The sequence below is a fragment of the Lachnospira pectinoschiza genome (assembly GCF_900103815.1).
Classification (GTDB): Bacteria; Bacillota; Clostridia; order Lachnospirales; family Lachnospiraceae; genus Lachnospira; species Lachnospira pectinoschiza_B.
In genome coordinates, this window is the sequence record NZ_FNHZ01000002.1 from 172840 (window position 1) to 288182 (window position 115343).

Genomic DNA, 115343 nt, shown 5'->3' on the forward strand with positions numbered 1-115343 from the left:
AAGTTTTTTACAACCTTGAAGTTTACATCAGCTTCAAGTAAAGCCATCTTAACTTCTTTAAGGGCTGCCTTAACATCACTTTCTGTTAATCGTCCCTTACTTCGAAGGTTCTTAAATACATTCTGTAGTTTATCTGAAAGACTATCAAATGCCATGTAACACCTCTAAAATTCATCTAGTATTTCTTTAGATATCTTCTTGATATCTAGTATTAAATTCTCATCATTATTTTCTAGATAAGAATCAGCTAAAGAATCTATTCTTGCAACCTTTGTCTTAGTTTCTTGAAACTTCTCAATAAGGTGAAGCTTAGATTCATAATTGGCCAATGTCTTATTGACACGCTTAATTAAATCAAAAACTCCCTGTCTAGAGATTCCATATTCATCAGCAATTTCACTAAATGATAAATCGTTAAATATTGCATCTTCATAGACTTTTCTTTGATGTTCATTTAGTAACTCTCCATAAAAGTCATATAGAAGAGCCTGCTCAACAATCTTCTCCATAATTCCTTACCTTTATGTAAATTTAGCTTGTTTCAATTAAACCTTGAATAGAATATCATATAGCATTTTTAATGTCAAGTAAAAAAACTTGACAGACTAATTTTTTAGCTTTTTATTTTCTTTAATTTCTTCCTTTAGCTTATTGTGCTCTTCTTTTTCAGCAGCTTTCTCTTCCTTTTGCTTTGCCTGCTCTTCCTTGATTCTTTCATAAGCGGCCTTCATCTTCTCGCTAAACTTTTCTGTCTCCTTGGTTGGATATTCATTTTCATAATCCACTGCCATCTTAAATTGGCCATTCCTTAATAAGCCCTTAAAGATAGCCTTCTTTATGAAGTGGTAGATTACTGCAAATATAGGCACACCTATTAACATTCCAAAGAAGCCCCAGATGTGACCAAACAAGAGAATTGCAAATAATACCCAAAAGCCTGAGATACCAGTGCTATTTCCAAGGATTCTAGGACCTATAATATTTCCATCTACCTGCTGTAGGATAAAGTTAAATATAAGGAAATATAGTGCCTGTCCTGGATTTACAATTAAGCAAAGAATTATGCCAATTGCCCAAGCCACGTACCAGCCAAAGAATGGAATAACATTAAAGATACCTACAATTACAGCTATCATGACTTCATTCATAGTCTCAACATTTGGATTTAAGAGCTTATAGAACAAAAGCATGAAATAACAGATTATAGCAATAACAATGGCGTCTAGTAACTTACCTGTAATAAAGCCTGAGAAAACCTTATCGATATATTCAAATTCATCCATAATAGATTCGGCTTCCTTTTCCTTGAAAATGCTATAAACTATCATCTTTCCTTGCTTTGCTAGCTTCTTTCTCATAAAGAGAAGGTAAATTGCTACAATAAAGCCAATTAACATATTAAATAAAAGAGTAAATACTCCCATAACCCCAATTGTTAGATTAGAAAGAATCTCGTTTGAATTGGCAATAAGGTTGTTGTTAATATAATTCATGGCGTAATCGTAGCTAGCATTGATTATATTTTCAGAATGCTCTCTCATAAATGGATTAGATTCCATATAATCTGTGGCTAGTTTGTAGAGCTTATCAATTGCGCCTGGAGCTAACTGCACGATTCTAATAATACTGTTAATTAAATTTGGAATGATCATAACCACCACAAAGATAATAACAAGAATTGCAATTATAATACCTGTGTAGATACTAAAAGAATTGGCAAGGGCAACTCTCTTCTCCGCTTTAACCTTTTTAAAAAGCTTAAGGTAAATTAGATTAAGGCCGTTAACCATTGGACAAATCACATAGGCAATACCTGCGCCAATTAAGAATGGCATCAAGGTTTTTATAATTCCATTAAGGTAATTACTTACATGTCCTGCCCTATCAATTAGGAAATACACAAGCATAGCAAGAATTATTGCGAGTGAAAATGCTAGAGTAAGTCCTAGATACTTTCTAACGTCAATTGGTTCCTTATTTTTCATATTATCCCCCTAATATTTAAATTTATAGCCCTAATCTAGGCTTTAATGTACGAAAAAAGGGACGACCAAAAAGTCATCCCTTTAATTATAGCCTATTTTCTTATATTTTAAAAGATATTTAAATTTTATTTAAATTTTATTTAAAGGCATTTCTTCCAGTACCAGACTGTGTGTTACCACCCATGTTTCCCATACCGCCCATACCTGAGCTTGAAGAACCATTTGAGTAAACAGAACTTGTTGGTGTTACTGTTGTTGAAGAAGAACCAATTGTGTATGTGTATGAGCTGCCAGTTGTGATGTCAGCGGAGTAACAAATACAAACCTGATATGACTTTGAAGGTGTATGTGTAAGGATTGTATTGCCACTTGAATCAGTTAATGTAAAGGTCTGGTTAGCTGAACCTGATCCGTAGAGAAGGAGGCAAACGCCGTTTGATGCTGAACTTGGTGTCTCTACCATACCGCTAGAACCAAAGGCCATTAATGTACCACCTGTAATTGTTAGGTTAGAGTCAAAGTCAATTGCAGTATTTCCGCTATCTGTAGGACCTTCAACTATTGTAGTACCACCGGCAATAGTCATTGTACCATTTGAATCAAGACCGTCACCGCCTGCATTTACAAAAATATTACCACCGTTAATTACTAACTTAACGTTTGAACTTGTGCTGCCTGTTGTGTTACCAACACCTGTTGTCTGAGTTGAACCATCTGAGGCATTCATACCATCATCCTCAGATACAATACTTACATCACCGTCGTTTATAATAATCTGAGTTCCCTCTAAACCTTCATAGGAATCAGTAATATTTACGCTTCCGCCGTCAATCTGAACTAGTGTATCAGCATGAATACCATCATCACCGGTTGCAATTTCTAAATCGCCGCCTTTAATGATTACAGCACCATCTGTGTGAACGCCATCATCTTCAGAGTCAATATTAATACTACCATCAAATACAATAAGGACATTTGTTGCCTTAATACCCTTCATAGAGTCTGTTGCTGTTGATGAAGTTGTTGAAGTTGAAGAGCTTGCTCTAAAGCCAAAGTCAGTCGAGCTATGAGAAACAGATGAGCTTGCTGCTCCATTACCTGTTGTAATATCAATGTTACCGCCATTAATAACTACATAGTTTTCAGCCTGGATACCGTCATTTTCAGACTGAATTGTAATGTCGCCATCCTCAATTATTATGTAACCCTTTGTAGCATCTGTGTCATTAGAAGCCTTAATACCATCACCAGAGGATGTAATATTAATTGTGCCGCCTGCAATACCCACTAAGTCTTTGCCTATTAAACCTTCGTCTGTTGCTGTTATTGAAAATGTACCGCTAACGATAATTAAGTCATCCTTACTTGTAATTGCATCGTTATAGCCTGCATTTACAACTAAACTACCATTGCCGTTAATGCTTAAATCTTCCTTAGAATAAATTGCTGCGCTATATTCTTCAGTATCTGTTGTTCTAGAAGAATCAGTTACTGTATTAGTTGTACCATCTGCAAGAGTAATTGTTACCTTGTCTGCACTAAGAATTAAAACTGGTGCTGTGCTTGAATTAGAAATATCCACTCCATTAAAAATCAAATGCACCTCATCAGTGTCATCTGCAAGGTCAACTACAATCTGTCCATCGCTTAAGCTACCGGAAATAACATAAGTTCCTTTTTCGGTGATAGTTACAGTAGAACCAGAAGCACTTGCACCATCACCATTTACTGAAATTGAAGAACCATTAAGTGTAATTGTTGTGTCATCACTATCGTAAGATGTATCTGTATCATTTTCATCTAGTTCAAGAGACACTCCATTTTCAAGATTTGAGATCAACTCGTCTAAATCTACGTCAACTGTTGCAGTTGTGGAGCTTGATGAGCTTGTAGAACTAGATGAACTTGTTGTTGTTGTCGTTGTAGCCTCGTTAGTTGTGCAGCCATATAGGCTCATGGCAATTAATGCACTTGCTAATCCTATGGTACCTACCTTTCTTAAATTAATCATAAGTAATCCTCCTTTAATTAAACCTATCACTGGGGAATCGTAAATCTTTCCGCCCTCTGATATCTTATTTTATAATTAATATAAAGATTTAAAATGTTGTAAATGTGTTCTTTGTGTGGTGTTTTTGTGAACTGAAATAAAGAAATTAAAAAGAGATAAAAAGAAATTTTAAAAAGAAACTTTAAAAAGAAATTAAAAAAGCTGCTATGAGAAATGAAACAAGGGCGTAAAGCTTAGTTTCACTTACTCATAACAGCTGTAGTCTTGACTTTATTAGATTATCTAGCTTCTTTATAGTCTGACTAGATATTTACCTTAACGATTCTTGGTCTAAGTCCTGCTTCTTCAAGCTTTTCTACGATCTCATCCTTATGCTCATGTCCATAAGCTTCAATTGTAATTCTAAGCTCAACTGTTGTCTGTCTGTTAATTGATACAAACTGGTTGTGCTCAAGCTTAATTACATTACCATTAGCCTCTGCAATAATAGTTGCAACTCTTACAAGTTCACCTGGCTTATCTGGTAAAAGAACAGATACTGTAAAGATTCTGCTTCTCTGAACAAGACCCTGCTGAACTACTGAAGACATTGTAATTACATCCATGTTACCACCTGAAAGGATAGAAACCACCTTCTTATCCTTTACATTAAGCTGCTTAAGGGCAGCTACTGTAAGTAAACCAGAATTCTCAACTACCATCTTATGGTTTTCAACCATATCAAGGAAGGATACGATTAAGTCTTCATCTGGTACTGTAATAATGTCGTCTAAGTTCTTCTGTAAATATGGGAATAACTTACTACCTGGAGTCTTAACTGCTGTACCATCTGCAATTGTGTTAACAGTTGGTAGTGTTGTTACAGCCCCAGCCTTTAGGGATGCCTGTAAACAGTTAGCTCCTGCAGGTTCAACACCAATTACCTTGATGTTAGGATTAAGTAGCTTTGCAAGTGTAGATACACCAGTTGCAAGTCCGCCACCACCTACTGGTACTAAAATATAATCAACTGTAGGTAATTCCTTAATGATTTCCATAGCTATTGAGCCCTGACCTGTAGCCACTTCAAGGTCATCAAATGGATGAACAAAAGTTAATCCCTGCTCCTTAGCTAACTTAATTGCGTATTCACATGCCTCATCGTAAACATTTCCATAAAGGATAACTTCGGCGCCATAGCCCTTAGTTCTGTTAACCTTAATTAAAGGTGTTGTAGTAGGCATAACTACTGTTGCCTTTACGTTATATTTCTTTGCTGCAAATGCAACGCCCTGGGCATGGTTACCAGCTGAAGCTGTAATTAATCCTCTTTTTCTAGCTTCCTCTGACATTGTGCTAATCTTATAATAAGCACCTCTAACCTTGTATGCGCCTGTATACTGCATATTCTCAGGCTTTAAGTAAACCTTGTTGCCTGACTGTGCACTAAAGAACTCGCTATATACTAAATTTGTTGGAAGAGTAGCTTCTTTAACTTTTTCAGCTGCTTCTTCGAATTTCTTCAATGTTAATTCTTCCATTTTCCTAGCTTCTCCTTGAATCCCATAAGTATTCTTGTCCAACAAGCCATAATTGTTGTATGACAAGTTGTTCATAATTATAGACCTGTAAAGCTTTTATTGCAAGTCAAAGAGGGCATTTACAAAATCCTCTGAGTTAAATTTCTGTAAATCCTCAATCTGCTCGCCAACTCCCACATATTTAACTGGAATGCCAAATTCAGACTGAATAGCCACTGCTATTCCACCCTTAGCTGTACCATCCATCTTAGTTAAAATAATACCTGTAATGTCAGTTACATCCTTAAATTCTCTAAGCTGAGAAAGGGCATTCTGTCCTGTTGTAGCATCAAGTACGATTAAATTCTCTCTATAAGCTTCTGGATATTCTCTTGTAATAACCTTATCGATTTTACGAAGCTCTTCCATTAAGTTTTTCTTATTCTGAAGACGTCCTGCTGTATCGCAAAGTAAAACATCAGCCTTTCTTGCCTTTGCAGCCTGAATTGAATCAAAGATAACTGCAGCTGGGTCTGAACCTTCGCTTTGAGCAATAATCTCACAGCCGTTTCTATGAGACCATTCTGTAAGCTGTTCAATGGCAGCAGCTCTAAAGGTATCGGCAGCAGCCATAATAACCTTCTTATTCTGATTCTTTAGTAAGCCAGCAAGCTTACCCACTGAAGTCGTTTTACCAACGCCATTAACACCAATTAATAAAACAATGGATTTCTGATTTTCAAAATCGTAGGCATTAGGGCCTAGATCCATTTGCTCCTTAATTAATTGAATAAGTAATTCCTTACATTCAGCTGGCTGCTTAATAGTATTTTCCTTAACCTTTTCTTTGAGGTTTTCAATGATTTCATCAGTTGTTCTAACGCCTAAGTCGCCCATAATAAGAGTCTCTTCAAGCTCTTCATAGAATTCGTCGTCAATATTTGTAAAGCCATTGAAAACGTAATCAATGCTTGAAACAATATTGTCTCTTGTCTTATTAAGACCTGCTTTTAATTTTTCAAAAAATCCCATATTAAATCCTTCCTTATAAAAAAATTAAGCCCACATTCTTACAAGTAAACTAATCAAATGTAGCGACTTCATAGAAGTCGCATTTAATGCAAGTGCTTCCATACTAGTAAAAATATAGGCTTAACTAAAATTTCTAGGCAGTTTTTACCTGCTTATCTTTATCTAGTTCTTTATCAATTAAGTCAACAGAAACAAGAGTTGAAACACCCTTCTCCTGCATAGTAATACCAAAGAGTCTATCTGCAGCTGCCATAGTACCACGTCTATGTGTAATGACAATAAACTGAGTATGTTTTGTTAACTTATGTAGGTAGTTTGCGTATCTTCCTACATTTGAGTCATCAAGAGCGGCCTCAATTTCATCAAGTAGACAGAATGGAGATGGCTTTAGGTTCTGAATTGCAAATAAAAGCGCAATGGCTGTAAGAGCCTTTTCACCACCGGATAACTGCATCATATTCTGTAATTTCTTTCCAGGTGGCTGAGAAATAATTGTAATGCCTGCTTCAAGGATATCCTCACCTTCTACAAGTTCGATTGTACCCTTTCCACCGCCAAATAATTCCTTAAATACCTGGTCGAATTCCTTCTTAATTTCTTCAAACTTAGCTGTAAACTGAGTTCTCATGCCGCTATCAAGTTCATCAATAACCTGCATAAGTGCATTTTCAGCTTCAATCATATCATCATGCTGGCCCTTTAAGAATTCGTAACGTTCTGAAACGCCCTTATATTCTTCAATGGCATTAACATTTACATCACCGAGTTTTTTAATTGCGGATTTTAAAATGTTAATCTGCTTTCTAATATTAGATAGATCAGTAAGTTCTTCGTTTCTTAGTTCAAGAGCATAACTATAAGTCAACTCATATTCATTCCACATGTAATCTACTAATGTATCATTAGATTCATCGAGTTTTTCATGCTGGTTATGAAGACGCATGCTTTCCTTTTCAAGTAAGACGATTCGATTATTAATCTCATCTCTCTTATCAAAGGATGACTTGTGAGTCTTTGAAATCTCGTCACGCTCAAGTCTTAACTTCTCAATCTTTTCGTTAGATTCCTTAATTCTAAAGTCAGCAAGATTCATAGACTTCTTAACATCTGAAATGTCCTTATTCTTATTAATAATTTCAGTTTCAGTCTGCTTAATCTTATTCTTGATTTCTGCCTCTTCCACAATAAGCTTTTTAACTTCTTCGTTAAGACGAAGGATAGTCTCTTCGATATAGCTTATCTTCTGGCTGTAGCTGCTATGCTGTAGCTTTACATTTTCAAGCTTAACAGAAATCTTAACTTCTTCTTCCTTTAACTCATCAAGGAACTTATTTAAGCTCTCAATCTCTTCCTTAGACTTCTCATTCTGATTATCAAGTTCATCTAAGTTGTTAGAAACAAGGGACTTGCTTTCATTAATCTTCTGGATTTCTTCATCCGCCATCTTAATTTCCATGCTATCCTTTGCAACTAATTCAAGGATTGACTTTAACTTAGCCTTCTCCTGATTTAAGTTAACCTGAATTGTGTTCTTTCTTAAAGTAACATCTCTTAAATCCTTTGTTAAGCTTTCATTATCAGTTCTAATTTCAGCAATCTTAGATCTGTTATCGCTAACCTGATTCTTAAGCTCAACGCCAGCCTTAGAAGTCTCATTAACGCTTTGCTTTAACTCTTCGATTTCTCTTCTACGTCCAAGCAAGTTGCTTGAATTCTTGAAAGCACCACCAGTCATTGAACCACCTGGATTTAGCTGTTCACCTTCAAGAGTTACGATTCTAAGGGAATATCTATACTTTCTTGCAATGGCAAGAGCATTGTTAATATTATCTACAACTAAGATTCTACCAAGTAAATACTTAGCAAGATTCTCATATTCAAAGGAAACTCTAACTAAGTTAGAAGCTACGCCAATAACGCCCTCTTCCTTAATGCAATTATCCTTTTCAAGGGTTTCTCTTGCCTTAATAGCGTTTAATGGTAAAAATGTAGCTCTACCCAAACGGTTTTCTTTTAAGTGAGCAATCAAGTCTTTAGCAGTTTCTTCCTTGTCTGTAACGATATTCTGAATAGTTCCGCCAAGGGCTGTTTCAATTGCTACTTCATAAGAACGCTCAACCTTAATAATATCTGCAATAACACCAAGAATACCTGGTTTCTTATCCTTAAGCTTCATGATTTCACGAATTGAGTTACCGTAACCATCATAACGCTCAGTAATATTAATTAAGGATTCTAGTCTTGATTTCTCTCTATGATATTTACTAGTTAATTTTTCAATTTGAAGATTTAAATCTGTGTTAGCATTTTTAATATTAGTAATTTCTTCATTATTCTTAATTAATTTATCGTTTAATTCATTATATTCTTCATCTACAGATAAAAGCTCGTTAGAATAAGAATCAATAAGCTTTTTCTGGCTAGCTTCATCAGACTTATCTTTAATTACCTTACTTGAAAGCTCTGCCTTTTTAATGCTTAAGTTCTCAAGCATAGTAACATACTTCTGATTCTCAGCATTAATAGATGACTTCTCATTTAGGGCATCCATAATAGACTGATTCTTCTCATCAATCTTAGTCTCTACAGAAGAAATCTTTTCCTTAATTTCCTCGCTTTGCTTGTTGATCTCTTCTAGTCTATCATTGTGGCCTGTCATATCATTTTTAATAGCCTGATAATCAGCTTCAGCTTTAGCTATTTCTTCGTTTTTTGATGCAATCTCCTCAGTGATCTTTGTAAGTCTTTCTGAGTGAAGTTCGTTATTGTTGTTGAAAGTCTTAATCTGCTCGCTATAGACATTAATTGTGCCCTCAAGCTTTTGCTTTTCAAGCTCTGTCTCAGACTTAGTATTATTAGTTTCTTCAATCTGAGCATTAATTGCCTCTAACTGGCTTTCAGCCTGCTCATACTCCGACTTAATTGTTTCGTATTCGCCATTGGCCTTTGAAAGGTCACCATCAGCAATGGAAATCTTCTCATCTAAGGCAGCTAAATCATTACGGATTCTGTCTGTCTCTAAGAGGAAGGCATTGACATCGTAATTCTTTAAATCAGTCTTTAAATTAAGGTATTCCTTAGCCTTATCAGACTGCACCTTTAAAGGACCTACCTGCTTTTCAAGCTCTGATAAAATATCATTAACTCTGACTAAATTAGCTCTCTCACTTTCAAGCTTCTTAATTGCGGCAGCTTTTCTTCTCTTAAACTTTACAATACCTGCTGCTTCATCAAATAGTTCTCTTCTCTCCTCAGGCTTACCAGAAAGAATCTTATCAATCTGACCCTGTCCGATAATTGAGTAGCCTTCTTTACCAATACCTGTATCATAAAAAAGTTCAGTAACATCCTTTAATCTACACGCATTACCATTAATTAGATATTCGCTCTCGCCAGATCTATAAACTCGTCTGCTTACAGTTACTTCATCATAATCAACTGCTAGTGCATGATCTGAATTATCAAGCGTAATTGATACATACGCAAAGCCTACAGGCTTTCTGTTTTGTGTTCCAGCAAAGATAACATCCTCCATCTTAGAACCACGAAGCTGCTTAGCTGACTGTTCACCTAAAACCCATCTTACAGCATCAGCAACATTACTTTTACCAGAACCATTAGGTCCTACAATACCAGTAATACCGTTATCAAAATCAAAAACGATTTTATTGGCAAAGGACTTAAATCCTTGTACCTCAATACTCTTTAAATACATAAAATCTCCCTTTAGTTACTTTAATACATCTTTAATTTCTATCCCTTTATTTTTAAGCTCTACTAAAGCTTTATAGGCGGCGTTAGCCTGAGCATTCTTCTTATTGTGTCCGCTTCCTTCAATCTCAATTAAGCCCTCTACTTTAACTTCCACAACAAAAGTCTTATTATGCTCTGGTCCTTCTTCTCTAATTAGAGAATAGCTAACCTCTTTACCCATTCCTTGAACAACTTCCTGTAGAATGGTCTTGCTATCAAAAAAGAGTTGTTTATTGTCTAGGTCATTTAAAATAAATTTAAGGACAAACTCTTTTGCATTAGCAAAATCACTATCAAGATAAATAGCACCAATTAAAGCCTCAAGTGCGTCTGAAACAATAGAGTCTCTTCTTCTACCGCCTGTAAGTTCTTCACCCTTACCAAGCTTAATAAATTCCTCAAAACCAAATTCTCTAGCGCAAAGTGCAAGAGTTGGCTCACAAACAATACTAGCACGAAGTCTAGTCATCTTACCTTCATTCATTGTGAATTTTTTGAAAATGTAGTCACTGCTTGATAGTTCCAAAACAGCATCGCCTAAAAATTCAAGTCTTTCATTATCCTTAATCTTAAGCTGTTTCTTTTCATTGGCATATGAACTATGAGTAAGTGCATTCTCTAGTAATGAGATATCCTTGAACTTATAGCCAATAATATCCATTAATTCATTTAGATTAGTATTCATAAATTCATCTTCCTTTTTATATTTTTACAAATAAATAAGACTACTTACTTAAACAAATAAGTAGTCCTATATTAAATCATATAAAGTTATTATTTAGTTGCGTTCTTAATTGCTTCTACTGCATCTGCAACAGTTGAAATCTGTTCTGCTGCGTCTTCAGGGATTTCAATATCAAATTCTTCTTCAATTCCCATAATGATCTGGAAAACATCTAATGAATCAGCGCCTAAATCATCGATAAATGTTGTATCAAGATTAATCTTGTCAACATCTACATTAAGTACATCAGCAATAATTTTCTGTAACTTCTCGAATTCCATAGTATTAACATCCTTTCAAAATAAAAATCCCTCTATTAGCATCATATATGCTATAAAGCTTTGCCAAAATGCTTAGTCATTAGCTGTTGGCATATTCTCTAATGACTTTACAATCTTATCATTAATATTCATTTTTGTAAACTTAACACACTGAAGAATTGAGTTCCTAATTTCAGTAGATTTAGCGTTTCCGTGAGTCTTAACAACTAGACCATTTAAGCCTACTAAAGGTGCTCCTCCGTACTGGCTAGCATCCATAGTTTTTAACTCTTCCTTAAGCTTATTCTTAATTAAGAGTGCACCAATCTTAGTCTTAAGACTAGACATTAAAACTCCCTTAATCTTCTTAATTAAGCCACCGCCAAGACCTTCATAGAGCTTTAAGATTACATTACCTACAAAGGCATCACAGACTACTACATCTGCTCCACCATTAGGAATTTCTCTAGCTTCAATACTTCCAATAAAGTTAATGTCATCGCAAGCCTTAAGAAGTGGGAATGTTTCCTTAACTAACTGGTTACCTTTCTCTTCCTCTAAACCTACGTTAACAATAGCTACTCTAGGATTCTTAACACCTACTACATTCTCCATGTAAATAGAGCCCATCTTAGCCCACTGAACAAGGAAATCCGGTCTAGAATCTACGTTAGCACCTGCATCTGCAAGTAAGAAAACACCATTCATAGTTGGTACAAGTGGTGACATAGGAGGTCTTTGAACACCCTTTAATCTACCAACAATAGTCTGTCCACCAACAAGAATAGCACCTGAACTACCAGCTGAAACAAAAGCGTCAGCCTTCTTTTCCTTAACCATATATAAGGCCTTAACTAAAGAAGAATCCTTCTTTCTTCTAACGGCCATAACAGGTGGTTCACCTGTTTCAATAACTTCACTAGCAGCTACTACTTCAAGCTGATCCTTGTTATATTTATAATTTGCAAGCTCCTTATTAATAACATCCTCTAGTCCAACTAGATATACAAATGTGTCGCTATCGGCATTAATTGCTTCTATAGCTCCCTTTACTGTTTCCTTTGGAGCATTATCTCCACCCATAGCATCTAAAGCGACTTTAATCATATTCTCCTCCGAATTAATTTTTTAAACTTTATTAAAAGTACCACGAAAACGCGCATTTTTCAAGTCTTTTAGAGTTTTTTAACAAATAAAAAAAGAGCCCTATAAAAGGACTCTTTATAAAAATTAAGCTCTAGAATTAAGCTTCAACTTCGATAATCTGCTTCTTGTTGTAAGAACCACAAGCCTTGCAAACTCTATGAGGGAGCATTAAAGCACCACACTTTGAACACTTAACAAGATTAGGAGCGCTCATCTTCCAATTAGCTCTTCTCTTATCTCTTCTAGCCTTAGATGATTTATTCTTTGGACAAATTGACATACTATTACACCTCCTTAAACTCATTTAAAATATCTTTGAAAACAGACATTCTTGGATCCAGAACTTCGCGGTCACACCCGCATTCCTTAATATTAAGATTAGTACCACATTTTAAGCATAAGCCCTTGCAGTCTTCCTTACATAAAGTCTTGCCTGGCATGGAAACAAGCAATTCGCTAAATAATAACTTATCCGCGTCGAGGTTGTATCCATCAATGTAGTCTTTTTCTATCTGAGTCTCTTCTTCCGAAGCGTCATCAGCAAAATCAACTATCTCATCAATAACTAAATCTACCTTAGTATCAACAGCTGTTAAACATCTGTCACAAGGAATTGATAAAGTTACATCTGTTACTGCCTTAATAGAAATCTTGTTAGTTCCTATCTTGTTAATAGTAACATCAAATGGTGCCTTCTTAACTATTGGATAGTCAAATAGACCATTATTAAATGTATCCGCTTCAAGGGAAACATTCTTAGTTAAATCTTGAGATGAACCGGATAAAAGTTCTCTTAAATCAATTAGCATACATAATCTCCTATCGAAACCTTTAATACTTAGTTACGACCCGATCCTATATACTAGGCGTGAAGGGAAATAACTTGCCTTTTCACACTTTGTCAATTATACGCACATGTTTTGTTTTTGTCAACAACATTTTCTAAAATGTAAAGTAAAATTACTTTACAGCTTAAAATTTAATAGTTATAAGACAATTACTTAACTAATGCTAATGTATCTCTAGCGATTGCTAATTCTTCGTTAGTAGGTAATACTACTACCTTAACCTTAGAATCTGCTGTAGAAATCATCTTTGTTTCGCCAACTGCTGCTTCGTTAGCTGCATCATCAACTTCAATACCTAAGTAGTTGAAGTAGCTTAAGATCATCTTACGGATTCTAGCGTTGTTCTCACCAACACCAGCTGTAAATGCGATAGCATCTACACCGTTCATAGCTGCTACATAAGAACCGATGTACTTAGCAACTCTGTAAGCATAAGCATCTAATGTATCCTTAGCAATCTGGTTACCCTTATCAACTTCTGCGATTAAGTCACGGAAATCTGAAGAGATACCTGACATACCTAAGATACCAGACTTCTTATTAAGAACGTTTAACATCTCAGAGATTGTCATATTCTCATGGTTGCAAAGGTATTCAAGGATAGCTGGATCAAGATCACCAGAACGTGTACCCATGATTAAACCTTCAAGTGGAGTAAGACCCATTGAAGTATCAACACACTTACCACCGATTGATGCAGAGATTGAAGCACCGTTACCTAAGTGGCAAACGATAACCTTAGCGTTGTCCTTATTGAGGCCTGCAAACTTAATTGTTTCACCAGAAACGAACATATGAGATGTTCCGTGGAAACCGTATCTTCTTACATGATACTTCTCATAGTATTCTCTTGGAATAGCGTAAAGGTAAGCCTTTGGCTCCATTGTTCCACCAAATGCTGTATCCCAAACTGCGATATTCTTCTTACCAGGCATAGCAGCTTCAACAGCTTCGATACCGATTAAGTTAGCTGGGTTATGAAGAGGTCCTAAATCGAAGCACTCCTTAATAACTCTCTTAACATCTTCAGTTACAAGGCAAGACTCCTTGTAAGCTTCACCAGCGTGAAGTACTCTATGACCTACAGCGCCGATTTCGTCTGTTGACTTAATTACACCGTGTTCTGGATCTACTAAAGCGTCAAGAACTAACTTAACAGCGATGTTATGATCCTTCATAGGTGTTTCTACTACATACTTATCCTTACCTGTTGGCTTATGTGTAAGGATTGAACCTTCGATACCAATTCTTTCAACAAGACCCTTAGCGATAACGCTTTCGTCGTCCATGTTGATTAACTGATACTTAAGTGATGAACTACCACAGTTTAAAACTAAAATATTCATTGATAATCTCCTTGTTTAAAAAATTATTTATAACTTAACTAATCACCGGAGGCAATGTAAAACTCCCGGTGATCAGTTTTTATTAAGTAATATCTTAAAAATCTAGTTAATTAAAATAAGACTAAATCTAGATTAGTTGGCAGCGTTCTGAGCCTGAACAGCTGTTAAAGCAACTGTACCAACGATATCTTCTGCATAACAACCTCTTGAAAGATCGTTAACTGGAAGTGAAAGACCCTGTAAGATAGGACCGTAAGCACCAGCTTTAGCAAGTCTCTGAACTAACTTATAACCGATGTTACCAGCTTCAAGTGAAGGGAATACTAATGTGTTAGCATGACCAGCAACCTTAGAACCTGGAGCCTTTAATTCACCAACTTCTGGAACTAATGCAGCATCTAACTGTAATTCACCATCAAGTGTAAGTTCTGGGTACTTCTCGTGTGCAATTGCAACAGCGTTAGCAACCTTATCTACATTGTCATGCTTAGCAGAACCCTTTGTAGAGAATGAAAGCATAGCAACCTTTGATTCCTTACCAACAAATGTTTCAAATGATTCAGCAGATAACTTAGCAATTTCAGCTAACTTCTCAGAATCAACATCTGGGTTAACAGCACAGTCAGCGAATACGAATAAACCATTTTCACCAAGTTCGCAGTTAGGAACTTCCATAAGGAAGAAACCAGAAACTGAAGAGATACCTGGCTTAGTCTTTAATAACTGAAGAGCTGGTCTGATTGTGTTACCTGTTGAGTGGCAAGCACCTGAAACAGCACCATCAGCATCGCCGCACTTACACATAAGGCATGCATAGTACATGTAATCCTTTTCCATCATTTCTTTAGCCTGTTCTGGAGTAACACCCTTCTTAGCTCTTAATTCAACAAACTTGTCGATGTACTTCTGCTTGTTAGGATCGTTGAAAGGATCAACGATAGTTGCACCTGTAATATCATATCCTTCACTGTTAGCAGCGATTTCTTCCTTAGTACCGATAATGATTAAGTTAGCGATACCTTCCTTTAAAATCTGCTCTGCAGCAGCAAATGTTCTCTTATCCATAGATTCAGGTAAAACGATAGTCTTCTTATCAGCTTTAGCCTTTGCTTTAATTTCGTCAATAAATGCCATGATTACTGACTCCTCCTTAGATTATTTTGTTTTTTTAATATTAGTTCGATGATTTCCAGTTTCAAAAACACTTCGAACACTAGTAAAAATTATACGACTTTTCCTTTTTGAATACAAGAAAATATTTTAACATTATCTCTTTAAAAGCACGATTTTGACATGTTTTAGAAAAAATAATATTATTATCTTGTAATTTTATATAAATTTAACAAGAGGTTTAATTATGACTATAGGAATAGTTGCAGAATTTAATCCCTTCCACAACGGACACAAGTATTTGCTAGATTCAATCAAGGCTAAATACCCTGAATCCACTATTGTTGTTGCCATGAGTGGCGATTATGTCCAAAGAGGCGAAGGGGCAATTATAGATAAATATAAAAGAACGAGTATGGCTTTATCTGAAAATGTAAATCTCATCCTTCAGATAGCAACTAAATTTTCCTTATCAAGCGCAAGCTACTTTGCCTTTGCTTCCATCAACAGTCTCATAAAGCTGGGAGCTAATAAGATAATCTTTGGCATGGAGTCTGATAATATTGAAAATCTAGTAAAGATCGCTAAGCTACTAAACGACGAAAGTCCAGAATTTAGTGAAAGCATTAAGACCTTTATTAATGAAGGCTACTCCTACCCTAAGGCTAGAATGCTTGCCCTCTCTTCTATTTATGGGGAGGATTTGGCAAAGGAAACAACTAAGTCCAACAATGTGCTCGCTATTGAATATATTAGACAGATTTTAAAATATAACAAAAAACACAAGGCTAACATAAGCTTTGAAGGCATTAAGCGCCTTGGCCAAGACTTCAATGATGAAGAAATAAAAGAAAATCTTACAAGCGCCACAGCTATTAGAAATTCTTTGTATAAAAAAGACATAGAAATAATTAAAGGTCACACAAACGAATTTACTTACAATATCTTAGAGGATAGCTTTAATAAGAACGAACTAATCTTTATTAATGACTTTAGTGACCTTCTTTATTTTAAGCTCTTAGACCTTTGCAAATATAACAAAGACGAGGCTATAAAAGCTTTAGTAGAATTCAACGACCTATCAGAATTTTTAGCAGCTTCAATCTATACGAAATTTATAAGTTGGGGAGAGAGTAAAAAGGAAGATAATAGTACTTTTTCTTTTAAAATTTGCGACTTTATAGATGCTCTTAAATCAAAGACCTATACTTACTCTCGCATCTCCCGCTGTCTTTTTTGCATAATTTTAGGAATAAAAAAGACAGATGTAAAGGAAGAATTAAGCTTTATTAAAGTCTTAGGCTTTGATAAAAAAGGACAAGCCCTACTATCTAGCGTAAAGAAGAACTTAGATATAGAACTAATAACTAAGAACTCTAAGGGAAAAGAAAATAAAGAATTTTTGGAAGAAATGTATATGTCTGATTTGTACAATAACGTGCTAGGAAGGAAGGCAGGAAAGATTCCAGAAAGAGAGATTAAGAAGGCAATTGTGAAGGAAAAGTAAATAGGGAGTTTTACTAATGGGATGAGTTATCTCAGCCGACAAGGGGAGAAGGACGGACATTGCAGTGAAACTACAAAGTTCTCAAAGACCCGCTCCCGCTAAGCTAGCTGCCTAGCTGTACTAAGAAAGTCCAGCCCCCTAAAAGGGGCGTCCTTTCAAGTGCAGAGGCAGCTAGAATTGTCTTTTCGAACTTGTATCTCCACTTACATTGTGCATCACCCCCGCGGATGAGAATGCCCCCACTAGTAAACTCCGATATTTGACTTTTATCACAAACGCCGGAACTGACTCCTGCGGAGTGGTTCCTCGGGCTTGTTGTGTGGTGGGGAGATATCTTGCTAATCGTGGTCGCGAAAAATTTAGTTATACTAAATGTTTATGTTCACGTAATACATATTCCTAAAGGTGTGGTAGTTAGTAGTATTCTATCGGCAATTAAAGCAGTTTTATATCTATAAAGTTTCATCTTATTGTCTGGTTTGTTGTAAGGTAAATGGAAGCGCAGACATAAATTCGAAAAGACAATTCTAATTGCTTCGGCACTTTAAAAGGGATGGGTAATAACCCATCCCTTTTATTAGTACCGCTAAGCAATTAGCTTAGTGAAAACGTGTCTTTGAGAATTTGATGGCTGTGCTGCAATGTACGTTAGTCACACAAACATAACAGCAAGCATCAAACTATATAATATTGTCGATTTAATTTGCGATTGTAATCTAGTGTACGTCTTTGAGAATTTGATGGCTGTGCTGCAATGTACGTTAGTCACACAAACATAACAGCAAGCATCAAACTATATTATTTAATAACTGATTTAATACACCTAGTTCTTAAAACTATGAATAGGCGCTGGAATTCTACCCTTTCTATTCACAAACGCAGAACAATCAAACTGATTTACTGGCATAATTGGTGCATATCCAAGTAATCCACCAAATTCAACTGTCTCACCAAGACCCTTTCCTTCAACAGGAATAACTCTTACAGCAGTTGTCTTCTGGTTGATCATACCAATAGCTGCCTCATCTGCGATGATACCTGAAATTGTTGTAGCCTTTGTATCGCCAGGAATGGCAATCATATCAAGGCCTACTGAACAAACACAAGTCATAGCCTCAAGTTTTTCAATTGTAAGGCAACCAGCCTCAACAGAATCAATCATACCCTGATCTTCTGAAACAGGAATGAAGGCACCTGATAAACCACCAACGTAAGAAGAAGCCATAACGCCACCCTTCTTAACCTGGTCATTTAAGAGGGCAAGAGCTGCTGTCGTACCAGGAGCACCTGCTCTTTCAAGTCCGATTTCTTCTAAAATATCTGCAACTGAATCGCCGATTGCTGGAGTTGGAGCAAGTGAAAGGTCGATGATACCAAAAGGTACACCAAGACGCTTAGAAGCTTCTTGAGCTACTAACTGACCTACTCTAGTAATCTTAAAGGCAGTTTTCTTAATAGTTTCGCAAAGAACCTCAAAGCTCTCACCACGTACTGATTCGAGAGCATATTTTACAACACCAGGACCAGAAACACCTACGTTAATGATTGCGTCGTCTTCTGTTACACCGTGGAAAGCTCCAGCCATAAATGGATTATCATCAGGTGCGTTACATAAAACAACTAACTTAGCACAACCGATAGAGTCGTTGTCCTTTGTCAAATGTGCTGTTTCCTTTACAATTTCGCCCATAAGCTTAACTGCATCCATATTGATACCTGTCTTTGTTGAGCCAACATTTACAGAAGCACAAATAAGTTCTGTTTCCTTTAAAGCCTTTGGGATTGAACGAATGAGTAATTCATCAGAACGAGTCATACCCTTTGAAACTACTGCTGAATAACCACCGATAAAGTTAACACCAACTGTGTGTGCAGCCTTATCAAGAGTCTTTGCGATTTCAACGTAGTCATCACTTGTCTTACAACAAGCACCACCAACTAAAGAAATTGGTGTGATAGAAATTCTTTTATTAACAATAGGGACACCGAATTCCCTAGCAATGTCTTCACCAGTCTTTACTAAGTCCTTAGCAAGAGTTGTAATTTTATTGTAAATATTATCACATGTAGACTTAAGGTCTGGACTTGCGCATTCAAGCAAGTTAATACCCATTGTAATAGTTCTTACATCAAGGTTTTCCTTCTCAACCATCTTATTAGTCTCAGTGACTTCCATAATATTAATCATAGTTTTCTCCTATATTATCAGAGTTTTTATGTGTTTTGAAAAATCGAATTAGATTCTATGCATCATGTCGAAGATTTCTTCCTTCTGGCACTTAATAGAAACGCCGATACCTTCGCCAAGCTTGTCTAAATTTTCTAAAATTTCATCATAGCTCTTAGTTGTATTAGCAATATCAACGATCATCATCATGTTAAAATAACCTGAAACGATAGTCTGTGAAATATCTAAGATATTGATCTTAGACTCAGCTAAATAAGTACATACCTTTGCTATAATTCCAACTGTATCTTTTCCTACAACTGTAATTACACACTTCTTCATATAATCATTCTCCTTAAAATTAAACACTTGCAAATTGCAAGCTTTATCCCTCTAAAGATACTCTATTTCTGAATGTATGTCAATTTTAAGATAAGCAAAAAGCTTCCAAAACCCCGCATAATTGCAAGATTTCGGAAGCTTTAATTTTTATTCCTTTTGAAAATGTTACTTTAAATCACATTTAACATCTAACATTAAATTAAATGCAACATTTAATTACATATAAGCTTAAATCACATTTAACATTGAAGTTTCAAATCTCTTTGCCACCTCAATTTCAAAATCACTGGCCTTATAGTCGTTTTCTGACTGGTCGATTTCTAATTTTACAGTTTCATAGGCTAGCTTTTCGTAATTGTTATCCTTACTTAAGTGGCCAAGAATTACCTTCTTTAAATCAGGATGTAAAACCTTACTAATTAGCTGTCCAGAAGACTCATTACATAAATGTCCCTTATTTCCTAAGATTCTTTGCTTAAGATAATATGGGTAACTACCTACCTGAAGTAGATTTATGTCATGATTAGCCTCTACATATAAAATGTCCGATTCTTTCAAATTCTCTACTGTATAGTCATCATAACAACCAAGGTCTGTACAAACAGAAACCTTCTTATTTGCATTAGTAATGCTGTAAGCACAAGGCTCGTTAGCATCGTGTGAAATTGCAAAAGGTCTAATAACTAAATCGTTAAGGTAAAAGGGAATGTCAACGCCGATTCTATTAAGTATGCCCTCTGGCATATCTCCTAAACCAGCCTCTAATATTCCATCAATTGTACCTTGGGTTGCATAAATTGGAATAGCCTCTTTTCGACTTATAACTCCAATACCCTTAATGTGGTCACTGTGCTCATGTGTTACGAATATTGCAGATAAATCTTTAACTGAAAGGTCGATTTTATTCAAACCCTCTTCAATTTTTTTACGACTAACTCCTGCATCAATTAAAATATGCGTATTATCAGAGCCAACGTAGACGCAGTTTCCACTGCTGCCACTTGCGATTGGCATCATTCTCATTGTGTTATATCCTCCCAATAAAGGTCAATCTTATCTCCTTCCTTTAGAGGAGCTGTGTATTCACCCTTATTTCCATTTTGTTTTAGAACTACGACTCCCTTTGGTTTAGACAAATCAAATTCGTAGAACTGAAATAAGTCTACCAAAATATAGTCGCTTTTTCCAGATAATTTTACAGGTTCATTATTTACAAAAATTGTGATACCCTTAGTCATTTTATTTGGAATTTCTGACTTTTTCTCAACCACAACCATGTCTGCTGCCACCTGAGCCAATTCTTCCTGATTTCCAGGCTTGGCAATATTTTCTGAAAATGTATTGCTTTTTATAATTTCATTCATGAACTTGTCATTTGAAATCTTATTCTTTTTAGTAAAGGAAGCACTCATCTTACCAATGCTTGATTCATCGATATTTTTAAGGTCAATACCTTTTTCGGCCTCTTCTTTTAACTTCTTTTCTTCTTCAAGCATAGCCTTCTTTCTGCCACGCTCCTTAGCCTTTTCTAGTTCCTTTATATCCTCTTCGTAGTTTTCCACCTCTAAGCCATTTGTTAGGGTTAGATACTTATTGTCAGGATTTGATGCATTTTCATTACTCTTAATGTAACTTGAGGCTGTAATAGAATCACCGGAATAAATCTTAGTAATAGGATTAGCTTCTTCTCCGTTTACAAAGATTTCGTTATCAAGGGCTTTCATGCCAAGGCAGTCACAAAGCTGCTTAACAGTATAATAGTTTTCAACTCTTAAATGATCTCCCTCTAAAATGTCGTAATCTTCAGGCTTTGTCTCGCCATTTACATAGACAATCTTTGGAAGTTTGAGTAGCTCGCCGTTAAGAGTTAACTTAACTGGACTTGAGAGCTCCTCTAGCTTATTAAGTGTAAGGCTTGCATCCTCACCGGCAGTTGAATTCTTAATTTCAATCTTTGCATTTTGACCAATCTTAGAATTCAGGTTTGCAGGCTTGCCATTTAGCTTAATTACAGCGCCTTCACCAGATTTACCCTTAACCTGTCTTTGAACGCCATTAATTGAGAAACTAAGGGCCTTACCACGTTTAGGAAATACATCGTTATTAGAATAACCAATCTGAACAAGGGCATCGCTAATTGTTAGGTGATTATTGTCATAGAGCTTAACTCTTGACTCGTTTACGCTAACAAAGACGAAGTTGTTCTTCTGGTTATAGAAATTAGTGCAAATTCCGATTGGTGTTACATAAAGGGAATCCTTCTGGAAAGAAACCGCGCTAAAATCCACGCTTTCAAGTACATCTGCCCCACGAACTGCAACTCTCTCTTTTGGAAGACCAAGCTCCTTAGCAAGAGTTTGTGTGTAGCCAGACATTTTGCCACCGCCACCAACTACAAAGACGGCGTTACAGCTCTTGCCTCCATTAAGCTCTTTAATGCGACTTGCTGTTTCCTTAGCCATCTCACCAATTGGCTCTGAGGCAACTTTATTAATATCTGAAACATTGATTTTTTGCTCAATGCCCATGACGTCTTTAAATTTTACTTGTCCCTTTGGCTTAGAGCTTGCAATCATCTTAATCTGCTCTGCAGTTTTAAAGTCTACAAGATAGTGTCTTGCAATGGCTTCAGTGATTTCATCTCCTGCCACAGGAATCATGCCAAAGGCAATAATGCTGCCATCCTTAGTAAGGCAAATATCGGAAGTTCCAGCTCCCACATCCACCAAACCTAGATTAAGCAGTCTAAAGTTTTCTGGCACCGCAATATTAATAGCTGCAATAGGTTCTAGAGTAAGGCTAGCCACCTTTAGGTCAGCGTGCTCCACAGCCATATACAAGCTATCTACAACTTCTTCTGGTAAAAATGTAGCAATTAAATCTACTTCTATCTTCTTTGCCTTATGGCCTTCAAGATTGCTAATTTCAAAGCCATTAAGAAGATATCTTACAGCGGAATGACCTACGCAAAAGAATTTCGCTTCGGAATCCTCTTCGTTTACCTTTTTATGTGCATTTTCAATGGCCTGTAATTCCATAGAGAAAACGTGATCCTTAGTGATTCTTGTTTCCTCATCAAATTCCATTATGCCCTTTGTATTAATAGTCTTTAATACTCGACCAGCCGCAGCAATACACACATCCTTAAGCTTAGTGTCAAGTTGAGCCTCTAAGTCGTTTTTGACCTCAAGGATTTTCTCTCCTACCTTGTAGATGTCATGAATCTGACCATCAAGCATAGATCTGCTCTCATGCTCCCTCTCAGACATAGCTACAACCTTAAAGATGTCATTTTCTACACAACCAACCACACCTACAACATTTCTTGTTCCGATGTCCAAACCGAAAACAAGGCTGTCTAGACCAATTCGTGTTTCCATCCCAAATACCCCCTAAATATAAAGTAAGGTCAACTAGTATATTAAATTCACGTTTAAATTATTTTTAATATATCATAAATTTAGCAAACTAGCAAGTTTTCCTTTAATATTCTCTATACTTGCATCATTGTCTATTGTATGGTCTGTTCTATTTTTAAAGTCTTCTTCTGAGAGCTGGGCCTCAAAGATTTTGTTGATTTTCTCATCTGAGTAGCCACGACTCTCTCTTAATCTCTGCCTTCTTGTTTTTTTACTTGCGAAAATGTACCAAGTCTCGTCACAAAATACATCATAGTGATCTTCTAGCAAAAGGGCAGCTTCAACAAAGCAAAAATCCACGTCTTCCTTAATCTTATGCTCAGTGATTTTCTTTATAATCTCCTGCTTAGTTAAGGGATGAACTATGCTATTTACAAGGATTCGCTTGTTGGGATTATTATAAATAATCTTTGAGAGCTTACTTGTATCAATGGCATCTTTTGTCTCATTTAGAATTTCTTCCCCAAAGAATTCTATTAGCTCTTCAAAGGCCTTATTTCCCTTAAAATACATGGACTTTGCCACATCATCTGCCATTATAATTTCGCAGTTTGTCATTTCCTTTAAAAGAGAAAGGACGAGGGACTTTCCAGCCCCCACGCCTCCTGTAATACCTATTGTTTTCATATTATTCCTTTTAATTAATGGCATTCAAGCCAGTTTTTACCAACATTTAAATCAATTTCAAGGGATACCTTTAATTTAGCAGCTTCCTTCATGCCCTTTTCAATGATTTCTCTTACCTTTTCGATTTCATCATTAGCAACCTCTACTAATAATTCATCGTGAACCTGTAAAACAAGGTGTGACTTTAAATTTGCCTTCTTTAATTCATCATAAACTCTAATCATGGCAATCTTAATAATATCTGCTGCAGTTCCCTGAATTGGAGCGTTCATGGCGATTCTTTCACCGAATTTTTTTTGCATAAAGTTAGATGCCTTTAATTCAGGAATAGGTCTACGTCTGTTAAACATAGTGATTGAGTATCCATTTTCCTTAGCATTCTCTACTAAGCCATCAATAAAGTCCTTAATAGATGGGTAGCTTTCAAAGTACTGATCGATATACTGCTTAGCTTCCTTTGGCGAAATGCTTAAGTCCTTACTTAAACCAAAGGAGCTGATTCCATAGATAATACCAAAGTTTACGGCCTTGGCATTTCTTCTTTGAAGGTCAGTTACCTCTTCAAGCGGTGTGTTGAATACGTGAGATGCTGTAGCTCTATGAATATCTACGTCTGAATTGTAGCTTTCAATTAGCTTTTCATCCCCTGACATATGAGCAAGGATTCTAAGCTCGATCTGTGAGTAATCCGCATCAATAAAGCTAAAGCCTTCTCTTGGAATAAATACCTTTCTAAATAACTTACCCATTTCCATTCTAATTGGAATGTTTTGTAGGTTTGGATTAGTAGAGCTGATTCTTCCAGTAGCTGTAATTGTCTGGTTGAAGTTTGAATGAATTCTACTATCTTCTCCTATATATTCTGTTAAACCGTCAGCATAAGTTGACTTTAACTTAGCTAACTGTCTGAATTCTAGGATATCATTAACAATTGGATAATCCACTGCTAACTCTTCTAAGACATCAGAGGCAGTTGAATAACCACTCTTTGTCTTCTTCTTTACTGGCATGCCAAGCTTTTCAAAAAGAATAACTCCTAACTGCTTTGGAGAATTAATATTAAATTCCTCTCCTGCAGCCTTATAGATGCTTGCCTCAAGGGCTTCTATCTTTTCTGCAAGAACTGCTGAGTAGTCAATTAATTCCTGCTTATCTACTCTTACGCCCTGCTTTTCCATCTCGTATAAAACAAAGATTAGTGGCATTTCCATATTAATAAATAAGTCATACATGTCCATTTTTTTCAAATTATCAAGAATATTATTGGCAACCTTTAAGTAAATGTATGACTGTAGGCAAGCGTACTTAACTAGATTCTCATTATTAGTCTGGCTAGCCTTTTCTAAACTGTCCTTAGCAATTAACTCAGCTCTTGCTGGCACGTTAATGTCCATATAAGTTCTTGCAAGGGCTACATAGTCATAGCTTTCATTGTTTGGTGCAAGTAAATATTCTCCAACAGATACGTCAAGGAATGCATTTTCAGGGACATCTGAGTATTCATAAAGACTTGTTGTGTCCAAAAATTTCAAAACAGATTTCAAGCCTGAAGTAACAATTAATCTGCCATCTGCTAGCTTAATTGCCTCACGAAGTCTTGTTACAAGGTAGTTTTCATTCACAAAACCAGTGCATGGAATATAGTAAATCTCCTCATCTGAGAGACTAAGGGCAATGCCTGATAAACTTTCCTCTGCAAGTACTGCCAAGCCGATTTGCTTGCCGCTCTCTACCATTTCCTTTACTTTATTAAAAATGTCTTCCACCTCGCTAAATTCAGTAACTTCCTTGAAATTATCGTAAACTTCAAGTTCTTTTTGAGGCATATTCTTATCAAATTTAGATAACATATTCTTAAAGTTATAGCGCTTAAATAACTCATAAGAATCTGCATTAAACATATCATCAAGGCCTGCCGACTCTAATTTAAAGCCAAGATCTACATCTGTTTTAATTGTAACTAAGATTTTGCTTTGTCTTAAAAGTTCAATGTTATTTCCAATATTTTCCTTCTGCTTTGGCTTTAGTTCATCTAAATGCTCAAATACATTTTCCATAGACTTATACTGGGCAATAAGCTTAGTAGCTGTCTTCTCACCAATACCAGGAGCACCAGGAATATTATCAGATGTATCTCCCATTAAGGCCTTAACATCAATAAATTCAAGAGGTGTAACTCCGTAGGTCTCAAAAACATTTTCAGGTAAATAATCTTCAACCTCAGTGCCGCCCTTCTTAGTTTTTGGAATTCTAATCTTAATATGCTCTTCGCAAAGCTGGAGTAAATCTCTATCACCTGAGACAATTACTACATCAAGTCCGTCTCTTGCGCTTGTCTTTGCAATAGTTCCAATAATGTCATCTGCTTCAAAGCCTTCGCAAGTTACAACATTAATATTCATGCTTCTAAGTAGGTCCTGCATAAGGGGTACCTGCTGCTTAAATTCTGGTGCTGCGGCCTTTCTTGTGCCCTTATATTCCTTATACATTACATGTCTAAAGGTAGGGACAGGCAAGTCAAAGGCTACAGTTAAGTAGTCAGGCTTTTCCTCATCAAGGAACTTAAACATGATATTAAGAAATCCATACATGGCATTAGTGTGGATTCCTTCACTGTTTGTTAGGTCAGGTATGCCATAAAAGGCTCTATTTAAGATACTGTGACCATCTATTAATACAATCTTCTTTCTCATTTTTCCTCCAATTAATTACAAATAGTTTATGATAAACCAAATTATACAAGTTAAAAGCATAAGCATATTAACTGTCATTAGGAAATATCGATTAAGCTTTCTGCGTTTCTTTATTCTTTCTTGTTTTTGCTCTTCAAGCTTTAATTTCAAGTCTACTATGCCTGCAAAATCAAGAGAATCGAAGAGCTTTTGAAAAGCGTGCCTGTTGGCAAACTCTTCCTTTGATCTCATCTGATTATCTATTATATCATCATCGGATAATCCATATTTAACAATGTAATATATCTCAAGCTCTTCCCTACAATCGGGACAAGTTTTTAGATGATTAATAAAATCCTCATTCATTTTAAATGATAATCTTGATTTATCAAAGTCTTCGAATTGATTTTGAAAATCTTTACATTTCATATAAGACTCCTTTTTATCCCTGTTTAGGATTTCTCCGACTAAACTAAAAAAACCACCTAAGCCAACTGACTTAAGTGGTTAAGTTAATGCGGATGGCGGGACTTGAACCCGCACGATGTCACCACCGGCAGATTTTGAGTCTGCTGCGTCTGCCATTCCGCCACATCCGCGCGCCTAATTAGAATATCATAACTTTGCACTAAAATCAAGGCTAATTCAGAACAATTCTAACTTTCAACTATCTATTTTTTGAAGATAAAAGACATCTAATATTGTAAAGCGGACATTCGGAATCCGCTTCGCTACTTCCTCATGAACGCAGTGGCACTTTGTGCCACCTGTCAGAAGGGGCTTTAACCCCTTCTGACACTAGTAAGCTTTATACCCCCGCTTAAAGCTTACGCTTTTGAAGCGGGGGATTGCTTACACTGCGTTCAAAAATCATTTTATTCATCTAGCCAAGTTAATTTGACTAGATGAATAAAACAAAAATAAATTCTAAAATTAATTGTAATAGGAATTACAAAAGCAATTAGTATAAAGATCTATATAATTCTTCATACTTCTTAGCAGATGTCTTCCAAGAGAAGTCTGCCTTCATGCCTCTATCTACAATCTTATTCCACTCTCTCTTGTGGTTGTAGTAAACGTCCTTTGCGTAGTTTACAATGCCAAGCATTTCATGAGCGTTATAGTTTGCAAAGGAGAAGCCTGTTCCCTTGCTTTCATATTCATTATAAGCCTCAACAGTATCCTTTAGACCACCTGTTTCACGAACAATAGGTACTGTTCCGTATCTAAGGGCCATTAACTGGCTTAAGCCACATGGCTCAAAGAGTGATGGCATAAGGAATGCATCACAAGCTGCATAAATCTTATGTGACATTGCTTCTGAATAGTAAATATTAGCTGAAACTCTGTCATTATATTTCCAATCGAAATGTCTAAACATATTCTCGTAACGTTCTTCACCAGTACCAAGTACTACTAACTGAACGTCTTCACTACATAGCTCATCCATAACATAGGCAATTAAATCAAGACCCTTCTGATCTGTAAGTCTTGATACAATACCAATCATAAACTTTGACTTATCTTCCTTTAAGCCAAGTTCTCTCTGAAGAGCTAGCTTATTCTTCCACTTTTCCTTACGGAAAGTAATCTGATTATAATTAGCAGCTAAGTTGGTATCAGTTTCTGGATTGTATGTTTCGTAGTCGATACCATTTACAATACCACTTAGGCAATTAGATCTAGCATTCATAAGTCCGTCTAGATTCTCACCATAGAATGGTGTCTTAATTTCCTGGGCATATGTTTCAGAAACTGTTGTAACTCTATCGGCATAAACAATACCACCTTTTAAATAATTAGCATCCTCATAAGCCTCTAACTTATCTGGAGCAAAATATTCATCAGGAAGTCCTGTTATATCCTTTACCTTCTTTAAATCCCAGATACCCTGGAACTTAAGGTTATGAATTGTCATAATTGATTTAACACCTGAATAGAACTCACCCTGTGAGAAACGTTCTTTTAAATAAACAGGAATTAAACCTGTCTGCCAATCATGACAGTGAATAATATCTGGATTAAATCCGATTACTGGAATTGCAGAAAGAGCTGCCTTACTAAAGAAGGCAAATTTCTCAATATCTTCATGAATCCAACTATAAGGCTTTGGACCACCGAAATAGAATTCATTATCAATGAAATAAAAAGTTACTCCGTCCCATTCTAGTTCAAACACACCTACATACTGAGTTCTCCAAGCGAGATCAATATAGAAATGTGTCTTATAGACCATCTTTTCTCTGTACTCCCAAGGTATACACATAAACTTTGGAAGCATTACTCTTACATCGTATTCCTCTTTGTTAAAATACTTTGGAAGAGAACCTACAACATCAGCTAATCCGCCAGTTTTAATAAAAGGTACCGCCTCTGATGCTATAAATAATACGTTTTTCATTCCTTCCCTCCTAGAACATATAAAATATGCTTTAAATTAGCCTCTCCCTAAGGCTAAAAATTAGCTTTATTACTTCTCCATTAAAGCTAATAATCTATGGCAAAAATAGCAAAAAAATAAGTGTGGCCACAGACCACACTTATTATAACATATTTAACTTCCAAACACTAGTTAAATAACGAGATATTCTAAATTTACCAATATCTTCTAATTGATGTAATAGACATTCCTAATCCATATACATTAATTGTACATACCTTCTTACCAGGTACTGGTGCATGAATCATCATGTTATTACCAATGTAGATACCTACATGTCCTGGATAACAAATGATATCGCCAGGTTGAGCTTCACTAATACTCGAAATCTTAGTACCGCCTGATGCCTGTCCAGAGGATGTTCTTGAAACGGAAATTCCTAACTGATTGAAAATGTAATAAATCAATCCAGAACAGTCAAAACCTGTAGATGGTGAAGCACCACCACTTACATAACTATAACCAATATATGAGTAAGCCATGCTTACAATCTGGTTTGCTACTGAACTGTTATTATTAGCTGTAACAGTTGTAGTTGTAGTTGTAGTTGTAGTAGTTGTTGTTGACTTCTTTGCTGATGCTGCTGCCCTAGCTGCTGCTGCAGCGGCTGCCTTCTCAGTTGCATCTGCGATTAATTGATCGTAGTTTTCAATAGAGGCTTCCTGCTCTTCAATAGTAGTATATAGACTTGCTTGCTTGTCAGTTAATTCCTGACTTGTCTGTGCTAAAGCTTCTTCTTTTTCTTCAACTTCAGCTTTAAGATCTGCAACAGCCTGTGCTGTAGCTGCCATCTCATCTAACTGTTCACGATCATAAGTGTATACTGACTGTAAGTAGTTAGTCTTATTAAGTAATTCACTCATGTCTGCAGAAGATAAGAAAACATCTGAGATTGTTGCTGACTGATCCTCGTACATGTACTTGATACGTAACTTCATATCATCATACTGCTGTGCAAGTTTCTCTTCAGCCTCTGCCAACTGTTGATTAACCTCTTCTTTCTCTTCAGTTAAATCAGCTGCTTGTTGTTCTAATTCATCAATCTGTACAAGCACGTAAGCTAACTGATTCTTTAAATCATCAAGTGTGCTTTCTGCCTGACTCTTTTGATTCTTTAGAGATGTTACATCATCATCAGCAAAAACTGCTGAAGCTGCAAGTGATGTAATCAACAAAGTTGCTGCAAATGTCTTAAATACTCTCTTGCGCATACTCTTCCTCTCCATTATTTTATTACAGAATTATTAAAATCCTGTTAAAACACTTTTAAAGTATACTCCACCTTTAGGAAAAGTTCAAGTTTTTAGAACGACTTTTTAATTCCTTGGCATTAGTAAGAGTAGCCTTTGTCATCTCTCCATCACCAAGAAGTCTGGCAAGTTCCTTAATAGACTCTTCTTCAGATAAAGCTTTTATATTACTAATAGTTCTATTATTAGATAAGGCCTTTTCAATAATAAAATGCTTAGAGGCCATAGCTGCAATTTGTGGTAAGTGAGTAATACAAATTATCTGATTTGAATTTGATAGACTAAGAAGCTTAGCTGCAACCATAGAGGCTGTTTTACCACTAATACCTGCATCAATTTCATCGAAAATGTAACTAGTCTGATCATTTTTACTTGCCATAATACTTTTAAGCGCTAGCATAATTCTTGAAAGCTCACCACCAGAGGCAACCTTTGATAAAGGCTTAATCTCCTCACCTGGGTTTGTGTTAATCATAAAGGTAATCTTATCAACACCCTTTGCACTAAGTGGACTTTCACTAAAGTCAATTTCAAATTTAACATCAAGGAAATTAAGTTCCTTTAGAGCCTTAACAAAAGCAGCTTCTAATTTTTTAGCTCCAGCTTTTCTAAGGTCACTAAGCTTAGCTGCAAGTTTTTTACACTCTTCTTCTTTTGCTGTAACTTCCTTTTTCTTTTTACTATATACATTGTCAAAATCTAAGTATTCTTCAAGTAAAGCCTGCTTTTTATCAAGATTTTCTAATATATCCTCAATAGTCTTACCATATTTCATCTTAAGATTATTGATTAAATCAAGTCTTTCCTCAAGTTCATTAAATCTCTCTTCATCAAATTCTAAATCATCCATGTAATTTGAAACCTGATGTGCCACATCTGAAATTAAATCTTCAATAGATGATAAAGTGTTTGATAAATCCTCTAGGCCTTCATCATATTCAAGGGCCTTATTGGTATGTCTTAAAATGTCTGAAATCATATCAGATACATTAGTTTCACCATCATATAGATTTTCCGATACAAGGGCTAATTCAGAAACGATTTTTTGATAATTTCTCATCTTTGTGTATTCATTTTCCAAATCAGAATCCTCATTAGGACTTAAATTAGCGGCACTAATTTCATTAATCTCAAATTCAAGGAAAGAAGTTTGTCTATTTCTTTCTTCCTCGTTAATATTAAGTGCTTCAAGGGCCTGATTAGCCTCTTTAAATTCTTTATAGGCAGACTTTAAGTCAGATAAAACTACAGCTGCTTCGTTTTTAATATATTCATCAACGGTCTCAAGCTGTTTATTCTCATCTATTAAAATCTGATTATCTCTTTGTCCATGGATATTAATTAAGAGATTGGCTAATTGCCTTGTTTGACTTGATGTAAAAGATTGTCCGTTTACTTTAATAGTTGAACGGCTTGGAGAAATTTTTCTAGAAATCACTAATTCCCCCTCATCAATATCTAAGATACCAAGCTCTTTAAGCTCTTGTCTTGTCTTTTCATCTTCTACATAAAATGTTACTTCGGCTAGGCCGTAATCGCAGCCCGTTCTAATAAAATCAGGGCTAGTTTTAGCACCAAGAGCTGCGTTAATTGAACCTAGGATTATAGACTTACCAGCGCCAGTTTCGCCAGTTAAAATATTTAGACCTTCTTCAAAGTCGATGTTCTCTTCCTCAATAAGAGCAAGATTTTTTACATGTAAATTAACTAACACCCCACTACCTCTCTTTACTCAAAGTCCTCATTTCCATCTTTGTGACTTGGTTCCTCAGCTACAAACTTTCTAATTCTACTCATAACCTCAAGAGCTTCCTTCTCAGTTCTAATAGCACAAAGAATTGTGTCATCACCTGCAACAGCACCTACAATTTCAGGCCACTTTAGAGCATCAAAAGCCGCACAAACAGCCATTGCCATACCTGATACTGTCTTTACTACTAAAATGTTTTGAGCCACATCACACGATAAGAAGCCCTGTCTTAAAACGCCTTCGAATCTTCCGTTAAGGGCTACATTTTCATTAGTAGGAAGGGCATACTTCTGGCTTTTTGAACCAGAGGCTACCTTAGTTAAGTTAAGCTCTCTAATATCTCTTGATATAGTTGCCTGAGTAGCGTTATAACCTGCATCAAGTAAGGCCTTAGCTAATTCATCCTGTGTTGCTATATCGTAAGAAGTAATAAGCTCAACAATTTTTTGTTGTCTTGCATTCTTCATTTTAAAATTTTCTCCTTTTTTACATTTCTTTATTACATTTTATCCCTTATTCTTTCTAGGAAAGAAGCCTTGTTGGTCTTAATAAACTTGGCTATCTTCTTTGATCTACATACCTTAATTTTATCCCCTGGTAAGCAATCAATAAATTTTTCTCCGTCAAAGGTTGCAACTCTTCTATCCGCCGCCTTTTTATTGTCTTTAATAACTATAGTTACGCAATCCTCTGCTCCAAAAATAATACTTCTTGAATTAAGAGAATGTGGGCAAATTGCAGTCATTAAAATAAGATTGGCGTTTGGCTGAATAATTGGACCACCTGCTGATAGGCTGTAGGCTGTTGAGCCTGTGGCAGTGGATAAAATCACGCCATCCGCCATGTAAGTAGTCAAATACTCATCATTTACATAGACGTCATACTCCATAATTGAGAGATTACCTGACCTATTTAATACTACATCATTAAGGGCAGTCTCTTCAAAGATAAGCTTGTCGTCACGATAGATTTGGCCATTAAGCATCATTCGCTCATCAATTAGGTATTGATCTTTAAAGAGCAAATCGATGGTGTCATAGACATTTGCCATATCTGTATCTGTTAAATAACCAAGAGTTCCAATATTAACCCCTAGAAACGGAAGATTTAAGCCATTTAGATCATCCGAGGCCTGAATTAGAGTACCGTCTCCACCAAGCACAATTATACACTCCACACCTTCAGGAATATTTTTGCAGTCCGTATAATTACAAGCATTCCCAATTAGCTCATAACTATAAATGCTACAAGTTCCACCCATATTCTTTATATATTGGCATATTCTGTTGGAATAGAGTTCCTCCCTATCCTTTAAAGGATTGGCTACAATAAAAAAATTTTTCATTTGAGCCTCCAAAACACATTTATCTACTAATTTAAATTATTTATCTAATGAATCGTGTGCAGCATTTACCACATCACTAATATTAAATGGCATTTCTTCGTAACTGCCTTCTGTATGCTTCTGAAGATGAATTAAGTATTCAATATTACCTTCAGGTCCCTTAACTGGTGAGAAATCAAGGGCTAAGCACTCAAAGCCAATAGAAATTGCAAAATCAGCAACCATCTTAATTACGCTTTCATGTACTGACTTATCTCTAACTACACCATGCTTTCCAACCTGCTCTCTTCCAGCCTCAAACTGTGGCTTAATAAGGCAAACCATCTGGCCATCATCTGCTAATAATTCCTTTGCAGGGCCTAAAACCTTAGTAAGAGAAATAAAGGAAACATCGCAGCTTGCAAGCTGAATCTTATCATCAATATCCTCTGGTGTAACATAGCGGATATTGGTTTTTTCCATGCAAACTACTCTCTCATCGTTTCTTAATTTCCAAGCAAGCTGACCATGTCCTACATCTACTGCATAAACCTTAACAGCACCATTTTGTAGCATGCAATCAGTAAAGCCACCTGTTGATGACCCGATATCCATACAAACCTTGCCGTTTGGTGTAACATCGAAGTTTTCCATAGCCTTTTCAAGCTTAAGACCACCACGGCTAACATACTTTAAAGTATTGCCTCTAACTTCAATATTAACTGTTTCTGCAAATGTAGTACCAGCCTTATCTTCCTTCTGGCCATCTACATAGACAATGCCAGCCATAATAATGCTTTTAGCCTTCTCTCTTGAAGGAGCTAAATTTCTTTTTACTAATAAAACATCTAATCTTTCTTTTGCCATTATATCTCCTTATGAACTGAAAGGATTCTCTCTTCAATGGAATCCACATCAATTCCAGCTTCTTTCATTAAAATATCAACACTACCATGTTCAATATAATCATCTGGTAGAGAAATTTCTAAACATCTAGGTTTTAATTTTGTATCATTAATCATCTGACAGACTGCTCTACCGAAGCCTCCAGATGCTACATTTTCTTCTAAAGTAACAATTAAACTATGATTCATGCTTAACTCTAATATAAGCTTTTCATCAATAGGCTTAACAAATCTAGCATTAACTAAGCTTACATTAAGGCCTCTAGCCTTAAGTCTTTTTCTAACCTCGTCCCCTAGTTTAACCATGCTACCAACTGCAAGAATTGCTATATCTTTCTCTTTATATAAAATCTCTGACTTAGCAAGCACAATCTCTTCCTTAAATTCGTGGAAGTCAGTGCAAGCCTCACCTCTTGGATAACGAAGGGCGATTGGGCCGTCATGTTCTTCAAGGGCAAACTTAAGTCCTTCCTTTAATTCCCAGTCATTCTTTGGAGCAAAGATAGTCATGTTAGGAATTGAAGATAGGAAAGAAAGGTCAAATATACCCTGATGAGTCTCTCCATCTGCACCTACAAGTCCCGCTCTATCTATGGCAAATACCACATGAAGCTGCTGAATACAAACGTCATGTAGGATCTGATCGTAAGCTCTTTGAAGGAAGGAAGAATAAACCGCAAATACAGGTTTCATGCCCCCCGCTGCCATACCCGCTGCAAAGGTTGTGGCATGTTCTTCTGCAATTCCTACATCAAAGAATCTGTCCGGGAACCATTTTGAAAATTTAGTAAGGCCCGTTCCATCTGGCATAGCCGCTGTAATTGCGCAAATCTTCTTATCCTTCTTTGCCAAACGACAAATTGCATCTGAAAATACACTAGAATAAGTTGGATTTTTTGGCTTATTTAAAACATTTCCAGTTTTTACATCAAATGGAGCAATACCGTGGAACTTACTAGGATTTCTCTCCGCCTGCTTATAGCCTCGACCTTTTTGAGTAACCACATGAACTATAACTGCGCCATTAATTCTTTTGGCTACCTTTAAGGTCTTAATAAGTTTTTCTGTATCATGACCGTTAACTGGTCCTAGATAAGCAATTCCCATACTTTCAAACAATTGATTTGGAAGGATAATCTGCTTTAGGTTATTCTTAGTCTTCTTTAAGGCGCTAACCATGCGGCTGCCCCCTGGAATCTTATATAAAGAATTAGCTAAATTTTCCTTAAAATCAATATATGAATCCGATGAACGAATATCACTTAACATATATGAAACACCGCCTATATTCTTAGATATAGACATGGCATTATCATTAAGAACAATAATGAAATTTGTCTTTAGTGAAGAGGCGTTATTTAGCGCCTCATAGGCCATACCCCCTGTAAGGGCACCATCACCTATTACTGAAACTACGCTGTAGTTTTGACCCTGACAGTCTCTAGAACAGACGTAACCAAGACCTGCCGAGATAGATGTAGATGAATGACCTGTATCAAAGGCATCATAATTACTTTCATTTCTCTTAGGGAATCCACTCATTCCACCAAACTTACGAAGCCCATCAAACTGGTCCTTTCGACCGGTTAAAATCTTATGAGTGTAAGACTGATGTCCCACATCCCAAATAATCTTATCCTTTGGTAAATCAAAAGCCAAATGTAATGCAATTGTAAGTTCAACAACGCCTAAATTAGACGCAAGATGTCCACCTGTCTTACTAATATGATTAATAAGAAAGTCTCTTATTTCTTCTGCCAACTGATTATATTCAATTGGCGATAATTTTTTCACATCACCAGGTTTATTAATTTTCTCAAGGATCATAATTTCATCTCAACCACTTTCATTTTATTTAAACGAAAACTAATTTTAGCATTTAGCTGTATTTTTGGCAAATTTTAAACCTTTGTAAGGCTTATTATATCTACTTCTTTCTGCCAATTAACATAACTGCTAATTCAATTAAAAATTCGTTATTGCCAATTTCTTCTAGAATTTCAATACCCTTTCTAGAGTAGGAATTAACGTCTTCATTAGCCTTATCCATGCCATATAAAGTCACATAAGTTGTCTTGTTGTTCTTATCATCAGAACCTACTGGCTTTCCAAGTTCATCCATAGTACTTGTAACATCTAAGATGTCATCCTGAATCTGGAAGGCAAGGCCAATATATCTACCTGCAAGCTCTAATTTAGCAATTGTCTCTTCATTAGCACCTGCTAAATAACCGCCTGCCATAAAGGCGCATTCTATTAAGGCAGCAGTTTTATTTTTGAAAATGTAATCTAACTCCTCTGCCTTAACCGGCTTATTAGTTAAATACACATCTAAACACTGTCCACCTACCATGCCGTAAATACCTGCCTTTGAAAGTATTACATTGGCGGCATTTGTAGCATTTGTAATTCTTTTAGTCTCTGCCTTAATCTTATCCTTAACTATTGTCATATTAGCATCATTAAGGTCAGAATCTAGAAGCTTATTAATCTTTTCCTTAGCATCCTTTGAGATTTCGTTAACTCTATTAAGAATAAGCTCAGCGGCGTAATTTAAAAGGCCATCTCCTGCAAGAATAGCCATATCCTCGCCAAAGGCCTTATGTGTAGTTAACTTACCTCTTCTGTATTCATCATTATCCATGGCTGGTAAATCGTCATGAACAAGTGAATATGTATGAATGCACTCAAGAGCTGCCATAAAGTCATAAAGCACATTGCAGTCATTACCACCGCAAAGTCTGTAGCTTTCAAGCATAATTAAAGGTCTTATTCTTTTACCACCAGCATCTACGCTGTAGTTCATAGCTTTAATTACCTCAAGGGCGTAACCCTCTTCCTTTGGCAATCTCTCATCAATTATATCATTAATAAAATCAACCTGACTAGTTAGTTGCTCTTTAAAATTCTCCATCTGTCTCTTCAATCTCTCCATCTTCATTAATAATTATAATTTCTTTTTCTACTTTATCTAATTTACTATTACAGTCCTTAACAAGGCCTACACCCTCTTTATATAGCTTAAAAGAATCATCTAGGCTAATCTTTCCTTCTTCAAGGGAGCCAATAATTTCTTCAAGTCTAGTAAAAGACTCCTCTAGACTAAATTCCTTATTATCTTCTAAATTAAGCTCATTATCAGCCTTTGCGTCAAGCACTTCTTCTTTAATCTTCTTTGCCACTTTTACCTCCTACTATAGCCTCTAATTTACCATCCTTTAGGTAGATGTTTAAGCTATCCCCTGTGTTAACGTCCTTAATTGAGGATACATTTTTTCCATTATGCTCCACATAAGAATAGCCAGAACTTAGCTTCTTTAGAGGACTTGCCCCCTCAAGCCTTGTAATTAAAAGCTCTAGTTTGTTCTTTTTATTTTGTAAAATGTTACTAAAGGCGTCTTCTAATTGCTCTTCAAGTCTAATTAAATCCTCGCGATTCTTATTAGCTACATTGATTGGATCTAGGAATTTAAGTCTTAATTCATACTTAGAGATTAAATCCCTGTAGCTTGCAATTTTTCTTGACATAGACAGGTCTAAACGCCTTTTAAGATTATCTATTGTATTCTCTATAACAGTTATATCGCTAACTGCAAGTTCTGCTGCCGCCGATGGTGTTGGGGCCCTTAAGTCCGCCGCAAAGTCAGAAAGTGTAAAGTCAATTTCATGACCTACGGCAGAAATAATTGGTATCTTAGAAGCAATTATTGCTTCAATTACTTCAGCTTCATTAAAAGCCCAAAGGTCTTCAATTGACCCCCCACCTCGACCAATAATTATGCAGTCTAAATCTAGTTTATTTAAAGTTTTAATGCCCTTTACAATTGAGTATTTAGCATTCTCTCCCTGTACTAGTGCAGGATAAAGAATAATATCAATATAAGGGTTTCGTCTCTTTGAAATATTAATAATGTCTCGGATTGCAGCGCCTGTTCTAGCGGTTACAACACCAATCCTTTTAGCAAAGCTAGGAATAGGTCTTTTATACATTGGGTCAAAATAACCCATTTCCTCATAATATTTCTTTAATTCTAAAAATTTCTTATTTAAATCGCCAATTCCATCTTCTTCTATGCTTGTGACATAGAGCTGATATTTACCATCGCGTTCATAGACATCTACTCTTCCATGTACATTTACAGCCAAACCATCCTTAAGGGTGAATTTAAGGCTTTTCGCATTGGAAGCAAACATAATACAAGCAATGGCTCCGGTCTCATCTTTTAAAGTAAAATAAATATGACCGGAGCTATGATACTTGCAATTCGATATCTCTCCCTTTACTTGAACGCTTTTAAGAACGAAATCTTGCTGAAACATGTTCTTTATATAGGAATTGATCTGAGTTACAGTATATACTCCGGCCATTTATTATCTCTCCAAATTAATTATTAAGCTTTGCAAGTACACCATTAATAAATGATGGTGCATTATCAGAACCATACTTCTTAGCAAGTTCAATCGCTTCATTAATTGCTACATTCGTTGGAATGTCATCATCATACATTACTTCATAGGTTGCAAGTCTCATAATTGATAATTCTGCCTTACCAAGACGAGTTGTTGGCCAACCTTCTGAAATCTCATTTATCTTAGCATCAATATCAGCTAGATTATTCTTGATAGCTATTGCTTTATCATGAATATAGTTATAATCTGCTTCATTAATATCAATGCCTCTCTCTTCCTTAGTTCCTTCTCTTAAATTCTCAAAATACAAAGAAATTTGCTGTTCAAATTCGACAGTGTCATGGAATTCCACTCTGAATAAAAGCTTGAAAATATGCTCTCTCATCACTGTTCTGTTCATTCTAGACATATTATATAACTCCTAACATCAACGTAATTATCTATGCCTTAAGCATCGATATTAACGCCTGAAATTTTGATATTAACTTCTGATACATCTAAACCAGTCATAGTTTCAACAGCTGACTTAACCTTTTCCTGAATTACAGTAGAAACAGCAGGGATTGATGTACCATACTTAATATTTACCACTAAGCTAACAGACACAGTCTGTTCGTTAACATAAACCTTAACTCCTTTAGCAAGGTTCTTAATACCAAGTTTAGCTACCATATCGTTAGTGATATTACCTGCTAAACTTACAACACCCTCTACTTCTGTTGCTGCAAGACCTGCAACAATAGCTACTACCTCATCAGAAATCTTAACTTCACCAATGTTATTGTTCTCTGAAACTGTATAATTAGCTCCTCTATCCTCAAACTCTTTAGTCATGTCTTAACCTCCATCGCTTTATTTTAAGCAGTTGTAATTTTAAAACATTATAACATATCACAAATTAGCTTGCAATTGTCAATAAACTACTCAACTGACTTAAGTGATTCTACCATTTTTATCTTAGATAATCTAGGGTACATTACCAAATCTACAATTAATGAGAAAATGAATGTAATTAGGTAGGTTAACACAAAGGATTTAGCGCTTATATAACTACCAAACATAACATCTTCAAGTTCAACCGTAGTCATAATATACATATGTAATAGACGGCCAAGGATTAATCCAAATACACCGCCAATTAAAGTAAGAAGAATAATCTCTCTATAGACATACATTCCTACTTCAAAATTATAAAAACCAAGTACCTTTGTTGTGGCAATTTCTCTGATTCTCTCGGAGATATTTACATTTATAAGGTTATAAACTACCACAAAGGCAAGTAGCCCAGCAGATATTATAAGTACATAGGTTACAATGTCAAGGGACTTGATCATATTTTCATAATGCTCCACATTAGTATTTAAAAATGTCAAAGCTTTAATCTGCTCTCTATCCATAAGGTCGCTACTTACAAGATTAATTGTCTCGTCCTCTGAATCTGGAAGCTTTACAAGCATTCTATTAACTCCAAGGTCTTCCCCTGTAATAGAGCTGTAATAATTTGCAGTCATGTAAATGCTATGGCCTACATACATTTCACATATGCCAGAAACCTTAATAGTTATAGGAGCGCCATTAGCATCATTAATTGTAAGGTTATCACCCACTTTAACTCCTAAGTCTCTTGCTAACTTTTCTGAAAGGATTGCTCCCTCATCTGTTAAATTTACCTTCTTATGAGACTTTCTATCTCTAAAGCTTAGGTAATTTTTATAGGCATCAATATCAGAAACAATTGAAATGCCTGCATCGATTTCCTTGTCATTATTGCTAGCTGTTTCAGTGTAGCCATAATCAAGTAAATAATCAGTATAAAGTAAATTACTATCCATATCTGAAGTAAGAGAATTTAAGCTCTCATCATCTAAATTGCTATTTAGACTCACAACTAAATCATAATGGAAAATCTCACTAAACTGCTTTGTTACTAAGCTTCTAATACTATCCTTTATACCAAAGCCTGCTAAAATTAGTGCTCCACAACCTGCAATTCCAATAATTGTCATTATAAATCTCTTCTTATAAAGGAATAGATTTCTCATAGTTACCTTAGTTGTAAAGTTTAGTCTTTTCCAGATAAAGCCCACCTTTTCAAGTAATATCTTCTTACCACTAATTGGAGCCTTAGGTCTCATAAGTTCTGATGGAACCTCTGCTGTTGTCTCTCCACAAGCAATTATTGTAACAATCATTGTTGTAAGAGTTAGGCTTAAAACTGCAATTATTGATAAAATCGTGTGGTTAGCTGGCACAATATCAGGAATCTGATAAATAATATTCCAAGCATTAATAATAATATAAGGGAAAATCTTTAGTCCCACAATGCAACCAAGGATTCCACCTATCATTGAAGCAATTAAGGCATACAAGACATATTTAAGTGAAATAATAAATCTTGAGTAACCAAGGGCCTTATAAGTACCAATTAAGCCTCTTTGCTCATCAACTAATCTAGCCATTGTTGTAAGACAAACAAGTCCTGCTACCACAATGAAAAAGATTGGGAATACTGTAGCAATGGCTCCCATTCTATTAGCACTCTGCTTGTAATCTACAAAAGAGTAGGATTCATTTCTTGTAAGGCTAAGCCATGTATAGTTAGAAATTCTATCCTCCACTTCAGTTAGTGCCTGATCAAAAGGCTCATTTACCAAACTATAGTCAAACTCAGCAAGGGCCTTTTGATAGTTTGGCTCAATATAAGGAGCAATCATATCTGAAACGTCTCTATTTGGATAATAAGACTGATAAATAGAAGTTAAATTAGCCACAACCTGGGCATAAATCTCATCATCAAGAGTTGCTAGTCTAGCCTCTCTTTTTTCTTCAATCTCGCTTACTAAACTATTATAGCGCTCTTCAAATCTTGAATCTCCCACTGCAAGAATTGCATCCTCGTAAGACTCTAAATATTCAAAGTAGTCATTATCATAAGTTGAGAAATCCTTTGCACCAGAAATATTTAAATAAACTTCTGAATAATATTGACTCTTAAAGTTTTCATCATTTACAAAAACAAGATATGACAAAGTGCCATTTCCCACTGTTGTTGAATCGATATAGTAGGATACATAAACCGGTGTATATACGTAACCAACTACTGTGTAGCTTGTATTGGCAATTTCATCTTCTAGATTTTCGCCACCCTCAAGTAAAGCGTCAACTTCTGATTCTTCTCCCTTTGAAAATGTTATCTCATCTCCAATTGCAGGCAAATCTACTGCGCTTTCATATCTTATTACACATTCATTATCAGCTTCAGGTAATCTACCTTTAACTAGCTTTAGGCTGTTAACCCCGTCAGATTCTGGAAGACTAGTTATTCTTACAGCCTTTTCTACTTCGTCTACTGTAGTTAGTAGGTCTAGGTAGTGGCTTGCAAAAACATTTTCAACACCCTCCACCTGACTAATCTGATTCACATCCTCACTGTCAAAGCCAATTGATGATAAAATTCGTAAATCGTAAAGATTATAGTCATCATAGTAGGCATCAGATGAGGACTTCATATCGCTTGAAGAGGCGGTTACACCTGCAAAAAATGCTACGCCAATAAAGCAGATAGCAAATATAGCAAAGAATCGCCCAAAGCTTTGTTTTATTTCTCTTAGTAAATCTTTTATAAAAGCTATACCCATATTCTCCTCCTACCACTCAATGTCATCTATAGATACAGGATTTTCATTAAGGGTGATGGACTCAACGGCACCATTCTTTACCTTAATAACTTTGTCTCCCATAGCTGAAATTGCTAGGTTATGGGTTATAACAACTACAGTTACCTTCTTCTCTTTACAGGTATCATATAAAAGCTTTAAAATCTGCTTACCTGTATTATAATCAAGAGCGCCTGTTGGCTCATCACAAAGTAAAATCTTAGGGTTTTTTGCTAAAGCTCTAGCGATTGCTACTCTTTGCTGTTCACCACCAGAAATCTGTGATGGGAAGTTAGAAATTCTATCTTCTAGACCAACGGCTTTAATAGTTTCATCGATATCTAAAGGATCCTTTACAATCTGTGTGGCAAGCTCAACATTTTCACGAACTGTTAAGTTTTGTACTAGATTGTAGAACTGAAATACAAAGCCAATATCATTCCTTCTATAAGTTGTTAATTTCTTGTTGTTATATTCGCTAATTTCTTTACCATCTACAATAATCTTACCTGTAGTCTGGCTATCCATACCTCCAAGTAGGTTTAAAATAGTACTCTTACCTGCACCTGAAGCGCCGGCAATTACAACGAACTCTCCTTCATCAATTGTAAAGTTAGTTCCAGTAAGGGCTTTGATTTTGACATTGCCCATTCTGTAAATCTTCCAAACGTCCCTAAATTCAATAAAACTCATGTTCTCTCTCCTTCTTTAGAAAAGCTTTATAGTAGCTCCTCCTGGTATTTCGATACATTTATCATTATTTGCCATAACAAAGACGCTCATAGCGTTTGGATTGTAAACGTAAGAATTTCTTGCAAAGAACTGTAGGTTATTAAAGGCCTCGTCGTACTCAACGATTTCTAAATTAGTGGCATACCAAATGTCATCTCTATTAGAAATAACCTTACAGAATTCCTCCATAAGCTCCCAATTGTCGTTTCTATCAAACTCAAAGCTATGTCCCCAAACATACATCATGTATAGATACTGCTTCTTTGTTAAATTTATAAAATCCTTAGCTAAATCTACTAAATGGTGATTGTGATGGCATGTTGGAAGCCAGTGCATATAATCTTCTGGAATTCCAAAGCCTGTTTCATCTCCAAGTAGAATTGGGCCTTCGGCATCCTTTGCAAAATGTTTCGCTGCGCAAATGTTGGCATACTTATCACCTGCAACTCTTGCATACTTAAAGCCTAGTGACTTTGCTAAGTTAATTATCTCATCATTATAAGAACCGTTAGGGAAAGCAAGTCCTCTAACTGGTCTTTGCATAATCTCTTCTAGATTATTCTTATCCTCTAGTAATTCCTCACAAATCTGGTATGGAGTGCATCTTGCCATTGTTGGATGTGTCATTGTATGCACTGCAACCTCGTGATTCTTATAGAGTTCCTTCCATTCATCTTGACTAATATGAATGTCATCTTTTACTTCTGAGTTAAGATTAAAAGTAGCCTTAATATGGTACTTGTCTAGTAACTCTAACAAGCGGTAATCCTGAACTTTTCCATCATCATAACTAAGGGTAAGAACTTTGTGTTTACCCCCTGGATAAGCCTTATATATTCTGTTCATCTTTTCCTCCCAAAACAATTAAAACCTTTGGATTTAATCATCTTTTTAAAATATAACTTACCAAATAATTATACTACAATCCCTCAATTTATAAAAGGAAAAAGCCCTAAACCAACTAAGGTTTAGGGCCAAAAGGAGTATAATATTATTTTAATCTTCTCTTAATGATTTCAATCATTTCAGGATACTGATCTAGGATATTTGTTAATTCCTCGAAAATGAAACTCTTTTGTGTGATTTTAAGCTTCATAGAATCAATATTTTCTGAAACGGAATCGTAATATCTTTCAGAACTAAGAATAGTATCTGTAATTTCATCAATGTGCTCTGAACAAGAATTAATAACACTTTCAATACCCTTGTTGCCATCTTCAATTTCATCGGCAACAACCTTAATGTTATCTACAACTTCTTCAGTTTCATTGATATGGTTCATAGAGTCGTTCATAGCAGAACGTGTATCATCAATAGAATCCATAAGTCTTGAATTGTTCTGATTTAATCTGTCCATGCTATCGCCAATAGAACCAACTAAAGTCTTAATATCAGAAGATAACTTATTTACCTGATCAGCAACAACGGCAAAGCCTCGTCCTGATTCACCAGCTCTTGCAGCCTCAATTGAAGCATTAAGGGCAAGTAAGTTAGTCTGATTTGCAATACCATTAATGGCATTTACCTTTTCAAGGATTTCATCGAAACTCTTTTGGAATTCCTCAAATACTTCCTGAACTGCCTTGATTGTCTCATTTACAGACTGAGAAGAAACTCTTACATTGTTCATACTTGAGTGAGTCTCATTAACAGTTCCAAGCATCTTATCAATGATTTCCTCGAAATGATTTAATACCTTTCTAACATCATCAAATTCATCTCTAAAATGTACAACGGAGTCATTGATTTCTCTTGACTGACGCTTAACTTCTACAAATGAACTTGTTACAGCCTGAAGGCTTTCAGATGTAATTAATTCCTCAGCAACTAATTTGTTTTTCTGTGCCATTATATGATTAGATGATTGCACAATTGGCATAAATACCTTATTTAAGTCTATCTTCTTTTCAGTTGTTGCTGTCTTTGCTGTATTATCAACTTTTCTACCAAACATTGCAAACCTCCTTAATTAATCAAAAACCGCACAAACCATTGTCTGATTTACATGCTGATTCAAATACTGTTCTCCACCAGCTATATATCCGAAATTAGGTGCTACTGTTGCCATGTTTTTTAGATATTCAATTGTGTAATTCTCGCTATTAAAGAAAAGATATCTAAAGCAGCAGTTAAATGAAATCATACAAGATGGATTACTAACTTTACTTCTAATATTTCTCTTTGTCTCTTCAGCAACTTCTCTATAATCAAGAACACTTAAGATACTAATAGCATCATTTTCATAAATCTTCTTATAATTAATAAGACCGCCATTAGTTCCTGGCTCCTTCATAGATGCGATGTAAACTTCATCGCCTACAACTCGACCAAATGGATTAACAAATACATTGTCGCAAACCTGATTTACAGGCACTCCAGTTTCTTCAGAATAAACTTGAGCTGCTGGTCTACCATCAAGACAACAAAGCTCTCTCTTATTTAAGTCTACCTTTGTGGCAATATGTACAGGATTATCAGTAGGTGCGTAGATATTTTCCTTAAACATATGAACCTTGCCTTCTGTATTCTTAATCATCATATATCCCAGAGTATCTTTATAAACTTGTCCGTTTACAAATACTAAAGGATCTTTGCCCTCTGGAACATCAAAAATCGATCCACCAATAAGGCTAATTTTGTGCTTTTCTAATACAACGTTAAGAGTTGATGTAGCAACTTCTTCGTTGTATGGGCAAAACTCTAGGCAGATTGTATTATCAGCACCAGCGCCTACTTCCTGTACACTCTTTTCAAGTGTATAGATTTCTGATAAAGGAGCTCTTCTAATGTGCTTAATAACACCTGCGGTCATCTTTGCTCCACCTGTTACAGCCATAATCTGAAGATGCTTATCATCAATTGTATCATTGTAATAACAAATTCCACCTGTTCCTAAAACCGGTACACCTGGGAATCTATTAGTTAGTTCATTACCCACTGATTCAATCATTTCATATGGGCAAATATAAACTAATCCGATTGGATTTGATACGCCTCCTAAAGCCTCCGTTACAGCCTTAGCAAAATCAACATTCTTACTAATTCCAAACTTAGATTTCATAAAGCCTCCTAATTTGTATTAATTTGTTACGCACTTAAACTAGATATATTTTAACACAAAATTTTTTATTTAGCTAGTAAATAAAAAATAAAACTTAAAAAACTTGTAAATATATATATATGTATGAATCAAATCTCTAGAAATTATATAAAAATATATTATTATAGGAAGTTAGACGATATAATTGGATGTGTATAGTAAACCTGTAAATAAAAAAGAGGTGTAGCTACTGCTACACCTCTAAAATCTAAATCTATATACTAATGAAAGTTATAATTTAGTTTATTCTTTACTTAATTACTGTGGCTGCTTTCCGATGTAAGCAAGGATACCACCATCAACGTAAAGGATATGACCATTAACTGCATCAGCTGCTTCTGAAGCTAAGAATACTGCAGGACCTGCAAGTTCTTCTGGCTTTAACCATCTTTCAGCTGGAGTCTTAGCTACGATGAAGGCATCGAATGGATGTCTTGAACCATCAGCCTGTCTCTCACGAAGAGGAGCTGTCTGAGGAGTTTCAATGTAACCAGGTCCAATACCATTACACTGGATATTGTACTTACCATATTCAGAACAAATATTTCTTGTAAGCATCTTTAAACCACCCTTAGCTGCAGCGTAAGCTGAAACTGTTTCACGGCCTAATTCTGACATCATTGAGCAGATGTTGATGATCTTACCATGACCTCTTTCGATCATTGATGGAATAACTGCCTTAGATACGATGAATGGAGCATTTAAGTCTACATCGATTACCTGTCTGAATTCAGCAGCTGTCATTTCGCACATAGGAATTCTCTTAATGATACCAGCGTTGTTAACTAAGATATCGATAGGACCAACTTCCTTTGTGATCTTTTCTACTGTAGCGTTAACAGCATCTTCATCTGTAACGTCACAAACATAACCTGTAGCATCGATACCAGCTTCCTTATAAGCTGCAATACCCTTATCTACTAATTCCTGCTTAATATCGTTGAAAACGATCTTAGCACCAGCTTTTGCCATGCCAGAAGCGATAGCAAAACCAATACCATAAGATGCACCAGTTACGAATGCAATCTTGCCTTCAAGTGAAAAATTAACTGACATTTTATTAATCTCCTTCTTTTTTTAATTTATAAATGAAATTTGGTAAACCAAATAACATTATCTTATATAGCTTAAGATTTATACGTCTTTAAGAAAAATGCCTTAGAAATCCTCTTATTTTCTAAGAAATTATCTTAAATCCTTCATGTCTACATCATCCATATCATCGAAGTCCTGGTTCTCGCCAACCATACCCCAAATGAATGTATATGCATGTGTAGCTGAAGCTGAGTGAATTGACCAGCTTGGAGAAATAACAGCTTCTTCATTTCTCATAACGATGTGACGTGTCTCTGTTGGCTCGCCCATGTAGTGGAATACTACAGCATCTTCTGGTACTTCAAAGTAAAGATAAACTTCCATTCTTCTATCATGTGTATGACATGGCATTGTGTTCCAAACTGAACCTGGCTCAAGGCAAGTCATACCCATCTCTAACTGACAGCTTTCAACCTGACCTGGAAGGATGTACTTGTTGATTGTTCTGTGGTTAGCAGATTCAAGGCAACCAAGTTCCTTCTTGTTCTCTGGTAAAATATCCTTAGCAGGATCAATAAATACTGTAGGATATGTCTTATGAGCTGGAGCTGAGTTTAAGTAGAACTTAGCTGGCTTTGTAGGATCAGCACTCTTAAATGTAATATCCTTAGCGCCCATACCAATATACATACCGTCTTTATACTTGAAATTATATTCTGTTCCATCAACAGTAACTGTACCATTACCACCGATGTTAATAATACCTAATTCTCTTCTCTCTAAGAAATACTTAGCTCTAAGCTCATCACCTGCTTCAAGCTTTAATTCTTTATTAACTGGAGTTGCAGCACCAACGATAATTCTATCGATCTGGCTGTAAGTTAACTTAATCTCATCTGGAACAAATACGTTCTCAATTAAAAAATCATGTCTTAATCTTGCTGTGTCGTAAGTCTTTACGTCCACAGGATTTGCACCTGGTCTAACTTCCATCTTAATATCTCCTTAAAATCACAAAAAAATTTTAGTCCTTTTAAATTTCACTAAAATAGTAAAAGTTAAAAAATCTAAATCGCAAGGTCTATATTACCATAAACTTTGCCCTCAGACAAGTAATAAAGCACGTTACTTCTTTAACAAACTGAAAAATTTTGCCGTGAATTTTTAAGAAAATCTATCTCTATAGTAGATTTATTTATACATATATATAGATAAAATCCCATAAAAATATTTTTTATTCTACGATTTCTTTAATTAAAACAGGCTCTTTAATCCCTTCTTTTTCAATTCTAAAGGCCTCATAAATATCATCTATGGCACTAGCTAGATTTGTCTCGTCGTTTACATAGATTTTAGCTAGCAATTCATTTTCAAGGACCTTATCAGAAACCTTCTTATTTAGCTCAATGCCAACGCCGTAGTCAATTGTATCCTCTTTTCTTTGTCTGCCGCCGCCTAAAATCATAGAAGCATGGCCAACTAAATCAGACTGGATGTGGGCTACATAGCCCTCTTCTTTTGATAAAACCTCAATTACTCTTGGGGCAATATTTAGTAAAGAATAGTCATTTGCTACATTTTCATCGCCGCCTTGAGCCTTAACAAAAGCCTTAAACTTTTCAAGAGCTGTGCCCTCTGTTATAGAAGCTTCAAGCATATTTCTAGCATCAGCTAGGCTAACTTCTGGTTTTGCAGACTTAATCATATAAGAACCAAGGCAGTAAACAAGCTCCATTAAATCCTTAGGGCCTCTGCCCTTTAAACTTTCAATTACTTCCCTAACTTCAAGAGAATTACCTACAGCAAGTCCTAGAGGCTCATCCATCTCACTAATTATGGCAATAGTTGACTTACCAGCACCTTTGCCGATTTCTACCATGGCGCTAGCAAGCTTTTTAGCATCCTCAATGGTCTTCATAAAGGCGCCAGAACCTACCTTAACATCTAGGCAAATGCTATCAGCCCCGGAAGCTAGCTTCTTACTCATTATGGAACTTGCAATAAGAGAAATATTTTCCACTGTGGCAGTAACGTCACGAAGGGCGTAAATCTTCTTATCCGCAGGGGCTAAATTTCCTGTCTGACCTGTAATTGCAATGCCAAGCTCGTTTACCTGTTTTACAAAGGCCTCCATAGAAAGACTTGTTTTAAAGCCAGGAATACTCTCCATCTTATCAATGGTGCCTCCCGTGTGGCCTAATCCTCTTCCACTCATCTTAGCAAGCTTAAGACCGCAAGCTGCAAGCATGGGTCCAAGTACTAAAGTAGTCTTATCTCCCACGCCACCTGTGCTGTGTTTATCCACCTTAATGCCCTTAATTTCAGATAAATCAAGAATATCTCCACTATCTCTCATAGCAAGGGTTAAATTAAGGGTTTCTTCCTTGTCCATCTTGTTAAAATATATCGCCATAAGTAGGGCTGACATCTGATAGTCAGGAATTTCCCCAGCGGTATAGGATTTTATAATAAAGTCTATCTCTTCTTTTGATAGTTTTTCCTTATTTCTCTTTTTTTCAATTAAATCCACCATTCTCATAAGCTCTATCCCCTTTTGCTATTTACTTTAAAATCTCCCCAAGTCTGCTATTACCAATCATTGTAGGTCTAGTATTAAAGATATCAGCGATTGTTTGAGCTATGTCTGCGTAGCTAGAACCTATATGTAGATTTACATTTTCTTTAACATGCTTACCATAGAATAAAACTGGTACGTACTCTCTTGTATGGTCTGTACCAGAATAGGTTGGGTCGCAACCATGATCTGCTGTAATAACAAGCATATCATCTTCACGCATTGCTGAGAAAATCTCTGGAAGGCGGCTATCAAAATCCTCTAAGCCCTTACCATAGGCCTTGGCATCTCTTCTATGCCCCCAAGCTGAGTCAAACTCAACTAAATTAGTGTAGATTAAGCCCTGATTGTCCTCTCTCATGTAATCAAGAGTCTTATCAACCCCGTCCATGTTATCCTTAGTGTGAACTGCTCTTGAGATTCCTTCTTTTGCAAATATATCTTCAATCTTACCAACAGCTAAAACATCTAGACCTAAATCATCTCTAAGTCTATTTAAAATGTTATCCTTTGTTGGTACAAGGGAGAAGTCATGTCTATTAGAAGTTCTAGTGTAATTGCCGCTAGTTCCAACAAAAGGTCTAGCTATAACTCTAGCCACTGCCACATCTCCTTGTAAAACTTCTCTTGCAATCTCACAAATCTCGTATAGTCTCTTAACACTAATTACATCCTCGTGGGCTGCAATCTGATAAACTGAATCAGCTGATGTATAGATAATTGGCTTGCCAGTTTTTACATGTTCATCCCCTAGTCTATTAATAACTTCAGTACCTGAAGCAGGCTCATTACAAAGAATGCCAGGAAGATTGGCTCTCTTAATGATCTCGTTATTTATCTCGTCGCTAAAGCCATTAGGAAATGTTGGAAAAGGATTAGGAGAATAAATACCAGCCATTTCCCAGTGACCAATGGTTGTATCCTTACCTGCTGACTTTTCCTGTAACTTTCCATAAGCGCCAATGATGTCCTTATCTTCTAATCTCTTTAAATTAGCCCCGTCAATATTTCCAAGGCCAAGCTTTAAAAGATTAGGAATCTTAAGGCCTCCATTAGCTTCCCAAGTATGTCCTAGTGTATCAACTCCTACATCACCAAAGTCCTTAGAATCTGGTGCTTCACCGATACCTACACTATCAAGTACAATCCAAATAACTCTATTTATTCCGCTTTTATTAGTTATTTTTCCCATTAAAACTACCTCCGTTATTTCTTTTTTCTCACAAACCCATGTTCACATTTTAACACATTTAACTATAAATTCCTAGAAATGACATATGAATTGTTGTATGATATACATCAGAAGTTATTCTAAAAAAATTATGTAGTACATGTAGGAGATGTAAAATGAGTTTTGAATTTGTAAAGCAGCTTCCAACTCCAAAGGAGATTAAGGAAGCCTATCCTTTAAGTAAGGAATGTATTGAACTTAAGAAGAAAAGAGATCAGGAAATCGCAGACATTTTCACAGGAAAGTCTGACAAGTTTATTGCTATTATTGGCCCTTGCTCAGCAGACAATGAAGATGCGGTCCTTGACTATACAACTAGACTTGCAAAGGTGCAGGAAAAGGTAGCTGATAAGATTTTAATTATCCCAAGAGTTTACACAAACAAGCCTCGTACAACAGGCATTGGCTATAAGGGCATGCTTCATCAGCCTGACCCAGAAAAGAAGTCAGACCTTTATGCAGGCCTTGTGGCAATTAGAAAAATGCACATAGACATTATTAAGGAGACTGGACTTACACCAGCCGATGAGATGCTCTACCCAGATAACTTCTGGTATTTAGAGGATGTTTTATCATACGTAGCTGTTGGTGCTCGTTCCGTTGAGAATCAGGAACACCGCCTTGTTTCAAGCGGCATTGACGTTCCAGTTGGTATGAAGAATCCAACTTCTGGTGATTTTAGCGTTATGTTAAATTCTGTTGTGGCAGCTCAGTCTAAGCAGACCTTTATTTATAGAAGACATGAGGTTAATACTCAAGGAAATCCTCTCACTCACTGCATCCTAAGAGGTGCCGTTAATAAGCACGGACAGAACAATCCAAACTACCACTACGAGGATGTTATTCGCCTCTTTAACATGTATAAGGCAAGAGACCTTGAAAATCCTGCCCTTATCATTGATACAAACCATTCTAACTCTGGTAAGCAGTACATGGAGCAGATTAGAATCGTTAAGGAAATCCTCCACAACTGCCGCTACAACAAGGATATTAGAACTCTTTGCAAGGGTGTTATGGTTGAGAGCTACATTGAGCCAGGAAATCAGAAGGTAGGCGAAGGCGTTTATGGTAAGTCAATTACTGATGCTTGCCTTGGCTGGAAGGATTCAGAAAATCTTATTTACGAAATCGCAGATAGATTATAGAATCATTTTTAATCAATAAAAAGTTTAAGAAAATAAAAGACCTAACGGAAGTTGTTTTCCGTTAGGTCTTATTTAATCCTATTAGTTTTTAGTAAATCTTAGTAAAATGCTGCGTAAGCTAAAATAGCAGCCACTGTCTTAGCATCGATAATCTTGCCTTCGCGAATCATTTTCTTAGCCTCATCAAGACTATAGCACTCAACATTAATATCCTCGTCTTCATCAAGACATCTATGTCCCTTTTCAAGGTCTCTTGCTATGTAAATGTCAATTAACTCGTTACAGTAAGCAACGGCAGTTACAATAGTAAAGAGCTTCTCAATATTATTTGCCTTAAAGCCCGTCTCCTCTTCTAATTCTCTTGCGGCAGCTACGCTTGTCTCTTCATCCTTAAAATCAAGGCAGCCTGCAGGAATCTCTAAAGTAAGGCCATCCACTGAGTTTCTATATTGTCTAACCATTAAAATCTTTCCCTCATTAGTTATAGGAATTACAGCAGCTGCATTTCCTCTATGATCAAGGTAATCCCAGTCTGATGTATGACCATCGGCAAACTCCATAGTATCCTTGTACATATCAAGGATTGAACCCTTATAAACTAACTCTCTTCCAACACGTTTTACACTATCCATCTTCTTCTCCCTTTCTTTTTGAAAATGTGCTTTAATAGGCACATTTTTTAAAATATATGATATAATCAATATATTAAACGTCCTGATTAAAATAATCAAGAAATAGATAGATTTGGAGGAGAAAAATGCACGTATTTCAACCATTACCATTAGACTTAATCGAGATTAATCCATTCCAAAAGTTATCAAAAGAATGGGCTATTGTAACAGCTGGCACTAAGGTGGAAGCTAACCCTATGACAGTAAGCTGGGGAGGCTTTGGAACTTTCTGGGGTAAAAGCGTTTTAACAATTTATGTTAGAGAATCTAGATTTACAAAGGAATTCATTGATAAGTCAGACTTTTTCTCAGTTAGTTTTTTACCTGATGATAAGAGAAATGCCTTAAGCGTTTGTGGTTCACTATCAGGCAAGGACAATAATAAGTGGGAACAATCTGGTTTAACTCTTAATTCTAGACTTGGTATTCCATTTCCAGATGAATCAAGCCTTGTATATTTATGCAAGAAGATAGCAGCAGTTCCTATTACTGCTGAAACTTTCATGGATAAAGAAATTGACAAGAAATTCTATGCTGAAGGCGATTATCACACAATGTATATAGGTGAAATTATTGATGCCATGGCTAGATAATTAAATTTAACTCAGTCGGAGTACAAGCTCCGATTATATGAAAATAAAAAAGCAAGTTTGTGGCTTGGACTTTTAAAAGAAATCCTTAAGCCTAAACTTGCTTTTATATTTATTAGTTTTTATTATTCTAGTCTTTTACTATTTAATCTTTTACTACTTAATCTTAGTGCACTTTTCATAGCAGGCATCTGTTGCCTTAATTACAGCATTTCTAAAGCCTTCTGCTTCAAGTGCTGCAACGCCCTGAATTGTTGTACCACCAGGTGAGCAAACCTTATCCTTTAATAAACCTGGATGTTCGCCTGTTTCTAAAACCATCTTAGCTGAGCCAAGAACAGTTTGAGCTACAAGCTTATAGGCATCATCTCTTTTAATTCCGTACTTAACAACTGAATCAGCAAGAGCTTCAATAAACATGTAAACGTAAGCTGGTGAGCTACCTGATGCGCAAACTACACCATCCATCTGATTCTCAGCTACATAAACTGCCTTACCAAAGGCATTAAAGAAGCTATCAATTAAATCTCTTTCCTCAAAAGAGAAATCTTCCTTACAATAGCTAACTCCTGTCATGCCCTCTCCCACTAAAGCTGGAGTGTTTGGCATAGCACGCACGATTCGAATGTCAGCTCCAAGCTGCTTCTTTAAAGACTCGATTGTGATACCAGGTGCGATGGAAATAATAACGCTGTCCCCTGTGATTACATTTTTAATATTCTTTAAAACCTCTGGATATACTTGTGGCTTAACGGCTAAAACAACAAACTTCGCATTAGCAGCAAGTTCTGCATTAGTTTCAGCATAACGTACTCCTGTATCCTTAGCTATATTTTCACATTTTTCCTTATTAGGGCTAGTAATTATAATGTCGCTTGCTTCAAAGCTCTTTAAAACGCCTTTAAGCATGGCATAACCCATGTTGCCCATTCCAATAAAACCAATTTTACTCATATCTTCCTCCCAAGTATAAAAAAATCTGTAGGTAACAGTTTGATTATAGCAAATGTTTACCTACAGATAAATTATTTTTTTAATTTAATTTACAAGAAATAATTACTTATTCTCAAGTAACTTCTCAACTGATACTAACTTAACGCATAATACGAATAACTTAGCAGCCTGTGACATCTCCTCAGGTGTTGGGAATGAAGGAGCAATACGGATGTTGCTATCCTTAGGGTCTGAACCATATGGGAATGTAGCACCTGCGTTAGTAAGCTTTACACCAGCTTCCTTACACTTAGCAACGATATCCTTAGCACAGCCGTCTAAACTTTCAAAGCTGATGAAGTAACCACCGTGTGGCTTTGTCCAGCTACCAATACCTGTATCACCAAGTTCTTCTTCAAGTACTGCTAATGTAGCTTCAAACTTAGGTCTCATCATATCAGCATGCTTTCTCATGTGAGCCTTTAAACCATCGAGGTTTTTAAAGTATCTTACATGTCTTAACTGATTTAACTTATCATGACCGATTGTCTGAATTGTAAGCTGCTTCTTAACATCTTCGATGTTAGCGTGTGATGAAGCAAATACAGCAACACCAGAACCTGGGAATGAAACCTTTGATGTTGATGCAAATTCAAATACCATATCAGGATTTCCAGCCTTCTCACATTCTGAAAGGATCTCAAGGATCTCATCCTGATTGTCATCATATAAATGATGGATAACATAAGCATTATCCCAGAAAATTCTAAAGTCAGGAGCTGCTGGCTTTAAGTTAGCAAATCTCTTAACTGTTTCGTCTGAGTATGAGTAACCCTGTGGGTTAGAATACTTTGGTACACACCAAATACCCTTAACTGTTGGGTCATTATTAACGTAGTGTTCAACAAGGTCCATATCTGGTCCCTTATCTGTCATTGGGATTGTAATCATCTCAATGCCGAATCTTTCTGTAATAGCAAAATGTCTATCATAACCAGGAGCTGGACATAAGAACTTAATCTTATCTAACTTACACCAAGGTGTGTTACCTAAAATACCATGTGTATAAGCTCTTGATACCTGATCATACATAATGCTAAGTGATGCATTACCATATACAATAACATGATCTGGAGTTGTTCCAATCATATCAGCCATAAGTTTCTTAGCTTCTGGAATACCATCTAAAACACCATAGTTTCTACAGTCTGTGCCATTCTCAGACTTAAGTAGTGACTTAGAGTTAATAGCGTCTAAAATATCAAGTGAAACATCAAGCTGTGTTGCAGATGGCTTACCTCTAGACATATCAAGGTTTAAGCCCTTTGCCTTAGCTTCACTATACTCCTTGTTTAATTCCTCTCTTAACTTAAGTAATTCCTCTTTACTTAAACTTGTATAATTCATAACTTCCTCCTAAATCATATTAGATTTACAACGACTTAAATTTATTAATGCATTGATAGGTTTATACTTAATAAAATAAAGTTATTTCTCAAAAAACTTTCTTAAGTCCTTAGTATCATACACAATAATAGGAGCTAATGCAAGGAAAAACATAGAAATTCTATATTTTATCTAATTTTATAAATAGAATTTGAGAATTCACTTTCATAAATTAAGTTTGTAAGAAAAACTCAATTTATTAAAATCAAAGAAAATCAGAAAAAAGCTTAAAAAGGGCATCAAAAAAGGTGATTAAAGATTTCTCTTTAATCACCTTAGTTTAATTCTTTCTCGGCTTGAAATCTGATTACTTAGCGTAATCTACAGCTCGTGATTCTCTAATAATACTTACCTTAATCTGACCTGGATATTCCATCTGATCTTCGATCTGCTTAGAAATATCTCTTGCCATAAGTACCATGTCTGTATCACTCACGACTTCAGGAACTACCATTACTCGAACCTCTCTACCTGCTTGAATGGCAAAGGACTTTTCAACTCCCTTAAATGAGTTTGTAATGTCTTCTAATTGTTTTAGTCTGTTTGTATAAGTTTCTAACGTCTCTCTTCTTGCACCAGGTCTTGCAGCTGAAATTGTATCAGCAGCCTGTACAAGGCAAGCTATTAAGCTTTCTGGTTCAACGTCTCCATGATGTGCTTCAACCGCATTAATAATAATTGGTGATTCCTTATATCTTCTACATAAATCCACACCTAACTGAACGTGAGATCCTTCCATCTCATGATCAACTGCTTTACCAATATCATGTAGTAAACCAGCTCTCTTAGCAGTCTTAACATCAAGTCCCATCTCTGCAGCAAGTAAACCTGCTAACTGGGCAACCTCGATAGAATGCCTTAAAACGTTCTGTCCGTAACTAGTTCTATATCTTAACTTACCAAGTAAACGAACCAACTCAGGATGAATTCCATGAACACCAACCTCAAGGGTTGCAGCCTCACCTTCCTCTTTAATTAATGCCTCTACTTCTTTTTGTGCTTTTTCAACCATTTCTTCGATTCTAGCTGGATGAATACGACCATCAAGAATTAACTTCTCAAGGGCAATTCTAGCTACTTCTCTACGAACTGGATCAAAGCCTGATAAAACTACTGCCTCTGGTGTATCATCAATAATAAGTTCTACACCTGTCATAGTCTCAAGAGTTCTAATGTTACGACCCTCACGACCGATGATACGGCCCTTCATTTCATCGTTAGGAAGCTGAACTACTGAAATTGTTGTTTCAGCAACGTGATCTGCAGCGCATCTCTGAATTGCATTAACAACATACTCCCTAGCTTTCTTATCTGCTTCCTCTTTTGCTCTGCTTTCTAATGTCTTAATCATTACAGCAGTATCATGTTTTACTTCATCTTCAACAGTCTTTAATAGAAATTCTTTTGCCTGTTCGGAGGTTAAGCCTGAGATTCTTTCAAGTTCCTGTTGTCTCTGTTTCTCAAGTTCTTCTACCTTTATTCTAGCCTTGCTAAGTTCTTCCTCGCGCTTAGTTATACTAGAGTCACGCTTTTCTACTGCCTCAATCTTCTTATCAAGGGATTCTTCCTTAGAAGTTACTCTTCTTTCATACTTTGAAAGTTCGTTTCTTCTTTCTCTAGTCTCTTTCTCAAGTTCATTACGAGCCTTAATTGACTCTTCCTTTATCTCTAAAAGAGCTTCTTTCTTTGCAGCTTCTTTTTCTCTAATTGCTGCCTCCCTATCAGCGATTGCGGCATCCTTAGCAGTTTTGGCTGCTTGCCTTTCCTTAATAGCTTCATCAACAATCTCACGTGCCTTCTTATTAGCATTGCTAATCTTTGAACGATTACCAAGAATATAGGCAACGATTGCTACTATGACTACTAAGACAGCAAACACAACTATCAAAATAGGATCCACAGGAGCGCCTCCTTATTAAGTTTTATTGTACTCTACATACAACAATACCATATTACCTTGATTTGCGCATATTGTCAAGAAATTTGCACTATTTAAGATACATAACTAGTTTTCTAATAGTCCTTAATTAGTCCATCTAATGCTTTATTAATTATATCCATCGAATATCCCTTTCTAAACAAATATGCCATTAATTTGTTCTTCTCTTTAAAGTCTAGATTCTCAATATACTCATCTTCTGCTAGTTTTAGTTTCTTTCTAATAAGCTTAATTGATTGATTTAGCTCACAATCTTGATTGTCTTCATAAAATTCGTCAGAAATTTCCTTGATAATATTAGAATCAATCCCCTTTTGCATAAGTTTCATCTCAATAATTTTTTTAGACTTATTAGCAGCCTTAAAATTGAAATAATTATAGGCATATCTGTAGTCATCAATATAGCCATAGCTCTCCACGTAAGCCACGGCTTTCTTTATTGATTCCTTAGGATATCTGCTCTTAGCTAATTTATCTATTAATTCTTGTCTTGCATAGTCTTTACTTGTAAGTAAAGACATGGCCCTAAGAGTTGCTCTCTTAGTTAGAGTGGCTATAATCTCCTCATATACAGACTCAGGAAGCACTATGCCTTCTTTTATATGCAAACGTCTTACTTCGCCTTTATAGAGGGCAAATGCCTCTTCATAGTTAATAGATATTAATAGCTTCTTTTTATTTAGTTCTTTAATTGAGGTTATTGTAAGTTCGCTCATAAATTTACCAAACTGCCATTAAAAGAAATAACTATTGGACAATTAGCATAAAACTAGCTATCCAATAGTTATCTATATTAATCTAATATTAGTTACTAGATTATTCTTCAGTTGCTGCAGCTTTCTTTCTTGATCTTGTAGTCTTTGTTTCCTTAGCCTGGCTTTCATCAGATGCTACTTCTTCTGCCTGAGCCTCTGTTTCATCACCTGGTTCAATACCGTAGAATACTCTTACCTTGTGATCAATCTCTTCATAAAGAGCTGGATTGTTAAGTAAGAACTGCTTAGCATTCTCTCTACCCTGACCAATCTTCTCGTCATTATATGAGAACCATGCACCAGCCTTGTTAATAATGTTAGCGTTAGCAGCTAAATCAACTAAGTCACCAACAGCTGAGATACCCTTACCAAACATAATATCAAATTCAGCTTCTCTAAATGGAGGAGCAATCTTATTCTTTACAACCTTAACTCTAGTTCTGTTACCAATAACTTCACCGTTCTGCTTTAATGTTTCAATACGACGAACATCAAGTCTTACTGATGAATAGAACTTAAGGGCTCTACCACCTGTTGTAGTTTCTGGGTTACCAAACATAATACCAACCTTTTCACGTAACTGGTTAATGAAGATAACTACACAGTTATTCTTACTTACAACTGGAGTAAGCTTTCTTAAAGCCTGAGACATAAGTCTAGCCTGTAAACCTACATGAGAATCACCCATGTCACCATCAATTTCAGCCTTTGGTACAAGGGCAGCTACTGAATCCACGATTACAATATCAATAGCACCAGAACGTACCATAGTTTCACAAATCTCTAATGCCTGTTCACCACTATCAGGCTGAGAAATATATAAATTATCAATATCTACGCCAATATTCTTAGCATATACTGGATCAAGAGCATGCTCAGCATCGATAAAGCCTGCAATACCGCCACGCTTCTGTACTTCAGCTACCATGTGAAGTGCAACTGTTGTCTTACCACTTGATTCAGGACCATAAATTTCAACAACTCTTCCCTTTGGAACCCCTCCTGCTCCTAAGGCAATATCCAAGCTTAATGAACCTGTTGGAACACATTCAACATTAAGAGAAGCAGCCTGCTCTCCGAGCTTCATAACCGAACCTTTACCAAATTGCTTTTCAATGTTAGATATAGCTGCGTCTAATGCTTTAAGCTTTTCATCGTTATTTACCATAATCGTAATCTCCTTATAATCAAAACGTATTTTCGAAACATTCGTTCGTTTGTATTAATAATAATACCATTTAATTTCTTTGTCAATAGTTTTTCGAACATGTATTCGGAAAGTTTTAGACGAGATTCTAAATAGAAAAAATGCAGATAAATACTGCTTTTAGATAAGATTTTTATCTTAATAATATACTGGAACAAGAAAAATTTTAACATAGCCACTATTTTTTGTAAACCTCAAAGTCTAAATTTGATTATTTGAGTTTGGACTTTGAGCTTTGAGATATATTTTCATAAAAAAGGTGGTACATATTAAATGCACCACCAAAATTTCAGATATATCTACTTTACCGTATCAATTACAAGCTTAAGGGCATTGAAAGCGGCCTGCTCTCTAACACTCTTTCTATCGCCAGTGAAGTTAAACTCCTTAACAATAGTCTCGTCCTTGTAATGACAAGCAATATAAACTAAACCTACAGGCTTTCCATCCTCCATTGAAGGACCTGCAACACCTGTAATAGAAACTGCTATGTCAGCTTTGGCCTTTTTACAAGCGCCTTTGGCCATTTCACTAGCAACTTCTGCACTTACAGCCTTGTATTTAAGCATTGTTTCATGGCTTACACCTAGTAATTCCTCTTTCGCCTCGTCACAATAAGTAACAAAGCCTTCTTTAAATACATTGGATGCGCCGCTAATATTGACGATTAAAGAAGAAACCATACCGCCTGTACAACTCTCTGCAGTTGTTAAGACTAGTCCCTTGTCCTTTAAAATTCTTACAGCTGCTGCATCTAAACCTTTAATAAAACTCTCGTTTGGCATTAGTGTGCGCCCTCAAGGAAAATCTTATAATTTTTCATAATATAATCAAGAAGTGAAATTACTGTTAATACAAGGGAAATGTAAATCAATACCTGATTTAAAATAGCAGAACCTGGGAATGGTAACTCAAGTACTACTAAAATAATTGTCACCATAGTTACGGCAGTCTTTATCTTGCCCCACCAGCTAGCAGCAATAACTACGCCATTGTCTGATGCAACAAGTCTAAAACCACTAATAATAAACTCTCTTGCAATAATAACGATTACAATCCAACCATAGATTTTTCCAAGGTCAGAAAGTGCGATAAGTCCTGAGCAAACAAGTAATTTATCTGCTAAAGGATCCATAAACTTTCCAAAATTAGTTACAAGATTATACTTTCTTGCAATCTTTCCATCAAGCATATCAGTTAAGCTAGCAATTATGAAAATTGCTGCTGCCCAGTAGTTATGTGCTGGAATTTTATCGATGTATAATAACACAAGAAAAACTGGCACTAATATAACTCTAAATATAGTTAATTTATTAGGTAAATTCATCTTAAGCCTCCTATAATTTCTTTTACCAAGTATTAGCTTATATCAAATATAATTATTTTTCCACATAAATTTAAAATTCATTTATAAATCAATTTATTAATTTTTGATTTAATAAAAATGCAATTTAATCCATAATTTCCGCAAGTAAGTCGTATTCTGTGGCGTCTGTGATTTTAACCTTTACAATTGAACCGCTAATTAACTCATAGTCACATGATACAAATACGAGTCCATCTACATTTGGCGCATCCTTATAGGAACGTCCAACATAAGTGTCATCATCAGGGATATAGCCCTCAATTAAGACCTCAAGCTCTTTTCCTATCATAGCCTGAGATTTCTCAATAGAGATTTCCTGCTGTAATTCCATGATTTCATCACGACGGCTAGCCTTAACTTCTTCTGGAATCTGGTCCTTTAACTTAGCTGCTGGTGTGCCCTCCTCCATAGAATAAGTAAATACACCAAGTCTATCAAATTCAAGCTCGTCAACAAAATTATAAGTTGTTTCAAAATCTTTTTGACTTTCTCCTGGGAAGCCTGTAATAAGGGTTGTTCTAAGGGCAATATCAGGAATTTCCTGTCTTAATTTCTTAACGATATCAATAATATCCTGTCTTGATGTTCTTCTACCCATTCTCTTTAAGACATTATCGGCGCCAGACTGTATTGGTAAATCAAGATAATGACAGACCTTAGGTTCATTTTTAATAGCTTGAATAAGCTCGTCATCGATTTCTTCTGGGTAACAATAAAGGATTCTAATCCACTTTAAGTCTTCAATCTTAGAAAGCTCGTGAAGAAGCATAGGAAGGGACTTCTTACCGTATAAATCTACACCATAAAGAGTTGTCTCCTGAGCCACTAAAATAAGCTCAGATGCACCATTTTCAACTAAGTGCTTAGCCTGATTTACTAAATATTCTACAGGATAACTTCTAAAGCTACCTCTAACATATGGAATAACGCAGTAAGTACATCTCTTATCGCAACCTTCTGCAATCTTTAAGTACTCGAAATAGCCTGGAGTTGAAATGATTCTCTTTGATTCAACCTGTGGGAGGCGGTTATTGTCATCTACTATGTTAGCTGGCTGATTTTTTGCAACATTTTCAATAGCCTCAGCAATCTTATCAAAGCTAGTTGTACCGATAAATGCGTCAACCTCAGGAATTTCCTTAATTAACTCATCCTGATATCTGTGGGCAAGGCAACCTGCGGCAACTAAAATCTTACACTTACCGTCAAGCTTTCGCTGGCCCATCTCAATTAAAGTTTCAATACTTTCTTCCTTGGCATCGTGAATAAAGCAACAAGTATTAACCACAATTGCCTCTGCCTCGTATTCATCATCTGTAAATTCATAGCCCTTGTCCTTTAGAATACCTAGCATATTTTCAGTATCCACTAAGTTCTTATCACAACCAAGGGAAACAAACATAATCTTCATATTGTCGTCTCCTTTTCATACCTATAACCATTATAAATTAAAAAGCCTATTACAACAAATGTAATAAGCTTTAATTTTATTAGATTTAAATATAGTCTCATCTGAGACATACTGTGATATTCTATCATACTTTATTTAATTGTGCTATTTTTTCCTTATTAATTAATAATAAATTATGTTTAGGACTTTAAAGTCTTTATTATAAAAAATACCATATATAAATGTGCTAGCCAAACTAGAGCTAAAACTACTCTTCCTACTAAAACTTTATCCATCATAAAAAAGCCAAAACCCATTAAAAGAGTTACAATAAAAACCATTTTTATTTTAGCAGTCATTGTCATGCCTTTTTCTTTAACAAATTCTTCAAGATGCTTCTTGTATAAAGAAGTGTGAATAAACCAATCATGTAACCTATCTGAACCCTTTGCAAAGCAAAAAAGAGTTGCTAAATAAAATGGCACAGTTGGTAAAATAGGTAAAGCAATTCCAACTGTACCAAAGAATAAACAAAGACTACCAAGTATTATCCAAAATGCCTTCTTCATCTAGATACTTTCCTTTTCTTCATATGTATAACAACACAAACAATTAAGGCTAGAGCAGCTATACTATGAAGGCTTCTAATAATATTGTAATATGCTGCTAGTGAATGAAATAGACATCCTGTTACCATTAAAACAACAAGTAGAAATAACATTATAATTTCATTTTTCTTCATATTTTACACCTTTCCAAAAAACTAAAAAAGAGCGTAGCAACCCCACGTAAGATGGACTTACGCATTGCTGCAACGCTCTTGATGAAGATGTTAGCATATACTAACTCTTTTTGCAAGAAAAATTTATTGTTCTCAAAAAATTTATTATCCGCTTCCAAATTGATATAACAATTTTGTTTTCGTCAGATAAATTATATCATCTATCTGACGAAAGTAAAAAAGGATATATATTCTCACTCACTATCTTCCATTTTTTCATTACGCAGTAATATAACAATTTAACACCAATGGAATTAAGATTTAGCTAATTTATCCGTCCGACTTGTTACCAAGAATGTTGACCAGTACACTTTTAATATCTAGCCCCATATCCTGTAGTTTTTTACAATTTCTCTTTTGTACAAATCATTCTTGTAATTATAAGGCATAGTTTCACCAACTCAGCACATTATCGAATAATTAAGTTTAATTATTATCGCTCTGAGCAGATGAAGTTAACTCCATCATCTTTTGTGCGTATGTATCTCCATCAATTTCTTCATCAGCATACTGTCGCATAAGCTCATCAATCTGTTCTTTTAACTCGTCTCTAGTCATCTTTTCGCTCCTTTAAATTATTCGTTATAGTTTCTAAAGTCTTCTTCTGATTCATAAATATCATCAGCGGAAATACTATTCTTATGACCGCATTCGGTACACTTCCACACATAATGATGGTCATCAAATCCTGGTTGGTCATTCAAATAGGCATTACAGCGGTCACAGTACCAATCAATTTCCGGAAATCTTTCACTCATCTTCGATACCTCCTTCTTCATCTAGATGTGCAGCATCATATTCTTTAATACCATTTATGATTTCTGCTTTTGCTTTTTCTATTTCGGTTTCGTTGTTATTCTTTCTCGATTTGAAATAGTCAACGACTTTAATAGTTGCCGCAGTCAATAATGAAGTACCAAATGCCGCTACTCCAATCCATATTAATACTTAATCTCAAAAAAGCCCTTAAATGAGCTACTTTTCGCTATTTATTTCTCTTTCCTCGACATCAAGCACACAGTCTCCGTATGCACCGTATGCGGAAACATATCAAACGGTGTCACAGGACTTATCTTATAGCCGCCCTTAATCAAAGTCTTTATATCCCTCACTTGAGTTTCTGGATTACATGAAATATAAACCACTCTATCCGGCTTAATCTTAAGTATAGATTTAAGAAATTCTGGACTTGAACCAGATCTTGGTGGGTCCATTACAACAACGTTAGCCTTACGGCCGCTTGCTGCGTAGTCTACTAAAAACTCCCCTGCGTCTGCTGCCTGAAAGTAAATATTCTTGATATTGTTAAGTTTAGCATTAACTTTTGCGTCCTCGATTGCATTTTCATTAAGCTCAACGCCAATAACTTGGCCTGCAGTCTTGCTCATAGCCATTCCAATAGTACCGATGCCGCAATAAGCATCAATTACAGTGTCTTGCTTAGTAAGGTTTGCAAGCTTAATAGCTTTCTTGTAGAGCTTTTCTGTCTGGTCGTGGTTAATCTGATAAAATGAGCTAATGCCGAGTCTAAACTTAAGTCCGCAAAGAATGTCCTCAATATAACCCTTACCAAAAAGAGTTACTGTTCTTTTGCCAAGAATCATACTGGTTTTCGAATTATTTACATTTTGCAAAACTGTAGTAATCTCAGGATGGCGCTTTCTGATTTCCTTAAGGAAATTGTTCTTTGATGGAAATGCAATGTCGCCGGTTACAAGGCAGAGCATAACTTCCTTTGTTACAACGCCGCGTCTTATAAGAATGTGGCGCAAAAAGCCCTGTCTTGTGTCTTCATTGTAGGCCTTATATTTAAAGGACTTCATAAGCTCTTTAATTGTATTAATAATACTACGACAGACCTCATCTTCAATCATACAGTCCTTAATGTCTACTACATCGTGGCTATTTTCCTTATAAGTGCCCATGCGGATATTGCCCTTTTTATCAGCGGCAACCACGGCATGAACCTTGTTTCTATAATAAATTGGTCTATACATAGAGACAATTGGCTCCACCTTAGTAATATCCTTAAAGAGCTTTTCCATGTCTCTAGTCTTAATTGCAAGTTCATTGTCATATTTCATTCCTGCATAGGCGCAAGCCCCGCAATCCTCAAAATAAGGACAATTTATTGCCTTAGTTTCTTCGTTATAACTACTCATATCTTACCTCAAAAAAATGTCTAGACTCGCTCGCGAGTCTTGTAACTAATACTAAATTAAGCAGCCACCTAAATACTAGATGACTGCCTATTATTGTAATCATTATATATTAGTTTTATTAGAACTGCTCATCGCTGTTACCAACGATCTTAACCTTACCCTGGTATAATTCACTTACAGCGATAGATAAAGGCTTATCATTATCTGTTGAATGAATAAGAGGAGTACCAATAATTAACTTTCTTTCGTCTTCAGCAGAAATCTTCTTCTCTTCTACTTCCTTCTTGTCCTTATCCTTTTCCTTTTCCTTAACTGTAGCATCAGCCTTAGCCTTGTTAATCTTCTCCTGGATTGATCTTGCATCAATGATTTCCTTAGCACGTGTAGCTGTTGCCTTAACGATAGAATATCTTGATTGTACTAAAGGCTGCTCGCCCTCTTCAACCTCGCTGTTAATAACTGCCATTAATTCAGTATAAGATGGATGTATCATTATTGTTCTCCTTTCGAATAAGCTTTAAGCTCTTCCTTTACTTTGTTAATTAATTCTTCATTGTTAGCTGTCTTCATCTTCTCAGATGCAACAACTCCCACTATTCTTTCTACACACTTCTCAACTTCATCATTAAGAATTATGTAGTCATATTTTTCTAAGCCCTCAGACTCGTCATAAGCTCTTGAAAGTCTTGCAAGAATTGTAGCCTCATCCTCTGTGTTACGACCACGGAGTCTGTTCTCTAATTCCTTAGCAGATGGAGGTGTGATGAAAATAAGCACCGCATCCGGATAAATCTTCTTAATATCAAGTGCTCCCTGCATCTCAATTTCAAGAATTACATTCTTACCAGCTTCAAGCTGACTCTCTACATAAGCCTTAGGTGTGCCGTAGTAATTGCTTACATACTTTGCATACTCTATTAATTCATTCTTGTCTATCATAGCCTCGAATTCTTCTACTGTCTTAAAGAAGTATTCTCTGCCATTCTCTTCACCTGGTCTAGGATTACGAGTTGTTGCTGAAATGCTTAAACAGTATTCATCCTTATGACTAGCAAGTAAGCTCTTAACAACTGTTCCTTTACCTGCTCCTGAAAAGCCAGATAAAACAATTAATAAACCTTTATTGTTCATAACATAACCTCAAATCTTAAATTATGTTGCACCAATAAAGAATAAATCTTTACTTAATGCGCAAAGACTATTATACCTAAGGGAGAAAAAACAATCAAGTAAAATTTATTCGATATTCTGAATTTGCTCTCTTACTTTCTCGATTTCTGTCTTTAAATCAATTGCTGCATTAGAAATATCAATATCATTTGCCTTAGAAAGAATTGTATTAGACTCTCTGTTCATTTCCTGAGCGATAAAGTCCATCTTTCTACCAACACCACCGTCTTCAGAAAGACATTTTCTAGCATGATTAATGTGACTTCTAAGTCTAACCGTCTCTTCGTCAACGCAAATCTTATCGGCATAGATTACAAGCTCAGTAGCAATTCTTTGCTCGTCAATATTAGTATCTCCTAAGACTTCCTTAATCTTATTATCAAGCTTACCTCTGTATTCCTTCATGATCTCAGGACTTCTCTTCTCAATAAAGTCCACAAGCTCTTCCATGTGATCAAGCTTTAAAAGTAAGTCCTTCTTTAGGTTTTCACCCTCTAAGATTCTAGTTTCAACAAATTGGCTAAAGCACTCCTTTAGAGCCTCCTCAATAAATGCCCACAATTCCTCTTCATCCACTTGAACCTCTTCCATTGTAATAACCTCAGGGTATCTTGAAAGCGCTGCGCAATTGACATCATTTTCAATATTAAACTCTTCGCTCATCTTCTTGAAAATGTCCATATATTCCTTAGCAATTGCATCATTATATTTAATATTAACCTGATTCTCGTTATTGTCCTCATAGTTAATAAAAATATCCACCTTACCTCTATTAGCGTACTTCTTTAAAGTCTCACGAATTCTAGACTCGAAAGAATTGAGCTTCTTTGGCATCTTAATTCCTGCTTCTAAATATCTATGGTTAACGGATTTAACCTCAACTAAAATCTTTCTATTATCTCTTAAAATCTCGCTTCTTCCAAAGCCTGTCATACTTTTAATCACGTATTTTCACCTCGTAAATGTATTTATTTGAATAACCCCACAAACTTCTATAATTATAACAATATATTGCAAAAATCACAAGAAGAACTAGGAATTTATACAAGAATTTGCTAAACTCTTTATACGAGACAAAAGGAGGCAAAATAATGGCATTCGACGGAATTGTAATTTCAAATATTGTTGATCAATTAAACAAAACCATTAAAAATGGTCGATTATATAAAATCGCTCAGCCGGAAAACGACGAGCTTTTTCTTACAGTAAAAACTTCTGAGGGTCAGTACAGACTGCTTTTATCCGCAAATCCTACTCTTCCTCTTTGCTATCTTGCAAAGGATAATAAGACAAGCCCTATAAAAGCGCCTAATTTCTGTATGTTACTTAGAAAGCATCTAAACAATGGTCGTATTATTTCAATCACTCAGCCAGAATTTGAAAGAATTATTGATATTGAAATCGAGCACCTTGACGAGCTTGGTGACCTTTGTAGAAAGCACTTAATTACTGAGTTTATGGGCAAGCACAGTAACATTATCCTAGTTAATGAGGACAATATGATTCTTGATAGTATCCGCCACGTATCCGCTCAGATGAGTTCCGTGCGTGAGGTTCTACCGGGTCGCCCATATTTTATAACTAACACTAACAACAAGTTAAACCCTGTTGCGACCACTAAGGATGAGTTTTTTGAAAATGTATTCTCAAAGGCACAACCTATCTCTAAAGCAATTTATCAAACCTACACCGGTTTTTCTAGCCTTGCAGGCGAAGAACTTTGCATAAGAGCTAAGATTGATAGCCAGCTTCCAGCGAATTGTTTGGAAAATGCAGACAAAGAGGCGATTTTTGACACATTTTCAAAATTACTTACTGATATTAAGGCAGACAACTACAAGCCTAACATAGTCTTTTCAAACAACATTCCTAAGGAATTCTGGGCTTTTGAGCTTGAGATGTTTTCAGGTTCTAATAAGACGAGTGATATTGCCATTTCAAATTATGAGTCAATTAGTGATTTGATTCGTGATTTTTATAAGAAGAAGGAAATCTATACTAGAATTCATCAAAAATCTGCGGATTTAAGACGAATTGTCACTACTATTTTGGAGCGTGACATTAAGAAGTTAGATATTCAGGAGCGACAGTTAAAGGACACTGAAAAGAAGGAAAAATATAAGATTTACGGCGAGCTACTATCTGCCTATAGCTATGATGTAACTAGCGGAGATGAGAGCTACACTTGTAACAATTACTACGATAACAGCGAAATCACTATCCCACTTGATAAAGATTTATCTGCTATTGAAAATGCTAACAAGTATTTTGCAAAGTATAACAAGTTAAAGAGAACTTACGAGGCCACAACTGTACTTATAAAGGAAGTTAGCGCAGACATTAACTATCTTGAGTCTGTTCTTAATTCTCTTGAAATTGCAGTTAGCGAGGAGGATTTAAATCAGATTAAGGAAGAGCTTCACGAAACAGGCTATATAAAGTCTTCTAAGAAGAAAAATTCTAAAAAGATTTCAAGTAAGCCACTTCACTACATTTCTTCTGATGGTTTTGACATCTATGTTGGTAAGAATAACAGTCAGAATGACGAGCTTACTTTTAAGTTTGCCAATGCCAATGACTGGTGGTTTCATGCTAAGCAAATGCCGGGTTCTCACGTAGTTTTAAGAACTAACGGCAAGGAAGTTCCTGATAGAGCTTTCGAAGAGGCAGCAGCTCTTGCGGCCTACTACTCTAAGGGCAGAGAACTTGAAAAGGTAGAAATAGACTACGTTGTAAAGAAGGAAGTTAAAAAGCCAGCTCAGGCAAAACCTGGATATGTTGTCTATTATACAAACTACTCTCTTATTGCAAAATCAGACATTTCTATGTTAAAGGAAGTTGAGGACTAAGTCCTATTTTTACAAAGGAAGGTTAAGTTTTGGGATTCCCAGCAACTTGACCTTCCTAATTTTTATTATTTCTTGTGGACGTAGCTTTTTACTTAGCCAAACAGCATATTTGTCAAGACGCGCTCTCTAATCTTTGCTTTCTCTAGCTTCTCGTCTCTTTCTCTTTCTATACTTATGAATATTAATCATAAGAACTAGGACGATTATGGTGCTTATAATATCTGCCACGCTCCACATAATAAAGTGAATTGCAATACCACTAAAATTTTTAGCAATTATTTGACCAATTAGATTTAAAATGATGTTAATGGTAATTAAAATTAACATCTGAGTTTTGTTGCCCCTGACGCTTATAATGTAGACTAGCATTAGGTTTATATATAGACAGGTAATAAGGAAATTTGCTAAAAAGGCAATGTAGGCAAAATCCACCATGTCGCATATATTCAAATCCGTGGTTACATTTCCAAGAATCACAGGCTTATTAATTATGTTAATTACAATGATTACAATGGAAATTAAAGTCGGTATTAAAACCGAGATAATTCCTGCAATTTTCTTTTTTAGAAACTTATCTGTTATGATTCCAAGGCCAATAATTAGTATTAAAATATAGGAAATTGGCAAACTTAGAATCTTATTATTATCTATATAAAAGGTCCTTAGGTAATTTAAGGAATTCATGCAAGCTAGGTCCTTTTTATTCATAATCATATAGCTTAAATTGTTTCTAAGTACGTCAATTCCCACATATCCATACATGGCAACCATGTAAATACTAGTTCCACTAAGGGCGTTGGCTTTGTTATAAAGTCGTATTTTTTCAATTTTACTAGACTTAACCATGGCCAAACATAGCAGTGACAAAATTATAATAATTATTGGCACAACAAGTAATTTAGGCAATGCCTGCATGGTGACAAAATCGTCTCCATTGATACCTAAAAACAAATTTGTAATCTTTCTATGTACGCTTTTATTTCCCTCTAAGAGTCTAGCAACAATTACAACTACTGCTGTGGCAATGCTTGATAGATTTGCAATAATAGCGATTCTTCCTGCTTTACTAAGCCTAAACAATACTGCGATAAATGCAATAAATACCGCAAGGATTGCAAAGGAAAAGACAAATCTATAAATCATATTAAAAGCCAAGTAATATTGCATATTGTAGAGATTTTTCTCAGCTTCTGTTAATTTGTCAGAATTTAGGCTTATTAGATTTAAAATGTCCTGAAACAAGCCACCACCCAAAAAGCAAAGCAGACAAATAAAATCTAAGCATAACAAAACCATTATAGAGACTAAGCGAATATAAGTTTTTTGCGCCTTATCCATATAAATCCTCTTTTTATTTTTTTATTCACGTCTATTGGTTACAACTATAAATTTAACTATATTATACACTATGCACCTTGCTAAAACAAGAATAACCCCGGAAGAAATGCTTGGCACTCCCACCGGGGTTAGTAAGTTTAAATTCTAGATAAACTAGACTCTTTTTTACATTTTCATAATTATAAGCTAACTCTTACGAAGTTCTTCTTACCCTTCTGAACTACGATTCCTTCGCCTTCAAACTTTTCCTTAGCAAATGTTTCGTTGATATCAGTTACCTTGTTTCCATCAACGCTTACACCACCCTGCTGAATAGCTCTTCTAGCTTCTGAATTAGACTTTACAAGGCCTGTTGCAGCAACTAAAGCGATTGCATTGATTGAACCATCAACAAATACATCTTCTGAAATCTTAGCTTCTGGCATGTTAGCTGCAGCACCTGCACCACTAAAGATAGACTTTGCAGTCTCTTCTGCCTTCTTAGCTTCTTCTTCGCCGTGAACTAACTTTGTAAGCTCAAATGCAAGGATTTCCTTAGCTTTGTTAAGCTGAGCACCTTCCCACTTATCCATCTCATCGATTTCTTCAAGTGGTAAGAATGTAAGCATTCTGATGCACTTAAGAACATCGTTATCGCCTACATTTCTCCAGTACTGGTAGAAGTCGTATGGAGATGTCTTCTCAGGATCAAGCCAAACAGCACCTGAAGCAGTCTTACCCATCTTCTTACCTTCTGAGTTAAGTAAAAGTGTGATTGTCATAGCTGAAGCATCTTCGCCTAACTTTCTTCTAATAAGCTCAGTACCAGCAAGCATGTTAGACCACTGATCGTCGCCACCAAACTCTAAATTACAGCCGTACTTCTGGTATAACATATAGAAGTCATAAGCCTGCATAATCATGTAGTTAAATTCAAGGAATGATAAGCCCTTTTCCATTCTCTGCTTGTAGCATTCTGCACGAAGCATGTTATTTACTGAGAAATGAGCACCTACTTCTCTTAAAACTTCGATGTAGTTTAAGTTCATTAACCAATCAGCATTGTTAACCATTAAAGCCTTGCCATCAGAGAAATCAATGAACTTCTCCATCTGCTTCTTAAAGCAATCGCAGTTGTGCTGAATTGTTTCTGGTGTCATCATCTTTCTCATATCTGTTCTACCAGATGGGTCACCGATCATACCTGTACCACCACCAACTAAGGCAATTGGCTTGTTACCTGCCATCTGAAGTCTCTTCATAAGGCAAAGTGCCATGAAGTGACCAACGTGAAGGCTATCTGCAGTTGGATCAAAACCAATATAGAAAGTAGCCTTACCATTGTTTACTAAATCTCTAATTCTTTCTTCATCTGTTACCTGAGCGATTAAGCCTCTAGCAACTAATTCTTCATAAATACCCATATTTATGAACCTCCTAATTATAATATGATTGTGCCTCAATTATTATAAAAATGAGACTGAAAGGACGAGATTGTATCGCTTCTAAATCGCAATAAAAAAACTCCCATCCTTAATTAAAAGGACGAGAGTGAAATCCCGTGTTACCACCTTTATTCACAAGAAACTCACGCTTCTTGCCTCATCAAGTCTTAGAATCCTTAGATTCCTTAACTCTTAGTACTATAACGTGTACCAATACGTCGCTCCTAGTCTTATAACCTTTATGAAAATGTATCTCATCCTCAAAACAAAAATTATAATTTCAGTTAAACACTCCGGAAGGTATTCAAAACTTGCTTTCCCTAACGCCTCTCATCAACCGGCAATTCTCTGTAGCTTCCACAAATTCCTACTTGTTTCCATCAACGCTTTATATTAAATTCACTTTAAAAGAATATCATAAAAGAATATAATCTTCAAGCCTTATTTAAGGGAATTTGTCTTACTTTAAATCTAGCTCACTAAAGATATTCTTCTCCTTCTTCTTTTCTAAATGATGATGAATTAAGCTTACAATTCCAAGAAATACTAAAGCACCAAAAGTATCAATGCAAACATCAAGGAATCTACCTGCTCTTCCAGGAATAAATAACTGATGTATCTCATCTGAACTTGCCCAAGCTATTGTAATTAATAAACTTAGTATTCTTGCCCATTTAAAGGCAATGCCATCTAGCATAAAAGCTATAAATAAACACATGGTAAGAATGGCATACTCGCCCATGTGAGCACATTTTCTAATAGGAACCTGTAAGTCCTCTATCATGTTAGCTTTAGTATTAGTATCTGTAAACTCTACAAGTCCTAAATTGTCACCCGCTGTCAAAATAACCTCAGCAGCCTTGTTACTTAGACCCTGTGACTCATCACCATTCTGGTTAGAAAAACTAAAAATAGTGATGGCTACAAAAATAGCAGGGAGCCATATAAGCACCCTGCCGCAAATTTTAAATTTATCCATTAAAGAGTAACAACTCTCATTGTGTTAGTTAAACCGCGCTTAGCAGTTGGAGCTGAAGTTGTAGCAATACCTGCTGAAATGATTACTGTATCGCCTTCTTCAATGTATCCAGCCTGTTCAGCAACTTCTACAGCATGCTCAATGATCTTATCTGTATTAGTTTCTGGAGCAGACTTAACTGGTCTAACACCTCTATAAAGCTGCATCTTTCTAAGAACGTTATCATATGGAGAGCATCCAATGATCTCAGCTTCTGGCTTAAGCTTAGATGTTAATCTAGCTGTAAATCCTGAAATTGTTGGGCAAAGGATAGCCTTTGCATTTAAGTTAGCAGCTGTCTGAACTGCTGCGTTACAAACTGCAGAAGATACGTTTCTCTTAGCATGAACGTTAGTTAATTCAGCTTCTCTACCTGCTAAATCAGCTTCTGTTCTTTCTGCAATCTTAGCCATCATTGTAAGAGCTTCTAATGGGTACTTACCGTTAGCAGTCTCACCTGATAACATAACAACGTCTGTACCGTCGTAAATAGCGTTGGCAACATCGTTAACCTCAGCTCTTGTAGGACGTGGGTTTCTAATCATAGAATCAAGCATCTGTGTAGCTGTAATAACTGGCTTATAAGCTGCATTACACTTAGCAATGATTTCCTTCTGAATGTGTGGAACATCTTCAGCTGGAATTTCAACACCCATATCACCACGAGCTACCATGATACCATCAGCAACCTTAATGATTTCATCTAAGTTGTCGATACCTTCAGCATTCTCGATCTTAGCGATAACTGGAATGTCTGAATCATGAGCCCAAAGTAACTGCTTGATTTCCTGGATACAAGCTGCATTACGAACGAATGAAGCTGCAATAAAATCAAATCCCTGTTCAACACCAAAGATAATATCGTCCTTATCCTTGTCTGTGATACCTGGAAGTCTAATTGAAACGTTAGGTACGTTAACACCCTTCTTAGATCCTAACTCACCACCGTTAACTACTGTACAAATAATATCTGTTCCATCAACAACGTCATCAACTCTAAGTTCAATTAAACCGTCATCGATAAGGATTGTGTTACCTGCTACTACATCATGTGGAAGTCCTTCGTATGTGATGCAGTTAATTTCATTAGTTGCTTCTACTTCTTTTGTTGTAAGTGTATACTTCTGTCCAGCTACAAGAGTAACCTTCTTATCACCTGCTACTGCACCTGTTCTGATTTCTGGACCCTTAGTATCAAGAAGTGTTGCGATTGGCTTTCCAATCTCCTCTCTAACGCTCTTAACTAATGCCATACGGCCTGCCTGTTCTTCGTGATCACCATGGGAAAAATTAAATCTAGCTACGTCCATTCCTGCTAATGCTAACTTCTTAATAAGTTCTCTGTCGTTAGTATTAGGACCCATTGTACAAATAATCTTAGTCTTCTTCATACTTTCCTCCGAAATTCTCTAATCTCTAATTCTACTTAAATTTAACCAAAAACATCTGTCATTATAATATAGCATGCGCTATAAATCAAGCATTAATTCCATTTAGACAATTATTTCACGTGCACATGAGTATATAAATGATCCTGACAATACTCATAATTACCATTACACTTTGAACAATATCTAAAGATTAAGTCTCCATCCTTTTCAGTTCTACCGCAAATTGCGCATCTGTGACGTGCTCCACCTGGATTAATTGGTCTGTAACTGTTTGCATCCTCCCAGTTAGTCTTCTCACTATTAGCATTGTAAAAACGCTCGTTAAAAGAAGTCTTATTAAAATTCTTTGTTGCCTTGCGGAAATTCTTTTGTGTCTTACTTTTGCCTGGTCCCTTCTTATATAGAAACATGAAAATAAAGAAGTTAAGCATGGCCACTAAAGCTGCCGTTGCGCTAAACCATTCAAAGCCAAAGTTAAGATACAAGCGCATAAATAATACTGAATTGCCTGTATTATATGCTATTAATGCAGCATATCCACCTATTATTTCGGCTACTAAAAAGATTGCATCTAAAATACCAAGCCATTTAATCTTGATTGGAATAATAAAGAAAAGCAAAACTTCCATATCAGGGAATTCTACAGCAAAGGCCATAAATAGTGCCAAATTAATAAAGTAAGTATTTAGTTCCATACTTACGCCCCAAATCAAGTAAATGATAAGAGCTGCGATTATATTAAGAATAACGCCGCTAAAGAAATAGACATTAAACTTAAAAGAACCCCAGAGTCTTTCTAAACTTGTTCCTATCATGTAATAGAAATATAGGGCAAAAAATATAAAAATAATACTAGTTGAAGGTGGCTGAATGATATAAGTAACAAGTCTCCAAACCTGTCCTCTCATAATCATCTTAAAATTAAGTGAAAGAAAAGTGGAATATAAGTCTATTCCTGTAAGCTGCTGTGAAATATACAAAACATAACCGATGATGTATAAAACAATGATGTAGTTCATAAGGTTAGGAATTGCGTATTTACCGTACTTTCTTTCTAATTTTCTCATAAAATTCATTAGTTTTCACCTCTAGTAATTTTTTATGTCAAATTGTACAGACATTACTATAAATAGTATAAAAAAGACACCCCATCTTTGTCAATTAATCAGATAATTAATTCACATTTTATTTAGCTTAATTTCATAATTTCTAAGATTGTATACAGTTGAAATTTGACTAGCTTTCCACTATAATAAATCAGATTGCATATTTTAGAACTTTTTGCTTTTATATACATTTTCTTTCTTATTAAAATGTATCACAGAATTGTTTACAAATTGTTAAAGGCAATTAAATTATACTTATGCTTTTAAAACTTTTAGGAGGAGGTGCGGAAAATTCCGCAATGAATATGAATAGATATAGACTCGGTATTGATATTGGTTCAACAACAGTTAAGATCGCAATATTAGCTGATAATAACGACATTTTATTTTCTGACTACGAGAGACATTTTGCCAATATCCAAGAAACTCTACAATCTTTGCTTGAAAAGGCTAAAGAAAAGCTAGGTGACTTTGAAGTATATCCAGTAATCACAGGTTCTGGTGGACTTACACTTGCTAAACATTTAGGCGTACCATTCACTCAGGAAGTAGTTGCAGTATCTACTGCCCTTCAAGACTACGCTCCACAATGTGATGTAGCTATTGAACTTGGTGGTGAAGATGCCAAGATTATATATTTTACAAACGGTATTGATCAGAGAATGAACGGTATCTGTGCTGGTGGTACAGGTTCTTTCATCGACCAGATGGCCTCTCTTTTACAGACTGATGCTATGGGGCTTAATGAATACGCTAAGAATTATAAATCTATCTACCCTATCGCAGCTAGATGTGGTGTATTTGCAAAGACTGATATCCAGCCACTTATTAACGAAGGTGCTACAAAGGAAGATTTATCTGTTTCAATTTTCCAGGCCGTAGTAAACCAGACTATTTCAGGTCTTGCACAGGGTAAGCCAATTAGAGGTAACGTTGCCTTCCTTGGTGGCCCACTTCATTTCTTATCAGAGCTTAGACAGTGCTTTATTAGAACTTTAAGCCTTGGACCTGAGAATATCATTGCACCTGACCACTCACATTTATTTGCAGCAGTAGGTTCTGCTATGAATTATGATGAAAATGTTTTCGTGGCCGTAGATGATATTATTACACGTTTAAAAAACAAGGTTCAGTTAGAATTTGAGGTTGCTCGTATGGAACCTCTATTTAAGAACCAGTTAGAATATGATGGATTTACTTTAAGACACAGCGCTCACAAGGTAAAGACTGCCCCACTTGAAAGCTATGAGGGTAATTGTTACTTAGGTGTTGATGCTGGTTCTACAACAACTAAGGTTGCTTTGGTTGATGATGAAGGAAATCTTTTATATTCATTTTACTCAAGCAACAATGGTTCTCCACTTGCTACAACAATTAAGGCTATTAAGGAGATTTACTCTAAGCTTAGTCCAAAGGCTAAGATTGTTAGCTCATGCTCAACAGGTTATGGTGAAGCCCTAATTAAGGCTGCTCTTATGCTTGATGAGGGTGAAGTTGAAACTGTATCTCACTACTATGCCGCTGCTTTCTTTGATCCACAGGTTGACTGTATCATTGATATCGGTGGACAGGATATGAAGTGTATCAAGATTAAGAACCAGACAGTTGATTCCGTTCAGTTAAATGAAGCCTGTTCTTCAGGCTGTGGTTCATTTATTGAAACATTTGCAAAATCACTTAATTACTCAGTTCAGGACTTCGCAAAGGCTGCTCTTTTTGCTAAGTATCCTATTGACCTTGGTACTCGTTGTACAGTTTTCATGAATTCTAAGGTTAAGCAGGCTCAGAAGGAAGGCGCTGAAGTTGCTGATATTTCTGCAGGTTTAGCATACTCTGTAATTAAGAACGCTCTTTATAAGGTTATTAAGATTTCTGATCCAGGTGATTTAGGTAAGCACATCGTTGTTCAGGGTGGTACATTCTACAACAACGCTGTTCTTCGTTCTTTCGAGAAGATCACAGGTGTTCAGGCTATTAGACCTGATATAGCTGGTATTATGGGTGCTTTCGGTGCCGCCCTTATTGCTAGAGAAAGATATGATGGTATTTCAGATTCATCAATGCTTTCAATTGATCAGATCAATAACTTAACTTATGAAACAACTCTTACAAGATGTAAGGGATGTACAAACCAGTGTCATTTAACAATTAATAAGTTCTCTGGTAACAGAAGATTTATCACTGGTAATAGATGTGAAAAGGGACTTGGTAAGGAAAAGAATAAGAATAAGCTTCCTAACCTATTTGATTATAAGTTCCATAGATTATTTGACTACGAGCCACTTAGCGAAGCTGAGGCAACTCGTGGTACAGTTGGTATTCCAAGAGTTCTTAACATGTATGAGAACTACCCATTCTGGTTTACTTTATTTAACGACTTAAAGTATAGAGTTGTTTTATCACCAAGCTCAAACCGTAAGATTTACGAACTTGGTATTGAATCAATTCCTTCAGAATCAGAATGTTATCCTGCTAAGTTAGCTCATGGACATATTTCATGGTTAATCAAGAACAAGGTTAAGTTCATTTGGTATCCATGTATTCCTTACGAGCACAAGGAAATTGAGAATACTAATAATCATTACAACTGCCCTATCGTTACTTCTTATGCTGAAAATATTAAGAATAACGTAGAGGAAATCAAAACTGAAAATATCAACTTTAGAAATCCATTTATGACTTTTGAGAGTAAGGAAATTCTTACAAAGCGTTTAGTTGAAGAATTATCTGATATTCCAGCTAGAGAAGTTAAGAAGGCTGTAAGTCATGCCTGGGATGAATTAATGCAATCTAAGGAAGATGTAAGAAAGAAGGGTGAAGAGGTAATTAAGTATCTTCACGATACTGGAAAGCACGGTATTGTCCTTGCTGGTAGACCTTACCACGTTGACCCTGAAATCAACCACGGTATTCCTGAATTAATTAACTCTTATGGAATTGCCGTATTAACTGAGGATTCAATATCACATTTAGGTAAGGTTGATAGACCACTTGTTGTTATGGATCAGTGGATGTATCATTCAAGACTTTACGCAGCTGCAAGCTATGTAAGAACTGATGATAGCCTTGATTTAATTCAGCTTAACTCATTTGGTTGTGGTCTTGATGCTGTTACAACAGATGCTGTTAATGATATTTTATCTAAGGCAGGTAAGATTTATACTGTCTTAAAGATTGATGAGGTTAATAACCTTGGTGCTGCAAGAATTAGAGTTCGTTCTTTAATTGCTGCCCTTAAGGTTAGAGAACTTCATAACTACAAGAGAAAGGTTGAAAGTGCTGCATTTAACAAGATTGAATTCACTGAAGAGATGCGTAAGAATTACACAATTCTTTGCCCTCAGATGTCACCAATTCACTTTGATTTACTTGCACCAACCCTTAATGCTTGTGGTTACAACTTCGTTGTCCTTGATAACGATAACAAATCAGCCGTAGATGTAGGTTTAAAGTACGTTAATAACGATGCTTGCTACCCTTCTCTTATGGTTGTTGGTCAGATTATGGATGCTGTCCTTTCTGGTAAATATGATATGAAGAAAACTGCTATTATCATCTCTCAGACAGGTGGTGGTTGTAGAGCTTCTAACTATATTGGATTTATTAGAAGAGCCCTTGCTAAGGCTGGCTTAGAATATGTACCTGTTATTTCACTTTCTGCTCAGGGAATTGAAAAGAACTCAGGCTTTACATACACTATTCCAATGCTTAAGAAGGCTATGATGGCTATTGAATATGGCGATGTATTTATGAATGTTGTTTATAGAACAAGACCTTACGAGGCCGTTCCTGGTTCTGTAAATGCACTTCACGATAAGTGGAAGAAGGTTGTTATTGAGCAGTTAACTAAGAAGCGTGTAAATATGAGAGAATTCAACAAGAATCTCCACGCTATTGTAAAGGATTTCGATGAAATTCCATTACTTGACATCAAGAAGCCAAGAGTTGGTATTGTTGGTGAAATCTTAGTTAAGTTCATGCCAGCTGCTAATAACTACTTAGTTGAGTTACTTGAATCTGAGGGTGCTGAGGCCGTAGTTCCAGACTTAATGGGCTTCCTGCTCTACAGTGCAGAGAATACAAACTTTAAGCATCAATACCTTGGTGCTCCAAAAAAGACTGCCCTTATTGGTAACACACTTATTAGCTTCCTTGAATGGTTCAGAAAAGAAGGTAACAAGGCTTTAGCTGCAAGTAAGCGTTTTGATGCTCCATCATCAATTAAAGAAACTGCTAACCTTGCTAAGGACTTAGTTTCTCTTGGTAACCAGACAGGTGAAGGTTGGTTACTTACTGGTGAAATGATTGAATTAATTCACAACGGTGCCGGCAATATCGTTTGCTGTCAGCCATTTGGTTGCTTACCTAACCACATCGTTGGTAAGGGTGTAATTAAGGAATTAAGAGCTGCATTCCCTGAATCTAATATCATCGCAGTTGATTACGATCCAGGTGCTTCTGAAGTTAACCAGCTTAACAGAATTAAGCTTATGCTTTCAACAGCTAATAAAAACCTTAAGAAAGAACAAAAAATTTCATAATAGACTTTAGGAAATTATGACTTTGACTTCTGTTTAACAACTAACCTAATAAGATATTGAAAATCTTTGCAACAAGATATATAATATAACTAATCTATGAATGGAGGTCGTGACAAAATGTTTTTATTATTTTTAGGACCAATTATTGGTGTTTCAATTGCTATAATTGCAAGTGTTGTTTTAGTTTCAGTAATCTCAGGTGTGATTGCTGCTGAAGAAGACGACAATGAATAAAAATGTTAATGAAGACTCTAGCGAAAGCTAGAGTCTTTTTTTATAGGCTTCTGGGCTAAACAGAGAAGCTTATTACTCTCTCCCGATTGGGGTCTAAATTTCCGGGGTTTGTGCCTCTATTCTTGTATTTTCGGGCCTCTAGCCACTACCAGCTTGCTTTCTTTCTGGAACTAAACAAAGAAGCTTATTATTTTTCTCTCCATTGGGACTTAAATTTCCGGGGTTTGTGCCTCTATTACTCATATTACCGGTTAAAAGGCACTACTTTTTAATTTCCATTTTTTTATTAATTCTTCTAAATTGACTTTTTACCATACAATCAATAATTTCAGCCACCTAGCTTAAATCTCGTTTGTGACTTTTTCTAGCACTTATGATTATAAAAGCACATCAGAAAATAGTTAAATTTTTTTACGGTGGCTATACTTACTTAATTCTTAAATTTAGGCACAGGTTTTAAATTTGGATTTCTTGGTCGTTTGACTTTATTTCAACATCTCCTTAAAATAGTCAAATCCTTTCAAATAGAGCTTTTTGAGTTTGTGCCTTAAACTTGTTCGAATACGATTCACAGGCACAAATACGCCGAAATAAGAGGGTTCAAAAAGATTCCACCTCAAAGCCAGATAAAGAAATTAACTCTAACACCGAATTTAGAGGGTTCAAAAAGATTCCACCACAAAACCAGATAAAGAGTCAACACCCCCTAATCTAGTGCTTTTAGAAAACTGACATCTCACCCGGACTCCCCCTCACTCCAAAGCAATAAAAAAACAAGCTCGCTATGACCGGAACACAGCGAACTTGCTTCTTTTAAGTACTTATAAAATTGTAGGTCAAAGACCTATTTGATTTAAATCAACAGATTCCAAAACTCTCATGTCCTTCTAACATGTCGACTTATTAAAACTTCAATCGAGCTTTAAAATCCTTTTATTTATAGATTGTAAAATCTAATATCGACAAACTTAAATACTAATTATATCTAGAATAACTAATATCTAATTGGTGACTGCTAACTGCAATCTTAGTGTTTGAGACTAATCTTGTATTGCTAAAAAGCCTAGTTAGTAATCTTTTTATTTTGTGCCTTGCTTTCATTTTCTAAATGTGATGGATCAGATCACATCTAGAAAAATGATAGCTTAGCTTGAATTTAATTTAAATTATAAATCATAAATTATAAATGTGTGTTCTAATAATCTTAGAACTTACCTGCCTTAGCAGCTTCTTCGATAGAAACGGCAGTTGAAACTGTCATACCTACCATTGGGTTGTTACCAGCACCGATAAGACCCATCATTTCTACGTGGGCAGGAACTGATGAAGAACCAGCGAACTGTGCATCTGAATGCATACGTCCCATAGTATCTGTCATACCATATGAAGCTGGACCTGCAGCCATGTTATCTGGGTGAAGTGTACGTCCTGTACCACCACCTGAAGCTACTGAGAAGTACTTCTTACCAGCTTCAAGTCTTTCCTTCTTATATGTACCAGCTACTGGATGCTGGAATCTTGTTGGGTTTGTAGAGTTACCTGTGATAGAAACATCAACGTTTTCCTTCCACATGATAGCTACACCTTCCTGAACATCGTTAGCGCCGTAGCAGTTAACCTTTGCTCTTGGAGAGTTAGCATCCTTTGAGTAACACTTTCTAAATGCTTCCTTAAGTTCGCCTGTCTTGTAGTCATACTCTGTTTCAACGTATGTGAAACCGTTGATACGAGAAATGATCTGAGCAGCATCCTTACCTAAACCGTTAAGGATAACTCTTAAAGGAGTCTTACGAACCTTATTAGCCTTCTCAGCGATACCGATAGCACCTTCAGCAGCAGCGAATGATTCGTGACCTGCTAAGAATGCGAAACATTCTGTATCTTCTTCAAGAAGCATCTTTCCTAAGTTACCATGTCCTAAACCAACCTTACGACGGTCAGCTACTGAACCTGGGATACAGAAAGCCTGTAAACCTTCACCGATAGCTGCAGCAGCTTCTGAAGCCTTACGGCAATCCTTCTTAATAGCAATAGCAGCACCTACTGTGTAAGCCCACTTTGCGTTCTCAAAACAAATTGGCTGGATACCTTCGATTAAGTGATATACATCGATACCAGCTGCGTCTGTAATTTCCTTACATTCTTCAATTGATGAGATACCATATTCCTTTAAAACAGCGAGGATCTGTGGCTCTCTTCTTTCATATGATTCAAATAATGCCATTTCAATTATCCTCCTATTACTGTCTTCTTGGGTCGATGCACTTAACAGCGTCATCAACTCTACCATATTGTCCAGATGCCTTCTTTAAAGCTGTTTCTGCGTCGTCGCCAGCCTTTAAGAAATCCATCATCTTACCAAAGTTAACAAACTTATAACCAATGATTTCATCATCTTCGTCTAATGCTACTTCTGTGATGTAACCATCTGTAAGTTCAAGGTAACGTGGTCCCTTAGCTAATGTACCGTATGTAGTACCAACCATTGAACGAGCACCCTTACCTAAATCTTCAAGACCTGCACCAATCTGAAGTCCGTCTTCAGAGAATGCTGACTGTGTTCTACCATAAACGATCTGTAAGAATAATTCTCTCATAGCTGTGTTAATAGCATCACATACAAGGTCTGTATTAAGAGCTTCAAGAAGAGTAAGTCCTGGAAGAATTTCAGAAGCCATAGCTGCTGAATGAGTCATTCCTGAACATCCGATTGTCTCTACAAGAGCTTCCTGAATAATTCCGTCTTTTACGTTAAGGGAAAGCTTACAAGCTCCCTGCTGAGGTGCACACCAGCCAATACCGTGTGTATAGCCAGATATATCCTCGATTTTCTTTGCCTGTACCCATTTTGCTTCTTCTGGAATAGGAGCTGCGCCATGGTGTACTCCCTGTGTTACAGGGCACATGTTTTTAATTTCTGTTGAATATAACATATGTTCCTCCATTAATAATAATTTATAGAAACCTTACCTTACTATAATAGTTTATTGATAATTTTTTCTCAATACAAAATTGCAAATTTCTGAAAAAAACACAAAAAATACAGTAAAATCAAGGCTTTATTCATATTTACCCTTTATTATCAATGGAATTAAAATATGATAAAGTTTATCAATAATAGCATTTCCCATATATGAATTAAGTGGGCATTAATTTGCCTTTAAATCATCCAAATTTATAAGCTTGCAGTTTGCAATACTCTCTTTCCAAAAATCGTCAACGTCACGATTAAGATAATTGCAAATGATACTAGAATTTGCAGCGCCATGCCCAACGATTAAGACATTATTGCCCTCTTTAAGAAGAGGATAGACCTTATCTTCAAGAAAATCCTTAGTTCGCGCTAGTAAATCCTTAGTAGATTCCCCATTTTTAGAGCCCTTATAGTTCTTTGGATCAGTAAAAAATACATTTACAGGGCAACTACTATCCTCAAAATAGTTAGTAATTCCCTCGTATTCACCAAAGCTCATCTCTTTGATTCGCTCATCTATAATAATAGGAGTGTCCCTGCCTTCAAGGAAAAGCTCGGCAGTCTGTCTAGCTCTAGTTAAAGGCGAACAAAAGCATATATCAAAAGCAATCTCTTTATTCTCCTTTGCCGCCTCACGAGCCATACTAATACCCTGCTCATTTAGTGGAATGTCCGTCCAGCCCTGTAGCTTCTTTGCCACATTCCAATCAGTTTTTCCATGTCGAATAATATATAACATAATTACACTTCCCTATTTCTTTTATTTAACAGGGCACATTATAGCACAGATACTGCCTTTCTTTAAAGGGCGCCTTTAGGAAAATGTATCTAACCCCGCTAAATTCTAAATAATCCCCCATAAAACTAGTCCCACTAATCATAACAAGCCCCAACAAGGCTCAACACCCACAGCAACAAAAAACCGGTAGATTTAAGTTAAACTCCATATAAGTAACTCAAAAACCTACCGGTTAATCTTTTATACATTTTATCTTTATATCAGTCAAGACTCGCTCGTAAGTCTAGCGCCGAAATCTTACATTCTTACTTTGTATCTGTTGGGTCGCGATAGCCTGAACTTATTGTTTCAAACTCCTCTAGAGTCACCCCTGGGTCTAAATCGAAATTATCTAGGATATAGACTGGTGTGTTGATGCCACAATTTTCATAAATCCACTTAGCATTGCTAACGGTCATATGAATTGAGCCGTCTAGAGATGCATTTCCAATATTGTTATAAGAATTCTTGTTTAAAGAATTGTCTGTTTCATTGTAGTAATATGCTGCTGAATATAAAACCTCTGAATTGTCCAATTTAGAAGCATAACGGCAATATGAAGTATCAGAAACTTTCCACCATAAAGCCTTACGGGAAATGAAAGTCTCACCTACACTTGCGTCTTCACTTACTGAAACCTTAAATGCCTTAACAACTATAGTGTATTCTTGATTTTCATCCATCTGGTAAATAACTGCAAAATTCTGAGATTTATTAATCTTGATGCAATAAGACATATTAGTTGCAACATAGTTAGACTCACTCTCTGTAACTTCCTCTGTGATGTCATTATTTACATCCTCGCTTGTTGCTTCACCATTCTCATTATCAATATTATCCTGATGCATCTTAATAACTGTCTTTAGGGCAAAAAGCAAAAAGACAAATACTACTATCATTAAGATCAAGTAAATCTTTGAATTTCCTCCAGTGATCCATTTTCCAAAATCAAATTTCTTCTTTCCTTTAAATCCATTATCCAACATAAATATTACAAATTCTTTTCCTTTAATTCTACATAATTTAATATGAGCTCGATAGCGCCCTCTATTCCTACATCTCCAGTATCAATGCAAAGGTTGTAGCTCTTAGCCTCGCCCCATCTCTTACTAGAATAGTAGTTATAATAACTAGCTCTCTTCTTATCTGTCTTCTGAATGAAGTCAGCTGCCTTGTTATCGTTTAGCTCATAGATTCTCTTGATTCTCTCCACTCTCTTCTCAAGAGGTGCCTTTATAAAGACATTTACTGCAAATGGATTGTCCTCAAGGGCGTAATCTGCACAACGACCAACGATTACGCAAGACTCTCTTGCAGCGATTTTCTTAATGGCATCGAACTGAGCAAGGAAAACCTTGTGATTAATAGGCATGTCCATATATGCATTAGTATATCCAAGAGAATAAGTATCCATAACTAATGAATATAAGAAACTACTTGTTGGCTTCTCATCCTGAGCTGAAAAAAGCTCTTCTGCTATGCCACTTGCCTTAGCTGCCTCAGATAATAATTCCTTGTCATAGCACTTAATGCCTAGTTTAGCAGCAAGCTTCATACCTACTTCATGACCGCCACTACCAAATTCTCTGCCAATTGTTATAACAGTTCTCTCATTCATAATTCATACCCCCTTGAATAATTTTTAAAATCATCGCTATATGAATGAACAAAAATTTATATAATTATTATAACATTTATCTTATTCATTAGGCAACAATTCCGATAGGAAATTTCCTATCTTTGCCCCAAACTTATTAACTGTAATTTCCTTTGTACTTGGCGTAATTACTGCAATCCTAATATTTGAAAAACCTCTAGCTCCAAATAGATAATTCTTCTTAAAATTACTCTTCTTAATAAGCTGCGAAACCTCATAAGTAATAGGATTCTTGGTAATTATAATAAAGGAAATGTAGCTACACATGTGATTCTTTTGTGGCCATCTTTTATCTCCACGAACGAAATGTGGCTCAATATTATCAATAGTCCACTGATAAAGCTCCTTAAACTTCTCTGGGTCTAAATCATCGCAATTTATAAAGAAAAGATGCTCATAGCTTTTCGAGTCCCATAATTTTGCATCCTTAGCTGTCTCAAATTTATTCTTACGATCGTAATTATATGCATAGACCACGAATTTCCTGTCTTTAAACCAATAGTTATGGTAAATGTCAAAACTATCGGAAATGCTATTTAAAATCAAATCAATATATTCTCTACGTCTCATGATGACCTCCAAAGTTAAATATATTTTAAAAGCAATATAAGTAATCCCCTAATAACGCTTTTATCTTAGTTAACTTGACTTTCTTAATTTCTCTAATAGTTCCTTAAAATAATCTGGCAATTCCGCGCTAAACTCAACATATTCTTTTGTGCGAGGATGTATAAAGCCAAGAACTCCAGCATGCAAAGTCTGGCCCTGCAATTTGAAATTGGACTTAGCTCTTGAATACACATCATCTCCTAAAAGAGGATGCCCGATACTTGCCATATGCACTCTAATCTGGTGAGTTCTGCCGGTTTCAAGCTGACACTCGATAAAGGCATATTTTCCAAGGTTTTCTAAAACTTTGTAGTGAGTAACAGCTCTCTTGCCATTCTTTCTATCAATAGTCATCTTCTTTCTATCGTTAGGATTTCTGCCAATAGGCGCATCTACTGTACCCTCTTCCTCTTTAAAGGAGTTTAGGCAAATGGCATAATACTTTCTAGTTATAGAATGAACCGCCAACTGACTAGCTATAAAGTTGTGGGAAAAATCATTTTTACAAGCAACAATAATTCCCGTTGTGTTCATGTCAATTCTATGGACAATACCAGGTCTTAAAACCCCGTTGATGCCGGATAAATTATCCTTGCAGTGATACATAAGGGCATTGACTAAAGTGTTGTCGTAATGACCTGCCGCAGGATGCACAACCATACCCTTTGGCTTATTAATAAGGATTAAATCATCATCCTCATAAACTATATCAAGTGGAATGTCTTGCGCCACAATTTCTGGCACCACAAGCTTAGGAATCCTTACTAAAATGTTTTCTCCGCCCTTAAGCTTATAATTAGCCTTAATGCTTGCTCCATCCACTAAGATGTTATCCTCTTCAATAGATTTTTGAATTCTAGAACGGGAAAAGTCAGTTAGCTTTGAGGAAATGTATTTATCAATACGAGTCCCCTTATCCTGACTCTCAGTTTTAAGGCTAATCTCCTTCTCAAAAGAGTCCTCATCCTCTAAATCTAGCTCATCCATCACAGCATCATTCATGTTCTCTGTCATAGAAGCCATTATTTCATCGTTTTTATTTGTGTCTAAATTATCTAACATTTGCACCTCAAAAAATTATTAGTTAGATTCCCTTTTTCTTGATAAAAATGCAAAATCCTCATCCTTGTAAACAAAGAAAATAAGGATAATCAAGACAATAACCGATAAAGTAACGTAAATATCAGCTACGTTAAATACAGGGAAATCAATTAATTCAAAATAAATAAAATCTCTAACGTAAGACAATCTAATTCTATCAATAAAGTTTCCGATTGCTCCGCTTGTTAAAAAGATTATTGTAAAAAAGAGATAATTATATTTCTTGTCTGCTGGCATCTTAATCACTATATAAACAAGTACTAATACAATAAGGCAAGTAAGTACAATAAAGAAATTAAGCTTGCCATTTAAAATTCCCCAAGCCGCTCCTTGATTTTCTAGGTAAAATAATTTCAAAACTCCAGGAATTATAGAAAAGCCCTCTGACTTACCCTCAAGATTAGCTCTTGCAATAATCTTTGTAATCTGATCAAGCTCAACTAGTAATGCGCTTGCAAGTAAAAATATAATTAATCTAACACTTTTTTTCATAAAAAACTTAAAATTTCCCTTCTCATTTTTTAAAAGAGTCTGATAAATTTTATTCTAAAACTCTTTTTAAAGCCTGTCTCATTTCATCATCTGAAACAGTCTTATCAATAATAGCATCACCAATAGAATCAAGTAAAATGAACTTAATCTTACCAGCGTCTGCCTTTTTATCATTTTTAGAAGCCTTAATTACATCCTCAGCTAAAACTCCCTTACAAGTTAAAGGGAATTCATAGAGCTTAAACATCTCAATAGCTTCGTTATACTCTTCCTCTGTAATTTTAGCTCTTCTAAGAGAAATGTCTAGTGCTGCAACCATACCAAGCACTACACATTCGCCATGATACATACTAAAGTTAAGTAGTTTCTCAATGGCATGACCAAGTGTATGACCAAAGTTAAGCAGGGCTCTATCCCCCTGTTCCTTTGGATCTTTTTCAACCACTTCTCTTTTAATATTACAGCTCACATAAATCATATGTTCAAGAGCATCTAAATCAAGGCTAGTAATTGCCTTATATTCATCCTTTAACCAGTGATAGTATTCCTTATCCTTAATAAGACCATGCTTAATAATCTCGCCAAAGCCAGAATTAAAGAGTCTCTTAGATAAAGACTTAAGACAAGCCATATTCATATATACAAGTTTAGGCATGTGGAAAGCCCCAACCATGTTCTTATAACCTCTAAAATCTACGCCAGTTTTACCACCGATACTTGAATCTACTTGAGCTAATAGAGAAGTTGGAATTTGAATAAAATTTACCCCTCTAAGATAAGTTGCTGCAGTATAACCTGTTAAATCTCCAACAACACCGCCACCTAAAGCCGCAAGCATATCCTTTCTATCAAATTTGTTCTGTATTAAAAATTCATAAACATCCTGAACTGTAGAAAGAGTCTTATTGTCCTCTCCTGCTTCAAATGTATAGATAAAGACCTTATTGCCTGTCTTTTCAAGCTCGGCCTTCACTTCATTTGCATAAATAGGACCAACATTAGAATCTGTTACAATACAGATTTTTCTATCCTTAACACCAAGCTTATTAAAGCTTTCTGCTAGCTTAGAAAAATCCTTCTCAATTACAATATCATAACAAGGCTTTTCCTCATATTTTACATTAATACACTTACTCATATATCCTCCACAAAACACACTTACTACTAAAAAAGCCACCTAAGCTAGAGCTTAGATGGCAAAATCTTTAATTATAACTGACTAATATCAGACTTAGACTTAACACCTGCTAAATCAATTCCGCCACCAACTAATTCAGGAATATCACCTGAAATATCTACATTAGGAGGTGTTACAAGGAAGATAAAGTTAGTAATCTTCTGTAAGTTACCTCTGATTGCGTATGTTGAACCAGCAGAATAATCAATAATTCTCTGAGCTATCTCAACGTGAATACCTTCTAAATTAAGAACAACAGCCTTACCGTAAAGTAAAGTATCTGTAATTTCCTTAGCATCTTCCATAGACTGAGGTCTAATAACAACAACCTCTAATTCCTTTGGAGTCTGTGTCTTAATAGGTACGATCTTAGTACGAGACTGACTTGACTTTGGTCTTTCTGGAACTGAAACTGAATCAGCATCGTTCTTCTTACCACCGAAGATGTTTCTTCTGTCATTAGTTGTTTCTTCATCTTCTTCGTAGTCTTCTTCTAAATCATCATATCCTTCTTCTTCGATATCATCGTAGTCATCTTCTTCGTTAAATTTGAAAAAATCTGTAATCTTATCTATTGCTCCCATTTTTCTTCTCCTTATTCCCAATCGATTTTCCACAGCAATATAAAATTCTGTCCATAAAATACATAAACTATTTATTATAGTTTCTCTCACCAAAAATTGCTGTGCCAACTCTTACATGAGTCGCACCTTCTTCAATGGCTACCAAATAATCGTTAGTCATCCCCATTGAAAGAACGCTCATACTAACATTATCTATGTTTTTATCATTGATGTCAACTAATAATTTATTTAGTCTTTTAAAATATTGTCGATTTTCTTCTGCATCACTAACGTATGGAGCACTAGTCATCAAGCCTTTTACGCAGATATTAGGCAATTTTGCAATTTCTTTAACTGCCTCTTCAACCTCTTCTACTTTAAAACCAAATTTATTTTCCTCAAGAGCCACATTAACTTCAAGTAAAATGTCCATATTTACGCCTTTTTTAACGGCTTCATCACTGATTGCCTTAGCAAGTCTAAGGGAATCTACTGAATGGATCATTGTAACATTTTCAATGATGTATTTAATCTTATTTCTTTGCAAATGTCCAATCATATGCCAATGGATATCTTTAGGTAGAGTTTCCATTTTTGTTGCAAGTTCCTGGACATAATTTTCGCCAAATTCTCTAACACCTTCGTTATATAATTCTTCTATCATTTCATTTGGCTTTGTTTTGCTGACCGCTAAAACAGTAATGTCTTTAGGGTCTCTACCGGCCTTAAAGGCGGCCTTTTTAACGTTTTCTAAAACTTCCTTGTAATTTTCAACTACCATAATTACTCCTTTTTACATTTACCATTGAACATCGCGCATGAGACGCGCTTCGCGCAGCGCGACGCTAGGTCGTAATCAGCAAAGCTGATTGCGACAGGGGGACATCGCGCATGAGACGCGCTTTGCGCGGCGCGACGCTAGGTCGTAACCACTGCGTGCTTACGACAATTAATATATCAGCTCACCTTCGCTATATTTCTTTGCATCAAGTAGAATTCTATCGTAGAGTTCAACGCCTTTTGTAGCATTGTTTTCTAGGATACAATACTCGTCGTTTTTCTTCAAAATATTTCCCACCTTAAATTCTGTAAAGCCAGAATTTACGCAATAAACGCCATTAAGTGATGCCGTCTTTATATCAGAATAGGTTTCTTGGCTATCCTCTTTTATTAAGACAAAGGAATCTGACGGGAACAGATTTGGATCTACGTAAATGTAGTCATCACTAGTATCCGTTGTGTCGTTGTCCTCTGTATAATATCTAGCTACTTTAATAAAGGTCTTTTTAGTCTCCCCATTTTCATCATAGCTAATTAGATATCCATTTTCATTACCACTTGAAGTTAAATAGCTAGTTGGAAGTACGTAGAAATCCTTTGTTGTCATTGCTGAGCTTGGAACCTTAATTCCTGTTGACTCATCCACAACAAGTTCAATATCTAAGTATCTTTCTGTAGCATATCGAATCATATATTTTGAAAGTGACATTTTTCCAAAATATTGTCCATTAACTTCAACTAATTCAAAGCCACAACTTGTGGATATACCATCGGACTTGAAGTTTACTGTAACTGTAGATGCATTTGTCAAATCAAGCTGTTCAACTTGAGACTTAGAAAGGGAAATATACAGATTCCAATTCTCGCTATTTACAATTTTGTAAGCAGCATCGCCAGCTGCAATGGTATCTTCACCGCTGGTATTTTTTAGTACATTTTTTTCATAATTATTTTTATTAAAGCAAGAAGTAGATAACTGATCCTCGCTAAAATTTTCATAGCCGTCTGTGCTATAAACCACTACTCCTGCTGCCTCAGAACCCACGGCATTAAAGAAGTTAGCATTTCCTGTTGAATCGATTAAAGAATCAAGATTTTCCATAATATCTGCGCTTATAGATGCAAGAATTGTAGAATTCAAATCTGTCTTTAAATTATAAATTTCACTGAATTCATTAGGATCATAATTTAGCTTATACTTATCAAGTGTCTCCTTTAGTAAAGACAAATCATCGGAAGAAAGGGCATTTGAAGTATCGGTGCTATAGCTTGCCAAAAGATCAGCAACTTTGCCGGTTTCATCCACTGAATAAACCGTCTCTCCATTAGCCACCTTGCTGCCCTCAACCTGATAATAGTTAACGAAACCCGAATAATTTGAATAATAAACTGTCTCGTCACGAATAGCTAAGGCCGTGAAACTCTCGCTGTCATAAAGACTACCAAGCGCAGTTTCATAGGTCTTAACCGAACTTTTTGTAGCGTATAAAAAGACAAAACAAATTACATAAACTGCAATTAATACAAAAGTTACAACTGCAATTACTTTGTCATAATTACGCCTATATTTAATTACCTTTTTATTTTTAGCCATTAATCAATTTGCCCCTTATATAAATTTTCTACCCTATCTACCCTATTTACAATGTATCTCTACTTTCTCAAAGCCATAATCTCATCAAGTAACTTAGACGCTACTTCTTCCTTTGACATAATCGGAAGTTCCTTAATATCTGACTTTGTAATAAGAGTAACCACATTAGTATCTGTGCCAAATCCAGCGCCAGCTACCTTTAAATTGTTGCAAACTATCATATCGAGATTCTTCTTATCAAGCTTCTTTCTTGAATTCTCGATTAAGTTCTCTGTCTCCATTGAAAAACCACAAAGGAAGAGCTTATCTGACTTGTTTGCTCCAAGACTAGCAAGAATGTCATCAGTTCTCTCTAGACTAATTGACATATCTCCGTCTTTTTTCTTAATCTTCTCATCTGCCACTGTATCAGGTCTGTAATCTGCCACTGCAGCAGCCTTAATAACAATATCAGCATCCTTAGCTTCTTCAACTACCGCCTCATACATATCTCTTGCTGAAACTACATCAATAGCATCTACAAAGCGAGGCTTAGCAAGGCTTGTAGGACCTGAAATAAGTGTTACATTTGCACCACGCATCATAGCAACTTTTGCGATTGCGTAACCCATCTTACCTGTGGAATTATTGGAAATGTATCTCACAGGGTCAATCTTCTCTCTTGTAGGTCCTGCAGTTACAACTACTTTAAGGCCTTCAAGGTCATGTGGCATAGCAATTTCACGAAGGATATTGTCCATTAAAACCTCTTCTGAGGCTAACTTTCCAATACCTATATCATTACAAGCAAGTCTGCCTGATGCTGGTGTAATAAAATGCATACCATAGCTCTTTAACTTAGCTATATTGTCCTGAACAATTCTGTTAGTATACATGTTAGTATTCATAGCAGGTGCCACATAAATTGGGCACTTAGCTGCTAGTAGAGTTGTTGTTAACATATCGTCTGCAATACCTGCTGCCATCTTGCCAATAACATTAGCGGAAGCAGGAGCCACAAGGAAAATGTCTGCCTTTTTAGCCAAAGATACATGCTCTACATTAAATTGGAAATTTCTATCAAATGTATCAACAATACATTTATTACTTGTTAAAGTCTCAAATGCAATTGGATTGATAAAATTTGTAGCATTTTCTGTCATAATAACGTCAACATTGGCATGCTGTTTAACTAACATGCTTGCTAGGTTGGCTATCTTATAGGCTGCAATACTTCCTGTCACTCCAATTACTACATTCTTATTAGTTAACATAAAACTCTCCTAATCTACATTTTTATCATAAATAATTTTAAGTCCCTTAATTAAAAGCTCAGGATCTTCAATAATCTTCTCTTCACAATTAGGAATTACAACTTTTGCAAGTCCGCCAGTTGCCACAACCTTTGCCTCTGGCTTTCCATTTTTACCAAAGCCAGCTTCACGCGAAAGACGGCGAATCATTCCGTCGATACAAGCTGCATTTCCATAAACAAGGCCAGACTTCATACAATCTACAGTATTCTTTGCGATTGACTTTTCCGGTGCCTCAAGGGAAATCTTAGGTAACTGTGCTGTTCTTGAAACTAGGGAATCATGAGATACTCTAATTCCTGGTAAAATCGCACCACCGATGTAATTAGCCTTCTCATCCACCACACTAATTGTTGTAGCTGTTCCAAGGTCAATAATAATTACTGGTGCGCCGTATTCATGAATAGCTCCCACTGCATCAACGATTAAATCAGAACCTACTTGACGAGGCTGATCCATAAGGATATTTAGGCCTGTCTTAATGCCAGGGCCTACAATCATAGGAACCACGCCTACTGTCTTAATTACTGCCTCTTTAATGATATTAACTAAAGATGGCACAACTGAGGAAATAATTGAACCCTTAATGTCCTCAGGCTTTATATTATATAATTCAAGAACCGTCTTAAAACCTATTGCATACTCAAGCTCCGTCTTTGATGGGTCTGTAGATAATCTCTCCTCAAAAATTACACGGTCATTATCCACACATCCAACTACAATGTTAGTGTTACCCATGTCTATGGCAAGAATCATTCCTGCCTCATTCTTTCTAGTCTTCATATTTACTCTCCGATAATTGAGCAAAGAACTGTCTCGTTATCGCTCATTAAACTTTTTGCTTTAATTTTTACAATAGTATTAACTATTTTATCTTCACTTACTATAGAATAACCTTTAAATGCCTCTTTTTCAATAGCTACACGAATATAATTCTTAGTATAACCTGTATAATATTCCTTATCATCAATTGTAACTAACTCCTCAATTAAGACATCAGCAAACTTAGTATTCTCAAGGAAATCCTTTCTATAAGCCAAAGAATTAACCTTTGTCATAAGTAAAAGTGAATTACTTCTCTTATTTTTATCCTTACCGTTTACCTGAGCCGGCATCTTATCAGCAACCGTACCCTTTCTTCTTGAGTATTTGAAAATGTGCATCTCATAGAAGTTTACCTTCTTTAGGTACTCATAAGTCTCATTAAAGTCCTCATCTGTCTCCCCTGGGAAACCAACAATAATATCTGTTGTAAGGGCTGGTTTATCAAGATATTTACGAAGTCTTTCAACACCCTCCATAAATTCCTTAGTATCGTATTTTCTATTCATAGCCTTTAGAGTCTTATCATTTCCACTTTGAAGGGATAGATGAAAATGTGGACATAGCTTAGGCATTTTCGCAATTTCCTTAGCAAATTCTTCTGTAATTACTCTTGGCTCAAGTGAGGAAAGTCTGATTCTTTCAATTCCATCAATCTCATTGATAGCCTTAATTACATCAAGAAGGCCTATATGGGCTGTTGCATTTTCATTAGCAAGATAATCGTCGCTAGCTAGACCCTTATCGCTTTCCTTTACAAAGTCAAGGCCGTAACTTGTAATGTGAATACCAGTTAAAACCACTTCCTTAAAGCCTTTAGCTGCCAAGCCCTTAACTTCCTCAACAATATCTGAAATCTGTCTACTTCTGATTCTTCCACGAACGTATGGAATAATGCAGTAAGAGCAGAACTGATTACAACCATCCTGAATCTTTATGTAGGCTCTAGTATGCTCAGATACTGTCTCGATTGTAAGATTCTCATAATTTGAATCCTTATTTATATCATTCATGAAAACGTTGCAAGTGCTGTCCTTATAGTATTCCTCTAAGGCCTCAACAACGCTAAATTTTCTATTATTACCAATTACAATATCAACGCACTCGTCAGCAATAACTCCTGCGCTATCTGATTCAACGTAACAACCGCAGGCGATAACCACCGACTCTGGGTTCATTTTCTTAGCCTTATGAAGCATCTGACGAGACTTTCTATCGGCTATATTAGTAACGGAACAAGTATTGATTACATAGACATCAGCTAAAACATCCTCCTTAAAAGGGACGATCTCATAGCCCGCCTTTCTAAACAACTCTTCCATTGATTCTGTTTCATATGAATTAACCTTGCAACCAAGGCTATGTAATGCTACTTTTTTCACTAAATTCCTCTTTTCAAAAATGTATTCTCTATGTTATTATTTTAACAACCCACAACTAAGTTAGAATCTATCTAGTCTCTAAAATAAATTTTACTAGTTGACAGTAAGATTTTTAGTGGCTAGAATGATTATATAAAATAATGTAGGAGGTAGACAAAATGAAGACTGTTCAGATTTCATTAAACTCTATTGATAAAGTTAAGTCTTTCGTTAATGATATCACTAAGTTCGATGTTGACTTTGATTTAGTTTCTGGTAGATACGTAATTGACGCTAAGTCAATCATGGGTATTTTCTCTCTTGACCTTTCAAAGCCAATCGACCTTAATATCCACGCAGAGAACGACATTGATACAATTCTTTCTGTATTAAAGCCATATATCGTTGAATAATATTATTAACTAAGCCCCAGCCCTTAAAGGCTGGGGCTTTTTTTACAAGGGGGAACATCATGCATTAAAATTGCCTTCGGCAATCAGCATGATGCTACATAATAACTAGTTTCACTAGTTATTACATTACTCACAAACTATTTTTTCGACTGTGCTCATTGCTCTTTCATACATTTCGTCTATAACTTCATCTAAATTGTGTTCGTGTCTCTTAATTACACTTAAGTTTGGCTTTGTTACTGGATGTTTAGCAACAAAGATTGTACAGCAATCTTCGTAAGGTAAGATTGATGTCTCGTATGTTCCAATCTTTTCTGAGATATCGATGATATCCTGCTTATCAAAAGCAATAACTGGTCTAAATACTGGAAGTGTACAAACTTCGTTAGTACATGTAAGGCTGGCCATTGTCTGAGATGCAACCTGTCCGATTGACTCACCTGTTACTAAGCCGTTACAACCGCTCTGCTTTGCTAAGTCTTCTGAAATCTTCATCATTAAACGTCTCATGATGATTGTTAATTCGTCATGTGGACATTTTTCATAAATAGCTAACTGAATCTCAGTGAAATCTACTACGTTAAGTGTGATAGGACCTGCATACTTAGAAACGATCTTAGCAAGGTCAACAACCTTCTGCTTTGCACGTTCTGAAGTGTATGGAGGTGCATGGAAATATGTTGCTTCAATTTCAACACCACGCTTTGCAACCATGTAAGCTGCAACTGGGCTATCGATACCGCCTGATAAAAGAACCATTGCCTTACCTGCAGTTCCGATTGGCATTCCACCAGGACCAGGGATTTCAATTGAGTAAATGTTAATGATTTCTCTAATTTCAACCTGAACTAAAACTTCTGGATTATGTACATCAACCTTTGTTTCAGGGAAGGCTGTAAGAATAGCCTCACCTAAATCCATGTTGATTTCCATAGAGTTCTTTGGATAGTTCTTTCTTGCACGACGTGACTCTACCTTAAAGGTAAAGTTCTTATCTTCATAAGCCTTGCCAATATAGTCAACTACGTGAGCTGCTAAATCTTCAAAGCCATTATCTTCAATCTGAACTACAGGGCAAATTCCATGAATACCAAATACTCTTGAAAGTGCCTCAATAGTCTCATCATAATCATAAGAATCAGATAAAACCTTAGCATAGATTCTACCCTGTCTCTTAATAACATCAAATTCACCCTCTACATTTTTTAAAGCGTGCTTGATCTGTCTAACTAAAGCGTCTTCGAAAAGGTAACGATTCTTACCCTTAACGCCAATTTCACCATACTTAATTAAAAAAGCCTTGTACATATTGTTTCCTTTCTTCTTAGTACTAAACTGCTAAAGCAGTTGCGACAATTACTTTCTAACAAATCTACGTAACTGAGGCACCAATGTATTTAAAACATCAAGTGCATAATCAATTTCTTCGATGCTTGTTTCATAGTTAAAGCTAAATCTTATTGTTGAATCTAATAGGTTATTAGCAAGTCCAATAGCCACTAAAGTATTGCTAAGACCTGGCTTGTTTGAAGAACAAGCTGAACCTGAAGATACGTAGATGTTCTTTTCCTCAAGGGCATGAAGTAAAACTTCTGCTCTAACATCCTTAAAACTAGCTGAAACTATCTGAGGAGCTGACTCTCCGTCTCTCTTACTGTTAATCTGCACATCTTCCATCTTTTCAAGACCATCAATTAAATGATCCTTAACTTCGTAGAGATGTTCAATTTTCTTATCAAAATCACTATTATAGATGAGTTCAACAGCCTTTCCAAGACCTGCGATTGCTGGAACATTTTCAGTACCAGAACGCATACCCTTTTGCTGTCCACCTCCGTAAATAATAGGCTTGATGCGAGTCTTGTCCTTTATATACAAAAATCCTGAGCCCTTAGGGCCATGAATCTTGTGACCACTTACTGATAAAAGGTCGATGCCAAGCTTTTTGGGGTAAATTCTAAACTTACCGTAAGACTGAATAGCATCCACATGATAAATAATATCTGGATTGTATTCTTTAACGATACGTCCGATTTCTTCAATTGGCTCAATGGCACCAATTTCATTGTTAACGTGCATACAGCTAACTAAAATTGTTTCCTCGTCAAGAGCTTCCTTTAAAGCCTCTAAATCCACAATACCCTCTGAGTTTACAGGGAGGTAAGTTACTCTAAAGCCTTCTCTTTCAAGAAAATTGAAAGGCTCCTTAACTGAGGCATGCTCAACTGAGCTAACAATTAAGTGATTACCTCTACGCTTATTAGCCATGGCAGTTCCTATAATTGCTGTATTGTTAGATTCTGTTCCACCTGATGTGAAAAGAATCTCTTTATCTAATACCTTAAGGCTCTTAGCAATAATGCTTGCTGCTTCCTTAACGTAGTTTTCAGCTTCCACACCCTTCATATGCTTAGCCGATGGGTTACCGTAGTTAACCTGCATGGCCTCAATCATAATCTGCACAACAGGATCTGCTGTACGTGTAGTTGCTGAATTATCTAAATACGCTTCCATTTTTCACACTCCAAATCTCGTAACTATCTAATGTCGCGATTAAATATTTCTTTAAAAATGTCTTTATTCTTCAAAATTATACATAAGCACGCTCATAAGCATAAGGCCTGCAGTTTCAGTTCTAAGAATTCTCTTTCCTAGAGTAACTATCTCGCAACCTGCCTCAATAGCCCTATCAAGCTCGTCTCTATCAAAGCCGCCTTCAGGACCTATAAAAATGCCCACCTTATCACCAGGCTTTATAGAATTAACCACATCCTTAGTATGTGCCATTCCATCAGCACATTCGTAAGGAAGTATTAACTTATCAAGCTTTCCAGCTTCTTTTAGTGCTTCTGTAAAAGACATTGGTGATTCCACCTTAGGAATAATGCTTCTTTTACTCTGCTTAGCAGCACTTAAAGAAATCTCATTCCATCGTTTTATTTTATTGTCTGCCTTCTTTTTGTCAAGCTTAACGATGCATCTTTTCATAGATACAGGGTAAAAGCCAGTCATACCGAGTTCGACACATTTTTGAATAATAAGTTCCATCTTATCTTGCTTAGGTAAACCCTGAAAGAGATAAACCTCAATTGGAAGTTCATTAGTCTTCTCACGTTTCTCCTTAATTGTTACCCTTACAAGCTCATCTGAGAGGCTATCAATAAGGCAAGAATAATCAAGATTATCTCCTGTACTAACTAAGACTTCGTCGCCTGTCTTTAGTCGCAGTACATTTTTAATATGATTAACATCTCCACCAACTATATCAATATAGCCTTCCTCTTCAAATGTGTTCTCATGTTCTGCAAAAAAATGATACATAGTCTACACCAACCTTTAGTTTGCTCTTCTTGCTGTAACATTTACCCATTCACCATCATGGTTAACTTCAACGATTTCAAGGTGAGGATTCTTCTCAAATGCAGTAACAACCTCTTCTTCCTTGCTATCGATGATACCTGATGTAATGAAGTAAGCGCCAACTTTCATATGCTCGTGAATGCATGTTGAGAGAGGTTCAAGTACATCTGCTAAAATGTTAGCGCAGACGATATCGTACTTCTCGTAACCGCAAGCATCCTTAATTGCCTTGTCATCAATAATATTACCTTCAATGACCTCTAACTGGCTGTGAGAAATGTCATTCTGGTCAGCATTTTCATGACTTGCAATAATAGCATTAGGATCAAGATCTGTTCCAAAGGCATGACCTGCGCCATACTTAAGAGCAACTACTGATAAGATACCGCTACCACAGCCTACATCTAAAACTTCGTCCCCTGACTTAACATACTTTTGAAGCTGTCTAATTACAAGACGAGTTGTTTCGTGGGAACCTGTACCAAAGGCAGTTCCTGGATCTATTGAAAGAATAGGATGTCCCTTCATCTCTTCAGTTACCTCTTCCCAAGTTGGCTTAATGTAGAGGTCGCCGATGTTAAAGGTATGCCAGTACTGCTTCCAGTTGTTAATCCAATCCTTATCCTCTGTCTCTGATTCAGTGATTGTACCTTCACCTACATTACAAAAGATACGTAGGCTCTCGATTTCATCCTTAACCTTATCTAAGATTGTATGGTCATCATCCTCTGAGTCAAGATAGAAGTTAACAACTGCGCTTCCATCATCTTCTGGCAAATCTGGAATAAAATCAACAAACATAGATTTAGCCTCTTCCTTAGTTAACTGAACGTTGTCACAGATTTCGATTCCTTCAATTCCAAGTTCCGATAAAGAAGCACTGATTAAATCCACCGCTTCAGTTGTAGTTTTTATTGAATATTTATTCCACTTCATCCTTATTTCTCCATTTCTTTTTATTACATAAAAACTACAAGCCCCAATAAAATCTATTTAAAGTAAATAGTATCAGGGCTTGCATTAAATTAAGCTATCTAATTTTAACCTAAAGATAAGTATATATCAAGTGATTTTAAGCATCCTTTAAGAAGGCTTCATAACACTTAAGAGCTTCCCAAAGGTCAGCCTTTGAAATAATCTCATGTGGAGCATGCATGTTAAGAACTGCAATACCACTATCGATTACGTTCATATCGAGGTTAGCTAAGATGTAAGCGATTGTTCCGCCGCCACCTGCATCTACCTTACCAAGTTCAGCTGTCTGGAAGTTAACCTTGTTATCATCGCAGATCTTTCTAATCTTAGCAACATACTCAGCTGAAGCATCGTTAGAACCTGACTTACCACGAGCGCCTGTGTACTTATTAAATACAACACCACGGCCAAAGTAAGCTGAATTCTTCTTCTCAAATACTGATGCATAGTTTGGATCAAATGCAGCTGAAACATCAGAGCTTAACATAAATGAGTTAGCAAGTGCTCTTCTAAGCTTGAGATCAGAATAATCTCCGCATCTATCCATAAGTTCAGCGACCATATTTTCAAAGAACTTAGACTGCATACCTGTAGCACCTACAGATCCGATTTCTTCCTTATCAACAAGGATACAAACACCAGTCTTTTTTAAGTTCTGTGAGTTAAATAAAGCGATGAGTGATGGGTAAGAACAAGACTTATCATCATGACCGTAACCCATAATCATTGATCTATCTAAACCGTAATCTCTAGCAGGACCTGCTGGAACCATTGTAAGTTCAGCTGATAAGAAGTCCTCTTCTTCGATATTGTACTTTTCCTTAAGGATATTTAAGATGTTCTTCTTAACTAATTCCTTCTCGTCTTCTTCGCCTTCTGCTGGCATGCTACCAACTAAAACATCAAGGGCTTCACCTTCAACAACCTTGCTACCCTTCTTTTCCATCTGCTCAGCAGCTAAATGGATAAGTAAGTCAGATACACCAAGAACTGGGTCAGATGGATCTTCACCAACAGTAACATCAATTACTGAACCGTCCTTTAATGCAACTACACCGTGAAGTGCAAGAGGTGTTGCTGTCCACTGATACTTCTTAACACCGCCATAGTAGTGAGTATCAAGTAAAACAAGTTCTGTATCTTCATATAATGGGTTCTGCTTAATATCAAGTCTTGGTGAATCAATATGAGCACCTAAAATGTTCATACCATTCTCAAGCGGCTCTTCACCGATGTTAAATAACACGATAGCCTTCTTCATATTAACTGCATAAACCTTATCGCCAGCCTTTAAAGTCTTGCCAGCCTTAATAACTTCATTTAAATCTTCATAACCAGCTGCCTTAGCGAGCTTAACAGATTCTGTTACGCACTCTCTTTCTACCTTAGCCTTGCTAATGAACTGTCTATAATCTTCTGCAAAATCAAAAACAGCTTTCTTAGTAGCAGCATCGTATGTCTTCCAAGCATTAGCTCTTTCCATAATCAATTTCCTCCTAGTTCCAATCCCAAAAAGGATCTAAATGTGTTTTGAAAAATTCTATCAAGCATTCTTGCTTAAATTGAAAGTTATAATCATTAAAAATCATAACAGTTACAAGTTTACTATTGAATTTTTAACTTGTAAAGTCAGCTTTTTGTATATAATAATTAGTATCTACTAACTAATGTAAGGCAAAACACATCTAATGTCCAATTAAGATTTTCTAAACTAATAAGGAAAATTTACAAAACAAGGTCAACGTGACTAATTGTGCCCACAGCCCCAGAGCTTTCCTTTAGATAAACTCCAGTCCTTTTAATTTCTGCATTTAGATTATTATCGCTATCCTTTAAGCTAAACTGACTATTGGCGCTATCAAGATAAATTGCCCCCACATCTGCCTTCTTTAAATCAATAAGCAAATCTCTTCCTTCACTATCCTTTGTCCAAACCTTAAGCTTATTAAATATAGAATCATTTTCATCAATCCAGCCATTGCCATCTTCATCGAAGGCAGCTAAATCCTTAAAGCCATCCCCTGATTTTGTACCAAAAAGTTCGGAACCATCATTAATTACGCCATCATTATTTTTATCCAAGGCTAAAAAGCCCGAACCTTCCCCTGCAAAGGAAATCTTTTCTTCATCCCCATCTGCATCCAAATCAAAGAAAAACTTCTGGTCAGAAACACTAGTAATATTGCTATCTAAGTTAATTACAAGCGGGTCCATCTTAATGTAGTCCTTAACCTCTAGCAGGTTGGTCTCTGCCATAAAAGCCCTAGACATGCCAACTTCAAGGTTAAAGTCGATTGACCTACCATCTGCTGTCACCACTTTTCCTGTGCTTGAAAATGTAGTGCTTTCCTGTTCTGAAACAAAACCTGTACTTGCTGTGATTTTCTGTCTGGCTGTACCATTGCTAACTCCTCTATTTTCAGAAGGGCTAATAACTAGTCCTGTCACTGAAGTTGAGGATGAAAATGCATTGCTAGAACTAGTGGCAATTCCTGCCGCCACGTTTTTCTTAGAATTTCCTGAAGGCTTTACATTTTCATAATTACGCAAAAAATCCTTACTTACCTTCTTTCCTGCAAGGGCCGCTAAAATCTCTTTAATCATCTTAATCTTCATATCTAGCTCATCGCTAATCTGATATTGATTAGAGTTTTTGTTAGCCTTTAGGAGTTTAGCAAGAGAATTAAGATTTCTTACTTCATTTTCCTCTCTATGCTTCTTTTCGTTTTCTTTCTCCTGTTTTTGGTAACTTAGCATGGCCTCCTTCATGGTCATAGCCTTTGATTCTTTTGACAAATCAAGAATGGCAATTACTGCCCCTTTAGATGCCGCAACATCCATACTTACAGACTCTTTATAACTGTAATAACTCTCTTCATGTGTTGTGGCAAAAGAAATAACACTGCTTTCAACCTTCATAACGGACTCCTTTCCGTAAACGCGGGTAAATCCATTTACCCTAAAAAAAAAGTTTCTAGAAAAGCCTGGTAAGACTAATCTAGAAACTATATCGGTTGCTTTAGCAAAAAACTTTATAGCTAAATTATATTACATTTGAAAATTATTAATTTTCAGACTTATATGAACTAACACCATCTGTACTCATATAATAAAAATTAAGTTCTACTGGATTTGAATTCTCAAAAACCTGATTATATATTTTTTCATATTCGGACTTAGAAATTGGATTTTCGTAGTCGATACTGTTGCCGTTTAAACCAACAAAATATACAGTGCCTGCATTTTCAACATCCACATTATCAGGATAATCAGTAGGCTCTATATCCTTGTCCCAAGAATCGGCTGATAAAACCTGCTTATAACTATCTGTACTCTCATCATACTTATAGGCATCGTATGGATTCATATAACCATAGCCCTGATTATGATACCAAGGCAAGTAAGCTACGCCGTTATCGTAAAATGTTAACATCATGCTAGATAAGCCTTCGTCTATAAACTCATCCTTATCCACGTCATACTCATAAACACCGCCCCATGTATAGACATAAGCTGCATCATCCCAAGAAACAATAAGCTCTAATTTACCATCACCATCAATATCATTAATAGCAAATAAATTCATTGTATCATCATCAAAAAGTCTATCAATTGGTTCACCATAAACATTACATGATTTTGCAGACATCTTCTCAACTAAATCAAGATAAGCCTCAACGCGTTCCTCGTTATCAGCTTCTAAACTATCAGTTTGTGTTTCAGTTACTGTTTCTGTCTGAGTCTTAGTAGTAGTCTCCCCTTCGTTTGTTTTAGTCTCATTAGCTGAACAAGCAGTCATAAGCATAAGACAAGCAAGTGTGCTAATAAGTAAAGTCTTTCTCATATTTTTTCCTCCTGTGCTCTTAAACTTTAGTAAATAGTAAAATATTTTACCGAACTAGTATAAGAGTTTTGGAAAATGAATGCAAGGGAAGGGAAACAACGCAAAGCATTTATCCTTACATTAAACACTTTCTTCATCTGAAGCAACTTCTCCAATTTCAGCTTCTTTACTTGTACCACATGGTTGGTGATTATTTTTATACTCCATTTTATCGTTTTTTAAATAGTAAATTTTATATTCTTCATTATTTTCTAAAATATCCTTTATATTAATTGGGATTATATTACTTGCATCTTTAATATATTTTTCTTTACCACATAATAAATAACCATTATTTAGTTTTTTATATATGTGTAATTCATCACCTTTATATTTAATTCTAATGTCAGAATTCTCTTTTGGAATTAAAACAAAAAAATTATAAAACACGAGATAATCAACAAAACTTGTAATTATAATTATCATAGATAAAACTATGACATCATCCATATAATTATATGAAATTGAACAAAAGACAAAAAAAGACACCATTGTTGCTAAACACCCAAACAGATATCCATCTAAATGATTACGAATATTTTTTATAACATTTATATTCTCTAGCTTAAAACCTTTTATCGATTCCAACAGTACAATAATATAAACATATAGATATAGTATTCCAAAGCAAATTAAAAGGATAAAATTATTAAATTCTTTTAAACAACTTGCACATACATATTTAGCAATAACAATATAAACATAATCAAAAAATATACTTGATTTTTCATTTTTATTATCATCTAAAATATCCTCTAATCTTGATTTAAACAGTCTATTAAAATAGCTAATTATAAATGGTAAAAGTATACCTAAAGCTGTCAATATTATATTTACCCAATCCTTAAATGAAACTTCATTAATAAATTCTTTCATTAATTATCTCCTACTTCTTATACTTTTTTGTAATAACTAAACTATAAATTACCATCATTGCAATAGTCTCAAACATTACTCCCACCATTGAAAGAATAATATAAGGGTTATTATGTCCCATTAAAATTGGTAAACCCAGTAAATTAAAGATTAAGCCATAAGCAATAAATAATAATCCTGTTGCTAGGTTATAAGCCTTAACATCTTTAACCTCAAAGGGTTCAGAGTTTGCCCAAAATCTTGCTGGTTTTTTTGAAAAAATGTCTATTGCGCCTAAAAACATGATTATAAAACCAACAATAATCCATATTACAAATCCAAGAACTTCCCCACTCATAATAATATCTCCTTTTTTCATAAAATTATTGTTCATTTATATTGTTACATATTAAGATAATAAACTCAAACAAAATTAAGTTTTTTGTAAAAAAAATTACCGGTAGGATAATTTCCCACCGGTAATAAATAATTACAGTCCTAAATAAGCATCAATTCCATTAGCAATACCATTTACAATCTTGTTCTGGTAAGCATCTGTGGACATCAAATAGTCCTCATTAGAATTTGTCATATAGCCCATTTCAACAATAGTTACAGGAACCTGACACCAGTTAATTCCACTCATTGTATCAGTCTCCCAAACGTATTCCTTTCTACATCCAGTAGCAGCAACTATTTTCTCTAACACATTTGTTGAAAGTGACTTGCTCTTAGAATAAAGGCTTGCGTTGTATGGATTTGAAGAGGTTTGGCAAATAGTCATAGCCCCATTAGCACTAGAATTAGTCGAACCGTTAGCATGGATTCTAATAAATGCGTCTGCATTTGCATCATTAGCAACCTTTGCTCGCTCGCTATTACTAATATTTACATCATTAGTAGTTCTAACCATAATGACCTCATAGCCACGACTCTCTAACTCAGCTTGAAGCTTTAAAGAAACTGCTAAATTTAGTTCATATTCATAAAGTCCTGTAGAAACTCCACGAGTTCCGCTAGAAACCTTGGCTTTCTTTTCAGATGCACCAGGTCCTACAGGTTCTAAACTAGAATCACCTTTAGCTTGGTGACCAGCATCAATAACTATCACGTAGCCATTTGTTGTGCTTTCCTCTTCAGTTGTAGTTTCTTCGACTACATTTTCAGTAACTGATTCTGTCTCTGCCTCAGTAGTTTCACTTGCAGTATTCTTAGTAGAATTCCCACAACCTAGTAAAATTGATGCAAAAATCACTGGTAAAAATACTAGTTTTAAGCTCTTTATCATCTGTAGTTCATTTCCTCCTCATAAGACACGATTGTATCTTTGTTCTTTAATTCAGTTTCAGTTAACATGTCGTCAGTGAAATCGTTTGGCTCAATTGTACCTTTATACCATGATTTAGAGTCAAAATAGCTCTGAAGTGCTTCATCATTGAATTTTCTACCATGTCTTGCATAAAGCTCGTTTCTTGCAATTCGAAGCTCTTCCTGAGTAAGTCCTACAAGATCTTCCCTTGTAAGTAAACGTGTGTCACTATCTGCAATAACATATTCTGAATTATCAGTAGATTCTGTCTCAGCTTTTGTGCTGCTTTCAGTCTCTTTATCCTTGTTCTTATTGCTCTTTGAACTTGTATTATTATCATCGCTAACTGTAGTTACCTGACTATTAGCACTATCTGACTTATCTTTATTAAAGAAATCCTTTGAGAAAAGTAAAGCAATAACCACTATGAGACATACAATTACAAGTCCCATAACTGTGATTATAATCTTATTATTAGAGCTCTTCTCACCAGTTGGCTTTGGAGTCTTAGCTGGCTTAGGAGCCTTTGCAGCTTTAGCTTTCTTAACTGGAGCTGCTGCCATATTTTGCATTGGATTAGCCTGATATGGCATCTGCTGATTTGGCATCTGCTGGCCCTGGTATGGCATCTGCTGATTTGGCATCTGCTGGCCCTGGTATGGCATCTGATTTACTGGCGCATCCATCATCGGTGCCTGATTTACTGGCACATCCATCATTGGTGCCTGATTTACTGGCGCATCCAGCATTGGTGCCTGATTTACTGGCACATCCATCATTGGTGCCTGATTTTTAGTTTCTACAGCCTCACCCTCACCTGTAGAATTCATGTTAGTGTCTGTCATTTCCATGATCTTATCAGCTAAACCGCCAATATCTTCTGTGATCATATTATCAACAGGAGCTTCATTAACTGGAGCCTGCTGAATAATTTCAGGAGCTTCGTTAACTCCTTGTGAAACATTTGTCATTCCAAGCTGCTGATTATCTACTCTTTTTACCGGAGTACCACATTTAGGACAAAATTTGGCAGTATCTGGCAATTGGTTTCCACATTTTCTGCAAAACATTATTTGCACCTCCAAAATATTCATTGTTGTTTAACTCAAACTGACTTGATTATACTTTCATTTTAAAAATTTCTCAAGTAATAATGAATATAATCTATTTTTCTCGTCACTATCTATCTCCTACAAATGAGAAAAAGGCAAGCCCTAAGGCTTGCCCACAAATCTCATAATGTCTTTATTTGTAAAGCGGACATTCGGAATCCGCTTCGCTACTTCCTCATGAACGCAGTGGCACTTTGTGCCACCTGTCAGAAGGGGCTTTAACCCCTTCTGACACTAGTAAGCTTTATACCCCCGCTTAAAGCTTACGCTTTTAAAGCGAGGGATTGCTTACACTGCGTTCAATTTCTCCGGTCCAATCAATGATGCCACCAAACTCAATTATATTAGTGTAACCAATTCTAGCTAGCTTACTTGAAGCCTGCTTACTACGATTCGTTAACAAGCTTACCAGTTATATGCTCAGGCACTAGCTCTAAGCATTGTACTCTTGAGAATGCAGCCTTCATTTCCTTTTCAAGATATTCATTGTCATCTGTAAATTTCTTTACAAGCTCTGTGCAAATCTTTCTAGCAGTTTCTTCATCCTCCACAAGTCTGATTTTTCCAAAAACGATAACGCTCTTTATATTAAGGGCCCAATCGCCTTCTTTTCTATAGCCCTCATCGTAGACGCAAAAGCTTGCCTTATCATAAGCCTTAATTGAATCAATCTTATGACCTTCCTTAGCTCCATGAAAATATATCTTGCCATCTTCACTTGAATAGAAATGATTAATTGGCATACCGTAAGGATAGCCCTCATCACCTAACAAGGATAGAACGCCTCTTTTGGTATTCTTTAAAATCTCGATACACTCGTCATTTTCTAACTGTTGCTTGAATCTTCTCATTTTTCTAAACATCTTTAATTCTCCTTACCTTAAATTTAGCTTTCTCACCTTCTAAGACCTAACGGTAAAGAAATGATGTTACTCCCACAACCCGGTGGCCATGGGCATCAATATTTGTTTGTAATCTTCCTTAATTCTAATAAATGTATAGTCTTATGGCAAGTAAATTTTTTATAAATCCTTAACGTCGATATATTTAATATTGTGTTCTTTTAGAAGCTGCACAAAAACTCCATCTCCTGGAATTAATTTTTTTGAAAATGTACCATCATAGATAGTATCAGGCCCACAGGAAGGGCTTCTAGACTGTAAAATAACAAGCTCTGCCCCAGAATTTAATACCTTTTCAAGGGCAATACGTGCCCCTTCTCTAAATTCTTTATCTACTGATACTCCATTTTTATGACGAACCACACCCTTAACAATTTCTGATGCATCTCTTGGAGTTGGAAGTCCACCAAAAACTTCAGGACAGACAGGAATTACCTCATGTCCCTTTATATATTCTAAAACTTTTTCGTTTCTATTATTTCCACCATTGTATTTACAATTCTTTCCTAACAGACAAGCACTAACCGCAATAACCATAAAATTCTCCCTTCTTTTTCTAGTCCTTATTATACAAAAATAATTGCAATAAAAAAAGGCCAGCAAAAGCTGACCAAATTTTGTAAAAAATTTACATTCCTAACACACTAGTCCAGAAATAACTTACGGGCATTACAAGTATCATAGCTATTATCATGTCTGCTGTTGGAAACATTTTCACCTTAATCATTCTAAAGCCGGTGGCAAGAAGTAGAATTCCGCCACAAGCCTTAAAATCCCCAATCATAGCTGGTGTTGTAAGGGGATAAATCACTCCTGCTAGTAAAAATAAAATCATAAAGATTACAAACTGAGGGATTGCAATAGCAGAAACTACTGCACCAAGTAAACATGCAAAAATAATTGCTGTAAAGAAATCAAGAATGGATTTTGAATATAAAATTGACTGATCTCCTGTCATTCCTGATACGATTGAGCCATAAATTCCTGTTCCACTTGCGCAAAATAATACGATGATAGTTACAAGTGTGTTACTAAACTCTTCCTCTGAAAGACCTGTTGACTTCTGGTGAACAAACTTAGAAACCACAAGCTCCATTTTAGAACAAGCCCAAGTAATCTTATCTCCAAAGTGAATTGCAAGACCAAGGGCAGTTCCCACAACCACTGAGAAAATCACCGCTGGCATATTTTCCATCTCAGTTATGGCATTAATTCCCATGGTCATTGCACAGGCGCCAAAAATCATATTTAGTTTTTCCTTAAAGTCTAGGCTTAGTAAGTGGCCTGCAAATGTACCTACAATTCCTCCTATAAAAACTGACAAGACATTAATAATTATTCCTGTTGGCATGTTAAAAGTTCCTCCCTGATATTTTTTTCATAAATTTTTAAATTGACTTTTGCACAAAAAATTAGAGACGAAACCCGAAGGGTAAGTCTCTAATCCTTTACGATGTGATATGTTATTGTTCTTCATAATTATATATAAGAAAATCTATTGCTCTCAATAAACAGTTTATTTCTGTATATCAAGAATTTTTTTATACAAGTTACTATCTTAAGAAACCAGCAACGATCTGCTCTTCTGCCTCTTCTTCTGTAAGACCAAGAGTCATAAGCTTTGTTAACTGATCACCAGCAATCTTACCAATGGCAGCTTCATGAATAAGTGCAGCATCAACATTTTTCGCATCAAGCTTTGGAATAGCAACAACGTGAGCATTACCCATAATAATTGCATCACAAGCTGCATGACCGTTACATGCTGTATTACCTTCAATTGAAACTTCGAAAATCTGCTCAGAATCGTCCTTTGCAACAGAACGAGAAACTACATCAGCAGATGAGCCTTCGCCGTTTAAAACGACCTTATAATCTGATGTTGCCTTCTGCTCACCATGAGTCATTAAAGCCTCATGAATAAGGAGTGTAGCACCAGCCTTAAGTTCAGCATAGTTAGTACGAACAGTAGAGTCAACACCCTTAACCTGTACCATCTCCATCTCTACGTAGCTGCCCTCTTCCTGATAAACATTAGTAACAGGATTAAGGACACGTGAGCCCTTGCCATCGCCTTCACCGTAGTGCTTTTCAACATACTTAACTCTAGCATTCTTTTCTACATGTAGTGAATGAATACCATCATGCTGTGAATCCTGATCACCACAGTTAGAGATACCGCAACCTGCAACAATAGTTACATCTGCGCCTTCACCAATGTAGAAATCATTGTAAACCATATCTTTAAGGCCACTCTCAGTTAAAACAACTGGGATATGTACGCTTTCGCCCTTAGTGCCTGGCTTAATAATAATATCAATACCTGGTTTGTCAGTTTTAGATACAATTTCAATATTAGCAGAATTGCTTCTAGCCGCACTTTTACCATTAGCTCTAATATTATAAGCCCCCTGTGGAATGCTGTCTAAGTTAGCAACTTCATGTAATATATTCTTCTGAATAGCATCAAGTCCCATTATTTGTCACCTCCTAATTTCTCACATGCAATACTAGCTGCAGCAGGTGTACCAAGTAATCCAGGTAAAATCTCGTCTCTTGAACCCTTCTTCTTAACCTTACCATTTTCAATAACAACGATTTCATCGGCAATGTTTAAGATACGTTCCTGATGGGAAATAACAATAATTGTACCCTTGATTTCCTGTCTCATATTTTCAAAAACTTTTATAAGGTTCTGGAAACTCCAAAGATCAATACCAGCTTCTGGCTCATCAAAGATTGAAAGCTTTGTTCCTCTTGCAAGAACTGTAGCAATTTCAATACGCTTTAATTCACCACCGGATAGAGATGCATTTACCTCACGATTAACATAGTCCTTAGCGCATAAGCCTACCTTTGAAAGGTACTCACATGCCTCAATTGTAGTAATCTTCTCGCCAGCAGCAAGTCTAAGTAAGTCTACAACTCTAATTCCTTTAAAATGTACTGGAGCCTGGAAGGCAAAACTAATACCCTTCTTTGCTCTCTCTGTAATATTAAGATCTGAAATATCTTCACCATCTAAAATAATCTTACCTGATGTAAGAGTGTTCACACCCATAATAAGCTTGGCAAGAGTTGACTTACCGCCGCCGTTAGGTCCTGTAATTACGATAAATTTACCATCTTCAACTGTTAGGTCTAAGTGGTCAATAATTTCTTTAGTCTTTTCCTTCTCATCTTCAACCTGATAAGAAAGATCTTTAATCTCTAACATAACATTTACTCCTAAAAATTTCTAACGCTTAAATTGTATTCAATTAAATATTAAGTGTCAATTGTTCCTCGCCAGAATCTAGATTATTATCAAAATCTTCCTTGGCAATTTCAAGTTCTGCCTCTTCCTTATATTGCTCAACCATGTCCTCAGAAATTGCAGGAAGTTCATCAATAGAAGAAACTCCAAAGCTTCTTAAGAAATCCTCTGTTGTACCAAAAAGCATTGGACGACCTGGAGCATCAAGACGGCCAACCTCCTTGATTAAATTAAGCTCCACAAGCTTACTAACGCTGTGGTCTGAGTTTACGCCTCTGATCTTCTCAATCTCAATCTTAGTAATTGGCTGCTTGTAAGCAACGATTGACAAAGTCTCAAGAGCTGCATCTGTAAGTGAATATTTACGAGGCTGTGAGCAAACTCTAATCAAATTATCGTAGTATTCATGCTTTGTGCAAAGCTGGAATTTACCATCAAGCTCGATAATTCGAATTCCTCTGTCTTCTGCCTCATACTTATCCATCATATTGTGAATAAGCTTAATTGTTGTATCAACATCATGTTCTATTGCAAGACTTAGATGTTCTGCAGAAACTGAATCACCCATTGTAAATAAAACTGCCTCAATAACAGCTTCTGTCTGTTCTATGGTCATTTATTAATCCTCCTCTATGTCCTCGATTAAATCAGGATCATTAATTACTGTAATAAATATGTCATCTGCGGTGTTGTCCTGTCTAACGGTTACAAAACCTGTCTTTATAAGTTCTAGTATTACTAAAAATGTAACAATAACCGCAACCTTACTTGAATTAGCATCTAGTAATTCTCTAAAGCTAAAGGCCTTATAATTCTTCATAAAAGCCTTGATATCTACTAACTTCTCGCTCATAGATACCTCTTCTTTTTCAATCTTACCAAACTTACTTCTAACAGGATCAATCTTCTCCTCTTTACGACGAAGTACATCATGGAAAATTGCATTCAACTTAGTCAAATCGATGCCTGACACCACCTCATTTAAATCGATTGGTGGAGTGTAGTTACTTACCTCAGGAGGAATACTCTCCTTTCTATAATAAGACTTTGTAGCATCCATCTGCTTATCCTTAAGCTCCATAGCCATTGCCTTAAAAAGCTTATATTCAAGCAGCTTTTCAACTAATTCAGCTCTTGGATCTTCCTCTTCGCCTTCTTCGTTAACCTCGCGAGGAAGAAGCATTTTCGCTTTAATATCAAGAAGTGTGGCAGCCATAACAAGGAACTCCGAAACAACATTTAAATCCTCATCCTTTAGCGCATCCACATATTCCATATACTGCTCAGTAATCATGGAAATAGGTATGTCATAAATATTAACCTTATTTTTATCAATCAAATGAAGCAGAAGATCAAGTGGCCCCTCAAACACCTGTAATTTTACGCTTATACTCATATTTTTATCTTCCCTTTATAATTTTATAGACCTTTGAAAATGGCCTACATAACCCTATTATTTTACCTAAAATAAACTATTATTGCAAGATTAAGAAAATTAGGTATAATTAATATATAAGTAATTTTTATTATTTAGAGAAATGACTTTAAATCTAATGAACGGGGATAAGTTAGGTAACTTTTATGAAAAAGAAAATCGACAATGCCAAGAAAAATTTAGAGTCCAAAAAATTCTATCATATTTTTATAGACAGTGCCAACAAATTAGCCAAGGACAGGGTATCCGAATACGCAGCAAGTGCCTGCTACTTCATTGTTTTAAGTATCCTACCCTTCTTAATGGCACTCTTAAGTTTAATGCGATACTTACCAGTCACAAGCCAAGACTTAATAGAATACATCGTTCCAATAATTCCTGCATCCCTACAGCCCATAGCCGCTAGCTTTATAACTAGTGCCTATCAATCATCCGCATCCATTACTGTTGTTACAGCAATTGCGCTTATCTGGGCCGCCGGAAAAGGATTTTTTGCAATGATTAAGGGACTCCACCAAATTTATGAAATCGAAAACTATCCAAACTGGCTCTTTATGCGAATCATTTCAAGCATTTCAGCAATCATTTTTATATTCATAATTGCTGCAAGCCTTTGTATCCTTGTCTTTGGTAACTACATTTTTATGTTCATAATAAAATATTTAAATCACATTCCTTTTATTTCGGACATTTTTGGTACCATTCTTTTTAGTAAAGATCTGCTTTTACCAATAATTTTAAGTATTTTATTTACCTCCGTATTTACCATTATCTCAAGGAAAAATACAAACTTTTTACGAGAGCTTCCAGGAGGAATTTTTGCCGCTGCAGGTTGGTTACTTTTCTCCTACCTCTACTCTTTATGGGTAGAAAATTCACCAAACTTTTCTTTAATGTATGGTGGTCTTTCAACCCTTGTAATCGCACTAGTTTGGGCATACTTCTGTCTCTGCATTATCTTTATTGGTGCCGAGATTAATATGTTTCTTCGACGTCACGTTTATTCAAAAAAAGCGTAGCCAAAAGTTAGAAAAGAATTTTTCTTCCTAGCTTTCGACTACGCTTATATTTTTTCTTTTTATGAAAATGTGTCTCTTACTTTCAACTCATTAACTCCAAAGCAACTATGTCGCTTTTTTACAACCCTACAAAGTAAGTCTCTTAGCAGCTTCCATGGCAAGTGGGCTTCGAACAGATTCGTTTCTATCAAAGACTAACTGTGCACATAGGTTACTGCCTCGCATCTTCTCAGCAGCAAATACAAGACCGTTATTAATCTTATCAAGCTTTGGATTATCAATCTGGTCAGGATCACCGGCAACAATAACCTTTGTTCCCATACCAGCTCTTGAAATAATCTCCAAAATCTGGCCAACTGTGGCATTCTGAGCCTCATCAATAATTAAATAAGAACCAGTAATTGAACGACCTCTCATGTAAGCCATTGAGCAAATTTCCAAAATTCCATCCTCAAGCAAATCATCGATCTGAGTATGAATCATATCCATAGATTCATTTTTCTCATTAGCCTTAAGTAAAACCTCAAGGTTATCGATAAATGGTGCGACAAGAGGTCCCATTTTCTCCTCAAGAGTTCCTGGTAAATAACCGATGTCTGCATCTGAAAGGACGTTGTTTCTTGTAATCATGACCTTCTGATATCTAACATCTCCTCTTCCACCCTGGCTGTAGCTTTCATCAAGTCCCGCAGCAAGGGATAGAAAAGTCTTTGCACAACCTGCAGGTCCACGAAGAATAACTAACGGTATTTCTTCAGGTGGTGCCATAAGTGCATAAAGTGCAAATTTCTGCGCTACATTTTTACCAGTTATACCAAAAGGATGCATGTTATCTTTGATTCTATAAAGCACGTCACCTCTGCAAATCGCAAGGGCTGTATCTGTGGGTTTATCTGCGTTTCTTACTAAACAAAACTCGTTTTCCTCAACTTTTACTTCTCTGTCTTCGTCTTCATAAAATTTAAATCCATCAAGGACTCCTACACTTCCACCAGTTATTAACTCATTAAAGGATTTTCCATCAATATAGGCCTCGCATCGACCTGTATAAATATCATCCTCATTGTCAATTTCCTCGTTATGATAGCCCTGAGTTTCAACGCCACAACAAATTGCATTAATACGCATCGAAACATCATTAGTAATTAAAATTACAGGATCTTCTGTATTATTAGCTCTTGTAATAACTGAACTAATAATTCTATTATCCGCTTTTTCAAGACTATAACCCTGTGGGAGATTGTCTTTATTAATTCCATCTGGATCAATTAAAAATCTGCCACCATGCGGAAGTGGAATTCCCTTCAAGTAA

At 35.9% G+C, this 115343-nt stretch carries 105 protein-coding genes and 1 tRNA gene (2 of these 106 only partly in view); 7 read left to right on the forward strand and 99 right to left on the reverse strand.

Going from position 1 to position 115343, the window contains the following annotated elements; genetic code table 11:
* The 14 genes from ffh to pta form a co-directional block, all read right to left on the reverse strand.
* Nucleotides 1-155: the start of a signal recognition particle protein gene (ffh, locus tag BLQ66_RS04855; RefSeq protein ID WP_074521195.1), read on the reverse strand. The gene continues 1198 nt to the left of window position 1, outside the view; 155 of the gene's 1353 nt are visible here — the first part of the coding sequence; the start codon lies at nucleotides 153-155; the stop codon falls past the left edge of the window.
* Nucleotides 156-164: 9 nt separating this feature from the next.
* Entirely contained in the window at nucleotides 165-509 is a 345-nt protein-coding gene (gene ylxM, locus BLQ66_RS04860) for a YlxM family DNA-binding protein (RefSeq protein ID WP_027430722.1), read from the reverse strand.
* Between the two features lie 96 nt (nucleotides 510-605).
* A complete protein-coding gene (locus BLQ66_RS04865; protein WP_074521196.1) occupies nucleotides 606-1985 on the reverse strand; it encodes an AI-2E family transporter in 1380 nt (459 codons plus the stop codon).
* Between the two features lie 136 nt (nucleotides 1986-2121).
* Entirely contained in the window at nucleotides 2122-3996 is a 1875-nt protein-coding gene (locus BLQ66_RS04870) for a carbohydrate-binding domain-containing protein (RefSeq protein ID WP_074521197.1), read from the reverse strand.
* 302 nt (nucleotides 3997-4298) lie between these two features.
* Complete coding sequence (gene ilvA / locus BLQ66_RS04875) at nucleotides 4299-5516, reverse strand: threonine ammonia-lyase (RefSeq protein WP_027430720.1); 1218 nt, start codon at nucleotides 5514-5516, stop codon at nucleotides 4299-4301.
* A 96-nt stretch (nucleotides 5517-5612) separates the two neighbouring features.
* Nucleotides 5613-6527, reverse strand: a complete 915-nt coding sequence (ftsY, locus tag BLQ66_RS04880) for a signal recognition particle-docking protein FtsY (protein WP_074521198.1) — start codon at nucleotides 6525-6527, stop codon at nucleotides 5613-5615.
* Nucleotides 6528-6660: 133 nt separating this feature from the next.
* Complete coding sequence (gene smc / locus BLQ66_RS04885) at nucleotides 6661-10242, reverse strand: chromosome segregation protein SMC (protein ID WP_074521199.1); 3582 nt, start codon at nucleotides 10240-10242, stop codon at nucleotides 6661-6663.
* 15 nt (nucleotides 10243-10257) lie between these two features.
* The gene (rnc, locus tag BLQ66_RS04890) at nucleotides 10258-10965 is read right to left on the reverse strand and encodes a ribonuclease III (RefSeq protein ID WP_074521200.1); all 708 of its coding nucleotides are present in this window, start codon (nucleotides 10963-10965) and stop codon (nucleotides 10258-10260) included.
* An 89-nt stretch (nucleotides 10966-11054) separates the two neighbouring features.
* Entirely contained in the window at nucleotides 11055-11285 is a 231-nt protein-coding gene (gene acpP / locus BLQ66_RS04895; protein WP_027430716.1) for an acyl carrier protein, read from the reverse strand.
* 72 nt (nucleotides 11286-11357) lie between these two features.
* Nucleotides 11358-12371, reverse strand: coding sequence for a phosphate acyltransferase PlsX (gene plsX, locus BLQ66_RS04900; RefSeq protein ID WP_074521201.1), 1014 nt, complete (start codon nucleotides 12369-12371; stop codon nucleotides 11358-11360).
* A gap of 136 nt (nucleotides 12372-12507) precedes the next feature.
* Entirely contained in the window at nucleotides 12508-12690 is a 183-nt protein-coding gene (gene rpmF / locus BLQ66_RS04905; protein ID WP_027430714.1) for a 50S ribosomal protein L32, read from the reverse strand.
* 4 nt (nucleotides 12691-12694) lie between these two features.
* Nucleotides 12695-13219, reverse strand: coding sequence for a YceD family protein (locus BLQ66_RS04910; protein WP_074521202.1), 525 nt, complete (start codon nucleotides 13217-13219; stop codon nucleotides 12695-12697).
* A gap of 188 nt (nucleotides 13220-13407) precedes the next feature.
* Nucleotides 13408-14604, reverse strand: a complete 1197-nt coding sequence (locus tag BLQ66_RS04915; RefSeq protein ID WP_027430712.1) for an acetate/propionate family kinase — start codon at nucleotides 14602-14604, stop codon at nucleotides 13408-13410.
* Nucleotides 14605-14736: 132 nt separating this feature from the next.
* The gene (gene pta / locus BLQ66_RS04920; RefSeq protein WP_074521203.1) at nucleotides 14737-15738 is read right to left on the reverse strand and encodes a phosphate acetyltransferase; all 1002 of its coding nucleotides are present in this window, start codon (nucleotides 15736-15738) and stop codon (nucleotides 14737-14739) included.
* A 223-nt stretch (nucleotides 15739-15961) separates the two neighbouring features.
* Here pta and BLQ66_RS04925 point away from each other — a divergent pair, with 223 nt between their 5' ends.
* Nucleotides 15962-17221: a tRNA(Met) cytidine acetate ligase gene (locus BLQ66_RS04925; RefSeq protein WP_074521204.1), complete on the forward strand. Its 1260-nt coding sequence runs from the start codon at nucleotides 15962-15964 to the stop codon at nucleotides 17219-17221.
* Nucleotides 17222-18044: 823 nt separating this feature from the next.
* On the opposite strand, the gene BLQ66_RS04930 is transcribed toward BLQ66_RS04925, so the two are convergent.
* The 29 genes from BLQ66_RS04930 to BLQ66_RS05070 form a co-directional block, all read right to left on the reverse strand.
* Nucleotides 18045-19409, reverse strand: a complete 1365-nt coding sequence (locus tag BLQ66_RS04930; RefSeq protein ID WP_074521205.1) for a PFL family protein — start codon at nucleotides 19407-19409, stop codon at nucleotides 18045-18047.
* A 48-nt stretch (nucleotides 19410-19457) separates the two neighbouring features.
* Nucleotides 19458-19730: an ACT domain-containing protein gene (locus tag BLQ66_RS04935; RefSeq protein ID WP_027430708.1), complete on the reverse strand. Its 273-nt coding sequence runs from the start codon at nucleotides 19728-19730 to the stop codon at nucleotides 19458-19460.
* Nucleotides 19731-19958: 228 nt separating this feature from the next.
* Nucleotides 19959-20753 carry an MBL fold metallo-hydrolase gene (locus BLQ66_RS04940; RefSeq protein WP_074521206.1) on the reverse strand — a complete coding sequence of 265 codons (795 nt, stop codon included), beginning with the start codon at nucleotides 20751-20753 and terminating at the stop codon, nucleotides 19959-19961.
* Nucleotides 20750-23110, reverse strand: a complete 2361-nt coding sequence (locus BLQ66_RS04945; protein ID WP_074521207.1) for a cell division protein FtsA — start codon at nucleotides 23108-23110, stop codon at nucleotides 20750-20752. Before BLQ66_RS04945 ends, BLQ66_RS04940 begins: the two co-directional genes overlap by 4 nt.
* 72 nt (nucleotides 23111-23182) lie before the next feature.
* Nucleotides 23183-23776, reverse strand: a complete 594-nt coding sequence (gene coaE, locus BLQ66_RS04950; RefSeq protein WP_083330273.1) for a dephospho-CoA kinase — start codon at nucleotides 23774-23776, stop codon at nucleotides 23183-23185.
* A gap of 14 nt (nucleotides 23777-23790) precedes the next feature.
* Nucleotides 23791-26469 carry a DNA polymerase I gene (polA, locus tag BLQ66_RS04955; RefSeq protein ID WP_074521209.1) on the reverse strand — a complete coding sequence of 893 codons (2679 nt, stop codon included), beginning with the start codon at nucleotides 26467-26469 and terminating at the stop codon, nucleotides 23791-23793.
* 15 nt (nucleotides 26470-26484) lie between these two features.
* A complete protein-coding gene (locus tag BLQ66_RS04960) occupies nucleotides 26485-26877 on the reverse strand; it encodes a hypothetical protein (protein WP_074521210.1) in 393 nt (130 codons plus the stop codon).
* 87 nt (nucleotides 26878-26964) lie between these two features.
* A tRNA-Leu gene (locus BLQ66_RS04965) sits at nucleotides 26965-27047 on the reverse strand.
* Nucleotides 27048-27409: 362 nt separating this feature from the next.
* Entirely contained in the window at nucleotides 27410-28849 is a 1440-nt protein-coding gene (glgA, locus tag BLQ66_RS04970; protein ID WP_074521211.1) for a glycogen synthase GlgA, read from the reverse strand.
* A gap of 194 nt (nucleotides 28850-29043) precedes the next feature.
* Nucleotides 29044-30099 (reverse strand): C40 family peptidase, encoded by a 1056-nt coding sequence (locus tag BLQ66_RS04975; RefSeq protein WP_074521212.1) that lies wholly within the window; start codon nucleotides 30097-30099, stop codon nucleotides 29044-29046.
* A gap of 73 nt (nucleotides 30100-30172) precedes the next feature.
* A complete protein-coding gene (recN, locus tag BLQ66_RS04980; RefSeq protein WP_074521213.1) occupies nucleotides 30173-31852 on the reverse strand; it encodes a DNA repair protein RecN in 1680 nt (559 codons plus the stop codon).
* Nucleotides 31853-31866: 14 nt separating this feature from the next.
* Nucleotides 31867-32355: an arginine repressor gene (gene argR / locus BLQ66_RS04985; protein WP_051195344.1), complete on the reverse strand. Its 489-nt coding sequence runs from the start codon at nucleotides 32353-32355 to the stop codon at nucleotides 31867-31869.
* Between the two features lie 32 nt (nucleotides 32356-32387).
* A complete protein-coding gene (locus BLQ66_RS04990) occupies nucleotides 32388-33233 on the reverse strand; it encodes an NAD(+)/NADH kinase (RefSeq protein WP_074521214.1) in 846 nt (281 codons plus the stop codon).
* A gap of 36 nt (nucleotides 33234-33269) precedes the next feature.
* Entirely contained in the window at nucleotides 33270-34079 is an 810-nt protein-coding gene (locus tag BLQ66_RS04995; RefSeq protein WP_027430700.1) for a TlyA family RNA methyltransferase, read from the reverse strand.
* Nucleotides 34079-35944, reverse strand: a complete 1866-nt coding sequence (gene dxs / locus BLQ66_RS05000; RefSeq protein ID WP_074521215.1) for a 1-deoxy-D-xylulose-5-phosphate synthase — start codon at nucleotides 35942-35944, stop codon at nucleotides 34079-34081. Before dxs ends, BLQ66_RS04995 begins: the two co-directional genes overlap by 1 nt.
* Nucleotides 35945-36044: 100 nt before the next feature.
* Nucleotides 36045-37052: a polyprenyl synthetase family protein gene (locus tag BLQ66_RS05005; protein WP_330389812.1), complete on the reverse strand. Its 1008-nt coding sequence runs from the start codon at nucleotides 37050-37052 to the stop codon at nucleotides 36045-36047.
* Nucleotides 37018-37299, reverse strand: coding sequence for an exodeoxyribonuclease VII small subunit (gene xseB, locus BLQ66_RS05010; RefSeq protein WP_242869325.1), 282 nt, complete (start codon nucleotides 37297-37299; stop codon nucleotides 37018-37020). Before xseB ends, BLQ66_RS05005 begins: the two co-directional genes overlap by 35 nt.
* Nucleotides 37283-38485 carry an exodeoxyribonuclease VII large subunit gene (gene xseA, locus BLQ66_RS05015; RefSeq protein ID WP_074521217.1) on the reverse strand — a complete coding sequence of 401 codons (1203 nt, stop codon included), beginning with the start codon at nucleotides 38483-38485 and terminating at the stop codon, nucleotides 37283-37285. Before xseA ends, xseB begins: the two co-directional genes overlap by 17 nt.
* A 16-nt stretch (nucleotides 38486-38501) precedes the next feature.
* Nucleotides 38502-38936 (reverse strand): transcription antitermination factor NusB, encoded by a 435-nt coding sequence (nusB, locus tag BLQ66_RS05020; RefSeq protein WP_330361974.1) that lies wholly within the window; start codon nucleotides 38934-38936, stop codon nucleotides 38502-38504.
* A gap of 38 nt (nucleotides 38937-38974) precedes the next feature.
* Nucleotides 38975-39361, reverse strand: coding sequence for an Asp23/Gls24 family envelope stress response protein (locus BLQ66_RS05025; RefSeq protein ID WP_027430694.1), 387 nt, complete (start codon nucleotides 39359-39361; stop codon nucleotides 38975-38977).
* Between the two features lie 86 nt (nucleotides 39362-39447).
* Nucleotides 39448-42165, reverse strand: coding sequence for an ABC transporter permease (locus BLQ66_RS05030; protein ID WP_074521218.1), 2718 nt, complete (start codon nucleotides 42163-42165; stop codon nucleotides 39448-39450).
* 9 nt (nucleotides 42166-42174) lie between these two features.
* Nucleotides 42175-42876, reverse strand: a complete 702-nt coding sequence (locus BLQ66_RS05035) for an ABC transporter ATP-binding protein (protein WP_074521219.1) — start codon at nucleotides 42874-42876, stop codon at nucleotides 42175-42177.
* Nucleotides 42877-42891: 15 nt separating this feature from the next.
* A complete protein-coding gene (locus tag BLQ66_RS05040; RefSeq protein WP_074521220.1) occupies nucleotides 42892-43761 on the reverse strand; it encodes a polysaccharide deacetylase family protein in 870 nt (289 codons plus the stop codon).
* A 145-nt stretch (nucleotides 43762-43906) separates the two neighbouring features.
* Nucleotides 43907-44869, reverse strand: coding sequence for a methyl-accepting chemotaxis protein (locus BLQ66_RS05045; protein WP_074521221.1), 963 nt, complete (start codon nucleotides 44867-44869; stop codon nucleotides 43907-43909).
* Nucleotides 44870-44884: 15 nt separating this feature from the next.
* Nucleotides 44885-45976, reverse strand: a complete 1092-nt coding sequence (locus tag BLQ66_RS05050; RefSeq protein ID WP_074521222.1) for an FIST N-terminal domain-containing protein — start codon at nucleotides 45974-45976, stop codon at nucleotides 44885-44887.
* A gap of 297 nt (nucleotides 45977-46273) precedes the next feature.
* The gene (locus tag BLQ66_RS05055) at nucleotides 46274-47071 is read right to left on the reverse strand and encodes a gluconate 5-dehydrogenase (protein ID WP_074521223.1); all 798 of its coding nucleotides are present in this window, start codon (nucleotides 47069-47071) and stop codon (nucleotides 46274-46276) included.
* A 129-nt stretch (nucleotides 47072-47200) separates the two neighbouring features.
* Nucleotides 47201-48043, reverse strand: coding sequence for a 5-dehydro-4-deoxy-D-glucuronate isomerase (kduI, locus tag BLQ66_RS05060; RefSeq protein WP_074521224.1), 843 nt, complete (start codon nucleotides 48041-48043; stop codon nucleotides 47201-47203).
* A gap of 241 nt (nucleotides 48044-48284) precedes the next feature.
* A complete protein-coding gene (locus tag BLQ66_RS05065; protein ID WP_074521225.1) occupies nucleotides 48285-49589 on the reverse strand; it encodes a pyrimidine-nucleoside phosphorylase in 1305 nt (434 codons plus the stop codon).
* 22 nt (nucleotides 49590-49611) lie between these two features.
* Nucleotides 49612-50817 (reverse strand): phosphopentomutase, encoded by a 1206-nt coding sequence (locus BLQ66_RS05070; protein ID WP_074521226.1) that lies wholly within the window; start codon nucleotides 50815-50817, stop codon nucleotides 49612-49614.
* Nucleotides 50818-50972: 155 nt separating this feature from the next.
* On the opposite strand from BLQ66_RS05070, the gene BLQ66_RS05075 reads away from it, so the two are divergent.
* Complete coding sequence (locus BLQ66_RS05075) at nucleotides 50973-52001, forward strand: 3-deoxy-7-phosphoheptulonate synthase (RefSeq protein WP_074521227.1); 1029 nt, start codon at nucleotides 50973-50975, stop codon at nucleotides 51999-52001.
* A 98-nt stretch (nucleotides 52002-52099) separates the two neighbouring features.
* Here the strand turns inward: BLQ66_RS05075 and BLQ66_RS05080 are convergent, their stop codons facing one another.
* Nucleotides 52100-52633, reverse strand: coding sequence for an NUDIX hydrolase (locus BLQ66_RS05080; protein WP_074521228.1), 534 nt, complete (start codon nucleotides 52631-52633; stop codon nucleotides 52100-52102).
* A gap of 125 nt (nucleotides 52634-52758) precedes the next feature.
* Here BLQ66_RS05080 and BLQ66_RS05085 point away from each other — a divergent pair, with 125 nt between their 5' ends.
* On the forward strand, nucleotides 52759-53265 hold the full coding sequence (locus BLQ66_RS05085; RefSeq protein WP_074521229.1) for a flavin reductase family protein: 507 nt from the start codon (nucleotides 52759-52761) through the stop codon (nucleotides 53263-53265).
* Nucleotides 53266-53418: 153 nt separating this feature from the next.
* On the opposite strand, the gene proC is transcribed toward BLQ66_RS05085, so the two are convergent.
* The 16 genes from proC to BLQ66_RS05160 form a co-directional block, all read right to left on the reverse strand.
* The gene (proC, locus tag BLQ66_RS05090; RefSeq protein WP_074521230.1) at nucleotides 53419-54216 is read right to left on the reverse strand and encodes a pyrroline-5-carboxylate reductase; all 798 of its coding nucleotides are present in this window, start codon (nucleotides 54214-54216) and stop codon (nucleotides 53419-53421) included.
* A 102-nt stretch (nucleotides 54217-54318) separates the two neighbouring features.
* Entirely contained in the window at nucleotides 54319-55602 is a 1284-nt protein-coding gene (locus BLQ66_RS05095; RefSeq protein WP_074521231.1) for an aspartate aminotransferase type Ic, read from the reverse strand.
* 346 nt (nucleotides 55603-55948) lie between these two features.
* A complete protein-coding gene (gene rny / locus BLQ66_RS05100; RefSeq protein ID WP_074521232.1) occupies nucleotides 55949-57541 on the reverse strand; it encodes a ribonuclease Y in 1593 nt (530 codons plus the stop codon).
* A 113-nt stretch (nucleotides 57542-57654) separates the two neighbouring features.
* Entirely contained in the window at nucleotides 57655-58296 is a 642-nt protein-coding gene (locus BLQ66_RS05105) for a regulatory protein RecX (protein ID WP_074521233.1), read from the reverse strand.
* Nucleotides 58297-58396: 100 nt separating this feature from the next.
* Nucleotides 58397-59503, reverse strand: a complete 1107-nt coding sequence (gene recA / locus BLQ66_RS05110; protein ID WP_074521234.1) for a recombinase RecA — start codon at nucleotides 59501-59503, stop codon at nucleotides 58397-58399.
* A 338-nt stretch (nucleotides 59504-59841) separates the two neighbouring features.
* Nucleotides 59842-60327, reverse strand: a complete 486-nt coding sequence (locus BLQ66_RS05115) for a CinA family protein (protein ID WP_074521235.1) — start codon at nucleotides 60325-60327, stop codon at nucleotides 59842-59844.
* The gene (gene pgsA / locus BLQ66_RS05120) at nucleotides 60327-60869 is read right to left on the reverse strand and encodes a CDP-diacylglycerol--glycerol-3-phosphate 3-phosphatidyltransferase (RefSeq protein ID WP_074521236.1); all 543 of its coding nucleotides are present in this window, start codon (nucleotides 60867-60869) and stop codon (nucleotides 60327-60329) included. The genes BLQ66_RS05115 and pgsA overlap by 1 nt, the downstream gene beginning before the upstream one ends.
* Nucleotides 60870-60993: 124 nt before the next feature.
* On the reverse strand, nucleotides 60994-62319 hold the full coding sequence (gene rimO / locus BLQ66_RS05125; RefSeq protein WP_074521237.1) for a 30S ribosomal protein S12 methylthiotransferase RimO: 1326 nt from the start codon (nucleotides 62317-62319) through the stop codon (nucleotides 60994-60996).
* A 179-nt stretch (nucleotides 62320-62498) separates the two neighbouring features.
* Entirely contained in the window at nucleotides 62499-62867 is a 369-nt protein-coding gene (locus tag BLQ66_RS05130; RefSeq protein ID WP_074521238.1) for a YbaN family protein, read from the reverse strand.
* 638 nt (nucleotides 62868-63505) lie between these two features.
* The gene (locus tag BLQ66_RS12190) at nucleotides 63506-63637 is read right to left on the reverse strand and encodes a hypothetical protein (protein ID WP_272867054.1); all 132 of its coding nucleotides are present in this window, start codon (nucleotides 63635-63637) and stop codon (nucleotides 63506-63508) included.
* A gap of 17 nt (nucleotides 63638-63654) precedes the next feature.
* Entirely contained in the window at nucleotides 63655-63837 is a 183-nt protein-coding gene (locus BLQ66_RS05135; RefSeq protein WP_074521239.1) for a Sec23/Sec24 zinc finger-containing protein, read from the reverse strand.
* The gene (locus tag BLQ66_RS05140; RefSeq protein ID WP_207645134.1) at nucleotides 63830-63985 is read right to left on the reverse strand and encodes a hypothetical protein; all 156 of its coding nucleotides are present in this window, start codon (nucleotides 63983-63985) and stop codon (nucleotides 63830-63832) included. The genes BLQ66_RS05135 and BLQ66_RS05140 overlap by 8 nt, the downstream gene beginning before the upstream one ends.
* An 83-nt stretch (nucleotides 63986-64068) precedes the next feature.
* Nucleotides 64069-65241, reverse strand: a complete 1173-nt coding sequence (gene rlmD / locus BLQ66_RS05145; protein WP_074521240.1) for a 23S rRNA (uracil(1939)-C(5))-methyltransferase RlmD — start codon at nucleotides 65239-65241, stop codon at nucleotides 64069-64071.
* A gap of 118 nt (nucleotides 65242-65359) precedes the next feature.
* Nucleotides 65360-65734, reverse strand: a complete 375-nt coding sequence (locus tag BLQ66_RS05150) for a DNA-directed RNA polymerase subunit omega (protein ID WP_027430670.1) — start codon at nucleotides 65732-65734, stop codon at nucleotides 65360-65362.
* Entirely contained in the window at nucleotides 65734-66372 is a 639-nt protein-coding gene (gene gmk, locus BLQ66_RS05155; RefSeq protein WP_074521241.1) for a guanylate kinase, read from the reverse strand. Before gmk ends, BLQ66_RS05150 begins: the two co-directional genes overlap by 1 nt.
* Before the next feature lie 105 nt (nucleotides 66373-66477).
* Nucleotides 66478-67356: a YicC/YloC family endoribonuclease gene (locus BLQ66_RS05160; RefSeq protein WP_074521242.1), complete on the reverse strand. Its 879-nt coding sequence runs from the start codon at nucleotides 67354-67356 to the stop codon at nucleotides 66478-66480.
* Between the two features lie 146 nt (nucleotides 67357-67502).
* Here BLQ66_RS05160 and BLQ66_RS05165 point away from each other — a divergent pair, with 146 nt between their 5' ends.
* Nucleotides 67503-69260: an Rqc2 family fibronectin-binding protein gene (locus BLQ66_RS05165; RefSeq protein WP_074521243.1), complete on the forward strand. Its 1758-nt coding sequence runs from the start codon at nucleotides 67503-67505 to the stop codon at nucleotides 69258-69260.
* 126 nt (nucleotides 69261-69386) lie between these two features.
* Here the strand turns inward: BLQ66_RS05165 and BLQ66_RS05170 are convergent, their stop codons facing one another.
* The 5 genes from BLQ66_RS05170 to BLQ66_RS05190 all read right to left on the reverse strand — a co-directional run bounded on the left by BLQ66_RS05170 (nucleotide 69387) and on the right by BLQ66_RS05190 (nucleotide 75507).
* On the reverse strand, nucleotides 69387-70598 hold the full coding sequence (locus tag BLQ66_RS05170) for a hypothetical protein (protein WP_074521244.1): 1212 nt from the start codon (nucleotides 70596-70598) through the stop codon (nucleotides 69387-69389).
* Between the two features lie 179 nt (nucleotides 70599-70777).
* The gene (gene tyrS / locus BLQ66_RS05175) at nucleotides 70778-72001 is read right to left on the reverse strand and encodes a tyrosine--tRNA ligase (protein WP_074521245.1); all 1224 of its coding nucleotides are present in this window, start codon (nucleotides 71999-72001) and stop codon (nucleotides 70778-70780) included.
* Nucleotides 72002-72482: 481 nt separating this feature from the next.
* On the reverse strand, nucleotides 72483-73001 hold the full coding sequence (locus BLQ66_RS05180; protein ID WP_074521246.1) for a VanZ family protein: 519 nt from the start codon (nucleotides 72999-73001) through the stop codon (nucleotides 72483-72485).
* On the reverse strand, nucleotides 73001-74431 hold the full coding sequence (gene pyk / locus BLQ66_RS05185; RefSeq protein WP_074521247.1) for a pyruvate kinase: 1431 nt from the start codon (nucleotides 74429-74431) through the stop codon (nucleotides 73001-73003). The genes BLQ66_RS05180 and pyk overlap by 1 nt, the downstream gene beginning before the upstream one ends.
* A gap of 110 nt (nucleotides 74432-74541) precedes the next feature.
* Entirely contained in the window at nucleotides 74542-75507 is a 966-nt protein-coding gene (locus tag BLQ66_RS05190) for a PHD finger domain-containing protein (protein ID WP_074521248.1), read from the reverse strand.
* Nucleotides 75508-75836: 329 nt separating this feature from the next.
* On the opposite strand from BLQ66_RS05190, the gene BLQ66_RS05195 reads away from it, so the two are divergent.
* On the forward strand, nucleotides 75837-80078 hold the full coding sequence (locus BLQ66_RS05195; RefSeq protein ID WP_074521249.1) for an acyl-CoA dehydratase activase-related protein: 4242 nt from the start codon (nucleotides 75837-75839) through the stop codon (nucleotides 80076-80078).
* A 1438-nt stretch (nucleotides 80079-81516) separates the two neighbouring features.
* On the opposite strand, the gene BLQ66_RS05200 is transcribed toward BLQ66_RS05195, so the two are convergent.
* From BLQ66_RS05200 to mtaB, 15 genes are all read right to left on the reverse strand, one after another.
* The gene (locus BLQ66_RS05200; RefSeq protein WP_027430661.1) at nucleotides 81517-82536 is read right to left on the reverse strand and encodes a GGGtGRT protein; all 1020 of its coding nucleotides are present in this window, start codon (nucleotides 82534-82536) and stop codon (nucleotides 81517-81519) included.
* Between the two features lie 16 nt (nucleotides 82537-82552).
* Nucleotides 82553-83245 carry an iron-sulfur cluster assembly scaffold protein gene (locus BLQ66_RS05205; RefSeq protein WP_074521250.1) on the reverse strand — a complete coding sequence of 231 codons (693 nt, stop codon included), beginning with the start codon at nucleotides 83243-83245 and terminating at the stop codon, nucleotides 82553-82555.
* 216 nt (nucleotides 83246-83461) lie between these two features.
* Nucleotides 83462-84025, reverse strand: coding sequence for a histidine phosphatase family protein (locus tag BLQ66_RS05210; protein ID WP_074521251.1), 564 nt, complete (start codon nucleotides 84023-84025; stop codon nucleotides 83462-83464).
* Between the two features lie 305 nt (nucleotides 84026-84330).
* Entirely contained in the window at nucleotides 84331-85050 is a 720-nt protein-coding gene (locus BLQ66_RS05215; protein WP_074521252.1) for a L,D-transpeptidase family protein, read from the reverse strand.
* Nucleotides 85051-85055: 5 nt separating this feature from the next.
* On the reverse strand, nucleotides 85056-85682 hold the full coding sequence (locus tag BLQ66_RS05220; protein WP_027430657.1) for a cytidylate kinase-like family protein: 627 nt from the start codon (nucleotides 85680-85682) through the stop codon (nucleotides 85056-85058).
* A gap of 81 nt (nucleotides 85683-85763) precedes the next feature.
* Nucleotides 85764-86291, reverse strand: a complete 528-nt coding sequence (locus BLQ66_RS05225; RefSeq protein ID WP_074521253.1) for a DUF8052 family protein — start codon at nucleotides 86289-86291, stop codon at nucleotides 85764-85766.
* Between the two features lie 69 nt (nucleotides 86292-86360).
* Entirely contained in the window at nucleotides 86361-87317 is a 957-nt protein-coding gene (locus BLQ66_RS05230) for an RluA family pseudouridine synthase (protein WP_083330284.1), read from the reverse strand.
* A gap of 93 nt (nucleotides 87318-87410) precedes the next feature.
* A complete protein-coding gene (gene lspA, locus BLQ66_RS05235; RefSeq protein WP_074521254.1) occupies nucleotides 87411-87923 on the reverse strand; it encodes a signal peptidase II in 513 nt (170 codons plus the stop codon).
* Between the two features lie 49 nt (nucleotides 87924-87972).
* Nucleotides 87973-89061: a 3-dehydroquinate synthase gene (aroB, locus tag BLQ66_RS05240; protein ID WP_074521255.1), complete on the reverse strand. Its 1089-nt coding sequence runs from the start codon at nucleotides 89059-89061 to the stop codon at nucleotides 87973-87975.
* 71 nt (nucleotides 89062-89132) lie between these two features.
* Nucleotides 89133-89684 carry a cell division protein SepF gene (locus BLQ66_RS05245; RefSeq protein WP_074521256.1) on the reverse strand — a complete coding sequence of 184 codons (552 nt, stop codon included), beginning with the start codon at nucleotides 89682-89684 and terminating at the stop codon, nucleotides 89133-89135.
* A gap of 67 nt (nucleotides 89685-89751) precedes the next feature.
* Nucleotides 89752-90444 carry a YggS family pyridoxal phosphate-dependent enzyme gene (locus BLQ66_RS05250; RefSeq protein ID WP_074521257.1) on the reverse strand — a complete coding sequence of 231 codons (693 nt, stop codon included), beginning with the start codon at nucleotides 90442-90444 and terminating at the stop codon, nucleotides 89752-89754.
* Between the two features lie 168 nt (nucleotides 90445-90612).
* On the reverse strand, nucleotides 90613-92037 hold the full coding sequence (locus BLQ66_RS05255) for a biotin/lipoyl attachment domain-containing protein (protein WP_074521258.1): 1425 nt from the start codon (nucleotides 92035-92037) through the stop codon (nucleotides 90613-90615).
* 59 nt (nucleotides 92038-92096) lie between these two features.
* Nucleotides 92097-93290, reverse strand: coding sequence for a bifunctional phosphopantothenoylcysteine decarboxylase/phosphopantothenate--cysteine ligase CoaBC (gene coaBC, locus BLQ66_RS05260; RefSeq protein WP_074521259.1), 1194 nt, complete (start codon nucleotides 93288-93290; stop codon nucleotides 92097-92099).
* 9 nt (nucleotides 93291-93299) lie between these two features.
* Complete coding sequence (locus BLQ66_RS05265) at nucleotides 93300-94085, reverse strand: type III pantothenate kinase (protein ID WP_074521362.1); 786 nt, start codon at nucleotides 94083-94085, stop codon at nucleotides 93300-93302.
* Nucleotides 94086-94114: 29 nt separating this feature from the next.
* A complete protein-coding gene (mtaB, locus tag BLQ66_RS05270) occupies nucleotides 94115-95533 on the reverse strand; it encodes a tRNA (N(6)-L-threonylcarbamoyladenosine(37)-C(2))-methylthiotransferase MtaB (protein ID WP_074521260.1) in 1419 nt (472 codons plus the stop codon).
* Between the two features lie 158 nt (nucleotides 95534-95691).
* Here mtaB and BLQ66_RS05275 point away from each other — a divergent pair, with 158 nt between their 5' ends.
* Complete coding sequence (locus tag BLQ66_RS05275; protein WP_027430646.1) at nucleotides 95692-95925, forward strand: HPr family phosphocarrier protein; 234 nt, start codon at nucleotides 95692-95694, stop codon at nucleotides 95923-95925.
* Between the two features lie 126 nt (nucleotides 95926-96051).
* On the opposite strand, the gene thiI is transcribed toward BLQ66_RS05275, so the two are convergent.
* From thiI to BLQ66_RS11885, 18 genes are all read right to left on the reverse strand, one after another.
* On the reverse strand, nucleotides 96052-97233 hold the full coding sequence (thiI, locus tag BLQ66_RS05280; protein WP_074521261.1) for a tRNA uracil 4-sulfurtransferase ThiI: 1182 nt from the start codon (nucleotides 97231-97233) through the stop codon (nucleotides 96052-96054).
* Between the two features lie 48 nt (nucleotides 97234-97281).
* Nucleotides 97282-98439: a cysteine desulfurase family protein gene (locus BLQ66_RS05285; protein WP_074521262.1), complete on the reverse strand. Its 1158-nt coding sequence runs from the start codon at nucleotides 98437-98439 to the stop codon at nucleotides 97282-97284.
* Nucleotides 98440-98502: 63 nt separating this feature from the next.
* Nucleotides 98503-99246, reverse strand: coding sequence for a 16S rRNA (uracil(1498)-N(3))-methyltransferase (locus BLQ66_RS05290; RefSeq protein ID WP_027430643.1), 744 nt, complete (start codon nucleotides 99244-99246; stop codon nucleotides 98503-98505).
* Nucleotides 99247-99261: 15 nt separating this feature from the next.
* On the reverse strand, nucleotides 99262-100221 hold the full coding sequence (gene prmA, locus BLQ66_RS05295) for a 50S ribosomal protein L11 methyltransferase (RefSeq protein ID WP_074521263.1): 960 nt from the start codon (nucleotides 100219-100221) through the stop codon (nucleotides 99262-99264).
* Nucleotides 100222-100357: 136 nt separating this feature from the next.
* Nucleotides 100358-101743 (reverse strand): aminopeptidase, encoded by a 1386-nt coding sequence (locus tag BLQ66_RS05300; RefSeq protein ID WP_074521264.1) that lies wholly within the window; start codon nucleotides 101741-101743, stop codon nucleotides 100358-100360.
* A 242-nt stretch (nucleotides 101744-101985) separates the two neighbouring features.
* On the reverse strand, nucleotides 101986-103179 hold the full coding sequence (locus BLQ66_RS05305) for a hypothetical protein (RefSeq protein ID WP_074521265.1): 1194 nt from the start codon (nucleotides 103177-103179) through the stop codon (nucleotides 101986-101988).
* Between the two features lie 145 nt (nucleotides 103180-103324).
* On the reverse strand, nucleotides 103325-104104 hold the full coding sequence (locus BLQ66_RS05310) for a hypothetical protein (protein ID WP_074521266.1): 780 nt from the start codon (nucleotides 104102-104104) through the stop codon (nucleotides 103325-103327).
* Nucleotides 104105-104224: 120 nt separating this feature from the next.
* Entirely contained in the window at nucleotides 104225-105019 is a 795-nt protein-coding gene (locus BLQ66_RS05315) for a hypothetical protein (protein WP_074521267.1), read from the reverse strand.
* Nucleotides 105020-105029: 10 nt separating this feature from the next.
* A complete protein-coding gene (locus tag BLQ66_RS05320) occupies nucleotides 105030-105356 on the reverse strand; it encodes a hypothetical protein (RefSeq protein ID WP_074521268.1) in 327 nt (108 codons plus the stop codon).
* Between the two features lie 132 nt (nucleotides 105357-105488).
* Entirely contained in the window at nucleotides 105489-106286 is a 798-nt protein-coding gene (locus tag BLQ66_RS05325; protein WP_074521269.1) for an N-acetylmuramoyl-L-alanine amidase, read from the reverse strand.
* Entirely contained in the window at nucleotides 106283-107377 is a 1095-nt protein-coding gene (locus BLQ66_RS05330) for a YARHG domain-containing protein (protein ID WP_180364696.1), read from the reverse strand. Before BLQ66_RS05330 ends, BLQ66_RS05325 begins: the two co-directional genes overlap by 4 nt.
* A gap of 428 nt (nucleotides 107378-107805) precedes the next feature.
* Nucleotides 107806-108282 carry a pyridoxamine 5'-phosphate oxidase family protein gene (locus BLQ66_RS05335; protein ID WP_074521271.1) on the reverse strand — a complete coding sequence of 159 codons (477 nt, stop codon included), beginning with the start codon at nucleotides 108280-108282 and terminating at the stop codon, nucleotides 107806-107808.
* A gap of 159 nt (nucleotides 108283-108441) precedes the next feature.
* Complete coding sequence (locus BLQ66_RS05340) at nucleotides 108442-108858, reverse strand: 2-thiouracil desulfurase family protein (protein WP_074521272.1); 417 nt, start codon at nucleotides 108856-108858, stop codon at nucleotides 108442-108444.
* A gap of 91 nt (nucleotides 108859-108949) precedes the next feature.
* Entirely contained in the window at nucleotides 108950-109672 is a 723-nt protein-coding gene (locus tag BLQ66_RS05345; protein WP_074521273.1) for a DUF554 domain-containing protein, read from the reverse strand.
* Between the two features lie 202 nt (nucleotides 109673-109874).
* On the reverse strand, nucleotides 109875-110798 hold the full coding sequence (locus BLQ66_RS05350; RefSeq protein WP_083330275.1) for a SufB/SufD family protein: 924 nt from the start codon (nucleotides 110796-110798) through the stop codon (nucleotides 109875-109877).
* Nucleotides 110798-111538, reverse strand: coding sequence for an ABC transporter ATP-binding protein (locus BLQ66_RS05355; RefSeq protein ID WP_074521275.1), 741 nt, complete (start codon nucleotides 111536-111538; stop codon nucleotides 110798-110800). The genes BLQ66_RS05350 and BLQ66_RS05355 overlap by 1 nt, the downstream gene beginning before the upstream one ends.
* Nucleotides 111539-111581: 43 nt before the next feature.
* Nucleotides 111582-112193: an SMC-Scp complex subunit ScpB gene (gene scpB, locus BLQ66_RS11880; RefSeq protein WP_074521276.1), complete on the reverse strand. Its 612-nt coding sequence runs from the start codon at nucleotides 112191-112193 to the stop codon at nucleotides 111582-111584.
* Between the two features lie 3 nt (nucleotides 112194-112196).
* Complete coding sequence (locus BLQ66_RS11885; RefSeq protein ID WP_027430632.1) at nucleotides 112197-112973, reverse strand: segregation and condensation protein A; 777 nt, start codon at nucleotides 112971-112973, stop codon at nucleotides 112197-112199.
* A gap of 185 nt (nucleotides 112974-113158) precedes the next feature.
* Between BLQ66_RS11885 and BLQ66_RS05370 the strand changes: the two genes are divergently transcribed.
* A complete protein-coding gene (locus BLQ66_RS05370) occupies nucleotides 113159-114031 on the forward strand; it encodes a YihY/virulence factor BrkB family protein (RefSeq protein WP_074521277.1) in 873 nt (290 codons plus the stop codon).
* Nucleotides 114032-114157: 126 nt separating this feature from the next.
* Here the strand turns inward: BLQ66_RS05370 and BLQ66_RS05375 are convergent, their stop codons facing one another.
* Nucleotides 114158-115343 carry the 3' portion of a PhoH family protein gene (locus BLQ66_RS05375; protein ID WP_074521278.1) on the reverse strand. The gene runs 215 nt beyond the window's last position, so 1186 of the gene's 1401 nt are visible here — the last part of the coding sequence; its start codon lies beyond the right edge, outside the window — the gene reads right to left on this strand; it ends in the stop codon at nucleotides 114158-114160.

Excerpts from the sequence above, each read along its gene's own strand:
- ylxM (WP_027430722.1), bottom strand. The coding sequence starts at position 509 with ATGGAGAAGATTGTTGAGCAGGCTCTTCTATATGACTTTTATGGAGAG.
- BLQ66_RS04865 (WP_074521196.1), bottom strand. The coding sequence starts at position 1,985 with ATGAAAAATAAGGAACCAATTGACGTTAGAAAGTATCTAGGACTTACT.
- BLQ66_RS04870 (WP_074521197.1), bottom strand. The coding sequence starts at position 3,996 with ATGATTAATTTAAGAAAGGTAGGTACCATAGGATTAGCAAGTGCATTA.
- ilvA (WP_027430720.1), bottom strand. The coding sequence starts at position 5,516 with ATGGAAGAATTAACATTGAAGAAATTCGAAGAAGCAGCTGAAAAAGTT.
- ftsY (WP_074521198.1), bottom strand. The coding sequence starts at position 6,527 with ATGGGATTTTTTGAAAAATTAAAAGCAGGTCTTAATAAGACAAGAGAC.
- smc (WP_074521199.1), bottom strand. The coding sequence starts at position 10,242 with ATGTATTTAAAGAGTATTGAGGTACAAGGATTTAAGTCCTTTGCCAAT.
- rnc (WP_074521200.1), bottom strand. The coding sequence starts at position 10,965 with ATGAATACTAATCTAAATGAATTAATGGATATTATTGGCTATAAGTTC.
- acpP (WP_027430716.1), bottom strand. The coding sequence starts at position 11,285 with ATGGAATTCGAGAAGTTACAGAAAATTATTGCTGATGTACTTAATGTA.
- plsX (WP_074521201.1), bottom strand. The coding sequence starts at position 12,371 with ATGATTAAAGTCGCTTTAGATGCTATGGGTGGAGATAATGCTCCAAAG.
- rpmF (WP_027430714.1), bottom strand. The coding sequence starts at position 12,690 with ATGTCAATTTGTCCAAAGAATAAATCATCTAAGGCTAGAAGAGATAAG.
- BLQ66_RS04910 (WP_074521202.1), bottom strand. The coding sequence starts at position 13,219 with ATGCTAATTGATTTAAGAGAACTTTTATCCGGTTCATCTCAAGATTTA.
- BLQ66_RS04915 (WP_027430712.1), bottom strand. The coding sequence starts at position 14,604 with ATGAATATTTTAGTTTTAAACTGTGGTAGTTCATCACTTAAGTATCAG.
- pta (WP_074521203.1), bottom strand. The coding sequence starts at position 15,738 with ATGGCATTTATTGACGAAATTAAAGCAAAGGCTAAAGCTGATAAGAAG.
- BLQ66_RS04925 (WP_074521204.1), top strand. The coding sequence starts at position 15,962 with ATGACTATAGGAATAGTTGCAGAATTTAATCCCTTCCACAACGGACAC.
- BLQ66_RS04930 (WP_074521205.1), bottom strand. The coding sequence starts at position 19,409 with ATGATTAATATTATGGAAGTCACTGAGACTAATAAGATGGTTGAGAAG.
- BLQ66_RS04935 (WP_027430708.1), bottom strand. The coding sequence starts at position 19,730 with ATGAAGAAGTGTGTAATTACAGTTGTAGGAAAAGATACAGTTGGAATT.
- BLQ66_RS04940 (WP_074521206.1), bottom strand. The coding sequence starts at position 20,753 with ATGAGAATGATGCCAATCGCAAGTGGCAGCAGTGGAAACTGCGTCTAC.
- BLQ66_RS04945 (WP_074521207.1), bottom strand. The coding sequence starts at position 23,110 with ATGGAAACACGAATTGGTCTAGACAGCCTTGTTTTCGGTTTGGACATC.
- coaE (WP_083330273.1), bottom strand. The coding sequence starts at position 23,776 with ATGAAAACAATAGGTATTACAGGAGGCGTGGGGGCTGGAAAGTCCCTC.
- polA (WP_074521209.1), bottom strand. The coding sequence starts at position 26,469 with ATGAGAAAGAAGATTGTATTAATAGATGGTCACAGTATCTTAAATAGA.
- BLQ66_RS04960 (WP_074521210.1), bottom strand. The coding sequence starts at position 26,877 with ATGAAATGTAAAGATTTTCAAAATCAATTCGAAGACTTTGATAAATCA.
- glgA (WP_074521211.1), bottom strand. The coding sequence starts at position 28,849 with ATGAAAAACGTATTATTTATAGCATCAGAGGCGGTACCTTTTATTAAA.
- BLQ66_RS04975 (WP_074521212.1), bottom strand. The coding sequence starts at position 30,099 with ATGCGCAAGAGAGTATTTAAGACATTTGCAGCAACTTTGTTGATTACA.
- argR (WP_051195344.1), bottom strand. The coding sequence starts at position 32,355 with ATGAAGAATGCAAGACAACAAAAAATTGTTGAGCTTATTACTTCTTAC.
- BLQ66_RS04990 (WP_074521214.1), bottom strand. The coding sequence starts at position 33,233 with ATGAAAAATTTTTTTATTGTAGCCAATCCTTTAAAGGATAGGGAGGAA.
- BLQ66_RS04995 (WP_027430700.1), bottom strand. The coding sequence starts at position 34,079 with ATGGCAAAAGAAAGATTAGATGTTTTATTAGTAAAAAGAAATTTAGCT.
- dxs (WP_074521215.1), bottom strand. The coding sequence starts at position 35,944 with ATGATCCTTGAGAAAATTAATAAACCTGGTGATGTGAAAAAATTATCG.
- BLQ66_RS05005 (WP_330389812.1), bottom strand. The coding sequence starts at position 37,052 with ATGGAGAGATTGAAGAGACAGATGGAGAATTTTAAAGAGCAACTAACT.
- xseA (WP_074521217.1), bottom strand. The coding sequence starts at position 38,485 with ATGGCCGGAGTATATACTGTAACTCAGATCAATTCCTATATAAAGAAC.
- nusB (WP_330361974.1), bottom strand. The coding sequence starts at position 38,936 with ATGTCTAGAATGAACAGAACAGTGATGAGAGAGCATATTTTCAAGCTT.
- BLQ66_RS05025 (WP_027430694.1), bottom strand. The coding sequence starts at position 39,361 with ATGACTAAAGAGTTTGAGGATAGAGGAGCTAATTATACAGTTTCAGAG.
- BLQ66_RS05030 (WP_074521218.1), bottom strand. The coding sequence starts at position 42,165 with ATGGGTATAGCTTTTATAAAAGATTTACTAAGAGAAATAAAACAAAGC.
- BLQ66_RS05035 (WP_074521219.1), bottom strand. The coding sequence starts at position 42,876 with ATGAGTTTTATTGAATTTAGGGACGTTTGGAAGATTTACAGAATGGGC.
- BLQ66_RS05040 (WP_074521220.1), bottom strand. The coding sequence starts at position 43,761 with ATGAACAGAATATATAAGGCTTATCCAGGGGGTAAACACAAAGTTCTT.
- BLQ66_RS05045 (WP_074521221.1), bottom strand. The coding sequence starts at position 44,869 with ATGTTTGGTAGAAAAGTTGATAATACAGCAAAGACAGCAACAACTGAA.
- BLQ66_RS05050 (WP_074521222.1), bottom strand. The coding sequence starts at position 45,976 with ATGAAATCTAAGTTTGGAATTAGTAAGAATGTTGATTTTGCTAAGGCT.
- BLQ66_RS05055 (WP_074521223.1), bottom strand. The coding sequence starts at position 47,071 with ATGTCAGTTAATTTTTCACTTGAAGGCAAGATTGCATTCGTAACTGGT.
- kduI (WP_074521224.1), bottom strand. The coding sequence starts at position 48,043 with ATGGAAGTTAGACCAGGTGCAAATCCTGTGGACGTAAAGACTTACGAC.
- BLQ66_RS05065 (WP_074521225.1), bottom strand. The coding sequence starts at position 49,589 with ATGAGAATGGTGGATTTAATTGAAAAAAAGAGAAATAAGGAAAAACTA.
- BLQ66_RS05070 (WP_074521226.1), bottom strand. The coding sequence starts at position 50,817 with ATGGGAAAAATAACTAATAAAAGCGGAATAAATAGAGTTATTTGGATT.
- BLQ66_RS05075 (WP_074521227.1), top strand. The coding sequence starts at position 50,973 with ATGAGTTTTGAATTTGTAAAGCAGCTTCCAACTCCAAAGGAGATTAAG.
- BLQ66_RS05080 (WP_074521228.1), bottom strand. The coding sequence starts at position 52,633 with ATGGATAGTGTAAAACGTGTTGGAAGAGAGTTAGTTTATAAGGGTTCA.
- BLQ66_RS05085 (WP_074521229.1), top strand. The coding sequence starts at position 52,759 with ATGCACGTATTTCAACCATTACCATTAGACTTAATCGAGATTAATCCA.
- proC (WP_074521230.1), bottom strand. The coding sequence starts at position 54,216 with ATGAGTAAAATTGGTTTTATTGGAATGGGCAACATGGGTTATGCCATG.
- BLQ66_RS05095 (WP_074521231.1), bottom strand. The coding sequence starts at position 55,602 with ATGAATTATACAAGTTTAAGTAAAGAGGAATTACTTAAGTTAAGAGAG.
- BLQ66_RS05105 (WP_074521233.1), bottom strand. The coding sequence starts at position 58,296 with ATGAGCGAACTTACAATAACCTCAATTAAAGAACTAAATAAAAAGAAG.
- recA (WP_074521234.1), bottom strand. The coding sequence starts at position 59,503 with ATGGTAAATAACGATGAAAAGCTTAAAGCATTAGACGCAGCTATATCT.
- BLQ66_RS05115 (WP_074521235.1), bottom strand. The coding sequence starts at position 60,327 with ATGCCAAACGAGAGTTTTATTAAAGGTTTAGATGCAGCAGCTGTAAGA.
- pgsA (WP_074521236.1), bottom strand. The coding sequence starts at position 60,869 with ATGAATTTACCTAATAAATTAACTATATTTAGAGTTATATTAGTGCCA.
- rimO (WP_074521237.1), bottom strand. The coding sequence starts at position 62,319 with ATGAAGATTATGTTTGTTTCCCTTGGTTGTGATAAGAACTTAGTGGAT.
- BLQ66_RS05130 (WP_074521238.1), bottom strand. The coding sequence starts at position 62,867 with ATGAAGAAGGCATTTTGGATAATACTTGGTAGTCTTTGTTTATTCTTT.
- BLQ66_RS12190 (WP_272867054.1), bottom strand. The coding sequence starts at position 63,637 with ATGACTAGAGACGAGTTAAAAGAACAGATTGATGAGCTTATGCGACAG.
- BLQ66_RS05135 (WP_074521239.1), bottom strand. The coding sequence starts at position 63,837 with ATGAGTGAAAGATTTCCGGAAATTGATTGGTACTGTGACCGCTGTAAT.
- rlmD (WP_074521240.1), bottom strand. The coding sequence starts at position 65,241 with ATGAGTAGTTATAACGAAGAAACTAAGGCAATAAATTGTCCTTATTTT.
- BLQ66_RS05150 (WP_027430670.1), bottom strand. The coding sequence starts at position 65,734 with ATGATACATCCATCTTATACTGAATTAATGGCAGTTATTAACAGCGAG.
- gmk (WP_074521241.1), bottom strand. The coding sequence starts at position 66,372 with ATGAACAATAAAGGTTTATTAATTGTTTTATCTGGCTTTTCAGGAGCA.
- BLQ66_RS05165 (WP_074521243.1), top strand. The coding sequence starts at position 67,503 with ATGGCATTCGACGGAATTGTAATTTCAAATATTGTTGATCAATTAAAC.
- BLQ66_RS05170 (WP_074521244.1), bottom strand. The coding sequence starts at position 70,598 with ATGGATAAGGCGCAAAAAACTTATATTCGCTTAGTCTCTATAATGGTT.
- tyrS (WP_074521245.1), bottom strand. The coding sequence starts at position 72,001 with ATGGGTATTTATGAAGAATTAGTTGCTAGAGGCTTAATCGCTCAGGTA.
- BLQ66_RS05180 (WP_074521246.1), bottom strand. The coding sequence starts at position 73,001 with ATGGATAAATTTAAAATTTGCGGCAGGGTGCTTATATGGCTCCCTGCT.
- pyk (WP_074521247.1), bottom strand. The coding sequence starts at position 74,431 with ATGAAGAAGACTAAGATTATTTGTACAATGGGTCCTAATACTAACGAC.
- BLQ66_RS05190 (WP_074521248.1), bottom strand. The coding sequence starts at position 75,507 with ATGAATTTTATGAGAAAATTAGAAAGAAAGTACGGTAAATACGCAATT.
- BLQ66_RS05195 (WP_074521249.1), top strand. The coding sequence starts at position 75,837 with ATGAATATGAATAGATATAGACTCGGTATTGATATTGGTTCAACAACA.
- BLQ66_RS05200 (WP_027430661.1), bottom strand. The coding sequence starts at position 82,536 with ATGGCATTATTTGAATCATATGAAAGAAGAGAGCCACAGATCCTCGCT.
- BLQ66_RS05205 (WP_074521250.1), bottom strand. The coding sequence starts at position 83,245 with ATGTTATATTCAACAGAAATTAAAAACATGTGCCCTGTAACACAGGGA.
- BLQ66_RS05210 (WP_074521251.1), bottom strand. The coding sequence starts at position 84,025 with ATGTTATATATTATTCGACATGGAAAAACTGATTGGAATGTGGCAAAG.
- BLQ66_RS05215 (WP_074521252.1), bottom strand. The coding sequence starts at position 85,050 with ATGTTGGATAATGGATTTAAAGGAAAGAAGAAATTTGATTTTGGAAAA.
- BLQ66_RS05220 (WP_027430657.1), bottom strand. The coding sequence starts at position 85,682 with ATGAATGAGAGAACTGTTATAACAATTGGCAGAGAATTTGGTAGTGGC.
- BLQ66_RS05225 (WP_074521253.1), bottom strand. The coding sequence starts at position 86,291 with ATGAGACGTAGAGAATATATTGATTTGATTTTAAATAGCATTTCCGAT.
- BLQ66_RS05230 (WP_083330284.1), bottom strand. The coding sequence starts at position 87,317 with ATGGATGAGCTAGATTTAGAGGATGAGGACTCTTTTGAGAAGGAGATT.
- lspA (WP_074521254.1), bottom strand. The coding sequence starts at position 87,923 with ATGAAAAAAAGTGTTAGATTAATTATATTTTTACTTGCAAGCGCATTA.
- aroB (WP_074521255.1), bottom strand. The coding sequence starts at position 89,061 with ATGAGTAAGTGTATTAATGTAAAATATGAGGAAAAGCCTTGTTATGAT.
- BLQ66_RS05245 (WP_074521256.1), bottom strand. The coding sequence starts at position 89,684 with ATGGGAGCAATAGATAAGATTACAGATTTTTTCAAATTTAACGAAGAA.
- BLQ66_RS05250 (WP_074521257.1), bottom strand. The coding sequence starts at position 90,444 with ATGGTAGTTGAAAATTACAAGGAAGTTTTAGAAAACGTTAAAAAGGCC.
- BLQ66_RS05255 (WP_074521258.1), bottom strand. The coding sequence starts at position 92,037 with ATGGCTAAAAATAAAAAGGTAATTAAATATAGGCGTAATTATGACAAA.
- coaBC (WP_074521259.1), bottom strand. The coding sequence starts at position 93,290 with ATGTTAACTAATAAGAATGTAGTAATTGGAGTGACAGGAAGTATTGCA.
- BLQ66_RS05265 (WP_074521362.1), bottom strand. The coding sequence starts at position 94,085 with ATGATTCTTGCCATAGACATGGGTAACACTAACATTGTAGTTGGATGT.
- BLQ66_RS05275 (WP_027430646.1), top strand. The coding sequence starts at position 95,692 with ATGAAGACTGTTCAGATTTCATTAAACTCTATTGATAAAGTTAAGTCT.
- thiI (WP_074521261.1), bottom strand. The coding sequence starts at position 97,233 with ATGTACAAGGCTTTTTTAATTAAGTATGGTGAAATTGGCGTTAAGGGT.
- BLQ66_RS05285 (WP_074521262.1), bottom strand. The coding sequence starts at position 98,439 with ATGGAAGCGTATTTAGATAATTCAGCAACTACACGTACAGCAGATCCT.
- BLQ66_RS05290 (WP_027430643.1), bottom strand. The coding sequence starts at position 99,246 with ATGTATCATTTTTTTGCAGAACATGAGAACACATTTGAAGAGGAAGGC.
- prmA (WP_074521263.1), bottom strand. The coding sequence starts at position 100,221 with ATGAAGTGGAATAAATATTCAATAAAAACTACAACTGAAGCGGTGGAT.
- BLQ66_RS05300 (WP_074521264.1), bottom strand. The coding sequence starts at position 101,743 with ATGGAAAGAGCTAATGCTTGGAAGACATACGATGCTGCTACTAAGAAA.
- BLQ66_RS05305 (WP_074521265.1), bottom strand. The coding sequence starts at position 103,179 with ATGAAGGTTGAAAGCAGTGTTATTTCTTTTGCCACAACACATGAAGAG.
- BLQ66_RS05310 (WP_074521266.1), bottom strand. The coding sequence starts at position 104,104 with ATGAGAAAGACTTTACTTATTAGCACACTTGCTTGTCTTATGCTTATG.
- BLQ66_RS05315 (WP_074521267.1), bottom strand. The coding sequence starts at position 105,019 with ATGAAAGAATTTATTAATGAAGTTTCATTTAAGGATTGGGTAAATATA.
- BLQ66_RS05320 (WP_074521268.1), bottom strand. The coding sequence starts at position 105,356 with ATGAGTGGGGAAGTTCTTGGATTTGTAATATGGATTATTGTTGGTTTT.
- BLQ66_RS05325 (WP_074521269.1), bottom strand. The coding sequence starts at position 106,286 with ATGATAAAGAGCTTAAAACTAGTATTTTTACCAGTGATTTTTGCATCA.
- BLQ66_RS05330 (WP_180364696.1), bottom strand. The coding sequence starts at position 107,377 with ATGTTTTGCAGAAAATGTGGAAACCAATTGCCAGATACTGCCAAATTT.
- BLQ66_RS05335 (WP_074521271.1), bottom strand. The coding sequence starts at position 108,282 with ATGTTTAGAAAAATGAGAAGATTCAAGCAACAGTTAGAAAATGACGAG.
- BLQ66_RS05340 (WP_074521272.1), bottom strand. The coding sequence starts at position 108,858 with ATGGTTATTGCGGTTAGTGCTTGTCTGTTAGGAAAGAATTGTAAATAC.
- BLQ66_RS05345 (WP_074521273.1), bottom strand. The coding sequence starts at position 109,672 with ATGCCAACAGGAATAATTATTAATGTCTTGTCAGTTTTTATAGGAGGA.
- BLQ66_RS05350 (WP_083330275.1), bottom strand. The coding sequence starts at position 110,798 with ATGGGACTTGATGCTATTCAGAAGAATATATTACATGAAGTTGCTAAC.
- BLQ66_RS05355 (WP_074521275.1), bottom strand. The coding sequence starts at position 111,538 with ATGTTAGAGATTAAAGATCTTTCTTATCAGGTTGAAGATGAGAAGGAA.
- scpB (WP_074521276.1), bottom strand. The coding sequence starts at position 112,193 with ATGACCATAGAACAGACAGAAGCTGTTATTGAGGCAGTTTTATTTACA.
- BLQ66_RS11885 (WP_027430632.1), bottom strand. The coding sequence starts at position 112,973 with ATGAGTATAAGCGTAAAATTACAGGTGTTTGAGGGGCCACTTGATCTT.
- BLQ66_RS05370 (WP_074521277.1), top strand. The coding sequence starts at position 113,159 with ATGAAAAAGAAAATCGACAATGCCAAGAAAAATTTAGAGTCCAAAAAA.